The organism is Ancrocorticia populi (assembly GCF_003123745.1).
Taxonomy (GTDB): Bacteria; Actinomycetota; Actinomycetes; order Actinomycetales; family Actinomycetaceae; genus Ancrocorticia; species Ancrocorticia populi.
In genome coordinates this window covers 346029-461371 of sequence record NZ_QETB01000004.1, presented here as the reverse complement: position 1 = coordinate 461371, position 115343 = coordinate 346029, and the positions used below count along the sequence as shown (strand labels likewise).

The 115343-nt window shown below is 59.4% G+C and carries 101 protein-coding genes, 1 tRNA gene, 1 pseudogene and 1 riboswitch; of the genes and pseudogenes, 58 read left to right on the top strand and 45 right to left on the bottom strand.

The annotated features are described in order from the left end of the window. Nucleotides 1-80: 80 nt before the first annotated feature. From nrdH to DD236_RS09130, 6 genes are all read left to right on the top strand, one after another. Nucleotides 81-329, top strand: coding sequence for a glutaredoxin-like protein NrdH (gene nrdH, locus DD236_RS09155; RefSeq protein ID WP_109094048.1), 249 nt, complete (start codon nucleotides 81-83; stop codon nucleotides 327-329). A gap of 131 nt (nucleotides 330-460) precedes the next feature. Next, the gene (gene nrdI / locus DD236_RS09150; RefSeq protein ID WP_109094047.1) at nucleotides 461-865 is read left to right on the top strand and encodes a class Ib ribonucleoside-diphosphate reductase assembly flavoprotein NrdI; all 405 of its coding nucleotides are present in this window, start codon (nucleotides 461-463) and stop codon (nucleotides 863-865) included. Then, on the top strand, nucleotides 847-3000 hold the full coding sequence (nrdE, locus tag DD236_RS09145; protein ID WP_243410205.1) for a class 1b ribonucleoside-diphosphate reductase subunit alpha: 2154 nt from the start codon (nucleotides 847-849) through the stop codon (nucleotides 2998-3000). Before nrdI ends, nrdE begins: the two co-directional genes overlap by 19 nt. A gap of 284 nt (nucleotides 3001-3284) precedes the next feature. Then, nucleotides 3285-4220, top strand: coding sequence for an ATP-binding protein (locus tag DD236_RS09140; protein WP_207785767.1), 936 nt, complete (start codon nucleotides 3285-3287; stop codon nucleotides 4218-4220). Nucleotides 4221-4347: 127 nt separating this feature from the next. After that, nucleotides 4348-5802 (top strand): hypothetical protein, encoded by a 1455-nt coding sequence (locus DD236_RS09135; protein ID WP_133246085.1) that lies wholly within the window; start codon nucleotides 4348-4350, stop codon nucleotides 5800-5802. A gap of 2 nt (nucleotides 5803-5804) precedes the next feature. Then, a complete protein-coding gene (locus tag DD236_RS09130; protein WP_109094044.1) occupies nucleotides 5805-6188 on the top strand; it encodes an RNA-binding S4 domain-containing protein in 384 nt (127 codons plus the stop codon). Nucleotides 6189-6312: 124 nt separating this feature from the next. Here the strand turns inward: DD236_RS09130 and DD236_RS09125 are convergent. From DD236_RS09125 to DD236_RS09110, 4 genes and pseudogenes are all read right to left on the bottom strand, one after another. Beyond that, nucleotides 6313-6771, bottom strand: a pseudogene (locus DD236_RS09125) (response regulator); the annotation flags it as partial. Continuing rightward, a complete protein-coding gene (locus DD236_RS09120) occupies nucleotides 6768-8240 on the bottom strand; it encodes an ATP-binding protein (RefSeq protein WP_109094042.1) in 1473 nt (490 codons plus the stop codon). The pseudogene DD236_RS09125 and the gene DD236_RS09120, both read right to left, overlap by 4 nt. Nucleotides 8241-8245: 5 nt before the next feature. Beyond that, on the bottom strand, nucleotides 8246-9745 hold the full coding sequence (locus DD236_RS09115; RefSeq protein ID WP_109094041.1) for an SLC13 family permease: 1500 nt from the start codon (nucleotides 9743-9745) through the stop codon (nucleotides 8246-8248). Between the two features lie 61 nt (nucleotides 9746-9806). Continuing rightward, on the bottom strand, nucleotides 9807-10922 hold the full coding sequence (locus tag DD236_RS09110; RefSeq protein ID WP_109094040.1) for a heparan-alpha-glucosaminide N-acetyltransferase domain-containing protein: 1116 nt from the start codon (nucleotides 10920-10922) through the stop codon (nucleotides 9807-9809). Between the two features lie 147 nt (nucleotides 10923-11069). Between DD236_RS09110 and DD236_RS09105 the strand changes: the two genes are divergently transcribed. The 9 genes from DD236_RS09105 (at nucleotide 11070) to DD236_RS09065 (ending at nucleotide 21462) form a co-directional block, all read left to right on the top strand. Then, nucleotides 11070-12731, top strand: a complete 1662-nt coding sequence (locus tag DD236_RS09105) for an HNH endonuclease signature motif containing protein (protein ID WP_165819878.1) — start codon at nucleotides 11070-11072, stop codon at nucleotides 12729-12731. Nucleotides 12732-12852: 121 nt separating this feature from the next. Next, a complete protein-coding gene (gene nrdF / locus DD236_RS09100; RefSeq protein ID WP_109094039.1) occupies nucleotides 12853-13830 on the top strand; it encodes a class 1b ribonucleoside-diphosphate reductase subunit beta in 978 nt (325 codons plus the stop codon). Between the two features lie 271 nt (nucleotides 13831-14101). Further along, nucleotides 14102-15142: a type IV toxin-antitoxin system AbiEi family antitoxin domain-containing protein gene (locus DD236_RS09095; protein ID WP_109094038.1), complete on the top strand. Its 1041-nt coding sequence runs from the start codon at nucleotides 14102-14104 to the stop codon at nucleotides 15140-15142. Beyond that, a complete protein-coding gene (locus DD236_RS09090) occupies nucleotides 15126-16040 on the top strand; it encodes a nucleotidyl transferase AbiEii/AbiGii toxin family protein (RefSeq protein ID WP_109094037.1) in 915 nt (304 codons plus the stop codon). Before DD236_RS09095 ends, DD236_RS09090 begins: the two co-directional genes overlap by 17 nt. A 235-nt stretch (nucleotides 16041-16275) precedes the next feature. Then, entirely contained in the window at nucleotides 16276-17697 is a 1422-nt protein-coding gene (locus DD236_RS09085) for a dihydrolipoyl dehydrogenase family protein (protein WP_109094036.1), read from the top strand. Between the two features lie 103 nt (nucleotides 17698-17800). Continuing rightward, a complete protein-coding gene (locus tag DD236_RS09080) occupies nucleotides 17801-19435 on the top strand; it encodes a DUF5129 domain-containing protein (RefSeq protein ID WP_109094035.1) in 1635 nt (544 codons plus the stop codon). Nucleotides 19436-19444: 9 nt separating this feature from the next. Then, nucleotides 19445-20194 (top strand): helix-turn-helix domain-containing protein, encoded by a 750-nt coding sequence (locus DD236_RS09075; RefSeq protein ID WP_109094034.1) that lies wholly within the window; start codon nucleotides 19445-19447, stop codon nucleotides 20192-20194. 102 nt (nucleotides 20195-20296) lie between these two features. Beyond that, on the top strand, nucleotides 20297-21091 hold the full coding sequence (locus DD236_RS09070; RefSeq protein WP_109094033.1) for a VOC family protein: 795 nt from the start codon (nucleotides 20297-20299) through the stop codon (nucleotides 21089-21091). 104 nt (nucleotides 21092-21195) lie between these two features. Next, nucleotides 21196-21462: a GlsB/YeaQ/YmgE family stress response membrane protein gene (locus DD236_RS09065; protein WP_109094032.1), complete on the top strand. Its 267-nt coding sequence runs from the start codon at nucleotides 21196-21198 to the stop codon at nucleotides 21460-21462. On the opposite strand, the gene DD236_RS09060 is transcribed toward DD236_RS09065, so the two are convergent. Further along, on the bottom strand, nucleotides 21410-21946 hold the full coding sequence (locus tag DD236_RS09060) for a CinA family protein (protein ID WP_109094031.1): 537 nt from the start codon (nucleotides 21944-21946) through the stop codon (nucleotides 21410-21412). The genes DD236_RS09065 and DD236_RS09060 overlap by 53 nt on opposite strands. Before the next feature lie 238 nt (nucleotides 21947-22184). Here DD236_RS09060 and DD236_RS09055 point away from each other — a divergent pair, with 238 nt between their 5' ends. The 4 genes from DD236_RS09055 to DD236_RS09040 all read left to right on the top strand — a co-directional run bounded on the left by DD236_RS09055 (nucleotide 22185) and on the right by DD236_RS09040 (nucleotide 27112). Continuing rightward, nucleotides 22185-24689 carry an excinuclease ABC subunit UvrA gene (locus DD236_RS09055; protein ID WP_109094119.1) on the top strand — a complete coding sequence of 835 codons (2505 nt, stop codon included), beginning with the start codon at nucleotides 22185-22187 and terminating at the stop codon, nucleotides 24687-24689. 140 nt (nucleotides 24690-24829) lie between these two features. After that, nucleotides 24830-25435, top strand: a complete 606-nt coding sequence (locus DD236_RS09050; protein ID WP_207785766.1) for a GNAT family N-acetyltransferase — start codon at nucleotides 24830-24832, stop codon at nucleotides 25433-25435. Next, complete coding sequence (locus tag DD236_RS09045) at nucleotides 25432-26502, top strand: winged helix DNA-binding domain-containing protein (protein ID WP_109094029.1); 1071 nt, start codon at nucleotides 25432-25434, stop codon at nucleotides 26500-26502. Before DD236_RS09050 ends, DD236_RS09045 begins: the two co-directional genes overlap by 4 nt. 16 nt (nucleotides 26503-26518) lie before the next feature. Then, the gene (locus DD236_RS09040; protein ID WP_109094028.1) at nucleotides 26519-27112 is read left to right on the top strand and encodes a low molecular weight protein-tyrosine-phosphatase; all 594 of its coding nucleotides are present in this window, start codon (nucleotides 26519-26521) and stop codon (nucleotides 27110-27112) included. A gap of 68 nt (nucleotides 27113-27180) precedes the next feature. Here the strand turns inward: DD236_RS09040 and DD236_RS09035 are convergent, their stop codons facing one another. From DD236_RS09035 to DD236_RS09020, 4 genes are all read right to left on the bottom strand, one after another. Then, a complete protein-coding gene (locus DD236_RS09035; RefSeq protein WP_109094027.1) occupies nucleotides 27181-28536 on the bottom strand; it encodes an ABC transporter substrate-binding protein in 1356 nt (451 codons plus the stop codon). 112 nt (nucleotides 28537-28648) lie between these two features. Next, the gene (locus DD236_RS09030) at nucleotides 28649-29536 is read right to left on the bottom strand and encodes a carbohydrate ABC transporter permease (protein WP_109094026.1); all 888 of its coding nucleotides are present in this window, start codon (nucleotides 29534-29536) and stop codon (nucleotides 28649-28651) included. 5 nt (nucleotides 29537-29541) lie between these two features. Further along, entirely contained in the window at nucleotides 29542-30459 is a 918-nt protein-coding gene (locus DD236_RS09025; RefSeq protein ID WP_243410197.1) for a carbohydrate ABC transporter permease, read from the bottom strand. A gap of 18 nt (nucleotides 30460-30477) precedes the next feature. Next, a complete protein-coding gene (locus DD236_RS09020; protein ID WP_109094025.1) occupies nucleotides 30478-30936 on the bottom strand; it encodes a SprT-like domain-containing protein in 459 nt (152 codons plus the stop codon). A gap of 70 nt (nucleotides 30937-31006) precedes the next feature. Here DD236_RS09020 and DD236_RS09015 point away from each other — a divergent pair, with 70 nt between their 5' ends. From DD236_RS09015 to DD236_RS09005, 3 genes are all read left to right on the top strand, one after another. Continuing rightward, on the top strand, nucleotides 31007-32224 hold the full coding sequence (locus DD236_RS09015; protein ID WP_109094024.1) for an NAD(P)-binding domain-containing protein: 1218 nt from the start codon (nucleotides 31007-31009) through the stop codon (nucleotides 32222-32224). A gap of 2 nt (nucleotides 32225-32226) precedes the next feature. Further along, nucleotides 32227-32919 (top strand): hypothetical protein, encoded by a 693-nt coding sequence (locus DD236_RS09010; protein WP_109094023.1) that lies wholly within the window; start codon nucleotides 32227-32229, stop codon nucleotides 32917-32919. Between the two features lie 105 nt (nucleotides 32920-33024). After that, nucleotides 33025-33909: a superantigen-like protein SSL4 gene (locus DD236_RS09005; protein ID WP_109094022.1), complete on the top strand. Its 885-nt coding sequence runs from the start codon at nucleotides 33025-33027 to the stop codon at nucleotides 33907-33909. Here the strand turns inward: DD236_RS09005 and hrpA are convergent. Beyond that, nucleotides 33896-37915: an ATP-dependent RNA helicase HrpA gene (gene hrpA, locus DD236_RS09000; protein WP_109094021.1), complete on the bottom strand. Its 4020-nt coding sequence runs from the start codon at nucleotides 37913-37915 to the stop codon at nucleotides 33896-33898. The two genes, DD236_RS09005 and hrpA, sit on opposite strands and share 14 nt — an antisense overlap. A gap of 80 nt (nucleotides 37916-37995) precedes the next feature. On the opposite strand from hrpA, the gene DD236_RS08995 reads away from it, so the two are divergent. After that, on the top strand, nucleotides 37996-39015 hold the full coding sequence (locus DD236_RS08995) for an endonuclease/exonuclease/phosphatase family protein (RefSeq protein WP_109094020.1): 1020 nt from the start codon (nucleotides 37996-37998) through the stop codon (nucleotides 39013-39015). On the opposite strand, the gene DD236_RS08990 is transcribed toward DD236_RS08995, so the two are convergent. Beyond that, nucleotides 39012-39608, bottom strand: a complete 597-nt coding sequence (locus DD236_RS08990; protein ID WP_109094019.1) for a hypothetical protein — start codon at nucleotides 39606-39608, stop codon at nucleotides 39012-39014. The genes DD236_RS08995 and DD236_RS08990 overlap by 4 nt on opposite strands. An 82-nt stretch (nucleotides 39609-39690) precedes the next feature. Between DD236_RS08990 and DD236_RS08985 the strand changes: the two genes are divergently transcribed. Beyond that, nucleotides 39691-39957, top strand: coding sequence for a hypothetical protein (locus DD236_RS08985; RefSeq protein ID WP_109094018.1), 267 nt, complete (start codon nucleotides 39691-39693; stop codon nucleotides 39955-39957). A gap of 2 nt (nucleotides 39958-39959) precedes the next feature. Then, entirely contained in the window at nucleotides 39960-40778 is an 819-nt protein-coding gene (locus DD236_RS08980) for a trimeric intracellular cation channel family protein (RefSeq protein WP_243410195.1), read from the top strand. Here the strand turns inward: DD236_RS08980 and DD236_RS08975 are convergent. The 16 genes from DD236_RS08975 to DD236_RS08900 all read right to left on the bottom strand — a co-directional run bounded on the left by DD236_RS08975 (nucleotide 40775) and on the right by DD236_RS08900 (nucleotide 61246). Further along, nucleotides 40775-41920 (bottom strand): App1 family protein, encoded by a 1146-nt coding sequence (locus DD236_RS08975; RefSeq protein ID WP_165819877.1) that lies wholly within the window; start codon nucleotides 41918-41920, stop codon nucleotides 40775-40777. The genes DD236_RS08980 and DD236_RS08975 overlap by 4 nt on opposite strands. 24 nt (nucleotides 41921-41944) lie before the next feature. After that, a complete protein-coding gene (gene gndA, locus DD236_RS08970; protein WP_109094017.1) occupies nucleotides 41945-43402 on the bottom strand; it encodes an NADP-dependent phosphogluconate dehydrogenase in 1458 nt (485 codons plus the stop codon). A 25-nt stretch (nucleotides 43403-43427) separates the two neighbouring features. Beyond that, complete coding sequence (pgm, locus tag DD236_RS08965) at nucleotides 43428-45104, bottom strand: phosphoglucomutase (alpha-D-glucose-1,6-bisphosphate-dependent) (protein ID WP_109094016.1); 1677 nt, start codon at nucleotides 45102-45104, stop codon at nucleotides 43428-43430. A gap of 194 nt (nucleotides 45105-45298) precedes the next feature. Further along, on the bottom strand, nucleotides 45299-46246 hold the full coding sequence (locus DD236_RS08960) for a glycine betaine ABC transporter substrate-binding protein (protein WP_109094015.1): 948 nt from the start codon (nucleotides 46244-46246) through the stop codon (nucleotides 45299-45301). 38 nt (nucleotides 46247-46284) lie between these two features. Continuing rightward, nucleotides 46285-47145: an ABC transporter permease gene (locus tag DD236_RS08955; protein WP_109094014.1), complete on the bottom strand. Its 861-nt coding sequence runs from the start codon at nucleotides 47143-47145 to the stop codon at nucleotides 46285-46287. Beyond that, on the bottom strand, nucleotides 47142-48449 hold the full coding sequence (locus tag DD236_RS08950; protein ID WP_243410193.1) for a quaternary amine ABC transporter ATP-binding protein: 1308 nt from the start codon (nucleotides 48447-48449) through the stop codon (nucleotides 47142-47144). Before DD236_RS08950 ends, DD236_RS08955 begins: the two co-directional genes overlap by 4 nt. Before the next feature lie 472 nt (nucleotides 48450-48921). Continuing rightward, entirely contained in the window at nucleotides 48922-50298 is a 1377-nt protein-coding gene (locus DD236_RS08945) for a DUF2079 domain-containing protein (protein ID WP_165819876.1), read from the bottom strand. Next, nucleotides 50295-52982 carry a lysylphosphatidylglycerol synthase transmembrane domain-containing protein gene (locus DD236_RS08940; RefSeq protein WP_109094012.1) on the bottom strand — a complete coding sequence of 896 codons (2688 nt, stop codon included), beginning with the start codon at nucleotides 52980-52982 and terminating at the stop codon, nucleotides 50295-50297. The genes DD236_RS08945 and DD236_RS08940 overlap by 4 nt, the downstream gene beginning before the upstream one ends. 25 nt (nucleotides 52983-53007) lie before the next feature. Next, on the bottom strand, nucleotides 53008-54423 hold the full coding sequence (locus DD236_RS08935) for a hypothetical protein (protein WP_109094011.1): 1416 nt from the start codon (nucleotides 54421-54423) through the stop codon (nucleotides 53008-53010). Nucleotides 54424-54465: 42 nt separating this feature from the next. Continuing rightward, a complete protein-coding gene (locus tag DD236_RS08930; protein ID WP_109094010.1) occupies nucleotides 54466-55257 on the bottom strand; it encodes a DedA family protein in 792 nt (263 codons plus the stop codon). Between the two features lie 170 nt (nucleotides 55258-55427). Next, nucleotides 55428-56855 (bottom strand): adenylosuccinate lyase, encoded by a 1428-nt coding sequence (purB, locus tag DD236_RS08925; protein ID WP_109094009.1) that lies wholly within the window; start codon nucleotides 56853-56855, stop codon nucleotides 55428-55430. 86 nt (nucleotides 56856-56941) lie between these two features. Next, the gene (locus DD236_RS08920; protein ID WP_243410191.1) at nucleotides 56942-57799 is read right to left on the bottom strand and encodes a fructosamine kinase family protein; all 858 of its coding nucleotides are present in this window, start codon (nucleotides 57797-57799) and stop codon (nucleotides 56942-56944) included. Between the two features lie 7 nt (nucleotides 57800-57806). Continuing rightward, nucleotides 57807-58187: a phage holin family protein gene (locus tag DD236_RS08915; RefSeq protein ID WP_109094008.1), complete on the bottom strand. Its 381-nt coding sequence runs from the start codon at nucleotides 58185-58187 to the stop codon at nucleotides 57807-57809. Nucleotides 58188-58230: 43 nt separating this feature from the next. Further along, nucleotides 58231-59115 (bottom strand): aldose-1-epimerase, encoded by an 885-nt coding sequence (locus DD236_RS08910; RefSeq protein ID WP_109094007.1) that lies wholly within the window; start codon nucleotides 59113-59115, stop codon nucleotides 58231-58233. A 148-nt stretch (nucleotides 59116-59263) separates the two neighbouring features. Continuing rightward, nucleotides 59264-59524, bottom strand: coding sequence for a hypothetical protein (locus DD236_RS08905; protein ID WP_109094006.1), 261 nt, complete (start codon nucleotides 59522-59524; stop codon nucleotides 59264-59266). A gap of 9 nt (nucleotides 59525-59533) precedes the next feature. Beyond that, on the bottom strand, nucleotides 59534-61246 hold the full coding sequence (locus tag DD236_RS08900) for a sodium:solute symporter family protein (RefSeq protein WP_207785765.1): 1713 nt from the start codon (nucleotides 61244-61246) through the stop codon (nucleotides 59534-59536). 238 nt (nucleotides 61247-61484) lie between these two features. On the opposite strand from DD236_RS08900, the gene DD236_RS08895 reads away from it, so the two are divergent. The 4 genes from DD236_RS08895 to DD236_RS08880 all read left to right on the top strand — a co-directional run bounded on the left by DD236_RS08895 (nucleotide 61485) and on the right by DD236_RS08880 (nucleotide 66609). After that, nucleotides 61485-62843, top strand: coding sequence for a galactokinase (locus DD236_RS08895; RefSeq protein ID WP_109094005.1), 1359 nt, complete (start codon nucleotides 61485-61487; stop codon nucleotides 62841-62843). A 22-nt stretch (nucleotides 62844-62865) separates the two neighbouring features. Next, a complete protein-coding gene (gene galE / locus DD236_RS08890; protein ID WP_109094004.1) occupies nucleotides 62866-63858 on the top strand; it encodes a UDP-glucose 4-epimerase GalE in 993 nt (330 codons plus the stop codon). A 3-nt stretch (nucleotides 63859-63861) separates the two neighbouring features. Further along, nucleotides 63862-65382 (top strand): UDP-glucose--hexose-1-phosphate uridylyltransferase, encoded by a 1521-nt coding sequence (locus DD236_RS08885; RefSeq protein ID WP_109094003.1) that lies wholly within the window; start codon nucleotides 63862-63864, stop codon nucleotides 65380-65382. 144 nt (nucleotides 65383-65526) lie between these two features. After that, nucleotides 65527-66609 carry a histidinol-phosphate transaminase gene (locus tag DD236_RS08880; RefSeq protein ID WP_109094002.1) on the top strand — a complete coding sequence of 361 codons (1083 nt, stop codon included), beginning with the start codon at nucleotides 65527-65529 and terminating at the stop codon, nucleotides 66607-66609. A 12-nt stretch (nucleotides 66610-66621) separates the two neighbouring features. Here DD236_RS08880 and DD236_RS08875 read toward each other — a convergent pair whose 3' ends face one another. The 3 genes from DD236_RS08875 to DD236_RS08865 all read right to left on the bottom strand — a co-directional run bounded on the left by DD236_RS08875 (nucleotide 66622) and on the right by DD236_RS08865 (nucleotide 69112). Further along, nucleotides 66622-67440 carry a YwiC-like family protein gene (locus tag DD236_RS08875; RefSeq protein ID WP_109094001.1) on the bottom strand — a complete coding sequence of 273 codons (819 nt, stop codon included), beginning with the start codon at nucleotides 67438-67440 and terminating at the stop codon, nucleotides 66622-66624. 104 nt (nucleotides 67441-67544) lie between these two features. Next, a complete protein-coding gene (locus DD236_RS08870) occupies nucleotides 67545-68438 on the bottom strand; it encodes a prolipoprotein diacylglyceryl transferase (protein ID WP_109094000.1) in 894 nt (297 codons plus the stop codon). 200 nt (nucleotides 68439-68638) lie between these two features. Continuing rightward, nucleotides 68639-69112, bottom strand: coding sequence for a (deoxy)nucleoside triphosphate pyrophosphohydrolase (locus DD236_RS08865; RefSeq protein ID WP_243410183.1), 474 nt, complete (start codon nucleotides 69110-69112; stop codon nucleotides 68639-68641). Between the two features lie 77 nt (nucleotides 69113-69189). On the opposite strand from DD236_RS08865, the gene DD236_RS08860 reads away from it, so the two are divergent. Beyond that, a complete protein-coding gene (locus tag DD236_RS08860; protein WP_423716463.1) occupies nucleotides 69190-69903 on the top strand; it encodes a metal-dependent transcriptional regulator in 714 nt (237 codons plus the stop codon). Here the strand turns inward: DD236_RS08860 and DD236_RS08855 are convergent. Genes DD236_RS08855 through DD236_RS08845 form a run of 3 tightly spaced genes read right to left on the bottom strand, consistent with a single transcriptional unit; the run spans nucleotide 69900 to nucleotide 72477 of the window. After that, on the bottom strand, nucleotides 69900-70796 hold the full coding sequence (locus tag DD236_RS08855) for a metal ABC transporter permease (RefSeq protein WP_109093998.1): 897 nt from the start codon (nucleotides 70794-70796) through the stop codon (nucleotides 69900-69902). The two genes, DD236_RS08860 and DD236_RS08855, sit on opposite strands and share 4 nt — an antisense overlap. Next, nucleotides 70793-71536, bottom strand: coding sequence for a metal ABC transporter ATP-binding protein (locus tag DD236_RS08850; RefSeq protein WP_109093997.1), 744 nt, complete (start codon nucleotides 71534-71536; stop codon nucleotides 70793-70795). Before DD236_RS08850 ends, DD236_RS08855 begins: the two co-directional genes overlap by 4 nt. Beyond that, nucleotides 71533-72477 (bottom strand): metal ABC transporter substrate-binding protein, encoded by a 945-nt coding sequence (locus DD236_RS08845; protein ID WP_341476533.1) that lies wholly within the window; start codon nucleotides 72475-72477, stop codon nucleotides 71533-71535. The genes DD236_RS08850 and DD236_RS08845 overlap by 4 nt, the downstream gene beginning before the upstream one ends. 275 nt (nucleotides 72478-72752) lie before the next feature. Here DD236_RS08845 and DD236_RS08840 point away from each other — a divergent pair, with 275 nt between their 5' ends. Beyond that, nucleotides 72753-74138, top strand: a complete 1386-nt coding sequence (locus DD236_RS08840) for an Nramp family divalent metal transporter (RefSeq protein ID WP_243410181.1) — start codon at nucleotides 72753-72755, stop codon at nucleotides 74136-74138. 54 nt (nucleotides 74139-74192) lie between these two features. Here DD236_RS08840 and DD236_RS08835 read toward each other — a convergent pair whose 3' ends face one another. The 4 genes from DD236_RS08835 to DD236_RS08820 form a co-directional block, all read right to left on the bottom strand. Beyond that, nucleotides 74193-74921 carry a PepSY domain-containing protein gene (locus tag DD236_RS08835; protein ID WP_109093996.1) on the bottom strand — a complete coding sequence of 243 codons (729 nt, stop codon included), beginning with the start codon at nucleotides 74919-74921 and terminating at the stop codon, nucleotides 74193-74195. A gap of 62 nt (nucleotides 74922-74983) precedes the next feature. Continuing rightward, nucleotides 74984-76261, bottom strand: coding sequence for a sensor histidine kinase (locus DD236_RS08830; RefSeq protein ID WP_109093995.1), 1278 nt, complete (start codon nucleotides 76259-76261; stop codon nucleotides 74984-74986). Between the two features lies 1 nt (nucleotide 76262). After that, on the bottom strand, nucleotides 76263-76940 hold the full coding sequence (locus DD236_RS08825; RefSeq protein ID WP_109093994.1) for a response regulator transcription factor: 678 nt from the start codon (nucleotides 76938-76940) through the stop codon (nucleotides 76263-76265). Nucleotides 76941-77015: 75 nt separating this feature from the next. Next, complete coding sequence (locus tag DD236_RS08820; RefSeq protein ID WP_109093993.1) at nucleotides 77016-77363, bottom strand: cupin domain-containing protein; 348 nt, start codon at nucleotides 77361-77363, stop codon at nucleotides 77016-77018. A 104-nt stretch (nucleotides 77364-77467) separates the two neighbouring features. Between DD236_RS08820 and DD236_RS08815 the strand changes: the two genes are divergently transcribed. Continuing rightward, nucleotides 77468-78517 carry a Gfo/Idh/MocA family protein gene (locus DD236_RS08815; protein ID WP_207785763.1) on the top strand — a complete coding sequence of 350 codons (1050 nt, stop codon included), beginning with the start codon at nucleotides 77468-77470 and terminating at the stop codon, nucleotides 78515-78517. Here DD236_RS08815 and DD236_RS08810 read toward each other — a convergent pair. Next, nucleotides 78484-78557 (bottom strand) — tRNA-Gly (locus DD236_RS08810). The genes DD236_RS08815 and DD236_RS08810 overlap by 34 nt on opposite strands. Before the next feature lie 157 nt (nucleotides 78558-78714). On the opposite strand from DD236_RS08810, the gene dcd reads away from it, so the two are divergent. From dcd to DD236_RS08750, 12 genes are all read left to right on the top strand, one after another. Next, a complete protein-coding gene (gene dcd, locus DD236_RS08805; RefSeq protein WP_109093992.1) occupies nucleotides 78715-79311 on the top strand; it encodes a dCTP deaminase in 597 nt (198 codons plus the stop codon). A 262-nt stretch (nucleotides 79312-79573) separates the two neighbouring features. Next, entirely contained in the window at nucleotides 79574-82717 is a 3144-nt protein-coding gene (locus DD236_RS08800) for a Na+/H+ antiporter subunit A (protein ID WP_109093991.1), read from the top strand. Next, complete coding sequence (locus DD236_RS08795) at nucleotides 82714-83163, top strand: Na(+)/H(+) antiporter subunit C (protein WP_109093990.1); 450 nt, start codon at nucleotides 82714-82716, stop codon at nucleotides 83161-83163. The genes DD236_RS08800 and DD236_RS08795 overlap by 4 nt, the downstream gene beginning before the upstream one ends. After that, a complete protein-coding gene (locus DD236_RS08790; RefSeq protein ID WP_109093989.1) occupies nucleotides 83141-84787 on the top strand; it encodes a Na+/H+ antiporter subunit D in 1647 nt (548 codons plus the stop codon). Before DD236_RS08795 ends, DD236_RS08790 begins: the two co-directional genes overlap by 23 nt. Next, complete coding sequence (locus DD236_RS08785; RefSeq protein WP_109093988.1) at nucleotides 84780-85418, top strand: Na+/H+ antiporter subunit E; 639 nt, start codon at nucleotides 84780-84782, stop codon at nucleotides 85416-85418. Before DD236_RS08790 ends, DD236_RS08785 begins: the two co-directional genes overlap by 8 nt. Next, a complete protein-coding gene (locus tag DD236_RS08780) occupies nucleotides 85418-85816 on the top strand; it encodes an MrpF/PhaF family protein (RefSeq protein ID WP_109093987.1) in 399 nt (132 codons plus the stop codon). Before DD236_RS08785 ends, DD236_RS08780 begins: the two co-directional genes overlap by 1 nt. After that, nucleotides 85809-86183, top strand: a complete 375-nt coding sequence (gene mnhG, locus DD236_RS08775; RefSeq protein WP_109093986.1) for a monovalent cation/H(+) antiporter subunit G — start codon at nucleotides 85809-85811, stop codon at nucleotides 86181-86183. Before DD236_RS08780 ends, mnhG begins: the two co-directional genes overlap by 8 nt. Nucleotides 86184-86193: 10 nt before the next feature. Continuing rightward, a complete protein-coding gene (locus tag DD236_RS08770) occupies nucleotides 86194-86484 on the top strand; it encodes a DUF4235 domain-containing protein (RefSeq protein ID WP_109093985.1) in 291 nt (96 codons plus the stop codon). An 11-nt stretch (nucleotides 86485-86495) separates the two neighbouring features. Beyond that, nucleotides 86496-86598, top strand: a riboswitch (TPP riboswitch). Between the two features lie 31 nt (nucleotides 86599-86629). Then, nucleotides 86630-87676, top strand: coding sequence for a thiamine ABC transporter substrate-binding protein (locus tag DD236_RS08765; protein ID WP_109094108.1), 1047 nt, complete (start codon nucleotides 86630-86632; stop codon nucleotides 87674-87676). A 5-nt stretch (nucleotides 87677-87681) separates the two neighbouring features. After that, nucleotides 87682-89424: an ABC transporter permease gene (locus DD236_RS08760; protein WP_243410175.1), complete on the top strand. Its 1743-nt coding sequence runs from the start codon at nucleotides 87682-87684 to the stop codon at nucleotides 89422-89424. Continuing rightward, complete coding sequence (locus DD236_RS08755; protein ID WP_109093984.1) at nucleotides 89421-90071, top strand: ABC transporter ATP-binding protein; 651 nt, start codon at nucleotides 89421-89423, stop codon at nucleotides 90069-90071. The genes DD236_RS08760 and DD236_RS08755 overlap by 4 nt, the downstream gene beginning before the upstream one ends. Before the next feature lie 139 nt (nucleotides 90072-90210). Further along, nucleotides 90211-91104 carry a GNAT family N-acetyltransferase gene (locus DD236_RS08750; RefSeq protein WP_109093983.1) on the top strand — a complete coding sequence of 298 codons (894 nt, stop codon included), beginning with the start codon at nucleotides 90211-90213 and terminating at the stop codon, nucleotides 91102-91104. 15 nt (nucleotides 91105-91119) lie between these two features. Here the strand turns inward: DD236_RS08750 and DD236_RS08745 are convergent, their stop codons facing one another. Further along, entirely contained in the window at nucleotides 91120-91995 is an 876-nt protein-coding gene (locus DD236_RS08745) for a patatin-like phospholipase family protein (RefSeq protein WP_109093982.1), read from the bottom strand. Between the two features lie 89 nt (nucleotides 91996-92084). On the opposite strand from DD236_RS08745, the gene DD236_RS08740 reads away from it, so the two are divergent. Continuing rightward, nucleotides 92085-93464 carry an MFS transporter gene (locus DD236_RS08740; protein ID WP_243410173.1) on the top strand — a complete coding sequence of 460 codons (1380 nt, stop codon included), beginning with the start codon at nucleotides 92085-92087 and terminating at the stop codon, nucleotides 93462-93464. Nucleotides 93465-93599: 135 nt separating this feature from the next. On the opposite strand, the gene DD236_RS08735 is transcribed toward DD236_RS08740, so the two are convergent. Together DD236_RS08735 and DD236_RS08730 are read right to left on the bottom strand one after the other, a co-directional pair. After that, nucleotides 93600-94388: a siderophore-interacting protein gene (locus tag DD236_RS08735; protein ID WP_109093981.1), complete on the bottom strand. Its 789-nt coding sequence runs from the start codon at nucleotides 94386-94388 to the stop codon at nucleotides 93600-93602. Between the two features lie 32 nt (nucleotides 94389-94420). Then, nucleotides 94421-95413, bottom strand: coding sequence for an iron-siderophore ABC transporter substrate-binding protein (locus tag DD236_RS08730; protein WP_109093980.1), 993 nt, complete (start codon nucleotides 95411-95413; stop codon nucleotides 94421-94423). A 67-nt stretch (nucleotides 95414-95480) separates the two neighbouring features. Here DD236_RS08730 and DD236_RS08725 point away from each other — a divergent pair, with 67 nt between their 5' ends. The 3 genes from DD236_RS08725 (at nucleotide 95481) to DD236_RS08715 (ending at nucleotide 98554) form a co-directional block, all read left to right on the top strand. Further along, a complete protein-coding gene (locus DD236_RS08725; protein ID WP_243410171.1) occupies nucleotides 95481-96578 on the top strand; it encodes a FecCD family ABC transporter permease in 1098 nt (365 codons plus the stop codon). Next, nucleotides 96575-97627, top strand: coding sequence for a FecCD family ABC transporter permease (locus DD236_RS08720; RefSeq protein ID WP_243410169.1), 1053 nt, complete (start codon nucleotides 96575-96577; stop codon nucleotides 97625-97627). The genes DD236_RS08725 and DD236_RS08720 overlap by 4 nt, the downstream gene beginning before the upstream one ends. A 93-nt stretch (nucleotides 97628-97720) precedes the next feature. Next, nucleotides 97721-98554, top strand: a complete 834-nt coding sequence (locus tag DD236_RS08715) for an ABC transporter ATP-binding protein (RefSeq protein ID WP_109093979.1) — start codon at nucleotides 97721-97723, stop codon at nucleotides 98552-98554. 94 nt (nucleotides 98555-98648) lie between these two features. Here the strand turns inward: DD236_RS08715 and DD236_RS08710 are convergent, their stop codons facing one another. After that, complete coding sequence (locus DD236_RS08710; protein WP_207785762.1) at nucleotides 98649-99938, bottom strand: DUF4921 family protein; 1290 nt, start codon at nucleotides 99936-99938, stop codon at nucleotides 98649-98651. Nucleotides 99939-100003: 65 nt separating this feature from the next. Further along, entirely contained in the window at nucleotides 100004-100945 is a 942-nt protein-coding gene (locus tag DD236_RS08705) for an ROK family glucokinase (RefSeq protein WP_109093978.1), read from the bottom strand. 134 nt (nucleotides 100946-101079) lie between these two features. Between DD236_RS08705 and DD236_RS08700 the strand changes: the two genes are divergently transcribed. The 3 genes from DD236_RS08700 to DD236_RS08690 all read left to right on the top strand — a co-directional run bounded on the left by DD236_RS08700 (nucleotide 101080) and on the right by DD236_RS08690 (nucleotide 105330). Beyond that, entirely contained in the window at nucleotides 101080-102456 is a 1377-nt protein-coding gene (locus tag DD236_RS08700; protein WP_109093977.1) for an MFS transporter, read from the top strand. 268 nt (nucleotides 102457-102724) lie between these two features. Beyond that, on the top strand, nucleotides 102725-105094 hold the full coding sequence (locus DD236_RS08695) for a carbon starvation CstA family protein (protein WP_109093976.1): 2370 nt from the start codon (nucleotides 102725-102727) through the stop codon (nucleotides 105092-105094). A 47-nt stretch (nucleotides 105095-105141) separates the two neighbouring features. Then, complete coding sequence (locus tag DD236_RS08690; RefSeq protein ID WP_109093975.1) at nucleotides 105142-105330, top strand: YbdD/YjiX family protein; 189 nt, start codon at nucleotides 105142-105144, stop codon at nucleotides 105328-105330. A gap of 47 nt (nucleotides 105331-105377) precedes the next feature. Here the strand turns inward: DD236_RS08690 and pcm are convergent, their stop codons facing one another. Then, nucleotides 105378-105944, bottom strand: coding sequence for a protein-L-isoaspartate O-methyltransferase (pcm, locus tag DD236_RS08685; protein WP_109093974.1), 567 nt, complete (start codon nucleotides 105942-105944; stop codon nucleotides 105378-105380). A gap of 228 nt (nucleotides 105945-106172) precedes the next feature. Here pcm and ald point away from each other — a divergent pair, with 228 nt between their 5' ends. Beyond that, on the top strand, nucleotides 106173-107267 hold the full coding sequence (gene ald / locus DD236_RS08680; protein ID WP_109093973.1) for an alanine dehydrogenase: 1095 nt from the start codon (nucleotides 106173-106175) through the stop codon (nucleotides 107265-107267). 174 nt (nucleotides 107268-107441) lie between these two features. Next, nucleotides 107442-108644, top strand: coding sequence for an arginine deiminase (locus DD236_RS08675; RefSeq protein ID WP_109094102.1), 1203 nt, complete (start codon nucleotides 107442-107444; stop codon nucleotides 108642-108644). A 177-nt stretch (nucleotides 108645-108821) separates the two neighbouring features. Here the strand turns inward: DD236_RS08675 and DD236_RS08670 are convergent, their stop codons facing one another. Then, a complete protein-coding gene (locus DD236_RS08670) occupies nucleotides 108822-109190 on the bottom strand; it encodes a DUF2218 domain-containing protein (RefSeq protein WP_109093972.1) in 369 nt (122 codons plus the stop codon). Nucleotides 109191-109524: 334 nt separating this feature from the next. On the opposite strand from DD236_RS08670, the gene dnaK reads away from it, so the two are divergent. From dnaK to DD236_RS08645, 5 genes are all read left to right on the top strand, one after another. Further along, a complete protein-coding gene (gene dnaK / locus DD236_RS08665; RefSeq protein WP_109093971.1) occupies nucleotides 109525-111408 on the top strand; it encodes a molecular chaperone DnaK in 1884 nt (627 codons plus the stop codon). Further along, complete coding sequence (locus DD236_RS08660) at nucleotides 111405-112067, top strand: nucleotide exchange factor GrpE (protein ID WP_109093970.1); 663 nt, start codon at nucleotides 111405-111407, stop codon at nucleotides 112065-112067. The genes dnaK and DD236_RS08660 overlap by 4 nt, the downstream gene beginning before the upstream one ends. A 57-nt stretch (nucleotides 112068-112124) precedes the next feature. Beyond that, a complete protein-coding gene (locus DD236_RS08655) occupies nucleotides 112125-113126 on the top strand; it encodes a DnaJ C-terminal domain-containing protein (RefSeq protein ID WP_109093969.1) in 1002 nt (333 codons plus the stop codon). 2 nt (nucleotides 113127-113128) lie between these two features. Then, nucleotides 113129-113695 carry a heat shock protein transcriptional repressor HspR gene (locus tag DD236_RS08650; protein ID WP_109093968.1) on the top strand — a complete coding sequence of 189 codons (567 nt, stop codon included), beginning with the start codon at nucleotides 113129-113131 and terminating at the stop codon, nucleotides 113693-113695. A gap of 338 nt (nucleotides 113696-114033) precedes the next feature. Beyond that, entirely contained in the window at nucleotides 114034-115287 is a 1254-nt protein-coding gene (locus tag DD236_RS08645) for a threonine synthase (RefSeq protein ID WP_207785760.1), read from the top strand. The last annotated feature ends 56 nt before the right edge of the window (nucleotides 115288-115343 follow it).

Sequence of the window (115343 nt, the reverse complement as noted above, 5' to 3'; positions counted from 1 at the left end):
ACGGAATGTTTCTGAGATCTGCGTGTTGTCTCTAGTGGGGATGTAACCCGCCAGAAGAAACACTAGAAGGGAGAGCTCTTATGAGTATCACTGTTTACACCAAGCCCTCCTGCGTCCAGTGCAACGCAACCAAGCGCGCCCTCGCTAAGGCGGGCTTGGGATATGAGGAAGTTGACCTCACTGAAGATGCGGATGCGCTCGAGGCAGTGAAGGCGCTCGGGTATCAGCAGGCTCCTGTTGTGTTCGCGGATGGCGACCACTGGTCCGGCTTCCGGCCGGACAAGATCAAGGCGCTGAGCGTTTCACAGAGCGCTGCAGTTACTGCCTGAGAGTTCGGGCCCGGGGCATAGCCGCACAGGCTATGCCCCGAAGTGCCTCAGCCGGCCGCGTGCCCAACCAACAAGCGCGAAGGAGCCCGGCTACGCCATGCGGCAAGACATCAGTTTGGAGTGAGGTTGAGATGCCACACATCGTCTACTTCTCATCAGCCACTAACAACACGAAGCGTTTCGTGGAGAAGGTAGGGCTGCCTGCTGAGCGTATTCCACTGCGTCCGAAGGAAGATCCGCTGCACGTAGATGATGAGTATGTGCTGGTGGTTCCCACCTACGGAGGCGGCAACCAGAAGGGCGCCGTCCCCAAGCAAGTCATTAAGTTCCTGAACGATGAACACAATCGGTCCCTGATCCGTGGTGTCATTTCAGGAGGAAATACAAACTTTGGTGAGGCATACTGCTTGGCGGGGGATATCATCTCCGCCAAGTGCCATGTGCCGCACATGTATAGGTTCGAGTTGCTCGGAACGCCGCAAGATGCGGACCGGGTACGTGAAGGGTTGGAGAAGTTTTGGCAGCAACCACGTTGACGGATACAGGCGAGGAACGATACGCGGATCCCAATTTGGATTACCATTCGCTCAATGCTCAGCTCAATTTGTATGACGCCGATGGCAAGATCCAGTTCGATGCGGATCGGCAAGCCGCACGCCAGTACTTCTTGCAGCACGTCAACAAAAACACGGTGTACTTCCACGATCTCGAAGAGAAGCTGGAGTACCTCGTGGAGGAGGGGTATTACGAGGCGCCCGTACTGGACCAATACACCCCGGGCTTCGTGAAGCAGCTCTTCAAGCAGGCTTACGCCCACAAGTTCCGCTTCCCCACTTTCCTCGGTGCTTTCAAGTACTACACCTCCTACACGCTCAAGACCTTTGATGGCACCCGTTATCTGGAGCGTTACGAGGATCGCGTGTGCATGGTTGCGCTGTATTTGGCTCGCGGGGACGAGGCTCTGGCCCAGGCATTGGTAGATGAAATCATCTCCGGACGTTTCCAGCCGGCCACCCCCACGTTCCTCAACGCGGGCAAGGCGGCCCGTGGCGAGCTCGTCTCTTGCTTCCTGCTGCGCATCGAGGACAACATGGAATCGATTGCGCGCGGCATCAACTCCGCCCTACAGCTTTCCAAGCGCGGCGGCGGCGTGGCCCTGAACCTCTCGAACCTACGCGAGCAGGGCGCCCCGATCAAGAAGATCGAGAACCAGTCTTCCGGCGTGAACCCGGTAATGAAGCTGCTGGAGGATTCGTTCTCCTATGCGAACCAGCTCGGGGCGCGCCAAGGCGCTGGCGCCGTATACCTGCATGCCCATCACCCGGACATCTACCGTTTCCTCGATACCAAACGCGAGAACGCCGATGAGAAGATCCGCATCAAGACCCTCTCGCTGGGCGTGGTGATCCCGGACATCACCTTCGAACTGGCGAAGAGGAATGAGGACATGTACCTGTTCTCGCCCTACGACGTGGAGCGCGTGTACGGCGTGCCTTTCACTGAGATCAGCGTGAGCGAGAAGTACTACGAAATGGTGGCGGACAAGCGGATCCGCAAGACGAAGATCAACGCCCGCACCTTCTTCCAAACTCTCGCGGAGATCCAGTTCGAATCGGGATACCCCTACATTGTGTATGAAGACACGGTGAACCGGGCCAACCCGATCAAGGGCAAGATCACGATGTCCAACCTGTGCTCGGAGATCCTTCAGGTTTCTGAAGCCTCGGAGCTGGGCCCGGACCTGGGCTACGAACACGTGGGCAAGGACATCTCCTGCAACCTAGGTTCAATGAACATCGCGAAGGCGATGGATTCGGACGATCTGGGTAAGGCGGTGGAGACCGCGGTTCGTGCGCTGACCGCCGTGTCCGATCTGACGGATATTCGCTCCGTGCCCTCGATCGAGCGCGGCAACTCGATGTCCCACGCCATCGGACTGGGCCAGATGAACCTACACGGCTACCTCGGCCGCGAGCATATCCACTACGGATCACCCGAGGCTCTGGACTTCACCAACATGTACTTCTACACGGTGGTCTACCACGCGATCCGCGCCTCCATGACCATCGCGAAGGAGCGCGGTGAGCAGTTCGAGGGCTTCAAGGATTCGAAGTACGCCAGCGGGGAGTTCTTTGATAAGTACATCGATCAGATGTGGGAGCCGGAGACGGAGCGCGTGCGTGGGCTGTTCGCCGAAACGCACATCCCCACCCAAGATGATTGGCGCCAGCTACGCCAAGATGTGGCCACATATGGCATGTACAACCAGAACCTGCAGGCCGTCCCGCCCACGGGTTCGATCAGCTACATCAACAACTCCACCTCCTCGATCCACCCGATCGTTTCCAAGATCGAAATCCGCAAGGAAGGCAAGATCGGCCGCGTGTACTACCCGGCGCCCTACATGGACAATGACAACCTCGAATACTACGAGGATGCCTACGAGATTGGGCCCGAGAAGATCATTGACACCTACGCGGTTGCCACCCAGCACGTGGATCAGGGCCTGTCCCTGACCCTGTTCTATCCGGACACCGTCACCACGCGCGACGTGAACCGCAACTACATCTACGCCTGGCGCAAAGGCATCAAGACGCTCTATTACATGCGAATCCGACAGCAGGCGCTGGAGGGTACGGAAGTTGAGGGCTGCGTTTCCTGCATGCTCTAGAGGCTGGTTTTTTGACGACGACGGAGCCCCGCACGCCCTTCCGGCGCGCGGGGCTCTGGCTCATGTTCGGGCTACCCTAAAGGGGTGTTAGGGTAAAATGTTAGAGTAGATCGGCGGAATTCCGCGGGAAACTCCCGCTACTGTAAACTACTATAAAAATGTTAGAGTAACTTGTCATGCGTACTAGCTGCCACGATCAAGGTGATGAATCGCGACGGCTCAGCTATACGCAACGACGAGAGTTCGAGTTCGACCGAGGTGGTGTTCCCTTTGACGGAACCCTCGTGCAGCCACCTGTAGAAGACCTAGACTCTCGACAAACTGAAAAGTATCGGAACCTTATTGGGGCAGCGAGCGTTCAGAAGATGCTCGAGGCACGGGACCTAGTGTCGCGAGCGGACAAACTAACAGTCGCGGCGTGGATGCTCTTCGCCGAGCGGCCTCAGTCCCTTTTCCCAAGTGCGCATGTCCGGGTACTTCAGTATTCGGGAAGCGAACGTGGTGTTGGAGCACGGATGAACCTGCTGGAGGGCAGAGACATTAGGTGCGAAGGCTCCATCCCTGAGCAGATCGAGAAGGCTTCCCACACGATCGCTCAATGGATGCCGCGTGTTGAAGCGTTGGCTCCGGATGGAAAGTTTCGATCTCGGCCGATTATTCCTCATGATGCGTGGTTGGAGGGGCTTGTCAATGCTGTTCTCCACAGGTCCTATTCAATGGCAGGAGACCACATCCGGGTGGAGATTTTTGCTAACCGCGTCGAGATCGAAAGTCCAGGACGGTTCCCGGGCTTAGTTGATCCCAACAACCCGTTGAAAATCTCCCGATATGCGCGAAATCCGAGAATAGTCCGAGTTTGTTCTGATCTTGGGATCTCACGCGAACTCGGCGAAGGGATTCGGAGAATCTTCGAGGAGATGCGCGCTAAAGGTCTGACAGATCCTGTGTATCAACAATCAAGTGGCTCAGTTCGGTTGGTCCTTTCATCTGCTAATGCGCTTCCTCAGGAGGTACTGAACAAATTACCGAAGCAGGCAGTCGGTGTGCTCGACGCAATGCGGCTCGAGAATCGACCGTTGGGAACGGGGGAGATTGTGAGCCTGACGGGACTTACGCGCCCAACGGTTCTTCGGCACCTGCGTAGGCTTCAGGACACCGGCATCATAATATGGGAAGGGCAAAGCCAGAGCGATCCGCGAGCTTCGTGGCGTCTTCTTTAGCAAGCTGTTACAGCTACTCTAAAGGGGCGTTAGGGTAAAATGTTAGAGTAGATCGGCGGAATTCCGCGGGAAACTCCCGCTACTGTAAACTACTATAAAAATGTTAGGGCTAAGGAGAGGGCTTGTGGTGAACCGGATACCTCGCGTCGTTGCCGCATTCTCCGTCTTGGTCCTCGCCGGCTGTGGACCCACCACCGCGGATCCAGATCCGGACCCGAGCGCTACTGCAACGGCCGCTGCTTCGGCCACACCGATTGAGGTTCCCGAAGGGACGCCGGAGATTGCCGGATTCACTCCAGTTTTCGCTGTCCAATACTCGGAGGAAGAGGGGCCAGGAGCCGATATTGGCGGGCAGGCTGCGGGTGACATTGGGATGGCTGGGCGAACGCCAAGCGCGGAGCCAACTCCGAGTGTTGAGACGACTCCCAGCACGGAACCTACAGTGGACGCTGAGGCCGGGCGCGTTGACGGTGTGGTTCGCTCGGACGATTATCTCCTTGTCTACTCCAACGACGAAGGTGATATGGCGCATCAGGTGACCGCCTACGATCTCACCAATGGCGAGCGCGAGTGGAGCCGGGTGGACCCGAACTGGCTGGACTGCCATATGGGCGATCCGGCGATCTGCATCGGCACGGAGTACTCCAACGGGGCATGGCAGAACGTATCGGCATCCGTGTTCGATAGTTCCACCGGTGACCTTCGATCAATAGAGGTGGGCGATGAAGGCACCTTCGCCTTCGTGGGAGCCTCCGAAGGCATCTCCTACTTCCTCACGTGGGACGGCACCCATGCGGTACACATGACGGGATTCGATCCCAGCGGGGCTCCCGTCATTGATAAGAACCTGCGCACTGACGTACCCGAGCCGCGAAACGTTGAAGCCATTCATGTATGGATAGGGAAGGGCAGGGTGCTCATCTCCATACCTGGAGCAGAGCCGGGCATTTATGTGGCTAGTGCCAACGCCTATGCAAACTACTCGTTATCCGAACCGTGCATATCGGCATCCGATGGAATCGCCTGTGCTGATGCGGCCAACCCCGACGTGCTACGGGCGATTGACAGCGTGGGACGGGAGAGGTGGCAGGTGGGGCTTGGCGGCGCCAGTTTGCTTGATTCTGCTGAGTTCTCCGGAAGTTTAGATGACCTTCAGGGACAGATGGGGGCGGTGGAGGATGATTCGTCGTCGTCGGAAAAATACCTGGTAGTAACCGGAAGTGACGTGACTACGGCGCAAAAGGACGGCTCCAAGCTGAATCTGGGCGAACGGGGGACCGTGGACACCGGGAGCGCGGACGTAACCGGGATCGATCTTTCTCATGACGCGACGTTGCTGAGCGTGGCCGAACCTGTGGAGGGAATCGGCGAGGCTTCGCCGCCCCAGATTGTCTCCTCGATACTCGTGGGCACGGACGGCGAGGTGGCCTCGAAGCTGCCACATTCACGCGCGAAGACGCTTGCCGATCAGGGCCTCTTGGGAGGCGAGGTTGTGCAGGCGCACACGCTGGCGTGGAGCGACGATGAGCTGATCTACACTGATCAAACCACCGGAATCGTAGCGGTATACAGGGCGGGATAACGATGGACTCTGTCAGGATTGACGTGTGGCTGTGGAGCGTGCGCCAGTGCAAAACTCGCTCGCTGGCTACGGCCGAATGCAAAGCGGGTCATGTGCGAATCAACGGAGAGCCGATCAAACCGGCCAGCCCGGTGAAGGTGGGCGATGAGGTGCGCTATCGGTTTGAGGGCTTCGACCGAATCCTTCGCGTGACCAAGCTTCTGAAGAAGCGAGTAGGCGCTCCGGTTGCCGCCACCTGCTACGAGGATCTCACTCCCGTGCGGCCCCGCGTTGCCATGCCTCCCGTATTGCGGCGCGAACCCGGCACCGGCCGGCCCACCAAGAAGGAACGCCGCGAGTTAGATCGGCTACTCGGCTACGATCCGAACTTCGGGCATCGGGAGTAACGGCTGGCGGCCCAGAGGCCTAGCTTCGGGTAAAACCGGGCAGAGAGCCGGAATCTCCGGAGGCGGCCTTACGCTGGCCCGTGAGCATGCTGCGCGAATCTCCGTGCCCGATATCGCTCATCATCTCCATCGCCCGATCATGCTCCAGCAAATTGACGTAGCTGATGGGGTTGAGGCCGCAGGCCTCCACGTAATCGGTGAGCTGGGTGCGCGTGACTGAGAGCAGTTCATCTGCCGCCCACGGCTTCGCGATGTAATGATCTAGCTGGGCGTTGTTGATAGCCCGCACGGTATCGTCCAAGTCCGCCTGCCCCGTAACAAGCACCTTGCGGGTTTCAAGCGTTTCAGGGTGGCTTGCCATCTCCACCAAGAAATCCACCCCGGTTGTGCCCGGTAGGCGGTGATCGCACAAGGCCAACGCGAGGCGGTCCCCATCCGTTTGGATCTCGCGGATCACCTCCCAGGCATCTGCCACATCTTCGGCCGGTTCCACTCGCGCCACGGGCATCAGGACGGAGAGATCGCGCATGAGAGCATCACGGACCTCGGGTTCATCCTCCAAAACTAAAATCGCTAACTTCAATGATCCTCCTCAGGTTGGGTTGCCGGCAGGTCAACGGTGACGGTGGTTCCGGTAGTTCCTTTAGTCTGCGACGTTACACGCATCGTACCGTGGTGCTTACCCACGATTGAAAGCGAGATTCCCATCCCGATTCCCATGCCAAATCGTACTTGACCCGATTTGGTTGTGAAGCGCGGCTCAAAGATGTGCTCGAGGATATGAGGAGGAATACCTGGGCCGTTATCAATGATCTCAATGCGGACCCAGCCCTCATGGGGCGTGGAGGTCCGGATGGTGATAGCGGAGGCGGGGGCTTCGGCAGAGTTCGAGAGGACATTGGTCCATAGCTGGGCGAGCTGACCCGGCTGGCACTCGATGGCAGGAACCTCATCGTATTCGCGAGTAACTTCCGTATCGCGAAGTTTATGCGATAGGAGGCGGATCGCATCGTCAATGTTGGTATGGAGATCTACCCCGGTGATCGGATCGCCGTCCGGCCTAGCGTAGGAGCGCAGGGAAGCCACGAGGCTGGTGATCTTGGTTGATGCCGAACTGAGGTTTCGCAGATGCGTTCCGATGGACGCCGCGTGGCCCACCTGATCCAGCCCCATGCCAGAGCGGCGCTTGAGCTGGCGAGCTAGCTCCGGATCGTGGATGCCTGCCAGGATGAGCTGCTGGGCCAGAGTGGGATCACCAAGGGCTTCAGCCATCTCTTTCTTCAGAGCGCGTTCCTCACGGGCGGAGAGGGACGTTGATTCCAATGCGGCGCGGATGGTGCCAGTGGCCTGATCCGCCCACTTCTGATCGGGGACCGAAGAGAGCAAGGCTAGGACATCGGAGAATAGGTAATCCGCAGTTCGATCGATCGCGGCGAGGGGATTGTTGAGTTCATGTGCGATTCCCGCCGCGAGGGAACCTAGAGAGACCAAACGCTCTTGGGAGACTAGCTGGGTACGGGCTTCCTCAAGGTTGGTGAGGGCCGTCGCGAGCTGGGCCCGCTCCTTCTCGAGTTCGGCGGATAGCTGGACGTGCTCAACATGGAGTTCATCCGCGCGGCGCAGGCGCATATCCAGCGAGCGGATCATCAGTACGGCCGCCAGCAGCGAGGTAGTTGGCCGCTGTTCCACCACCGTCTTGAATTGCTCAATCGTGAGCTGAACGCACGTGATCTCCGAGGTTGTTCGCGCGGTGGTCTTAGCATTTCCACCCTCAGTCAGGGACATCAGGCCAATTACTCGCCCGGTGGATGCTTCGTGCAGAGTGACGTCACCCGCGGCCGCGACCGAATCGTGGATCAGCGCGACCTTACCCCGTAAGACGAAGGTGACCGTGGAGGCTGGTTTGCCCCGATGGGTAAGCGTTGTTCCTTCGGGAATTGTGAGGCGGGGTTGGGGTCCGAGTGCATCCTCAATGGAACCGAGGATCTCCTCGACAAGCTCCCTATCTGTGTAGGGCACATCGAAAATATGCAGGTGCGGATCTGTGGTCATGCCCGTTATACCAATCCCATCGCTGCCCAAATTGATGGCATCGCGAATGCTAGGAGCAGCGTGGAAACCAAGCCCACAATTACGCCCAGTATCGCCATATTCTTAACCGTACACGTTCCCGTGGAAAACGCGATCGCGTTGGGAGGAGTGGAGATAGGTAGGGACATTCCCAGCGAGCATGCAATGGCAACCGTAACGGCCAGAATTGCCGTATCAATCCCGGGTAGGGACATCGCGAGAGAGATGGACACGGGAACAAGGAGGTTAGCCGCGGCCGAATGGGACATGACGTTGGCGAACCCTAGACCGATAAAGCTCATCACGGCCGTGACTCCGATCGCGCCGAGCGTTTCCCATCCGATGGAACCCACGAGCCATGCGTCAAGGCCGGTGGCACCAATACCCGTTCCTAGCGCGATACCACCAGAAACCAGCCAGAGCACAGGCCAATCCAACTTCTTGATGTCATCGCCATTCATTACTCTCAGGCAGAGAAGCATGGCCACTGGGACGAAGCCAACCGTATTCGAGGAGATTCCGTGGAGCGGTTCCGTCATCCACAGGAGGATTGTTAGCGCGGCCGTGGCGTAGAAGATCTTCGCTTTGGGTGTGACGTTCCACGAAGCGTTCATCTCCAGCTTGATCGTGATGTGCTTTGGGATGAAGATCGCACAGATCAGGAACCACGAGGCGATCAGAATCAATACTGTAAAAGGCCCCGCCAAGATCATCCAGTCGATAAACGAGACGTGGATGCCGTCCGCTTCGAGGGCACCTACCGCGATCGCGTTGGGTGGCGTTCCCACCGGTGTGGCGATGCCGCCAACGTTGGCTGCCAGAGGGATGGAGAGTGCTACGCCGGAGCGCGCCCGCTTGTCCGATACCGCTGAAAGTATGGGAAGAACCACGGCGAACATGGTGGCCGTGGTTGCCGTGTTGGACATGAACGCAGAAAGCAAACCAGTGATGAGCATGAGACCCAGCACCGTGGAACGGGCTGACCCGGAGAATGGTCTGAGCATGACGGCCGCAATGTTCTTGTCTAGGCCGTACTTCTCTGCTCCGTCCGCGATCATGAATCCGCCGAGGAAGAGGATGATGACCGGGTTGGCAAGCGCGGCGAAATAGCTTGCGGCGGGAAGTGCTGCTTCGGCCAGAGCGGGATCCGCTGCCGTTGGATCGGCTATCGCCCCTTCGGCAATCAGCAGCACCTCAAGCAAGATAACCAGAACAGCAGTTGCTGTAAGTGGAACGGCCTCAGTGATCCAGAAGATGACTGCAAGCAGGAAGATCGAGAGCATGCGCTCCCCGGGCTCTGCCAGATTCGGAATATCGAAGAAGAAGGGAAGGATGAAGACGCCGATACCAAGCACAAGCCCAGTCTTTTGGACCGCCGTGAGGGTTGTGGTGGGGCTACCCGAAGAAGATGGGGCGGGATGGGGAGCGCGCTTCGGCAGCACTCGCCGGCGTTTGGAGCTAGTGGCACCATTGTCAGAGGAACTCATGCGGTTAGCATAAGGAAGATTGTGACCTCCAACATGGGCCCTTTGGCGTACATTCCGCGCTCTAGCTAGCCGCCTTCATCGAAACCTTCCACATAATCCATTCCAGCGGCCCGCGCCGAGCGTAGTGCTTCCACGCCGTGGCCACGATGATCGTCCCGCCGATCAGCCACAGCACCGGCGCCCACGATGCGCCACCTATCCATTCGGGGTGGAATGCCACGATGAGGACATGGAAGGTATATGCGGACAGTGACATCGATCCGGACGCCGCCACCGGATAGAGGACGTTTCGTGCAAGGGCACCGCCCAACAGGCACAGGCCGATAATTGCGATGCCCACTCCACCCGAAGCGATCGCCTCAAAAGGTGTGTTCGAATGTGGCTCCGCAACAAGCCATTGCTCGGGGTGCAGCGGGGTCCAGGAGGGTTGGAGGGATGGGCCGTCGTCGTTAATAAAAGGGTTGACAAAAGCACTCGTAAGGGCAGCGCTCAAACCGTAACCCACGAGGGCGAGGCCTGTGCCTGCGGCGAGTAGCCATTTCTGAACGCGGCGGGCCGTGGCATCGAGGCGGCCGATCCCCATGCCTGCGATCACGTATGCCATGTAAGTGAGACCTGGGTAATGGCCCGAGATGAATGTGTTGACCACGAAACCGTTGGCGTCACCCGATTCCCAGAGGCCGAGGTTTTCCATCACCCATGTGATGAGCGGGAGGAGGGTTGGGCCGATAATCGCCCACGCCGCCGCGATGGCGAGGAGTGTGCGCGGGCCGAGGCGCGTGAAGGGCAATGCCGCCACGAACCACGCCGCGTAGAAACCCAGAATGACGGCGATCTGTGTGCCTAGCACCGAGAGGAAACCCGCGATTACCAGCAGAACCGCCGCGCGGGCGAAAATTCGAAGGCGGGCCGTTCGCATCCGTTCGCCACCGTAGGGGACGTTTCTGCCCGTGAGAATCGCGACCGAGACGCCCGCTAAGAGCGCGAAGAGTATCGAGGAGCGGCCGTCCGGAATCGCGAGGATGATGCCGCGAAGGCCTTGGACGTCATCGTGGGAGGGCGCCACATGCGCATAGAACATGCCGAAAATCGCGAGAGCACGGGCTATGTCGAGGCCGCCGATTCGGCCTTCGTAGCGGTTTGGCGCTGGGGTGGACGTTTTGGGGCCGGTTTCCATACGGGTAAAGGTAGACCGTCTTGTGGGGGAATGCGAGTGTTGACGCTTGGGTGTGGGTGTGGGTGTGGGTGTGGGTGGGGGAAGTTGGGGGAAGAAAAGGTGTGGGAGGTGTGGAATAGGGTGAAGGAAAGAGAGGAGGTGAGGGTGATGGAAACCTTATTTGGATCTGTAGCGGATCAGGGGCCGCCGGGGGTGCCTGATGGTGGCCCGTTTGCTCGGGAGAAAGAGCTGATGCGTGAGCTGGCTCGTGCGTGTTCCGGTTTGGACCTGGCTGGCGCGGATCGAGAAGAGGCCGTGGGCCTACTCGCGGCGTTGAAGCGTGTAGAGCTTGCGGTGAGCGGGGCCAAGCTGGCAACGATCGGGTACGTGGAGCAGCTGGAAGAGGCTGCGGCTCGGGAATTGCGAGAGGCGAAGGCTGCTGGACGGGAACCGGATGTGCCGGGCGGGGCCGGCAAGAAGACCACTGGTGAGGAGCGGAGCGTCCACGACACCCTAACCAAGGAAGGTAAGCAGGGACGGGCGAAAACTACACGGGAGATGAAGCAGGCGAGGTCGCTTGCCGTGTTCCCGCTGTTTGCGAAGATGATTCGTGAGGGGCGTCTGTCTTGGGATTATCTGGACGTGCTGGAAAGGGAGATTCCCAAGGCACAAATTGGTCAGGTTCAGGATGCTGAGGAATGGTTCGTGAATCAGGCGATGGGTGAACCCGTGGACGAGTTTCGCAAGACCATCAAAGTATGGCAGGTGACGCACCACCCGGAGCGCGCTGTTGAAAGCGCGCGGCGCCAAGCGAGGCAGGAGAAATTCTGCGTGTTTCCCGATGGTGATGGATTCCGGCTGGCCGGGTGGCTCGGGGCGATGAACGGGACGATACTTGTTGATGCGCTCCGTGGAGCGGTGGGCGTGCCGCACCGTGACGATGACCGGCCTCGCGAACTGCGGAATGCTCACGGGCTCATGGATTTAGTGGAGACTGGAGCCAATGGTGGTGCTGGGAACCGTGCTGCTGGCGGTGGCCCTCGACAGCAGATCATGGTGACTGTTCCTCTGGAAACACTTGTCCAGACCGAGCGGGCTGTTCGGGCCGGGTGTGGTGAGTTGGAGCGAGCAGAGGGTGATCGGGAAGCCGGGGATATCGGTGTTGCCGGGCCTACAGCGTACGCTGGAACTGCGGAGGAGGCGTCGTCGTCGGCGCAAAATACGTGCCCAACAACCGGTGGCGGGCTGGGGCGGCGTGGTGAGTGCCTAGATTCCCGGGAAGAACTGTCCGAGGAACTGGGCCGGGCGCTCGCGGTGATACGGGCCGGATTCGATCCGGCGATGATGGAAGGGCATTCTCCCGGGGTGTTGCCCGATGGGAGGCCGGTGGCGCCCTCGCGGTTAGCCGGAATGCTGTGCGATAGCGATGTTGCGCGTGTTGTTCTTAGCAGCCACAGTGAGCCGATCGATCTGTCTCGAAAGCAGCGGCTATTTAGCCCACGGCAGGTCCGAGCGGTCAGGGTTCGGGATCGAAGATGCCGGTATCCGGGCTGCGAAAGAGGGCCGGAGCTTTGCCAGGTTCACCATGCCCAAGAGCACGAGCGAGGTGGCCCAACCACTATGGATAATGCCGTGCTGCTCTGCTTCCACCATCACGATTACATTCACGATGAGCAGATTACGATCACTCATCATGTTGGAGGCTTCGTGTTTTCTGCCAAGAGTGGAGCTGTGATTGGTGTTTCTAGGAATGAGACATATGCGCGGGTCCAGGAAAGCGGCGAAAGTAAGTGTGGTGGAGGTGATGGCATTCTCGCAGAGGTTGCGTAACTATTGGGGGTGGACACGTTTCACAGCGGGCAAGTCTTAGGGTCGGTACTCTAACGCAGGTGCTTGTGCTGAAGGCTGCTGCAGGTGAGACAATGGATAAACGCGCGACCAGAGGAGAATGATGACGCCACCAAAGCTCAAGCTTGTTGATCGGGTTCAGGCCATCAATTGGAATCGTTTGGATGATGAGAAGGATCTTGAGGTCTGGGATCGGCTCACCGGAAACTTCTGGTTGCCAGAGAAGATCCCGCTGTCTAACGATATTCAGTCGTGGAACACACTGAAGCCGCACGAGCAGGAGATGACCACGCGCGTCTTCACGGGGCTTACCTTGCTCGATACTGTTCAAGGGACCGTTGGTGCTGTCTCGCTCATTCCCGATGCCGTGACGCCACACGAGGAGGCGGTGTACACAAACATCGCATTCATGGAGTCTGTGCACGCCAAGTCGTATTCCTCGATCTTCTCAACCCTGATTTCTACTGAGGAAATTGACGAAACCTTCCGCTGGTCTGAGGAGAACGAGTTCCTGCAGACTAAGGCGAAGATCATTCTGGATTACTACCGTGGGGATGATCCAGAGAAGCGCAAAGTTGCTTCCACGATGCTGGAGTCTTTCCTGTTTTACTCGGGCTTCTATGCGCCGATGTACTGGTCCGCGCACGCGAAGCTCACCAACACCGCCGATCTCATCCGCCTCATCATCCGTGACGAGGCCGTTCACGGGTACTACATCGGATACAAGTACCAGATGGCTGTTGCCAAGGCTTCCCCGGAGCGGCGGGCCGAGCTTCAGGACTACACCTACTCTTTGCTCATGGATCTCTATGACAACGAGGAAGGCTACACGGAGTCCCTGTATGACCAGATGGGGCTGACGGAGGACGTCAAGATGTTCCTTCGTTACAACGCGAATAAGGCCCTTATGAACCTCGGCTACGAAGCGCTGTTTGGCCCGGATCAGACGGCCGTGAATCCCGCGATTCTTGCCGCGCTATCTCCAAACGCGGATGAGAACCATGACTTCTTCTCGGGGTCAGGCAGCTCGTATGTGATCGGAACGGCCGAAGCTACTACAGACGATGACTGGGACTTCTAGGACCACTATTGGGAGTTTAGTGGCAACATAGCCTGTTACTAACCGGAGGCCCCAATTTCCGCGACTTACCGTGGAAGTTGGGGCTTCTGCGTGCCTCCGGTTGTCACCGAAGGAGTGCGAGTATGAATGCGCAATCCGGAAACAGGTGGCACGCGAGGATGAAGATGCAGGCTCGGGACCGGGCGAGCTTGACGGGAGGACGTGGCGCGCCTCGTCTTCTATGTGAGAATGAAGGCTTGGAAAGTATCTACCAGATCGATACAATCAAAGTATGAAAGCGGGTGATGCACTTCGAGAGCTAACGGATATCACTGCCAACCAGTGGGGCATGGTGACGACCGCCCAAGCAAATGCGCTTGGCATAACTCGTCTCACGCTTTCTCGTCTTGCCGAGGCTGGACAGCTCGAACGTCTGGCGCACGGCGTGTACAAGGACGCCGGTGCACCTGACAATGAATTCGATGGCCTCCGCGCAGCTTGGCTGGGTACGGAACCGAAACGACTTGCGGAGGATCGTATCAGTGATGCGGCGGGGGGAGTCGTGGTGGCGAGCACCTCGGCGGCATCCCTTAACGGAGTTGGCGACTCTTGGACCGGTCGTCATGAGTTCGTCGCTCCAACTCGTCGCCAAAGTCAGCAGGAGGGGATCCGCTTTCGGCAGCGCAAACTCACGGACCGTGATGTCACAATCATTCACGGCCTCCCGGCGATGCGGATCGAGCGGACGCTGGCTGATCTACTCGAAGACCTCGGAGACCAGAGTCTGGTAGCTGATGCTCTAGGTGCCACAATGAAGAAGTACTCCATCGATGTCGATCGCCTGAGCGAACTGCTGAGTCCTCTCGCCAAGAGAAGCGGATTCGAGAAGAATGACGGCGCCGCACTCCTCGACCGGCTGGCGGAAATTGCTGGGCTTGACCTCGGATCCGTCGCCCGTCGTATCACCGCCAATCCCGTCCTCGGCGCATGGGTAGCCGCTGAGTATCTGAAGAATATCCTGTCTACAGAGCCGAGCGAAGGCTTTCGCAAGATCATGGCGGAGATAAAGCTGCCCACACCGGCTATAACGGACGAAGTCGCAGAGGCCGTCCAACGCGCACTACGACCGCATTTCGATGCCATCTCCAAGATGCGGCCTTCAGCCGAATCACTCGGCCTCACCCAGTCCTTCACTGACGTGCTAAACCCGCAGGTGCTCGCGAATCTGTCACAGCAATGGACGAAGAACATGACTTACCCTTCAGCCCCAGAAGCTCAACCTGAGGGTACATCGCGAACCAGCTCCGAGGAGGATCATGACGCAAGCGAATGAGCGTTACGGGACGGCGCGAGGTGTTGAGGCTGCAATCAAAGATGCAGCAAAGAAGGCAGCAGCAGTGGACCCCACGCTCGATACGAACAAGCGAATCCAACTGGAGTACTTCAACCGCTTCCTCAGCCGGATCTTCTCCGAAGGTGCGGAGTCAGAATGGGTACTGAAGGGTGGAACGAGCATACTTGCGCGGATCCCTTCAACTCGTTCCACGAAAGACATCGACCTTTACCGAGAGGGGTTCACCATTGAGCAAGCGCTGGCAGACCTGAAGCGCCTGGCCGCGATCGATCTTTACGACCACTTCCGCTTCGAATACCTGGGATACGAGACTTCGATTGGTGCTGACAAGCAGCCATACACCGACGGCTACCGCGTCACCTTCAACATCTTCATCGGTGTCACAGGCAAGGGTTCGCTACACATTGACCTCGCAGTGGGTGCGGGCATGACTGACCAAGTGTCCACTGCAACTTCGGCAACCGCACTCGAACTCCCACGGCTCACTAGCAACCCGTATCGCCTATACCCGGTAGTTGACCAGATTGCCGACAAGGTCTGTGCAACTATGGCCGATTACGAAGGCCGGCCTTCAAGTCGTGAAAAGGACCTTGTGGACCTCGTTGTGTTCGCTGTCACTCAAGACATCGATGGGGATGCGCTCACTCTTGCACTGGAGACGGAACGCCGGCGGCGCCAGATGGAGCCATTTTCTGCGTTTGCCATTCCGCCCACCTGGGGGCCAGGATATGTGAAGCTGAGCAAGTCCGTCCCATGCTGCTCGGACTATCGAACAGTAGGAGCGGCGGCGGAACTTGCTTCCCAACTCATCGATCTGGCGCTTACAGGGCGAGCCGGTGGGAGGAAGTGGACGCACAAAGAGTGCCGGTGGGTGTAATCGACCTTCCTGCGTTGAGTTTCAGGTTTTAGAATGGAACCGTGCCGGAGGCGTCCCGTTCGGGTCACCGGGAAAGAGTTCTCCAACGTTTGACCCTACGGCCCATTCGATGGGGCACGAAGGGGCGCGAAAATTCAACATTCGGCGAAAATCCGTGGGAAAATAAGGGTCTGACGAGTCTTGGAACCTCTAAGAGCAGTATCAGGACTTCTAAAGAGTCCCAGAAGGAGCACTCATGAGCACCGCAGCTTCAAAGACAACTGATTATGACCTGATCGTCATCGGTGGAGGTGCGGTTGGCGAGAACGTCGCTGACTATGCCACGCAGCAGGGCCTTCAGGTGGCCATTGTTGAATCGGAGCTGGTGGGAGGTGAGTGCTCCTACTGGGCGTGCATGCCATCAAAGGCACTTCTACGCAGCGGTAACGCCCTCCGTGCCGCACGCCGGCTTCCCGGCACGCGCGAGGCCGTGACGGGTGAGCTCGATGTGCGCGCAGTCCTAGAGCGGCGTACCACCTTTACTAGCGGGTGGAAGGATGACGGGCAGGCCAAATGGGTGGAATCCGCGGGCATCGAACTTATTCGCGGGCACGCCACTGTCACCGGTGCCGGCCAAGTAAAGGTTGACGGCCGCATGTACACGGCTAGAGCCGTTGCCCTAGCCACGGGTTCAGTCCCACACATCCCCGAGATAGACGGACTGGCCGAAGCTCAGCCTTGGGGTACCCGCGAGGCCACCTCTGCCAAGACAGTTCCGCAGCGGCTCATCGTCCTAGGCGGCGGCGTTGCCGGAACAGAGATGGCGTTCGCGTTCTCCTCCCTCGGCGCCCACGTGACCGTCCTATCCCGCAGCGCTCTGCTTTCCCATGAGGAGCCTTTCGTTGGCGAATGCCTTGCGGATGCATTGACCGCCGAGGGGGTTGATGTGCGCATTGGCGCCACCCCGAGCCACATTGATCGCGATGCCGAGGGCCTCGTGACCGCTACTCTAGAGGACGGCTCTACCATTCAGGCGGATGAGATCCTTGTTGCTACGGGACGGACTCCAGCAACGGATGGGCTTGGACTTGATTCGCTTGGACTTGGCGGTAACGAAGGCCTTGCCGTTGACGACACGATGCTTGTTAAAGGCACAGACTGGCTCTACGCCGTTGGCGATGTCAATGGGAGAGCGCTTCTTACCCACCAAGGCAAGTATCAGGCGCGCGCCGCGGGTGAAGCGATCGCCGCCCGATTGAACGGCACCCAGGTACAGGATCAGCCATGGGGCCGCCACGTGGCAACGGCTGATCACACCGCGGTTCCCCACGTCGTGTTTTCCGATCCAGAAGTCGCATCAGTGGGCAAGACAGAGGCGAAAGCACGCGAGGCAGGGCTACACATCAAGACCGTTGAGTATGACTTAGGGAGCATCGCGGGTTCGAGCCTGCAGGCTGATGATTACGCCGGGCGCGCCAAACTTGTGGTTGACGAGGACCGTGGCGTTATTGTTGGCGCCACATTCATCGGGCAAGATGTGGCTGAGCTTCTACATTCGGCAACTATTGCGATTGTTGGCGAGGTCCCAATCGATCGGCTGTGGCACGCCGTCCCGTCCTACCCAACGATCAGCGAGGTCTGGCTGCGGCTGCTCGAAACGTATACAAGCCAAGGCTGACCCAGACGCGGCAAGCCGCTATGCTAACGGAATGTACCTGACACGGTGGTAGCGCGGGTGCGTCTAAGCCGCGCCCGGTAGCGCCGCCAGGAAGGCGTTCTGCATGCCGCATACGAAGGTTCCCGGGCGGTTTGGTGCGATTGCTAGGCCGATCGGCTATGTCCTGTTGACGGCAGTCCTCATTGGAAGTCTCTTCATCATGGCGTGGGCTCTCACGTCCGATGAAACGGGAGATCCACCTCGAAGCGTGGAAATCACCTCTTCCACTTCGCTGGTTGATTCCGCAACGCTCCAATCGCAACTTGAGGGAATGGAGCTGAGGGATCCTGACATAGATGTCTGGGTTATCGCGCAAGAGGGCTCGCCCGTCTCGGACGTTCGCGGCGAGGTAATGGACGCCGCCCAGCTGTATCATCCGGACTGGTTGGAGGGCTCCCGGTTCGTTGATCACAAACTGGTTATTTTCCTCAATATCACCGATCCGGCTGGGCATGGAGATTCCGGTTTGTATGTGGGAACGGGTTTTTCGAGTAACGACGACGATCTCGACTCCAATCGCGAAGCAGGCAATGACGCGTTTCAGGATGCCGAATGGGAAGAAGGTATCGGGGACATCGTTGAGGCGCAGGCGGCATATGTTGGTACTTTGCCGTTCCTAGTCCTCTGCATCCCGGGAGTCCTGTTCAGTGCCGGAGGAATCCTGTGGATCTCAATCCGGGCGCACCGTATGCGTTTGAAGAGTGACGCCGCCGTGAATACGGGGATGGCCGCGACACAGGAGTTTGGAACAACGGCCGCACAGGTAACTAGGTCGGCTCAGCAAGCAGCAGTGCGGCAGGCGCCACCGCTGGCTGGTGACGCAGCCGGAGCGGCGCAAGTTCGCGGCCCTGAACCTACACCCCAGCTGGTGGCTCAGCGCATACAGGATGCGATACAGGGACTGGAGGGCTTGGTGCGAGATTCTCAGGCGGAGTTGCTTCGTCCGGAGCTCACTGCGTCGCGGAAGCGTTCGGGCGCGACAGCCCGGGAACTCAAGCAGGCATCCGATCGGATCGAAGGTGCCGTGACGCGCGCACGCGGATTCGGTGATGTGGCGATGATTGCTGGCGGCCTGCCCGGCTGGAAAGAGGCCGTGAGCAGGCAAGCAAGGCTGGTGGCTGAAGATGCGCGCGCGGGCACTGAGCTTTCTGATCTTGCTCTGACGAGGAGCTGGGATACAGGCCAGTTGGATGCGTGTATTGGCTGGGCGTTAGAGGTTGCCAACCGGGTGCCGGCCGATGTCCAGGCGGGGATGGATTCATGGGAAGCCCTCTTCTATCTGGACCGCGCCTCTGCGTCTCTAGCGGGCGAATCGGCAAAGGTGGTTCACTCGGGCATATCCGTAGGCAAAAACTCAGAGATGCTCGAGGTTCTTGTGGAGAGTGCTTCAACTACGGCCGCCAGCACAGACCCTGGGCCAACCGTGGGGAGATATCTGACGAACGGAAGCAATAGTGCTCACACCTTTGCTCCCACTATTGGGTTCATGGACACGCTCGTTCCCTTCACAGGAGCGGCAGTAAAGCCGCGTACAGGTGGCTACGGAATCGTAGCTGGCGCCGCTGCGGTCTTGTTGGGGATGGAAGTTATGCGTGAATACAGGTTGGGACGAAACAACACGTGGTATGCGCATTCGAGTAGTAGCACCTCGGGCGGATCCTCCGGGGGATCATCTGGAGGATCCTCGGGGAGTTTCTGAGGACTGATCATGACACGAGGAGAGAGGAAAGATCCCCCGGAACTTGTTGCGAGCGCGATCAGTTTGATGCGGGGGCACCTCTCTGATGGGTTGTCGGTTGCCGACCTGGCCGATCATGTGGGCTACAGCCGGTATCACTTCTCCCGATTGTTCGCCGAAGCCACAGGCTTGGCCCCGATGGAGTATCTTGCTGCGTTGCGTTTCGCTGAGGCAAAGCGCCTCTTAATGGTCACAGATGAGCCGGTTATCGATGTGTGCGCCGAAGTTGGCTTTTCCTCTCTTTCCACCTTCAGCCGCCGTTTCCGAGACGCCGTAGGAACGGCACCCGCGGCGCTCAGGAGGTTAGCCGTGGATATCGCCGAACACCCCGTGAGCCCATTCGAGGTGACCGACCCAAGCCAACCGAGAGTTCTCGTGCACCTAGATCTCACGGCTGAAACGTTGCGGATGCCCCGCCACACGTGGATTGGCTGGTATCCGCGTCCGGTCCCTATTGGGTTGCCCGCCGCGGGAATGCTGCTGGCCGGGGGCGGCCCCGTCCGGCTTCCTACGTGCCTACATAACCCGTGGCTTCTAGCGGTATCTATGCTCGCGGATGCTGACGCCCTTGATCAGTTAGCGCCGTCTCAGCCGCTCGTAGCCGTGCACCGCCGTCCGGTAACACCAGCCGCACCGCCGCACCAGATTGTCCTACGGTTCGCGCCAGCCGATCCACATAATGTCCCACTGCTGTCCGCGCTCGCCAGTTTGCGAAACTAAGCGAGTTTCCGTCGTCGTTATCAAAAAGCGCACAATCGGACAATTCCCAACTTCGCACGCCCGCTACATTTTAGGGACAACTTGCGGACAAAGGAGAAGATCATGCCGCGACCAACCGGAACCCCAACGTGGATCGACGTTGGGTCAAACAATGCCGAATCCAGCCGCGCCTTCTACCGTGAACTTTTTGGCTGGGTATTCGAGGATCAGGGTGAGCAGTTCGGCTATTATGAGCTGGTCTCTCAGGGCGGCAACGTCATCGCTGGATTCATGGACGTGGCGGGGATGTCCATGCCGGACGGTACGCCCATACCTGATCGGTGGGACGTATTCTTGGCCGTCGAGGACATGGCTACCCGCCTGGATCTCGCGGTGGCCCACGGCGCCACGGTCCTCTCCAGTTCCGTCACGATGCCGGGCCTTGGCGCGTTCGCGATTATCGAGGACCCAACCGGCGCCATCGTTGGACTGTGGGAATCGCACGGCTTTGAGGGCTACACGTTCTCTGGATCGCCAGGCACGCCTGTGTGGTTCGAGCTCATGACTAGCAACTTTGACGTTTCGGTGGCGTTCTATCGGGATGTCTTTGAGTTCGAGATCGTTGCCATGCCAGCCGAAACTGAGAGCGCCGGAGTCCGGTACGTCACCAACGGGGAAGGGATGAAGGCCTGTGCGGGGATCTGCGAGGCCAGCGCCTTCCTACCCGCAGGAACGCCCTCGCATTGGCGCCTCTATTTTGAGATTGAGGCGACCGAGCCGACGCTTGCACGCGTGCGAGAACTCGGCGGCCAAGTACTCGATGGTCCCATGGATTCGCCATTTGGGCGTTGCACTACCGTGGCAGACCCGGCAGGAAGCGTGTTCCAACTCAACGCTGGGTCGGAAGCGGCGCGGTAGCTGCCCGGTATTGGCCCGGTAGTCTCGCGATCACGCCTCTTGCCCTTCCGTCTGGGCTCAATTACCATGAAGCGATAGCACGTCCAATCGAAAAGGGGAGATCTGTGGGTTTCATAGCGTTTCTGATTCTAGGTTTGATTGCCGGTGCGATTGCGAAGCTAATCCTGCCGGGTAAGCAGAGTGGAGGCTGGTTCGCCACCCTCATCTTGGGAGTAGTTGGGTCAATGCTCGGAGGCTGGCTCGGATCCGTGATCTTCGATGCTGGTTTGGACGAATTCTGGTCGCTTCAGTCATGGGTCTTGGCAATCGTGGGGTCCATCATCGTGCTGGTGATTTACGGAGCAACTCTGGGGCGCGGAAAAAACGGCTGACCCTACTCTGATGTGGAGCTGACGATCTGCGCGAGGAGTGCTTCGAGCGCCCGCGGACCGTCTGCTTCATAACCTCGATCGGCCCGCCATCGAAGTGGTGCAGGTCTGCTCCCGATGATTCGCCGTACGTGCTAGTAGCAATATATACAGTGCCGGCCGGCCAACCCTCTTGCGGATCCGGCCCGCCAACGCCCGTCACGGCCACCGTATAGTCCGCATGGAGGAGCTGCGCTGCGGAATATGCCATCCGTGTTGCCGTGTCCGCGGTGACCACTGGCCCATCGGGAGTGTCCAGCAAACCATGCTTCAGCCCGGATTGGTATGCGACGATGCCGCCTCGATACCAATCGGCGGCCTGCTCGGCCGAGGAGAGTGCCACTGCAATGCGCCCGCCGGTCAGGGATTCGCAGCTCGCCACGCTGGCTCCCGCGCAGCGCACTGCATCTGCGACGCTCGCGACAAGCTCATCTAATTCTTGCTTCACTGGCTCAACTCACATCCGTGATCGGGGTCTCACCTGCTCTATCTTAGCCGGAGCGATTGGGGAGTGTGCTGGCGATTCTACGGGGATTTTTGTTGACGGCGATGTCCTGGCCATGCGAAGCCGTGGCCGCCACCATGCCTCCTTCGATCGTCGTTCAACCCGCAGGACCATCCGTCCACGTGCCGTGCCGGCAGTGAGAGTGTGGCGTATGCCGATTTTTGAGTTTTACGATGGGCGTATGGCTTCATACACTTCGAACCACTCCATTCCCGATCACATTGAAGTCCGCGGTGCCCGGGTCAATAACCTGCAGAATATTGACGTGAGTGTTCCGCTCAATAGCCTTGTGGGCATCGCCGGGGTCTCGGGCAGTGGCAAGTCCTCGCTGGCCCTCGGCGTGTTGTATGCGGAGGGGGCCCGGCGCTACATCGAGGCGCTCTCCACCTATACGCGCCGGCGGATGGGGCAGGCACAGCGGGCTGATGTTGGTGCCGTGGAACACGTGCCAGCTGCGCTCGCGTTGCGCCAGCGCCCGGGTGTTCCCGGCGTGCGCTCGACATTTGGGACCTCGACCGAGCTTCTCAACGTCCTGCGCCTCATGTTCTCGCGCCTCTCCTCTCACGTGTGCCCCAATGGGCACTACGTCCCGCCAACTATCAACGTGGCTGCCGAACGCCAGTTTACCTGCCCCACTTGCGGGGCAGCGGTGGACCCGCCCGGCGCTGAAGCGCTAGCGTTCAATTCAGAGGGTGCCTGCCCGAAGTGCGAGGGCACGGGCGTGGTCCGCCAGGTCGATGACGCCACACTGGTGCCCGATCCCTCCCTGAGCATTGACGACGGGGCTGTGGTTCCGTGGAACATGTTCGGATTTAACGTCCAGCCCGACATTGTCCGAGAGTTTGGGGTGCGAACGGATGTGCCGTGGAACGAGCTCACCGAGGCCGAACATCAGATCGTCTTGAACGGACCGGAGGAAAAGAAGCACATTACGATCACCAGCCGCAAGGGCGTCCACGATCTTGATTTCACGTTCCGCAATGCTCGGCTGACGGTGACCGAGGAGCTCAAGCGCGCGGATAATGAGAAGCGACTCAAGCGGGTTTCGCGCTTCCTCAGCTCGGGAACCTGCCCGGAGTGTCACGGCACTCGGCTTTCCTCAGCGGCCCGCGCTCCGCAGATCAACGGGAAAAATCTCGCCGAGGTCACGTCCATGACGCTGGAACAGGCGGTGGCATGGGTTCCCACGATTTCGCCCGCTTTGCCCCAGGACATGCGCAAGATGGCGGACGGGCTAACAGACACCTTCGAGAGTATGGCTGCCCGCCTCCTCGAGCTGGGGTTGAGCTACCTCTCCTTAGACAGGGCTGGCTCCACACTCTCCGCCGGCGAGCGCCAACGCGTCCAGCTGGCCCGCGCCGTCCGCAACCGCACCACCGGCGTGCTCTACGTGCTTGACGAGCCCTCGATCGGGCTTCATCCGGCCAACGTCGAGGGGCTCATCGGCATCATGCGGGATCTCCTCGCAGACGGCAACTCTGTGGTCTTCGTGGATCACGACGTTCAAGTGCTGCGCGCCGCCGACCACCTCATCGAAATTGGTCCGGGTTCGGGAGTTTACGGAGGCACTATCATCGCTCAGGGCTCGCCCGCGCAGATCGAAGAATCCCCAGAATCGCGGGTGGCCGGGTTCCTAGCGGGCACCGAGCCGGTCGTGGTGCGGGAAAGAAACGTGGACCACGACGGCGAATTCATCCATCTCGTCACTCGGCCCCTTCACACGGTTCATGAACTCGACGTACGGATCCCGCGGGGCAAGATCACGGCGGTGACGGGGGTATCCGGATCGGGCAAAACCACACTGATCCTCGAGTCTCTGGTCCCGGCCATCCAGGCACTGGCGCAGGGCGCTCCGCTGCCCTCACACGCTGAGATACTGGATGTCGCAGAAGGTACGAAGGTGCACGTTGTCGATGCAACTCCTATCGGCGTCAACGTGCGCTCCACGGTGGCCACCTACTCCGGCGTCATGGATGAGCTGCGCCGCGCCTTCGCTAGCACGGAAGGCGCCAAGGAGGATGGGCTGAAGGCCTCAGACTTTTCGTACAACACGGGCTCGCTCTCCTGCCCGAGATGTGAGGGAACGGGCCAGATCTCGCTAGACGTCCAATTCCTGCCGGACGTGGAGATCCCATGCCCGGAGTGCGGCGGCTCACGGTTCGCTCCGGCGGCTGCCCGCTACCAGCGTGAGGGCGTGAACCTGCCCGACCTTCTGCGAATGACGGTGAGCGAGGCCATCGGAGCGACCGCAGCCCTTCCTAAGGTAGCTAGGCGGCTTCGGGCCTTCGACGATCTGGGATTGGGATACCTGACGCTGGGGGAAGCGACCCCGGAGTTGTCCGGCGGCGAGGCTCAGAGGCTCAAGCTGGTCAACCAGCTCCACCGTGAGCAGTCTGATTCAGTTTTCGTTCTTGACGAGCCGAGTGTTGGCCTCCATCCTCTGGATGTCAGGACGCTCATTGAGGTGCTCCAGCGCCTGACTGAACGCGGGGCCACCGTTGTGGTGATCGAGCACGATCTCGATGTGATCGCGAACGCCGACCATGTGATAGACATGGGTCCCGGCGGGGGAAAACAGGGTGGCCGTATCGTGGCCGTTGGCAGTCCGGAACAGATTGCACAGAATCCTCAGTCAGTGACAGGGCATTTTCTTGCCGAGTACAATCTTGCTGATACGTTTGCATGAGTACGATCCGTCTACCGTGAGCTAACGCAACCCGCAGCCACTGGTATCGGCAATGTCCTCATGATCCTTCTGATGCTGGCATCCGGCGCGTATCGTGACTTCGTATCGCCAACCCTGTGCGCTCTCATAGTATTGGCACTATGGATACCATGCCTGAGATACCTGAGGCTCTCTTCCTCAACAAGCCCACGATCACCGGTGAGCAGGTGATTCTGCGTCCTTACACGGAGGCTGATATCAAGTGTATGGGCCCGATTCTGGCTGATCCGGAGATGATCCGCCTGACCGGTTCGGCAAACACAACTGAGGAAGCGCGTTCGGCACCCGCCACCCTCGATGCAAAAACCGTGGAGTGGTACCGCACGCGGGCAGAGCAAACGGATCGGCTAGACCTTGCTGTTGTGGATGTGCAAACAGGCCGGTGCGTGGGCGAAACCGTGCTGAATGAATGGAGTCCGGCCGATCGGAGCTGCAACTTCCGGATCCTCATCGGACCCCAGGGCCGCAATCGCGGTCTAGGCTCGGAAGCCACGCGCCTGACGATCGACTACGCTTTCGCCAACTCCAACCTCAACCGCATCAGTCTCACGGTTTTCGCCTTTAACCCCCGCGCCCGCCGGGCCTACGAGAAGGCTGGATTCGTGTATGAGGGGACCTGCCGCGAGGCATTCCGCTTCGATGGCGAATATATCGATGATCGGATCATGGCCATTCTCCGCTCGGATTGGGAGGGAACCACCTCATGAGCACCGTAGCTCAGCGCCGGCGCATATCTCAGCTGCGCCTCGTAGCCCAGCGGCTGGTGGGCGATCCATGGAGCACACCCACCCAGGCAGTGAATGCCATGATGTGCATGCAGGGGCAGGATTTCCCCGGAGCACTCACCTCGATAGCACTGCGCACGAACTCTAGATCCCTTAGCGAGGTCCGCGACGCATTCAAGTGCGGCGCCATTGTTCGGTCTTGGCCCCAGCGCGGAACCCTCCATGTGCTTCCCGCCGAGGATCTGCTGTGGTACCTCAAGCTGACCGCCCATCCGCGCCTGCTCGGGCAGGAGAAGCGGAGGCTTGACCGGGGTATTGAGGCCCACCACATCGATTTCGTCCGCGATGCCACGGTTGAACTGCTCCACGAGGCTCGCGCTATTTCTCGCGACGCCCTGCTCGACGCGTGGAAGGAACGCCACCTCCTGACCGATTCGACTTGGGCCTACTACCTCCTTCATCACCTGTGCGTTGAAGGAACACTCGTTCAGGGGCCGATTGGGGAGGACGGCAAGCAGCTCTTCGTGCTCACCGACGATTGGATTGCACAACCCCGCCAGCTTGATCGCGCGGCGGCAGTGGCTGAGATCGTGCCCCGCTACCTCAGCTCCCACGGCCCCGCCTCCCGCAAGGATCTCAACTGGTGGAGCCAGCTCCCGCTTCGCGAAATTGACGCCGGGATTGAGGAGTGTGCCGGGGAGCTGACTGCGATTATCGTCGACGACGAAACGTACTGGGTCCACAACTCCGTCCTAGAACGTTACGAAGGTTTGGGGGTGGGTTCGGTGGGCCGCTCGCTGCTCGCGTTGCCCGGTTTTGATGAACTCATTCTGGGCTACGCCAGCAGGTGGATGACTATCCCTCAGGCCTACGCGGACGCTCTAGTTCCCGGCAATAATGGTGTCTTCCGCAAATCGATCATCTCGGGAGGGACGGCTATCGGCTTTTGGCGCCCGGGCCGCGCTAAGCCTACCGTCGAGCTTTTTCAGGAACCAACACAGGCATTTCAGCGCCGGCTCGACAAGGCATTCGCGGCTTTGCCCAAGTAACTCGTACCATGGGCGCATGACCGAAACCGTGCTTCAAGCCCAACTCAACGATTTACCCCAAATTCTTGTGGTATGCACAGGAAATATCTGCAGGTCGCCGATGGGCGAGGTAGTGCTCAAACAGCGCCTCGATGAGGCCGGAATTAGCAACTACGCCATTGCTAGTTGCGGTGTTTCCAGCGAAGAATCTGGTAACCCGATCTATCCGCCGGCAGCCCGCATTCTTATGGAAAATGGCTACCGGGTGCCAACCCGCCAGGCGCATCGTGCCACCCCCGAAGAACTCACAACCTCCGGACTGATTCTCGCGATGACCGTTGGTCACGCCCGCACCTTGCGCCCGATGCTTGAGCGCCTAGATGTCCCCCTAGAGCGCGTCCACCTGTGGCGCGAGTTTGATGGGACGGCCACGATCGCCCCCGAAGGGTGCTACGGCCCGGGCGGAGTGCTTGGCCCAGAAAAGCCCAAGCATAGGGGCGGCTACTCGGACTTTTACTCGTCTGAGGGAACATACGATGTGCCAGATCCTTGGTATACCGGTGACTTCATCGCCACGCTGGAGGCTGTTGAGGCGGGCGCCGATGGGATTGTAAGAGAAATTGCGCGATGAATTCGTCGTCGTCAAAAAAGTAGGCGGCCAAGGAATATCCCTGACCGCCCACTTACGTAAGTAGCTACTTACTCCATCGCATCGTTACCAGCGTCTTGGGCCTCCTGAAGGCCAGCCGCAAGATCGTCGGTCCCGAGGAAGAGGTCCGCGAGAAGCGGGGTGTAGGCGTTGGTGCCGGCGTCAACGGCGGGGCCCACGGGCGGGCGGGCCGTATCGCCCTTGGCTGCTTCGATGAACGGGCTCACGTCAACGCCCTGCTCATCCCAGTAATCCACGTACGCCTGCTGGGCGTCAACGGCGCCGGGGAAGGAAACGCCCTGCTCGGCTAGAGGTGCCTGACCTTCAGCGGAGCCGAGCCAATCGAGAACCTCAACCGTGGCATCTTCGTTATCAGTGTCCGCATTTCCAACCGCAGCCACGCCATGAACGGTGCCCACACGGCCCTCAGGGCCGGCGATCATCGGGACGATGCCCCAATCGATCTCGGTGGCACCCTCAGCGATCGCGGGAAGGCTGTATGGGCCGGACTGGAAGAGTGCGAGCTCGCCCCGAACAAACATGTCGCGGGCCAGATCACCGTTGGTATTGGTATCAGCCGCGGAGGGCGCAACGTTGTATTCGTTGATCAGATCGATCACGTACTGGAACGCCTCAACGCCCTCTTCGGACGCAAACGCGAACTCATCCGTGCTCTCGTCTTGATACTGGGCACCATTCTCAGCGAGCCACGGTAGGTAGATTGCCTGCATGTCCGCCTGAGCATTCAGGCCGTAGGTAGTAACGTCGGAGCCATCAAAACCCGCTGAATCAGCGGTGTTGCCGTCAGCGTCAACGGTGAGCTTCTGAAGGGCGGGGAGGAGAGTATCGTCATCTCCGGCGCCGGGTGCCCACGTGAGGTCTTCAACGTCAACGCCCGCGTCCGCAACCGTGTCCTTGTTGTAGAACAGGGCAATGGAATCCCAGAGCTGCGGCACGCCCCACACGCTGCCATCGCGCGTGTACAGGTCAACAACGGACTGCTCCCACTCATCGTGATCGTTGCCGAGGGCCTGGGAAACGTCGATCAGATTGCCGTTATCGGCATACTGGGCAACGTTGGAGGAGTTCACCAAGAAGATATCGGCCATATCCCCGGAGTTGATGTCCAGTGGGATGCGGCTCCAGTACTCGGACCACGGCACCACATCAACGTTGACTTCAATATCCTCGTTCTGCTTCTCGAATTCAGCGAAAGAATCCTCGTATGCGGGAGCTGCCGCTTCATCCCAGAGGCGGAACGTGACGGTGGTCTTGTCCCCGGATCCGCTATCTCCAGTGGAATCGTCGTCACTGTCATTGCTCGCGGGAGAGCAGGCGGCAAGTACCATCGCGAGGCTTGCAGCAACACCTGCTGCGAGCCCAAAGGAGTGGCGCGTTGGCTTCATTGTATCTCCTTGAATCTTCAAATAAATCGTAGATGTAAGGCTTCGAAAGCGTCTACTTAGCCCACATTAGCCGTAATGAAGCCGTTTACTCCAGCCTCCGGGCTAAAGCTCACTACTTTAGTCCCGAAATCCCGAGGGAATTGACGATCTGCTTGTGGAAGGCCAGGAACAGCAAGACAAGCGGCAACAGTGAGATTGTCGTGGCCGCCATAACCAGAGTCCAATTCCCGGCGTGCTGAGTCTGTAGGGCGGAGGTGGCCACCGTGAGAACATTCCATTCCTTGCCTGGCGCGATGATGGAGGGCCAGAGGAAGTTGTTCCACTGAGTTACGACGGTGATGAGGAACAAGGTGGCGAGGATCGGGCGGTTCATCGGGAGAACGATGGAGCTCAGTGTCCGCCAATGCCCCGCACCGTCCAGCTTGGCGGCGTCCAATACCTCTTGTGGTACCGCTTGGAAGTTCTGGCGCAAGAGGAAGATTGCGTAGGGCGATCCAAGGAGGAAGGGCACGACTATGCCGGCAAAAGAGTTGCGCATTCCCACCTGTGACACCATCGAATAGAGGGGAATCATGATGACGATGGGTGGAATCATGAGGGTGGCGATGTACGCCCAGAAGATAATCTCGCGCCCCGGGAACTGCAACCTAGCAAACGCGTAAGCAGCCAGCACCGAAAAGACCATCTGGCCAACCGTCAAAGCCGCAACCACCTGCACGGTCACCGCCAGCGGCACGATGAAATTGTTCGAGCCGGAGAACAGGGCAGTGAAGTTCTCGAAGGTGAGTGGATCGGGCAGGGTGAGCGGGGGCTGACTAGAAAACTGATGCGGAGTTTTCAGGCTGGTCATCACCGAAAACAGGAAAGGTACCAGCATGAGGATGGAGCCGGCGGCCAGAAAGCCGTAAGTGAGGATCACCGAAATCCACCAGCGTGGGGTGCGGTGCTTGTTCTGGCGAATGGTGCGCGTGTCCTTCGCGGAGGGAGTTGTTACAGTCATCGGCCTCAGTCCAACTCGTACACGGTGCGCTTGGAGAAGTACCGCTGCTGAATAAACGTGATTACCAAGATGATGGCGAGAAGGATAACGGCCATGGCGGAGGCCTTCCCAAGCTGGTTCCCGCCGCGGAAGGCCGTCTGGTAGATGTTCGCTGCAATTAGATTGGTGGTACCGCCAGGATATCCTGGTTTGCCGTCGGTTAGTCCGTACACCAGATCGAACGCTTGGAAAGAGGAAATGAAGGTGGTAATCAGAACGAAGAAGGTGGTGGGCCGGAGCATCGGCATATACATCTTGGTGAGAAGCCGGAATGATCCCGCCCCATCTAGCTTGGCGGCTTCGATAAGGGATACCGGGATCGCCTGAAGGCCCGCCAAATAAAACAGGGAAATATAGCCAATGTTTTGCCACACGTACACGAAAGCCACGGTGGGCAGGGCAATGCTGGTGTTGCTCATCCACTCGATACGCGTGCCAAGGATTGCGTTGATGATTCCGTTCGAGGGATCCAGCATCCAGCGCCACACGATCCCCAGTGTTAGCGGCGCGCAAACCCACGGCAGCACATACAGGAGCTGGAAGAATCCGGAGCCGGGAAGCCCCCGGTTCAGCCCAATCGCGATGAGGAGCCCGAGGAAGATCGAGGTGGGAAGGGCGATCGCCGTGAAGACCAGCGTGACAAGTAGAGATTTACCGAATGCGTTACCTGAGAACAGCCATTCGTAGTTCGCCAAGCCCACAAAGCTTGGATCGCTGATCAGGTTCCAGTTGGTCAACGAGATAACGAAAACTAACAGGAACGGAACGATGAGAAAGAGACCTACTCCTACGAGGGAGGGACTCAACATGAGGTATGCGGTGAGGCTTTCCCGCCTGCGCCGGGCGCGGAGGTTGGGCCGCCCGCTGGTCTTGGCCACATTCACGTCTTTAATGTACCCATTTCAGAGCCATGCGGGAACCTGCGTATCATGCCACGTGATGAGGTAATCAAGATTAAACTCCGGACAGCACTTGGCACATGACTGCAGGTTTCGGGACCTGCGATGGCGATGAACCGTATGGCCCGCTGGGCAAATGCCGATGTATCGAGCAGGAACTTGTGGGCCTCCTTTGAACTGGGCACGCGGCGATGCGCCGATACTCTGGGCTACCTCTTTCCACGTTCCATCGTGGTTATGCCCGGGCCCAACGAGGGCGTGGGCGATTTCATGGAGGACCGTTCCGCGTACTTGCTCGGGTGTGCACAGTTGGGTGAGCGGGCTAGACAGGCTGATAGTCGAGGTAGGGAAAACAGTTTGCCCCGCACGCCGGCGCGCACTGTCAAACGTCACCGTCCACTCCTCAAGGCCATGGGAGTCAAGCAGTTCGCGGGCCAGCTGATACGCATCATCAAGTTCCATACCCAAATTCTATTGCCCACCTCCACCACCTTTTTCTCCCCCTGCCGCCCGGGCCAGTATCCTTAACGTTATGGGGAAGCATGCGTCATCTAGCTCGGTGGGTGAGCGCTTGCCCGCCGGCGCATGGGTTCCTGCCGAACGCGATGGCCTACCCGTATGGAAGCTCCCGCACACTCCATTTCCCTCGCAGCCCCACCGCGTGGATGTGGTGGTGATCGGAGCGGGCCAGGCGGGACTCGCGATGGCTTACGAACTCCGGAAGCGCGGCTTTGTGGGCTACGTGGGGAGCGAGGAGGTTCGTGGGCGCAGCTATCTGGTCCTAGACGCGGAGAATCGCCCTGGAGGCGCGTGGCAGCATCGTTGGCCCAGCTTGTCCATGGGTAGCGTCAACCACATCGCCGATTTGCCGCACTTCCCGGCCGGCGAAATTGACCCGAGTGTACGCGCCTCCGATTGGGTGGGAACCTACTTCGGGGATTTTGAGGATGCGTTTGACCTTCCAATCTTGCGTCCCGTGATGGTTACCGGAGTTTTTGAGAACGACGACGAAACTTCCCTCAACATTCAAACCACCGCGGGCACGTTTAGCGCAGATGTGATCGTCAATGCGACGGGCACATGGACCAGGCCCTTCATTCCTCACTACCCGGGCTCAGAGAGCTTTCGCGGAATGCAGTTCCACTCGCAGAACTTTCCCGCCCCGCGTGTGTTGGAGGGCAAACGGGTTGTGGTGGTTGGCGGAGGCATCAGCGCGCTCAACCACATCGATGATCTGGACCAAGTGGCCAAGAAGATTCGCTGGGTTACCCGGACGCCCCCGCGGTGGAAATCGCAGATCACGGAAGAATCGGGGGCATTGACGCCGGAGGCCGGCCGCGGCGTAGAAGAACGCGTGCGCGCTCGGGTGGAGGCGGGTTTGAGGCCACTTCCGGTGGTTGCGGAGACTGGCCTTCCCACGAATGATTTCACTAGGTCGCTTCATGAGCGTGGTCTCACCAAGCGGTGGCCGATGTTCTCCCGGATTGAAGCCGATGGCGTGCGGTGGGATGACACTGCCTTTTGGCAAGCGGACGCCATTGTGTGGGCCACGGGGTTTCGCCCGGAGCTGCGCCATCTAGCGCCGCTTGGGCTTCGGACATCCGGGGGCGGTATCCTCATGGATGGAACACGAGTGGCTGCGGACCAACGGCTCCACCTTCTTGGCTATGGACCAAGTGCATCCACGGTGGGGGCGCGGTGGGCCAGTCGAAAAGCAGCCGCTGAAATTGTGGCTTACCTTGGGAGTTGACGGTGCCTTCGATCAATTTGGTTCAGCAGATTTCTCTTGCGGGGACGGTTCCTGCCGATCGCCAGCTCGATCATCTACGTAGAATCGGGACTGGGCTATTCGTGGGTTCGGTGGTGGGTACCATCCTTGCCGTTCTTTTGGGTGACCTTGACTTAGCTGGAGGCAAGTTCTGGGTAGTACTGATCCTCATGGTGATCGTGGCGCTTGTATGCCTACTGCCGTGGGCTATGAACTATCCCGAAACACGCAGCATTCCGGTGGTGGCGCGCACTCTTGGTACCGATGAGAGCCCTGAGCAGCGTTACGTCCAGCGGGGAGGGGCCCAGCAGGGCCTCCTCGTTCCTGTAGTGGTCCGCCCCTTGGATGGTGGGGCCAATTTCAGATCGATCATTCTGTTGCGCGATGTTGACCCGGCCGAACCGAAGGATCCGGCGGTCGGAACACTCCTTGCCCTTCAACAAAATGAAGAGGGAATGGGCGAACTCTCGAACGTTGATGAGGTAAGTCCCGTCCAGCAGAAGGCCATCGATCAGCTCTATAAGCACCCCAAGCAGCTTTCCAACGATGCCCCGATTTTGCCGATGAGGCGTGGAACCATGGAGCGGCACCCGTGGTGGGCCGCGCTCCAATGGTGGGGGTCCGTGCTGGGTGGCGGGCTCGCCTCCGTGGCGCTGGTGCTCTTACTTGCTGGATAGTTAGCTGTACCTAGGCGCGAAAATCCGTATGATAAGGGCAACAATATGCCGTATCGGGACCTACGTCGCAGAACGTAGATAACGTAGACGAAGTGAAGGGGCTTTATGAGTGAGAACAACGGCTCGGCTTGGCCTAATCAAGGAGGATCCGGCGCCAACGGTCCTTTCTCCTCTCAGACGGGCGATTCCTCTGCGTGGAACGGGTATGGCCAGCAACAGCAGCAGTATCCGAATCCCAATGGAGCTCCCTACAATCAGGGACAATACGGTCAAGGCCAATATGGCCAGCCCCAGTACGGTTCTGGCGGTCCATACGGGCCCGGAGGCTCGGGACCAATGGGTGGCCCACAAAAGAGATTCCCTTGGGTTCCCGTGATTATTGGGCTAGTTGCCGTTATTGCCATCGTCATTGGCGTTCTTTTTGCCACGGGCGTGGTGGGAGGAAGCGATGATGCTGAACCTACACCCACACCGTCAGTCACGATTGCTCCGCAGCCAACCACGGCGGCGCCCACCACGGAAGCGCCGTCCCCAACTCCTGATGCCACCACACCTGGCACAACCTCGAACACGAATGGCCAGAACGCTGATGGCTCCGTGAACGTTGGCCAGTGGAAGGTTGAGTTCATTGAGTTCCAGAAGGACGGCGCCGATCAGGTAGCCAAGACGGGCGATGCTGACCAGATCGAACTGGAAGATGGGCGCCAGTGGGCGGCTGCGAAGGTCAAGCTCACCAATATGGGTGATACTGCGGCCTCACCCTCTTCCGAAGTTGGAATCACTCTGAACACCGATAACGATCAAGAGATTTGGGAAGAATTCTCTTTCTACGGCGATGAGTCCGTGCGAGGCCTTGAAGACATCCAGCCCGGGGATAGCGAGGAGAGTTGGTTCTACATGGACATTCCCTCGGACATGGAGTCCGCGGATGTTCGCTTCTTCGATTACACGGTCCCAGAGAACGTGGATACTGACATCACAGTGAAGTAAGCAGTTTCGCGATCCGCTTCGCGCTCACCTTTCCTTGGGTGCCCAGTTGCTGGGCGAAGAGGGACACGCGGAACTCTTCGAGCATCCACCGGGCATCATCAAGTGTCCGGTGGGCGGTGGGATCATAGGCCTGAGCAGAAACGTCCGCACGCTTTGATTCGATCTGGGCGGCCACACTCTGAATCTGCCAGGCGAGCGAATCGTCGGCCGCCGGGTTAGTTGCTGCCTTCTGAAGGCGGATGGCGCCCGCGTTGATGTAGCGGATTAGATGGGGAAGCTGGGCTTCGGGCGTGGCAAAGAGGAAACCTGGCGGCATAAGCTCATCCATCTGTTTGCGCAGGTCGGACACGGTGGCAATCAGTGTGATCGATGTATTTGCCTTGAGCTGCTGCTCTAGGGTGCCCCACGCAATGCAGATCCGAGCGGTCAATACCGCCAACTCATACACCGCATCTTCGAAGCGATCGCGCGTCCAGGCGCAGAGGTTTTCCCAGAGTGCCTGATCGCGCAGTTCTCCGACCTTCACATGGTTTTCCTCGGCCCAGCGATCAGCAAGGTTGCGGGCGGTTGTGAGCTGGAGATCGTCAACTAGCGCCGAGGTGGAGGGATACGGCGAACCGGCCAAACCCAGTGCTTGCTGCGAGTTCCAGCGCGAGGTAATCCGTGCCTCAGGTAGGGCAATGGTCTGCTTGAGAAGTTGGATCACTCCGAGGCGGTGATCGCGCACCTGTTCAGCCGGTTCGGATAGGACGTCAAGATACACGCTCCCGTTGCGGCGGACCAGAGCGGGGTAACCGCGCACGACCATCCCGTGAATCCCGGGGCTCTCCACCGAAGTTGGAAGGTTGGTTGGCCAGCTGGTGACAGGCTGTGAATCGTCAGATTGTGCCGGGCTTGTGAGCCCCTGCCGTGCCTCATCGAGCGCCTGCGCCACTGCACCCTTGACCACGCCCTCCACCGCGGACTTTGCGCGCGGCGCTAGATCATGCCGGATCGCGGCGAGGTCCGTGCCTTCACTCAGAACTGCTCCACGCTCACTGCGGATGCGGAAGTGCATCTGCAGGTAGGGCGGAAGCTCGGTATTCTCCCAATCCTCCTCGGTGATCCAAAAATCTCGCAGTTGGAACACCGCGTCCGTGAATGCCTGATGGAACGTCTTTTCTGCGTCCAGAAGAGGAAGGATGGCCTGAGCTACGTCTGGGGCGGGAACGAGCTTGCGGCGTACTTGCTTGGGCAGAGCACGGATCGTTCCCGTTACGAGGTCCTCCCTCATGCCGGGAACGAGCCAGTCAAAGCCGATATCTTCAGTTTGTGGCAGGAGTGTCACCGGGATCGTCACGGTGACGCCGTCGCCATAGTTTCCCGGATTGAATGTGTATTCCAAGGCGAAGGTGAAATCGCCCTGCACCCATTCGCTCGGGTAGTCAGATGAGGAAGCGCCAGCCTCACCAAGGAGCAATTCGGGCGTAAGATCAAGAATCGTCTTATCTTGCTGCTTCTTCCACCATGAATCGAAATGGCGGGCAGAGACTACCGTCTTCGGGATACGCTCGGAATAGAAATCGAAGATCGCCTGATCGTCAGCAACCATACCGCGCTGGCGGAGCTTTTCTTCCGTGTGCTGAGCGTCCTCCAACGCCTCCTTGTTCCGGCGAAGGAACTTATGATGAGACCGCCAATCGCCTTCAACAAGAGCGGAACGAATAAACATCTCGTGGGCTAGCTCTTTGGCGGATTCCGTGCCCACCGAGGAGAGAAGGATATTGCGGTCCGCAACAAGCGTCATGCCATACAGCGTGACCTTTTCCTTGCACATGGCGGCGCCCTTACGGGAACTCCAGTACGGTTCGGAGTAGCTCTTACGGGTCAAATGCTTGGCAAGAGGTTCGATCCAATGGGGTTCTACCGCGGCTACGGTACGAGCAAACAGGCGAGACGTCTCCACCAGCTCGGCAGCCATGACCCAATCGGGGGTACGCCGGTGAAGGCCCGAACCGGGCCAGATGACGAAGTGAGTGCCCCGCGCTCCGGCGTAATCACGGGTGCGTTCACTCCAGTTGCCCAGATTGGATAGAAGGCCAACCAGCATGGAGCGGTGGATCGCCCCGGCCTCGGGCGTATCTGAACCCCGCCCGAGTTCGCGGCAAGCCGTGGCAACCGCGGCCGAATCGGCCTGTCCCGCACCTTCCTCAAGAATCTGAGAATGCGATGGCAGCTCGAGGCGATGAATATCCAAGCCGAGCGGACGGGCCATCTGCTGGAGTTGGCTCACCACATCGCCCCATTCGCGGTAGCGGAGGTAATTGAGAAATTCGGCCCGGCACATCCTGCGGAACTGTGATCCGGAGAGTTCGCGCTGCTGAGTGTGGAGATAGCGCCAGAGAGTCAGGTAGGCCAGAAAATCGGAGGAGCTCGCGGTGAAGCGGGCGTGGAGTTGATCGGCTTGGGCGCGTTTTTCGGTGGGCCGTTCGCGCACGTCCTGCACTGAGAGCGCCGCAACCAACACCAGAACCTCTGAGGCGCAGCCGTTCTTCTGGCCCTCGATGAGCATGCGGCCCAGCCGGGGATCCAGCGGTAGGCGCGCCAGCTGACGGCCATTTCTTGTAAGGCGAAGCCCATGGCGGGTATCGAGCGCCCCGATCTCCTCGAGCAGCTGCATTCCCGCTCGCACCGCGCGCCCCTCGGGCGGATCAATGAACGGGAACTTGGCGATATCGCCAAGCCCGAGTGAGATCATCTGGAGGATGACCGAGGCCAGAGACGTGCGTTGTATTTCTGGCTGAGTGAACTCATCACGATGCTCGAAGTCGGTTTCGGAATATAGCCGGACGCAGATTCCATCAGCAACGCGGCCGCTTCGGCCAGCACGCTGGTTCGCGCTTGCCTGCGAGACGGCTTCGATTGGTAGGCGCTGAACTTTCGTCTTGTTGGAGTAGCGCGAGATTCTCGCCGTTCCCGGATCCACCACGTACCGGATACCCGGGACGGTCAGCGAGGTTTCCGCGATGTTGGTGGCCAAGATGATGCGGCGATGAGAATGGGATTCGAAGATGCGATGCTGTTCAGCCCCTGAGAGCCGGGAGAAGAGCGGAAGAACCTCAACCGCCTGCGGCACGCTAGATCGGCCCCCTGGCTCCAGGTATCGGCGGCCCAGTTCATCGGCCAGAGCCTGTTGGGTATCTCGGATCTCTCCCTCACCGGAAAGGAACACGAGAATATCGCCTGGTCCTTCGCCCATGAGCTCCTGACACGCACCCACGATGCCTGTCACCTGATCGATCGCACCGGACCGGCCGGGCGTGCGGGGCTTAGCGGAGGCGGATGTTTCCTCTTCATCACCGTCTAACGGCTCGTACCGGATCTCCACTGGATACGTGCGTCCGGAAACCTCGACGATCGGAGCGCTTACCCCGGGGCGTCCGCCCGCGCTGTGTTCGCCGAAGTGAGCGGCAAAGCGTTCGGTATCGATGGTGGCGGAAGTGACGATTACCTTGAGCTCTGGACGGCGTGGCAGGAGCTGGGCCAGATACCCCAAGATGAAATCGATGTTCAGGGAGCGCTCATGCGCCTCGTCGATGATGAGAGTGTCGTAGCGCAAGAGTTCTGGATCGGACTGGATTTCGGCCAGCAGAATGCCGTCTGTCATCAGCTTGACCATCGTCTCGGGGCCCACCTCTTCAGTGAAGCGAACCTGATAGCCTACGGCTCCGCCAAGGGGGACCCCCAGCTCGAAGCAAATGCGCTCGGCAACCGAGCGGGCGGCGATCCGCCGGGGTTGAGTGTGGCCGATCATACCTTCCACGCCGCGCCCCAGTTCCATACAGATCTTGGGGAGCTGGGTAGTCTTGCCCGAACCGGTTTCACCGGCAACAATGACAACCTGATGGTCGCGAATAGCCGCCGCGATCTCTTCGCGGCGGGCGGATACGGGCAACTGCTCCGGATAAGTGATGGGCGGCGGTGATACGCGCCGCGCCGGTTTGCGCTTTTTCTGCTGATCGGACATACGGCGTTATTCTCCCATACAGCACACAGGAGATTCGAGTATGCTGCAACACGCAGCACCCAAACAGGAAGGTTCACGTCATGCGGTTTGTGTGGGGCGCACTGTCCCTTGTTCTTACGGCGTTTGCGGTGATCACCGTTAAGCCCGAACTTGTAGCAGCGGACTATGCCCTTCAGACGCCATTCGCCCAGATGATCGCCATGCGTGGTTGGATCGTGGTGGGCTTCGCTGGCATTGGAGTGCTCTTTCTAGTCTTTGGGCTGCTGCGGTTTCTCATCGCGGGCCGCGGCCGGATAGCCCTAACCTTCTCTATTGCCATGCTGCTGGTAGCTGGCCTACACGCCGGAACCATGTACTCACGGGGCCTGACGGATGATGAGGCTATCAGCCCCGGCAACGCGGATGGCTCGATCGTTCTCCTGCAGTACAACACGATGGGCGGGGCCGTAGAGTCAAGCGATATTGCGCAAGCAATCGTGGATAACGATGTGAGCGTTGTGACCCTCCCGGAAACCTCCACCGAATCCGGTCAAGAAATTGTTGAGGAACTGGCCTCCCAAGGCCTTGATTTCCAACAGTTCGATACTGGAACCTCGGGTTACGAAGCGGATTACCGCTCAACCGTGATGCTGGTTTCCTCGGATCTGGGCCAATACACCCAGGAGGAGATCTTCAGCGAAAGCAGTTCTCCCCAAGCTCTCAAGGCAAGCCCGGTCAACGGAGAAGGCCCCGCTCTGATCGCCATCCACGCGCTCTCCCCGGGGCGTGACCACATGGAGGCCTGGCAAAATGAGATCTCGCAAGCATATTCTTTGTGCTCTAGCGAACCCAACGCCATTATCGCTGGCGATTTCAACTCCACCAAGGACCATGAGGCAGCCCTAGGTCTGTCCCAAACCTGCACCGATGCCGTATCACAAGCGGGGTCCGGTGGGGTCGGGACCTGGCCCGCGAAGTTCAACCCGCTTCTCTCCTCGCCCATCGATCGGGTTTTGACCACCGCACAGTTCAAGGGAGCGGATGCGGCGTTCATTGATCTGGGCGGATCCGATCACCGCGGCGTCTTGGTGCGGCTGGATCCGGAGGGATCGGCTGCTTAAGGCTTTGCCGCGAGCTCCCCGAGATCGCCTAACGTTGCCTTCCAATAGGCCCGGGTTTCGGGAATCTCCTCCTGACTGTGCAGGCGTGAGTGAGTTACCGTCACGCGAGTTCGTGGCAACCCATCGCGCCCGGCGGCGCCCTGCCACAATGAAATGAGGATCCGCGAACCATCCGAGGCAGTCATCCGCAGCGTCTTTCCCGGGGTACGCCCACGAACATCGAACTCGCAGTCGAGCCAGGAGCGGCGCGCTTCGTCGTCGTCAATCATCGGCCAAATCTCCGAGGGCGTAGTTTTCACGGACTTACTCACGGAAATCTCAAACGTGCCGTCCCCAGCCTTCCCAAAAACGCGCTTGCCCCGAGCGTACTCGTAATCAATCGTGACGCCTTGGGCCCACCAGCTATCCACATCGTGCTTGCCGCCCAGCCAGCGAGCGATCCGCTGATGATCCCACTCTTGCGCGCCAGCCCGGTCTAGGGCCTTGAACCACTGCTTGCGGCTGCGGCCAGTGGCCTCTTTGAGGCGATCATCGCTGATCAGGTTCCGTAGGCCGAATTCACGTGGTGGATTTGTAGATGACGTCGCGGACATGGCGTTACCCCCTCCAGATAGTCTACGGGAGGTGGGCACAGTCCGATACGCTAGGAGTGCATGAACTAGAGGAGGAGAGAACATGAGTTGGAAGTCCCTCATTGTTGGTGGAGCAATCGGCTACGTATTGGGTGCCCGCGCCGGGCGCGGACGCTACGAACAGATCACGCACGTCTCATCGAAAACCTGGAACTCCAAGCCGGTGCAAACCGCGAAGGATAAGGCCAAGAGCGCGGCGGGGGAGGCGGCCCACGGGCTCAAGGATCGTGCCGAATCTGTGGTTCGCGGCCATGATGAAGATGACACCGCTTCGGATGGGACTGTGAAGGTTACCGCCGTAGAATTCTAGGCGTGGATTTCGCGAGCATCTTTCCCACTGTCTTTGAGGTATTTGACCTCGCAGGAGTTGTTGTAGCCGGTACCTTGGGAGGGATGGTTGCCCGCGAAATGCGGCTAGACATCGTAGGGTTCATGGCGCTCGCGGTAATGTCCGCGCTGGGCGGTGGAATGATCCGCGATACCTTGCTGCAAATGGGCCCGCCTATTGCGCTGACGAACCCGTTCTACTTGCCCGGTGCCTTTGCCGGGGCACTGATCGCATTCTTCCTCCGGCTCTCTGGCCGCTGGTGGAATCGGCTCCTCATCGTTGCCGATGCATTCGTGTTAGGCGCATGGACCGCAACCGGAGTAGTCAAGGCCCTTTCGGGAGGTTTCGGCATTCTGCCCGCGGTCCTCATGGGCGTGATCACAGCAGTAGGCGGTGGAATGATCCGCGACGTGGCCGTGGGGCGCATCCCGTCCATCTTTGGCGGGAATACCCTCTACGCTACGGCTTCCATTATCGCCTCCGTGCCCGCCGTGGTCCTTTGGCACCTTGGGTACCCCACCTTCGCAACTGCGGCTGCCACCGTGGTTGGCGGAGCCATTGCAATTGCGGCGCGGCGCTACCGGTGGAGGCTGCCGGTGAACGATGGATATTCGCTCGGCACATCATTCCATCGGCTCCACGATCGCACACGTTCGCGTTCATATCCGAAGTTCTTGCGCGTGCGGCCATCACCTCCCGGGGCCGGGCGTGGAATGGGGCGGAGCCATCGCGGGCTTTGGAGCAGGCGCGGGAGTGCTGGAAGTGCAGGGAGCGCCGGGACTGCTGGGAGCACTGAAGACTAAGGGAGCCGCAGCTCCTTCATGCGGTCAAGAAGCCCGAAGCCATCCTTCGCGCTGATGATGGGGATAGACAAACCGGGATCCGGGGCGTCTCGTAATTCCGCGCCGATGAGCGCACCCTGAGAAAGCACCTTCTCTACAAGGCCGAGCTCGCGGAAGGCAATGCCAGCAACCCGGCGGGGATGTTCACGAGCCAATTCCCCGTAGATATAGGGATCGTGCTGGCCGTCATCTCCCACCAAAACCCAACGGATCTTCGGAAACATGATGATGAGGTTCCGAAGCTGTGTCTTCTTGTGCTCTTGCCCGGACCGGAATAGACCTGTGGGGGTAGGCCCCCAATCGGTCATGAGCATCGGACCGGTGGGCAGGCGGTTATCTTTGATGAACTCTTGCATAGCAGGCAGTGTGTTCCAGGCACCTGTGGACAGGTAGAACACTGGCGCATTTGGGTGGCCGGCGAGCAACCGATCATAAAACTCTGCCATCCCCGGGACAGGTTGGCGGGTATTGGTACGAAGCACGAAGGAGTTCCACGCGGCCAACACAGTTCGGGGCAGCCACGTGACCACTACGGTATCGTCAACGTCCGAGATGAGGCCCAGAGTGGCCTCTGGCTCAATGATGAGAATCGGCGCAGTGACGGGCTCACCTGCTCGCGGAGTGATCGTGGCCTGATGCCAGCCTGGGGCAAGCCCGTGATCCAGGACCAGTACATCAATGTAGCCGCTTCGATCCGTTTTGGCGTGGATGGTTTGGCCCGCGATCTCGATCGTGACGGGAAGGTAACCTACCTGCGTGGTGAAGAACTGCCGCCAGCCGCGCCCAGCTTCGCGGGCACGTTCGGAGGCGATCTCCACCATATCGTCCACCGCATCGATGGTGGGGCTGCGCGTATCGAGAAAGTGGGAGACGGGGCGCTCGCTCAAAAGCCCGTGCGTGCTCCTGGGCAGAAATGGGAACGTGAACGGATCGTCCTCATCCGGAGAGGACATCACCGCCCGGCCGATCACGCGCAGTTCCGTGACCGAACCGTAGCCGGTGAATGGAAAGATACGTGGGAGCCAGCCCTGAGCGCGCCTGCGCACTATCCCGCGCCGGTTAATCCCGTTCTCGAACGAGCGCGCGTAGTCCGCCAGAGCCACGGCTCCCCCTTATCTTGGACTTTGCTAGTCCTGCTGCTCCTCGCTGCGATCGGCACTCCACAGGGTGTGGAAGGTGCCTTCCCTATCAGTGCGATGGTAGGTGTGAGCACCGAAGAAGTCTCGCTGACCCTGAATGAGGTTCGCGGGGAGCTTTTCGGCGCGCACTCCATCGTAGTAGGCGAGGGAGGAGGCAAACGCGGGGATCGGGATCCCGCTGAGCGCGGCGTAGGACACGATGAGCCGCCAATCGTTGACTGCCTGGGAAATCTCCGCTTTGAAATACTCATCGGAGAGGAGGAGCGGTAGCTCGGGATGGCGCTCGTAGGCTTCTGTGATCCGGTTAAGGAACACGGCGCGGATGATGCAGCCGCCACGCCAAATACGAGCCATTGCGCCCAAATCGATATCCCAGTCATACTCATTCGACGCGGCACGAATTAGCTCGAAGCCCTGAGAGTAGGCCACCATCTTCGATGCATACAGCGCCTGACGAATGGATTCGATGAAGGCGTCAGGGTCATCAACCTGAACCTGCGAGGCGCGGGCCTCGAGCGATGCCTGACCTGCCTCGCGCTGGGGAACGCTGCCTGAGAGCGAGCGGGCAAACGTCGCCTCGGCGATACCCGTCACGGGAATGCCGAACTCCGCGGCGGTCTGAACCGTCCATGCGCCGGTGCCCTTCTGGGCGGCCTGATCTAGCACGATATCCACGAACGGCTGATCGGACTTGGGGTCCATGTGCTGGAGAACATCGGCGGTGATCTCGATTAGGTAGGAATCCAACTCGGTGGTATTCCACTTCTCGAATACCTTGCCGATCTCCGGCGCGGTGAGGCCAAGACCTTTTCGCATGAGATCGTAGGCTTCGGCAATGAGCTGCATGTCCGCATACTCGATGCCGTTGTGCACCATCTTGACGAAGTGACCTGCCCCATCGGGCCCCACGTGCGTGCAGCACGGGACGTCATCAACGTGAGCCGAGATCTTTTCGAACATAGGCCCAAGACGATCGTAGGATTCAGCTGTTCCGCCGGGCATAATGGACGGGCCCTTGAGGGCGCCTTCCTCGCCGCCGGACACGCCGCTACCTACGTAGTGCAGGCCGCGCTCGCGGACGGCCTCCTCGCGGCGCCGCGTATCCGCGTAGTTCGAGTTGCCGCAATCAACGATGATATCGCCCTCATCCATGCGCGAAGCGAGTTCATCGATCACCGCATCGGTTGGCGCGCCGGCCTTGACCATGATGATGGCAACGCGCGGCTTGGCGAGTGTCTGAACAAAATCATCCATAGATTCGCAGGGGTAAAACTCCCCTTCGTCTCCATGTTCATCAAAAACGTGCTCCGTCTTGGCGGTACTGCGGTTGTGGATGGCAACTTTGTACCCGTTACGGGCGAGGTTCCGAGCTAGGTTCGAGCCCATGACGGCCATGCCGGTTACACCAATATCCGCGATTCCGGAGGGTGGTGTTGATAATGACATATATGTATTCCTTCGAGATTGCGCGCTAGCTGTTCAAAGCTGAGGCAACAACGGCCTTCGCTTCTTCCTGAACTTGCGCGAGGTGATCGGCTCCCTTAAAGGATTCCCCGTAAATCTTATACACATCCTCGGTGCCCGAGGGCCGTGCGGCGAACCACGCGTTTTCCGTAACAACCTTCAGTCCGCCGATCTTGGCGTTATTTCCGGGCGCGTTGACCAGCTTGTCCGTGATCGTTTCACCGGCGAGTTCCGTGGCTGTGACGTCCTCAGGACTCAAAGCACCCAGTTTCGCCTTCTCTTCCTTAGAGGCGGCCGCATCGATGCGCGCATAGGCTGAGGCTCCGTAGCGCTCCACCTGCCCCTCATGAAGCTGGGAGGGGGACTTGCCGGTTACGGCAATGATCTCGGCTGCCAGCAGATCCATGATGAGGCCATCCTTATCGGTGGTCCACACGGTTCCGTCCTTGCGGAGGAACGAACCCCCGGCCGATTCCTCGCCGCCAAATCCGATTTCGCCGGTGAGTAGCCCGGGAACAAACCACTTGAAGCCCACGGGAACCTCCACGACCTCGCGGCCGATGCCGCCAACCACCCGATTGATGAGCGAGGAGGACACGAGAGTTTTGCCCACCCCGGCGTCCTGGCCCCATCCGGGCCGATGCGTAAACAGATACTCGATAGCCACAGCCAGATAATGGTTGGGATTCATCAGCCCGCCGTCCGGAGTCACGATGCCGTGACGGTCCGAATCGGCATCGTTCCCGGTGGCAATGTCATACGGTGTGGCACCCGAGGCATCGGGGACCATCCGCTCGCGCAGCGATGCCATGGCGTAAGGAGACGAGCAGTCCATGCGGATCTTGCCGTCCCAGTCCAGGGTCATGAATGGCCAACGCGGATCCACGTCCGGGTTCACAACGGTCAAATCAATCCCGTAGCGCGAAGCGATCTCCGCCCAGTATTCAACGGAGGCACCGCCTAGAGGATCGGCGCCGATTCGTACCCCGGCCTTCCTGATCGCCTCGAAATCGATCATCGTCTCGAGTTCACTCACGTACAGCTCGCGGAAATCGAAACCCTTGACCTGTGACTTCGCTTCCTCGTAGGGAACGCGCTTAATGTTCTTCCAGCCGCTTGCCAGCAGATCGTTTGCACGCGCCGCGATCACCGAGGTGGCGTCCGTATCGGCAGGGCCGCCTGTGGGCGGGTTGTACTTGAACCCGCCATCACGCGGCGGGTTATGAGACGGGGTAATCACGATGCCGTCCGCAAGCCCCGGCCCGTCCTGGCGCAGGCCCTCGGCCGATCCCACACCGTTTGCCACCAGAATCGCGAGTGACACGGCCGGGGTTGGAGTGTAGGAACCACGCGAATCTACGCGAACATCGGCGCCATTTGCCACGAGCACCTCAACCGCCGTCTTCTCGGCTGGCCCGGAGAGCCCGTGGGTATCGCGGCCGATGAAGATGGGTCCGTCGTAGCCTTTGTCTTCCCGGTATTCCACAATCGCCTGCGTTGTGGCGGCGATGTGCGCCTCATTGAAAGCGCCGTCTAGCGAAGATCCGCGGTGTCCCGAAGTTCCGAACACGACCGCCTGAAGCGGATCGCCCGGATCGGGTTCGATGGAGTAGTAGGCGGAGAGGAGCTCATCAACATCGATGAGATCCTTCGGTTCTGCGGGAAGTCCTGCTCGTTCATTCATGGTTTAGATTGTCCCACGTCACACTCTTTCGCGCAGCTTCTGGTCCAGATCGATATAGAGTGCTGCGGGCGAAGCCCCACCTACGTACGAAAGCATACCCACGTACGCAACGTTCCGTCGTCGGCAAAAAACGAGGGGCAACCCGGGAGTCCGAAAACTCCTCAGGTTGCCCCTGACGTTGGTCGCGGTTGTACTTAGTCCGTGGCCTCGTCGGTCGCTTCATCTTCGGACGAATCTTCGGAAGAATCCGCGGAACCGCCGGTCATCTCAGCGATGTAATCGGGGTTATCGGCTGCCCACTGCTCGACGATTTCGCCGTAATTGGCGGGATCATCGTTTTCGTTCAGCATGAGGTTCTCAAGCTCGTGCAGCTTGTCGGTGTCCATGGTCCAGTTGGCCATCCACTCGGCTACCTCGGGGTTGTCCTCGCGGAACGTGGAGGAGCCGTAGGCGTTGAGGCTCTCGGCCTCACCCATGGTGCCCTCGGGATCTTCAAGATCCTTGAGATCATAGGCATCGTAGGCCCAGTGCGGGTGCCACAAGGTCACGGCAATGTTCTCGCCGTTGCCCATGGCGGTCTTCAGCTCGGACAGCATAGCTGGAGTGGAGGACGTAATGTAGTCCATGCTCTCCAAGCCGTAGGTTGGAATGGTTTCGTTCTCCATGGCCTCGGTGATACCGGCGCCGGGCTCGATGCCGATGATCTGGTTATTGAACAGATCTGCATTGTCCGCCAGCTCCTCGATCGAATCGATCGGGGCGTCTGCGTTAACGGTAACCTGCAGCGTGGCATCCTCGTTCCAGGTGCCCAGCTCATCAATATCATCGCCGTACTGCTCGATGTAGCTCTTGTGAGTGACCGGCAGCCAGACATCTAGGACGGCATCGTAATCACCCGCGGCCAGCGCGGTGAAGACGGGGCCGGGATCGGCCTGCTCGAGGTTAACTGTGTAACCTTCCTCCTCCAGCACGTACTTCCACAGGTTGGAGACAGCGATGGCCTCGTCCCAGTTGAACAGTCCGATGGTGATCTCCTTGGAGTCACCGCCGTCGGAGCCATTGTCACTACTGCTACATCCGGCTAGCACGAGGGCGGCTGCTGCGCCGATCGCAAGGGTGCCAGCGCCAATTCGTTTCTTCATGGTGTTTCCCCTTCTTTGTTTTGTCTTCAAGTTCGTGTTTAGGCTGCTGCCTTTTCGGCCTTGGCCTTGGAGCGTTCGCGGTTACCGAATCCGCTCGTGACGCGGTCTAGGATCATGGCGATCACAACAACGGCAGTTCCGGCTTCGAAGCCGAGCCCAACGTCAACGCGGTTCAGGCTGGTGACCACATCGGATCCAAGTCCGCCTGCACCCACCATACCGGCGATAACAACCATGGACAGCGAGAGCATGATGACCTGATTGACTCCGGCCATGATGCTGGGCATAGCCAGCGGTAGCTGAATCTGCCGGAGCACGCGTCCCGGGGTGGAGCCGAAGGCGTAACCCGCCTCCACAACTTCCTTATCCACGTTACGAATACCAAGTTCGGTGAGGCGCACACCGGGTGCCATCGAGAAGATGATCGTTGCCACCATCCCTGGTACAACGCCAATACGGAACAGCATGAGCGCCGGGATCAGGTACACCATCGCGGGCATGGTCTGGAGGAAATCGAGGATCGGCCGGATCACGGCGGATGCTCGGTTGCTCTTCGCCGCCCAGATGCCCGTGGGGATGGCGATCAGAAGGGCGATGAGGCTGGCGAGGAGCACGAGGGACAGGGTGGACATCGCGTTTTCCCACTGGTCCAACGCCACGATGAGCACAAGCCCGATGGCCGAGCCAATCGCGAGCTTCCAGCCCTTCGAGAAGTAGGCAAGAACTGCCACCACAATGACGATCACCCAGAATGGCGGTGAAGTAAGCACCTGCTCCAGGCCGTCGTACATCGCTGCCATGACCATGCGGAGGAAATCGAAGAATGCCCCGGCCACGTCAATGAGCCAGTCAATGAAATCGCTGATCCAGTTACCAAGAGGTATACGGAAATCACTCATGAACGGGCCTCCTTATCGGACGAGCCATTGAGAGTGGCATCAAGTACTTCAACGGGAACCATTTGTTGCGGTGAAATTGTGAGATCCTCTTCTGCATCGCTGTTGGCTAGTGCGGCAAGCAGGGTGATGCGTGGGATAACGCCGAGGAGGCGATCGTTTTCGCCCACCACGGCAATGGGAAGACGTGAATGGATGGTGATCTCGAACAGATCCGCGATGTACTGGTCAAGAGATGCCGTGGCCGGCAAGGGCTTCAGGATAGAGGAGATATCGGTGTTCCCGGCGCGTACGGCCCGGAGAACGTCCTGATCTTCGACGTAACCAACAACCTTACGGCCATGAGTCACCACGAAAACAGTGGGAGTTTGGAGGTCTCGCATCACGCGTAGGGCGCCACGTGGGCCGCTAGAGGCGCGTACCACAGCGCGGGGATCTTCCATCACGTCCTTGGCGGTCAAAACCTTGGCGCGATCAACGTCCTGCACGAACTTCGCCACGTAATCGTTGGCGGGATCCGTGAGGATATCGTTGGGCGTGCCAACCTGGACGATCTCGCCGTCGCGCATCACGGCGATGCGATCTCCCACGAACATCGCTTCGTTCAGATCGTGGGTAATAAAGATGATGGTCTTCTCAAGCTCTTCCTGAAGCTCCACGAGGAGTTCCTGCATCTCGCGGCGGATGAGCGGATCGAGTGCGGAGAACGCCTCGTCCATCAGGAGGATCTCGTTATCCGCGGTGAAGGCGCGGGCAAGCCCCACGCGCTGCTGCATACCGCCGGACAGCTCGCCTGGAAGGTTGTCTTCCCAGCCGGAAAGGCCAACGCGATCGATCCACTTCTGGGCGCGCTCCTTGCGTTCGGCTTCCTTAACGCCGCCGATCTCCAAACCGTAGGCCACGTTGTCGATAACGCTGCGGTGAGGGAGCAGTGCGAAGTGCTGGAACACCATGGACATGCGGTCACGGCGGAGTTCGCGAAGGGAATCTCCCTCGAGCCCGTTAACTTCCGTCCCGTAAATCTTGACTGAACCCCGCGTGATGGGATTCAGTCCGTTAAGCATACGGATCAGCGTGGATTTGCCTGAGCCCGAAAGGCCCATCACAACGAAGATCTCTCCGTGTTTAACTTCAAAGTTTGCGTCAATAACCGCGGCCGTACCGAGGTTTTGAAGGTCTGAGCGGGATTTCCCTGCGTCAAGGCCCTTGAGGACTTCACCGGGGCGCCGGCTGAAGACCTTATAGAGGTTGGACACTTCGACAGCGTTTTCTGCGCTCGCCGAAGTGGCGGAATGATCAATGCTCACATGTACTCCTTGCGTGTACAAGGCTGGACCTGCCTAAAAGCCCGGGTTCAGTGTGTAGGGCAAATACCCTCCTGCGAGCAACCATCGGGGCCGCTCAAGCATCACACTCAACCATACGCTCGCTGGACTCCAGCTACCTTTCCGCTCCCTCAAGTCGAAAAGCAACACCAGCGATCGCGGGCTAAACGTCTTGGCGTCAAACGCCATTCACTGAACCTAGCAACGATCTAGCCATCCCGCAAGGAATTTTGTGCTTTCTGTGCGCCTGCGCTCATTTTGTAATAATGCATTTTCGCCCGGAATAATTCGCTGAGAAGGATCACAAATTCCGCTGAATCAAGCGAATATTAGAGGGTTTCGAGTTCGTTCCCTTGTCAAACTTGGGCCGGGTATATAGGTAATTGTGACATTGTTCGATCTCAGCGTATTGACCAAGCTGTGACCATCCCGTTATCTGGCGATTATGTTTTGCTCACTGGGTCAATAGATCGATTCGCTCCAGTACAGTAAAGCCCGATTGGTCATACACAATCTTCCACGTTCCACCAAACTTCTTGCTAGCCCATTCCTCCGGGTGCTGCGAATGGGCACTGTGCCCGGGGCTGATGACTGCCGTATCAACCGTGGCATCGCCCACAGTTCCCTCCCAGTACAGCGTATTGCCGGGCACAAGGTAGGCAAGCATCCGGAAATCAGAAACTACGCGGGCATTATCCCGAACGGCATTGACGGCACCCTCGCCCGCACGCTGGTCCAGAACGTAGTAGTTTCCGCGAACGTACGAACCAACGGGGCCCGTCCACGCCATAGCGAGGCTGGTGAGGAGGCTGAGCGAGATTCCGAGGGCGCCGAGGGTACGTGGTGGGATCTTTAGGGACGACGACGAACTCAACCCGTCAATCAAACTCACCGCGGCAATCGGCATGAGGATGGCCGAATAATGCCACTCCCAACCCCAATAGTAGGGAACGTTTCCGGCGAAACGCCACAGGAGGGTGGGGATCATGAGGAGCATCAGAGGGCTACGGATACCTATGATTCCGGCGCTTGCCAACAACAGGGCTAGAGTGACGTACTTTTCCGCCGGGGCAAAGAAGCTGGTCTCGGATAGCCGCCCGGTGTAATCCCACACCCCACCGGGATTGAGGAGGGGCAGGATGATCCAGATGGACGCCACAAACCAGAAGAACCCCCAGCAGATCATGAGCCAGCCGTTGCGGGCTTGGCGCGAGGTCAGAGACTTCTTGAGGGACGCAAAAGATCGCCGCGGTGCTGCCTGCCCCCACGTGCTGAGAAGCATAACGAAGCCGAATGCGGCTACCGTCAGGCCCAGATCCTCTTTGACGAACGCCAGCAGACCAATCTCTATGTAGGCACGCTTCCTCCCCTCAATCCAGTGCACCAGCCCGAACGCAAGGAGAGGTACCGCGAACGCTATCTCGTGGAACTGGGCGGCGATCGCCTCCAGTAAACCCCAGCTCAGGGCGTAGGACACCCCGAGGGCAGCACCCCACCCGGCGCCGAACTTCTGAGATGCGAGGCGTGTGATCGGGACCGATGACCACGCGAAGAGGAGATTCTGAAGGATGAGGAGAGTCAGGCCCGAGGGAAACAAACGAAAGACTGGGCCTAGCAGGATGAGGATCGGATGGAAGTGATCCCCGAGCAGGTTGTAACCAGGGCCCTTGATGTCCACGATGGGCGCGTTGAAGTGGGCGTACTGGTTAGCGAGCTGGGTGAAGATCCCTAGATCCCATGATGGTGAGATGAATCCATTCCACTGGGTAACAGAGAATGAGCAGTACAGAGCCGCGGCTAGGGCTGCGATTATCCACGGGATTCGCTTCACACGATGTTCTTTTTCTGGCAGTGCCGTAGGGCGAACCAGCCGATCGGAATCCTGATCCAGAACGTCACGAGGCGGAACAGAATGGCAGTGGACAGAGCAACGGAGGCGGGGATCCCGGCAAGGGTGAGCCCGCCGGTTAGCGCGGCCTCAACGGGGCCGATGCCGCCGGGGGAGGGTACAACCGCTCCAACGGAATTGGAGACCAGATAGGTGATGGCAAGGGTTACAACGGGCAGGGAATACCCGAACGCTGCCAGCGCCCCACCGAAGGCGGCAACGAAAGCCGCCGATTGGATGAGAGAACCAATGAAGCCGTAGATCATGCGGGCCGGATGAGTTCCCAACCACACGAGGCGTGGCCAAATTTGATCAATCGTTGGCTTGATCTTGGAGATGACCCAGCGCCGCAGTGGCTTGACGAAGAAGATGATAGCCGCGGCGAGGATGATGGCAAGCACCACCAGCATGACCGTTCCTGTTGGCACCTGGAAGGATGAGAGGTTCCCCGTAGCTAATCCGAGCAGTAACAGCAGGGCAACCGTGGTGACGAACTGTGCTACCTGCACCAAGCTCACCGTCGCCACAGCAACCGGTACTGAAACCTTGCGCTTTTGGAGATAGCGGAGATTGAATGCCGCGGGCCCGATGCCAGCCGGGGCAACCAGAGCCACAATAGATGCCGCTATTTGAACAACGATCGTCTGTCCGAGTGGGAGATTCTCCGCCGTGTAGGCCTTCAGGGTGATGGCCGCACCAACGTAGGTAAACAGGCCCACAATAAAAGCGAAGATCATCCAGCCGGGGACGGCCTGCGATACGGTTTCGCGGAGTTCATCGAAGTTGATGGAGCCCACCAAGAGGTAGATCGCAACAACGGCGATTGAAACCGTCAGTACTGTCCGCGGTGCGAAGCGTTGCAACTTCATCGGCTCAACGTCGCCCACCTCAGGCACCGTCTCCACCAGCGCATCACGCAGGGACTGTAGTTCCTTACGGCTGGAGAGCTCCGAACCGGTGCTGCTGGGAAGAATAGCCTTTTGAAGGATGGGCGCGATGGTGACTAGCTGGTCAAGCGGCAGGCACCGGCGCGCTGAGGCGAGCGCTCTGTACGATCCCACGTGAACGGCCATCATGGCCAGCGCCTGAGCCATATCCACACGGCGGCCCACTTCATTCGCGGCGATCGATCCGCTCTGCCAATGAACGAGGTGGATATCGTCTCCGTGCAGGGCCACAGTATTTGCGTGGATATCACCGTGGCATAAGCCGCGGCTATGTGCATCTTGGAGGAGTCCCCAGAGAGAATCGAGGGCATCATCGGGCACTTCGTCCGGAGGAACGTCCCTGAGGGCGCGCGCCCCAGACTGCTCGAAGGCGGCGGCAAACGACTGCTCGGTAGAAGCTACACGCAGGTGACGATTGGGGCATACGTTGGCCTCAGTGGCGGCCAACTCCATAAGGGCCATTTGATCGGCCGATGCCTTCAGCGTCCGCTCCGAGCGCCTAGTGGAGGTGGTAAGAATGATCCGGTTCCACAGTGAGGACAGCACGCCAACGATGTGCTGATCGGCGTCCAATAAGGAGAGCTGGTAAGCCCTAGCATCCTCGCCAATAACTAGGTAGTTACGTGAGGCCTGTGAGTTCAGAAGCGGATGGTGTTCCGCCAGCAACCCATCGCGGATCTGCAATGCATCGGCCTGATCATCGAGAGTAAGCGTGTTGGGCTGGGGATTGTCCGAGAGCGTTGCCAGTTCCTCCGCGGTGGGGATCTCACCCGTTACCGTTGGTTCGGGTTGGAGGGTGAGCGGTTCGTCGTCGTTATTATCTAAATCCTGCCCAGCTTTCTGGACGATCGAACGCAACTGGGACAAACCGTATCGATCCACGTAACCCAGTGGGGCTTGGCCGCGGGCGTTCCACACCTTGAGATCGTATTCGTCCGGGATTTCATCGATGCGAACAATCTGGGCAGCGTCAATACCGGCGCGCCGTATCAAGTTCACTAGGACGATCCCGGTGCTGCGATCGGGAGTATCCCCTGAAATATAGCGGGCCATCTGGCCGCAGAACGTTCCCAAAAGGACTGTGATGAGCGCACCTGGGAGGGTTTGATTACCCTGAAGAACGGAGATCACGAGCGCGACGTAAAGAAGGGGCCAACCCCAAGTGGTGGTTTTGGAGTTTTTGCGAGAGCCCGCAACCGTCAGCAGTGCGGAGATCACGGATACGTAGGGTAGAAGACTGATGTAGGACTGTTCATCCAGAGAATCTAGGAGCTGGCCCGTGATGGGGGAGAGCGGGAAGTAGCTTTGGAACAGCCAGAGCACCGCGTAGGAGATAGCGACTGCGGATACGGCCGCCAAAATCGCAGTGATCAGACTGCGCCAGCGCCGATGCCAGATGAGATCGGCGGCCACGATCAATGGGATAGCGAAGCTGAGCAAGCCCTCCAAGACGTTCACCGGCATGAACAGGATGGCTTCGATGATGTCCGAGGTGGCGGTGCGAACGTCTCGGGTCACTGCCAACGTAGTGGCGGCACCATACACCGCAAGGAACATAACAAAGGCGATGGCAAGAAGTGAGATGACGGCGGACACAAGATCGCGTGGATGGCGGACCCACCGAATCTCTTCGTCAACAAGCAGCACGTCGTGGCGCGAAAAACGTGGTCCACTCGCCATCGCGTGATCCTCCCTCGAATGTTGCCTAGTTCTGTGAATCCTGCCGATCCTCTAGCCGCCTATTTAACCACTCCGGGATGTGTGCGTCAGTACGCGGGAACGCTTTGAGATCTTCCCGCCATACGTTCGCCGGAACCTGTTTGGCCCAACGCGGCTCCATATCCCTATTCGCGGCCAGATTCGCCTGCCCGTCCGGCTTGAATTCCAGCGTAAACACGTAGGGCGCTCCCACCTCTTCCTCATAAGAGATCTTCTTGATCTGGCTCATATAGTGGAGCACCGATGTGGGTAGCAGTTTGAGGGTGACTGCCTGCCCGGTATCCTCGCCGTTTTCTCCGTTTTCTCCGGGAACCGTTGCCATCGCGGCGAAATGAGCCATCTGGCCCACGATCTGGATGTGGAGGCGGAGGGACTCCCAACCGCTGGGAGCAACGTTCGTGAGCATCGCGAGGATGTCCGCAACGAGGGCTTGAGGATCAGTGTTGTTGCGCTCGCGGGCCGCCTTCAGAGTGGCGGCCGGGCGCTGCGATACATCCCACGTCTTGGGACGGGCCTCGCGGCTGGCCTTTTCATCAATCTCATCAAAGGGAATCAAGATAGCGTTGCTGCCCTGCGCGATCCTCTTAAACCCGAGAGCGGCGGCAAACGGGGTATCAAGGATCATGCTCATGGCGTGCGCCAGAATCTTGCCAGATTCATCGCGGACCGCCCGGATGATTCGGACGGGGGCGTGCTTGTAGCGGCCCACGTCCTGATGCTCGTAGATGTTGAGGTCCGTGTGATATGCAATCCTCTTGCCCCATAGGCCGGTGGGGAGTTCTTGGAATCCCTCTTCCGCCGTGGGGGCCGATGGCGCCACCATGGTGAGGGCAACGGGTTCTCCGCTCTGCTCGTCAAGCTCCACCTCAGCAGGGAGTGCACCCCACTCACGCGTGACGATCGGGCCGATGAACTGGGAGGGAATGCAGGCCGTGAACTTGCCCGTTTTCACCGTTTCCCAGCCCCACGCGATTCCGTGGTATACGCCAAGGAGCTCTGGTTCACTTGTCCCGGGGAAGAAACGCCAGAGATGGGCGCCGGCCGTCAGGCGTGTGGGTTCGATCCACAGGAGGTCGGTAGTGACGCCGCCGCCGGCGGTGGTGCCAAACCCGGTGAAGGGGGGATTCTCAACGATCCCGCCCATGAACGCATCCGGGCTAAGCGGGCCAACGGCCTTGCGCACTTGGACGAACGGGCCGGCCGGGAGTTGAAGAATGTCTATTGGGCGATCCGCGGAGAAGGCGCGCGGATCGCAACACTGAACCGCGATCAGATCGGCAACGTCTGTGATTCCCGCGGCGGCAGCGGCATCGATGGCGAACCCGGTCACCAGATCAAGACCCGTGTTCAGGTAGGAATCGGCTTGGTTAACCGAGATGGCAAGTTGATAGGTAGTGCTCACACAATTCCCTTCAGGTATCTAGCAACTACCTTAATACGAGATTTACTCGGGGCGCTCTCCGGGCGCTGAACCCGCATCGGCAAGATTGGGGCCATAGTAGGTATCTTCCGAGTGATTGGTGTTACGGGGTTCCGCGCCAATTTCTATCCGGTGGTTGACCGGATCGCGATGCGCATTCTTTCTGAGCCGCAACACAATCCATGCCGCGAGCACGAAGATTAGGATCGCAACAACGATCTTCGTTAGCACACCAACGTATTCCTCCACCACTGCCCAGTTCGCACCCAATGCGTATCCGGCGCTGATAAGAACGGTGTTCCAAATAGCCGATCCGGTGGCGGTGAGGACGGTGAACTTTGCGAGGTTCATGCGTGTCACACCAGCGGGCAGGGAAATCAGCGAGCGGAAGATGGGGATCATTCTCCCCAAGAATACGGTCCATGAGCCGTACTTATCGAAGAATGCCTCGGTACGAACCGTGTCCTGAGGATTTACGAGCGGCAGGCTGTTCAGGATCTTTCGTGTGCGCTCGCGGCCAAGTATGGCTCCCAACCCGTAGAGGAGCCAAGCGCCTACAAGTGATCCGGCGGTGCACCACAAGATCGCCCCCATGAGAGTGAACCCCGCCCCGGCACCCGCAGAGAATCCGGTCAGCGGCAGGATCACCTCTGAAGGCAGGGGAGGGAATAGGTTCTCTAGCGCGATGAGGGCGCCCGCGCCAAATCCTCCAAGCGCGTCAATCACGGAGATTGCCCATCCCGCGATACCGCCTACGTCTCCAGTTGTTGAAGCCGTAGAGGCTGTGGAAGCCGCTGATACCGCGGCGGGGGACATGCTGGTTATAAGTGTTGTGAACAGAGCGGTCTCCTCGTGCCTTGTGAACACGAAGAGTCTGACAGCGGCATATGAGAGGAGACTGTGAAGCGAATGTGATCTTCTCGAGCCTTGAGATCAGACCTCGGGATTGCGTCAAATCCCGGGAAAACTCAGCCTTCCAGAAAAACTCAGCCTTGTAGATACGAGACCAGCTGCCCAGCCAACCCAACGTATCCGCCGGGAGTCAACTTGAGCAGCCGCGCCTCCACATCGGCCGGAATCCCGAGCTCTTTGATGAAAGCTCGCATGTCTTTTTCGGTAACCTGCCGCCCCCGCGTGAGCTCCTTGAGGCGCTCGTACGGATTGCCCATCCCGGTTGCCCCGTTGATTTCGGCGGCGCGCATGGCCTGTTGGATGGGTTCGCCCAGAACTTCCCACGCGTTATCGAGGTCGCGTGCCAGAACGGCCGGATTGGGATCAACGCCGCCGATGCCACGCCGGAGATTGTCGATCGCCAAAAGTGAATGCCCGAGTCCCACCCCGATGTTGCGCTGGGTGGTGGAATCAGTGAGATCGCGCTGAAGCCGCGACGTCACAAGTGTGGACGCCAAGGATTCAAGCAGCGCCGAAGATACCTCCAAGTTCGCCTCGGCGTTCTCGAAGCGGATGGGGTTCACCTTGTGGGGCATGGTGGAGGATCCGGTGCTCCCTTGAGCGGCGAGATTCTGATGGAAGTAATCGAGCGAGATATACGTCCAAAAGTCGGTGGCGATGTTGTGTGCGATCCGGTTGAAATGCGCCACATCGGCGTACAGGTCCGCCTGCCAATCGTGCGGCTCGATTTGAGTGGTGAGCGGATTCCACGTGAGGCCAAGCCCTTCCACGAATGAGCGCGAAACCGCCGCCCAATCGGCCTCTGGCACGGCCACCGCATGCGCCCCGAACGTTCCCGTGGCGCCGTTGATCTTTCCCAAGTACTCGGTCCCGCGAATCCGGCGAAGCTGCCGCTGCAGGCGCGAGGCGAAAACGGCCATTTCTTTGCCCAGTGTAGTGGGCGATGCCGTCTGCCCGTGGGTTCGCGAAAGCATGGGCAAGTCTGCGTTCTCCCGCGCGATCCCCGCTAGCTGGTCCGCGAGCGCGGTCGCGGCCGGTAGCCACACATTCTCGATCGCACCCTTGATCACCACGGCATAGGAGAGGTTATTGATGTCCTCGCTAGTACAGAAGATATGCACGATCTCGTGCATATGGATGAGCCCAGTATCGGCGCCGAGTTCACGGGCGGCGGCATCCAAGCGCCGCTTGAGGAAGTACTCCACGGCCTTGACGTCGTGCCGCGTTTCCGCCTCGATCTCCGCCATCTCGGCGATTTCGGCGGCCCCGAAGCTCTCAGGAATGTCGCGGAGATAGGCAACCTCGGCGGTGGTGAGTTCCGGGGCGCCGGGCAGCACATGGTTCGTGGTGAGATGGATCAGCCATTCCACCTCCACGTAGATGCGCGCCCGGTTCAGCGCGGCCTCCGAAAGATAGTCAACCAGCGGCGCGGTGACCCCGCGGTAACGGCCGTCTAGGGGTCCAAGTGCGATCGCGGGTTCTACATCTGCGAGTGCTTTCATGCCGCCATTGTTTCACGCCCCACGTGGTTCGCGGCGTCCCGTACGCACTGTGGGCGGATTTTTTACGACGACGACGTATTCTGTCCCTATCCATACATTCTCGCCACATCCACGGTCTCGCGGCCGTAGCCGCCGCCGAAGAGTGCAGCGTGAATGATGAGAATGTGAAGTGTATGCAGTCCAACCCGGTCCTGCCAGCCGTCAGCAAGCGGTGACGCTTCGTTATAGGCGGCATAGATCCGATCGGTGAACGGGGCGTTAAACACGGTGAGCTGGGCGAGGTCTGATTCGGCGTGCCCACCTTGGCAGGCCGGATCGATCAGGACGCCAATGGAATCGTGCGGATTCACGTGATCCGTGGTGCCTTCTGCTGCTTCGGCTGCCGATTCGGGCGTGGCCCACAGGATGTTTCCGGACCACAAATCGCCGTGTAGCAGCGCGGCGTCCGTCTCTACCAGCGCCGGTTGATGGGCGTCAAAGTCTCCGTCTTTCAGGCGTTCGCATACGCGCTCAATAGTGCGTGCGCCGTCAGCGTTGATGGCGCCGTTCTCACGGGCCGTTTGGAGGTAGGGGAGGATTCGATCGTCGGCGTAGAACTGTCCCCACGGGCGCGGGGGAGATCCGGGTGCTACCAGCGGTAGAGGGGCTTTGCCCATCGCCCCAGTGTTCGCGTCCAAGCCGGCCGGAGCCTGACCGAATACTCGGGACCCGCTCTCGCTAAAGGCGTGCGTGTGTGCCAGACGCCGCCCGAAGTCCTCAGCGGCGCTAGCGCTGGGCCGAGCCGTTTCGAGTTGAGCAGTTTGCAGCGAGTCTGTTCCCGTTTTGAGTAGCTTCACTACCGGGGCGCCCCCAGCCCTCGCAGCACTACCCAATTCCGCCAGCCCCGCCGCTTCGGCGGAGATCTCTCGTGTATTGCCGTGTTTGGTGAACGTTTCGGAACTCAAGGTGCCCTCAGTTTCGTTGATATTTCAGTGGCAAGAACAGATCAGCCACCACGTTGATGATGCCCACAACGATCCCGCCGATCAACGCCCACATGAAGCCATCAACGTGTATCCCCACGTTGAAGAATCCGGTGATCCACGAGGTAAGTCCAAGCATCAAGGCGTTCACCACGATGAAGAACAGGCCGAGAGTGAGTACGTAGAAAGGAATCGAGAAGATCATGACGATAGGCCGCACCAGCACGTTGACAACGGCCAGAATCACGCCCGCGAGCAGGTAATACAGCCACACATAGTCGCTTGAACCAATGAGTGTGATACCGCGGAGGAGCTCCACGCACGCCCAGAGGCCTAATGCGTTGACAAGGGAGCGAACAAGTAGCTTCATGCTCCCAGCCTAACGAGAAACCTGAGAGGAGCCTATGCCCACGTTAAGCGATTCCTTTGATGGCGTAGCTAAAGCGGTGGCTCGCCCCCGGCGCCAAAACTGTCAGTCCGTCCCCGGAGTTAAATGCGTTGGGCCCGCAACTCATGGGTTCTACCGCAACCCCGGTCCGCCCGAGCTCATCGCCCGAATACACCTGAAGCCATCGAGCATCCGAGCTGAGAATCGCGCCATGCCCGGTAGAAGGGTTACGAACCGTTACCTGCCATGTGCCCTCGGGCAGATCGGTGTACGCATCATCTAGCTGTGCCTCTCCGATCAGCCCGGAGATGTGAACGTTACCCTCAGCCTCCTGAGCGCCTATTGGAATGAGATTTTCGTTCATCACAGTAGCCGTTCTGGCAGGGATCTCCAGCTCATAGTTATCAACCAGCTCGCCGTCCAGAGCAAAATAGGGATGGGCCGCCACTCCGTAGGGAGCCGCATCGTGCCCGATGTTCGTGGTCTGCACAGTCACCGTGAGGCCGCGCCGCGAATCGAGTCCGTAGTGCACAGTGGAGCGGAGAGTCCATGGATATCCGGGACGTGGTGGCAGGAGGGCCTTAAAAGTCACCTCGGTATCGCTTATTTCGGCAACCTGCCAATCCACCCAGGCCATGAATCCGTGGAGTGCAGCGTTATGCTCCAGATCATTGATGGGTAGTTGATAATCCACGTCATCGCGGGTGAACTGCCCGGCCTCGATGCGATTCGGCCACGGGACCAGAATCTTTCCCATGAACTCCGGAGCGAACTCATCGTTGCCGTAGGTAGTCACTAGTCCGGAGCCCTTGTATGTCAGCTCCGCCAGCCCCGCACCCACGGCGACAGCCCGCGCCTCGTAGTCTCCGGCTCGTAGAATCACGTTTCTTCCTGATGCGAGATTAGACATGGCTATCCCTTTCCTTGCTTAGTTCTAGCCTACTTTGCGTTCGTTATCTTGGTGAGGGTTTGTTGAAGGCTAGGCAAGGGCGCCCCCGCCATCAGCAACCCGCGCAATGCACGGGAGAGAGGGCGGGGGCGCCGTCGTCGTTAAAAACTTACTCTCCGGTTGGGCTGGCTCCACCTTCGGGCTTGAGCCACCACCAGATTCCCATGATGAGAGAGATCGCAAGTAGCCCTAGTCCGGACCACAGGTTACCGTTGATCCCCCCGGTCTTCGCCATTTCCTCGGGGCCGGCCACAAAGGCCGCACAGATGAGGAGGAATATGCTAATAGATCCGATCGCGGCTGCGATGATGAAGCGAATATCGGTGTACTCCGATTTGATTCGCGGTGCGTTTTCAGATTGAGGTGCCATGAATTCCTCCTAGTGGAAGATAACGTTGAGGGTAATGACTGCGATACCAGCGATGATCGCCAGAGGGACCGGCCTACGCAAGAGCGGGAGCTCGTGCAGATGAGGATCCGTGCGGTACTCCTTGGGAGTTTCTGAATAGACGAATCCACGGAGCTCGGCGGATGTCTTGGCAGGGGTCCGAAGTGAAACGAGAACTGTCACTACGACGTCCACAACGAACGCAACGCCAGCGGCAACGAACGCTCCACCCTGACCCGGTAGGTTCATGACTCCGGTCCATTGCAACAGATTGATCGTGAGGGCGCCGAGTGTTCCGGCCGCGAGGCCAGTCCAACCACCAGCGGCCGTGGCTTTCTTCCAGAACATACCAATGATGAACGTGGCGAACAGCGGCGCATTGAACATGGAGAACAACTGCTGGAGGTAATCCATCAGGTTCTCGTACTGCGAGGCGATCAGAGCAGTGAAGATAGCGATCACCGAGGCGGCGAAGGTGGAGTTCCTGCCTATTTGGAGGTACTTCTTATCTGACTCATTTGGCTTCAAGTAGCGTTCGTACAGATCCACGGTGAACACCGTGTTGAACGCGGAAATGTTCGCGGCCATGCCTGCCATGAATGAGGCAAGGAGTCCGGTGATGGCCACTCCCAGCAGGCCGTTGGGCAGTACATCTCGCATAAGCAGGAGGATCGCATCGTTGTATTCGAAGGCGGCGCCGGTTGATTTCGCATTCACAACCTCGGTCACCAGAACTCCGGAAATCATGCCAGGGATAATCACGATGAAGGGAACCAGCATCTTGACGAAGGTTCCAATGATCGGAGTCTTCTGCGCCGCGGAAATCGAATCAGACGCCATCGCCCTCTGAACTTCCACGAAGTTCGTTGTCCAGTATCCAAACGAGAGCACGAAGCCGAGTCCGAACACAATTCCGATTACTGAAAGCACTGGCGAATTGAATCCTGAAAGCTCCGTGCCCGGCCAAGAATTAAGTTGTGCACCGGGATCCGTCCCAGCGTCCATCGCCATGGACGTGATCTGATCCTTCAGCGAGGACCAGCCTCCAACACGATGCAGGCCGATCAGAGTAAGGGGGAGCAGAGCTGCGATAATCACGAAGAACTGAAGGACCTCGTTGTAGATCGCGGCCGAAAGTCCTCCCAGCGCAATATAGGTAAACACGATCACGGCTGCCACAACCAAAGCCACCCACAGTGGCCAGCCAAGCAACCAGTTAATGATCTTTCCAAGAAGGAAGAGGTTGATGCCAGCAATAAGAAGCTGGGCCAATGCGAAGCTGAGCGAGTTAATGAGGTGGGCGGTCTGGCCGTACCGTTTGTACATGAACTCGGGCACTGAGCGTACCTTCGAGCCGTAATAGAACGGCATCATCACGATACCGAGGAACAGCATGGCCGGAACGGCTCCCACCCAGAAATAGTGGAATGTTGGCATGCCGTACTGGGCGCCGTTTGCGGACATACCCATGATCTCGATCGCGCCGAGGTTGGCGGATACGAAGGCAATGCCCGTAACCCAGGCGGGAATTGATCGGCCGCCGGTCAAGAAATCGTCTGAGTTCTTCGCCTTGTGTTTCATGATGAAACCAACGCCAATGACGAACGAAAAATAGATGACGATCGGTATGTAATCGAGCCACATGGCGTTGAGCAGGGTGTCATCGCCTGCCGCCGGGGCCATCGGTATGGTGGATATTAACATTCGCGCTCCTACGTTGAGCCGTGTTGTAAAACAGGCTCAGGCTATTGCGCGGAACAAGCTCGGTTTCTGGGGCCTAAGCCCTAGGCTCTTCGTGACGTGTGTCTGGTACAAAATCGAGAACACTCAGCTAGCAGGAAAAGACCCCTTTCTTTAATGATGGAAGTAAAGTGATTACAATTTCCAGATGATTACGTCACCATTTGGAGGTGTCCCCCATTTAGCCGTCTAGACGGGTGCCATGCCCTCACGCTTTGTGTTAGATTTGAACAAAGCAGCCGATTGCAACGAGGCAGGTACCCACGTGGAGCTGACGCAACTGAAGGACCAGTTAACGGATAACACATACGATGAGCGTCTCGGAGAGATCTACGGTTCAGATCCCGGTGAAATAGCCGCTGCACGAACACGCCTTGGCAGCCTGTTGGATTGGTATGGAAAGGCGTTCGGTGAGGATGCGAATAGCACGGACGTATCTCTTTACACGGCTCCCGGCCGCACTGAAATGGGTGGAAACCACACAGATCATCAGCAGGGGGCGGTTCTAGCCGGATCTGTCACGCTGGACATGGTGGCCTGCGCGGCCCCGAATGGTACGCATACGGCATGCGTCATCTCCGAAGGCTACCCGGAAATCGTGGTGAACCTAGACGAACTGGACCCCAAGCCCGAGGAGGAAGGGACCTCGCAAGCCCTCGTGCGCGGTATGGCCGCCGCGATGGCTCAGCGCGGATATTCTCCGGTGGGCTTCAACGCCGTTGTCTATTCGGCCGTCCCAGGCGGCTCGGGCCTATCCTCCTCCGCCGCATACGAGGTCCTTATAGGCGTTATTCTCAATCACATTGCCTGCGCGGACGATCTCACCGCCGCCGAAATTGCCCAAATCGGCCAGTTCGCCGAAAACACGTTCTTCGGTAAGCCCTCGGGTCTCATGGACCAGATGGGATCGGCACTTGGGGGCGTTGCCCATCTGGACTTCAAGGATCCAGCCAAGCCAGTGATCCACCCGATCCCGTTCGATATGGAAAAGACCGGGTACGCCCTGTGCATCATCGATTCGGGTGCGGATCACGCGGACCTTACCGATGATTACACCGCGATTCGCACGGAGATGAAATCTATCGCCGCCTTCTTCGGCAAGGACGTCCTCCGGGAAGTTGACCCCGCAGAATTCTGGACCCGTATTCCAGAGCTCCGAGCCACAACAAGCGATCGCGCCGTCCTTCGCGCCATGCACTTCTTCGAGGATCACGCGCGAGTGGCGCAACAAGCCGCGGCAATCGAAGAGGGCCGTTTCGGAGATTTTCTTCAACTGGTGAAGGAATCCGGCATTTCGTCTCAGACACAGCTCCAGAACCTGTATTCGGTGGGGCAGCCGTTGGAGCAGGCCGTCGTTGTCACCCAATCAGTGGCGAAACACGTACTGGACGGGCGGGGAGCAGTCCGGGTCCACGGCGGTGGCTTCGCCGGGACGGTTCAGGCGTACGTGCCCGCGGACTTTGCGGGAGAATTCAAGAAAGAAGTAGATCAAGCGATCGGACCAGACGCGTGCCATATCTTGCGCATCCGGCCCATCGGCGGCGCCGTTATCGCTGGCTGAAGGAAACGCTGAAAGGAACGTAATGGCCATTCTTGTACTAGGTGGGGCCGGCTACATCGGCTCGCATACTGTTTACTCGCTCTTAGAAGTGGGACGCGACGTTGTGGTGGTGGACAACCTGCAGACTGGATTCGCGCAGGCGGTTCACCCGAACGCCCGGTTCTACCAGGTGGATATCCGCGATACCGGGGCGCTTTCTCAGGTGTTTGATCAGGAGGAGATCGAGGGCGTGATCCACTTCGCCGCCTCCTCGCAGGTGGGCGAATCGATGGTGGACCCTCTGAAGTATTACGACAATAACGTGGGTGGGACCATCTCACTGCTCAAGGCAATGGTGAACCACGGCGTGAACAACCTCGTCTTCTCCTCCACGGCCGCCACGTACGGCGAACCGGACAGTGTCCCTATTATGGAATCCGATCGCACCGAGCCCACGAATTGCTACGGCGAAACCAAGCTCACCATGGAGAAGATGATGGCGTGGGTGGGCCGCGCACACGGGCTGCGGTCTGTAGCCTTGCGCTACTTCAACGCGGCCGGTGCCCACGAATCAGGGCTGATCGGCGAGGCTCACGGGCCCGAAACCCACCTCATCCCGCTCATCCTCCAAGTACCCAATGGCCAGCGCGAATCCATCACGGTGTTCGGGGACGATTACCCCACCCCGGACGGTACCTGCATCCGCGACTACATTCATGTGACGGACCTGGCGGAGGCGCATATGCTCGCGCTTGATTACCTTATCGATGGCGGCGAAAGCAACGTCTTTAACCTCGGTTCTGGCACCGGATTCTCCGTGAACGAGATGGTGGAGGTGGCCCGCGCGGTCACTGGCGATCCCATTCCCGTGGAGATCGCACCGCGGAGGGCGGGGGACCCGGCCCAGCTGATCGCCTCGGCCTCCAAGGCTAAGGACACACTTGGGTGGAAGCCCCGCTTCGACGATGTCCATTCCATCGTCGCCTCGGCTTGGAAGTGGCACGAGGGCCATCCCCACGGCTACGAGGAGGCATAGGCCATGGCGGATGCAAACAAACTTGTTGACCAGCTGGTGGATTACGCGATGGCGTGCGATCTTATTGCGCCCGAGGATCGCGTGTGGGCGCTCAATTCCGTCCTTGACGTCCTGAAGTTGGATTCTCACGTTGGTGGGCGGAGCGTTGAGTGTTTTGAGAATAACGACGACGTTCGCGCCCCCGGACACCTCTCCTCCATCCTTGACGCCCTGATGGACGATGCTCATGAGCGTGGGGTGTTGGAACATGATTCGATCGTGTACCGGGATCTGTTTGATACGGCGCTGATGGGACGGCTTACTCCGGCCCCTCGGGAGGTCCGGGCCAAGTTCGTTGAGCTGGCTGCCTCTGATCCACTGGCGGCTACCGATTGGTATTATCAGCTGGCTCAGGACACGAACTACATGCGCCGCGAGCGCATGGTCAAGGACATGCGGTGGCAGGCGGAAACCGATTACGGCACGTTGGACGTCACTGTCAACCTGTCCAAGCCGGAGAAGGACCCCAAGGCCATCGCGGCAGCCCGGAACCTGCCGGCCAGCGGCTACCCGCAGTGCCTGCTGTGCGTGGAGAACGAGGGCTATGCCGGGCGCGTTAATCACCCGGCGCGCCAGAACCATCGCGTTGTTCCCGTGACAATCAACGATTCCCCGTGGTACCTGCAGTATTCGCCTTATGTGTATTACAACGAGCACTGCATCGTGTTTAACCAAGAGCACACACCAATGAAGATCGATCGGGCGTGCTTTGCCAAACTATTGGACTTCGTGGGGCAGTTCCCGCATTACTTCGTCGGGTCCAACGCCGATCTACCGATCGTGGGCGGGTCCATTCTGGCGCACGATCACTTCCAGGGCGGGCACTTCGAGTTCGCCATGGAGCGCGCTCAAGTTGAGCGGGCCGTGGAGTTCGCTGGCTTTGCGGACGTGAGCGCCGGGATCGTCAAGTGGCCGATGGCCGTGATCCGGTTGTCCAGCGAAGATCCGGAGCGGCTCGTGGAGCTGGCTGATCGTATCTTGGGTGCATGGCGCGGGTACACGGATGAGGACGCCTTCATCTTTGCCGAAACCGACGGCGAACCCCACAATACGATTACGCCCATCGCACGCCGCCGCGGGGACGCCTTCGAGCTGGACCTAGTGCTGCGCAACAACATCACCACCGAAGAACATCCGATGGGCGTATACCATCCACACGCCGAACTCCATCACATCAAGAAGGAGAACATCGGGCTTATTGAGGTGATGGGACTGGCCGTGCTGCCCGCGCGCCTCAAGGAGGAGCTGGCCGCAGTGGGTGCCCACCTTGGCGCTGGCGAAGACCTGCGGGCCGATCCACTCACCGAGGCCCACGCGGACTGGGCAGAGGGCTTCGCCGATCGGGTAACACCCGAGAACGCGGATGCCATCGTGGCTGAGGAGACCGGCAAGGTGTTCGCCCAAGTGCTCGAGCATGCGGGTGTGTATGGCCGTGATGAGGAGGGGCAGGCCGCGTTCCTCAGGTTCATCGAGTCGGTTCATTAGTGCCCCAGTACGCCAGTACCCTGGGTCTGCGTCAAGTCCCGAGTTTAAACCCCGGGTCTGCGTCAATTCTCGGTGTTGATTGCCCGTTGCTGTCAAAACCTGCCCCAAGTTCCCTCAAAGGGCTAAAAGCGGCAAACTAGAGACATGGAAAACTCGCAGATGTGGTTCCGTCCCGAAGTGCTCGCTCTCCCCTCGTACGTTCCCGGGAAGAAGCCGAGTGACCCTAGCATTATCAAGCTGGCATCGAACGAGACTCCGTTCCCAACGCTCCCGCAGGTGGAGGCGGCGATCGCGGGTGCAGCTGGCAACCTGAACCGGTACCCGGACATGTTCGCTACCGATCTGGTGGCTGATCTGGCCGCTTTCCACGAGTGGCCGGACGCCGGGATCGTGGTGGGCAATGGCTCCACCGCGCTCATAGAGAAGTTCCTGCAGGCGGTCGTGGACCCTGAAGGCGAGGTTGTGCTCCCGTGGCGGTCCTTCGAGGCGTACCCGATTGCGATCCAAGCCGCCGGTGGCATCGGAGTGCAGGTGCCGCTCACACGCGAGGGTGCTCATGACCTGCGGGGCATGCTCAAGGCGATCACTCCGCGAACGCGCGCGATCTTGGTCTGCTCACCGAACAACCCGACCGGGGTGGCGATCACACATACGGAGTTGGCGGCGTTCCTCAGCGAAGTGCCGGTGGAGATTCCGGTGTTGCTGGACGAGGCCTACATTAACTTCGTAGATATGCCGGACCGGGTGGATTCGCTCGCACTGCTGCGCCAGCACCGGAACCTCATTGTGCTGCGTACGTTCTCCAAGGCATATGGGATGGCTGGGATGAGATGCGGGTACGCGCTCGCCCATGCGGACATGGCGGCGGGGTTGCGCGCTATCGCGACTCCCTTCGGCGTAAACGCTCTGGCTCAGGTGGCGGCTCAGGCGGCGCTGGGCTCACAGCAGCTGGTCAACCAACAGGTGGATTCCCTGTTGGGGGAGCGCGATCGGGTTGCCTCCGCTCTGGCCGCTCAGGGCTGGAACGTGCCCGTGAGTCAATCGAACTTCTTGTGGTTCGAGTTCGGGGATCTGAGCAAGCGCTTCGAAGAGCTGTGCGCCGAAGCGGGTATCACTGTGCGCCGGTTCGGAAACGAGGGAGTGCGCGTGACGATTGCCGAGCGCGAAGGCTCCGTCCGCCTCATGCGGGCGCTTGACATGTTCCGCGAGCAGTTGCGCGAGGATTAGGCGGGGTATCTCCTAGAGTAGGAGAGTGATCGTTACCAGAATCGACGTTGCAACCTCTAGGAAGCCGATCTGCGTGACGGTTAAGCCGCCGCCCGTACGCCGCGCCAGTGGCACCAGCACCGCGCGAATCACGAGGAATGCCCAAACGGCCACGTGCCACCAACTCACATAGCTGGTGAGGCCCGCCAGCGCGGAGATGCCAACGCACCACGCTCCGTGCCAGATGATCGAAGCCGCGAGGAAGCCGTTAGATCGGCGCTCGCGGATATTGGTTTTCACGTAGAAGACAGTGCCGGCGAAGTAGCCGAAGAGGAGAGCTGTCTGGATCCAGATCGCAGGGGTGGCGCTCCAGCCGGCTGCCCCGTCTGTGGCCACGTCCCACGAGACCGGCAGAAGCAGGCAGGCCGCAATAACCGTGTCTAGTCCCGAACCGAGGTTGCGTTCCCTGCGCCGGTAGGCGGCCCACCCGGCGGCAAGGACCAAGGGGATAAAGGCCGGTACCCATTGCCACAGGTACGGCGCGGCAGCGGCCGTGACAATGCCTAGCACCCCGGCCGCCACGCCGTACAGGAAGACAGGGGGCCGATACCGCGCCTTGAACCCGGATTTCAGCCATAGGGTCCCGGCAAAGAATAGGAAATATCCGATCCACCAGAACGCGAGGAGCGCGGCATGCGCGGGCCGGAACCCGCCCTCAATGATTCCCACGATGGGAGGGATTGTGATCATCGCCCATGCGCCGTGATAATTCGGCACCCAGCCGGGCTGTCGCTTACGACGCTTCTTTCGAGGCCGCGTATTCGCGGCTACTTCGTGGGAAGAAGTGGGCATAGACCCACCCTATACCCCCGGGCCAGTCTGGTGGGCGTCGCTAAGTCCTAATTGCTGCGCGCGTTCGAACGGCTACCGGGGTGCAGTGTCAGCCGCGTAGCACTCTAGAAAGTCCGATCGGACGCCCGCTTGAGCTGGAAACCGTTGCCTGTCAGCTCGTTCCAGCAGGTGGTTCCCTCATATTGTTCGATGGTGCACGCGAAACCGTTGTGGCTCACCGGGGTGCCGTAATCGATGATGTTGTTGGCATTGAGTTCTTCCTTGCAGCTCGCGTCAACATCGCCGCTTTCGTTCACCCGATACGTGGCAGTTTTTCCTTCACACCCGTCGGGAGAGGGATAGTCGTAAACGTAGATGGAGCAGGCAACGTCTTCATCCCCAAAAACGCACCGGACGTTTTCTGCGGGAGAGGTGAACTCGGTGACATCCGAGGCGTCATCGGGCGCGGGCTTGGCTAGTGTGACCCAATCATTGGATGAAACAAGTGTGGCCAGCGATTCTGGAACGTCAGCGTCACCGAACGCATTACGGATGTCAACCGTGTACTCGGCCCCGCATTCCTTGCTCAGTGCAGTGAGAGCATCCTCTATGAGTGCCTCGTCATCGGCAGAATCGGACGCATTGGCAAGCGTCACGATCGATTGTGCGGCTCCGGACGCGGAATCGCATGCCGGCGAGCTTGCCAGATCGCTGACCGTCTGGCGAGCATCCTCCGCCGGATCGGCGCTAGCCTCTTCTGTTGGGTCCGAATCCGTGGTGGCGGCCTGAGAGGTGGCGGTTGGCTCCGGCTGTTCGATGTTCGCGGCACCAGCGGTTGTCCGGAAGACCTTGAGGTAGAAGATCACCGAGAGGCTGATGATAAGCACTACGCCCGCGAAGATGAGGAAGTACAGCGCAGAGCGGGATGGTGTGGCGTTGTCTTGAGAGGCGCCGGCGCCGTTACTCTGTTGTTGCGGCCATTCACCATTAAAAGGCTGCTCACCATTGGGCGTGGACATCAAGCCTTCTTCCGTTTTCTACTAGTTGGACCTCGCTACGCTAGCGGAAGTGCGTGCAACCAACATATTGGGTGGAACACATCTTGCGCAAACGCAACCGAATTGTTACTTGCGGTAGTTTTACCCGATCGGGGGTTTTTGCCGACGACGGAATTCGCAGCCGTTACGAAACCAACGTTTTTCGGGGCTCGCGGAGATTCTTAGGAAAACCGGGCGAGTAATTTGGGAATTATCTGAAGGTCTCCGGTAAGCCACGGGAGTGCGGCGATGGAATCGCGTGGCACCCAACGTAGCTCGCGGTGGCTCGACCGGGCGGAGGGTGCCGGTGATTCCGGGGAGATTTCGGCCAGCCATACGCGCATACGGCCAACGGGGATTGACCAATCCCCGGATGTGCCGGCTGAAGTTGTGATTGACGCTAGCCCTGTAGCTGGGGCGAGGATGCGAGGTCCCAGAATCAGTGCTGCGCCCAACTCTTCGCGGATTTCGCGGTGGAGCGCCTCCTCGGGCACTTCTCCGGGTTCCACCTTGCCGCCAGGGAACTCCCATTGGCCCGCGAGCGCATCGGGATACGAGCGCTGGGCGGCGAGGAGCTGTGTTGGGTTAGTGAGTGAATCGACGATCGCTGCCCCAACAACAAATACGGCCATGGTTTCTCCGTTCTCTATGCGCATGTGTGACTCTAGCGGACGAGCCTCCGTGTGTCCGATTCGGTTAGGCTGGGGCGGTTAGCACGGTGTCTAGGTGAGGAATGTTTGTGGCGGTTTCGGATCTTTCGGTCAGCGCTCAGAACTACCTGCGGAGCGTGTGGAGCTTGTCAGAGTGGACGGATGCGCCTGTGACAACCTCGCTGATCGCTGAGAAGACGGGGCTGAAGCCTTCGACCGTTTCGGACGGTATCCGCAAGCTGACCGAACGGGGGCTCTTGGGGCACGCTCCGTATGGGGCCGTGACCTTGACGGAGGACGGGCGTGCGTACGCGGTGTCTATGGTGCGGCGCCACCGCCTGATCGAGACATTCCTAGTGGAGGTGCTCGGTTATCGATGGGATCAGGTGGATGATGAGGCGGAAGTACTGGAGCATGCAGTTTCTGACTTCATGATCGAACAGATCGATCATGTGCTTGGCCATCCTTCACGCGACCCGCACGGCGACCCTATTCCTCTAGCCGATGGCACCTTGTTTGATGTGGAGGCGGCACCGTTGAACCGTGAGGATGCGGGTAGCACTGTGACCGTGGAACGTATCTCCGATGCGGATCCCGAGCTACTCCAGTTCTTCACTAATGAGGGAATCCGGGTGGGATGCGAGGTAACCGTAGCAGCCGGGCCGCCATACGCCGAATCCGTTGAGGTGACTGTAGTCGGGCCTGCTGAGGCCGGCGAAGGCACTGGCGCCGCCCACTCCACCATGGTGGGAGCTACGGCGATGGCTGCGCTCTTCGTATCGCGGGCGGATTCTTAGGGCGTAGTTGCAGTCGCTTCTACTGTGGGGGCGCCGCTGCGGTTTCGCCGGGCAAGGGCTCTCCGATTTGCCACGATGCCGTGGCTGGGGCTGAACAGGTAGGCGAGGGTGAAGACAAGCCCTTGTGAGAGCACAATCATGGCGCCCGATGCCGTGTCTAGGTAGTAGCTCATGTAGAGGCCAATGAGCGCACATACCACGGCTATCGATGGCACGATGATGAGCATGTGGCTGAATTTGTTAGTTAGTAGATACGCGGTTGCACCTGGGATGATCAACATGGCCACGATGAGGATCACGCCAACAGTTTGAAGGGCGATTACCGCAGTGAGTGCGAGGAGCCCGAGGAGTGTGGCTCCCAATATGCGGGGGCTCAACCCGATCGCGTGTGCGTGGATTGGGTCAAATGCGTAGAGCGTGAAGTCCCTGCGCTTGATCAGAATGACGCCAAGAACAATTGCTCCCAGAATTGCTATCTGTAGGAGGTCCGCTCTGGAGACGCCCAGAAGGTTGCCAAAAATGATGTGCTGGAGGTCCGTCTGTGAAGGCGTGATCGATATGAGGACTAATCCCAAGGAGAACAGTGTGGTGAACACGATGCCCATGGCGGCGTCCTCTTTGACCCGGCTCGTATCTCGCACAACGCCGATGAGTCCAACCGCCAGAAATCCGAAGATAACGGCACCGAGTGCGAATGGTGCGCCAACGATGTAGGCAATTACCACGCCGGGGAGAACCGCGTGCGATACGGCATCACCCATGAGTGACCAACCAATAAGCACGAGCCAGCACGAGAGTAGAGCGCACACCACCGATGAGATCAGCGCGGTGAGGAGCGCGCGCGTCATGAAATCGTAGGTAAAGGGATCGAATAGGAAGCTAGTGATACTCAATTTGCTGACTCCCGATTCATGACGTCAATTCCGAAAGCAAGCGCGAGGCGTTCGGGCACCAACACTTCCTCGGGCGGCCCGTGAAATAGGACGTGGCGCATGAGGAGAATGGCTTCGTCCGCTAGTTGAGGCAGGGCGTGCAGATCGTGAGTGGAGACAAAGATCGTGCGCCCTTCACCAGCCAATTCACGCAGGAGCCGGGTAATGGTTGCCTCCGTGCGCTTATCCACTCCGGCAAACGGTTCATCGAGCAACATGATGTCTGCTTGCTGGGCAATGCCGCGGGCAACGAATGCCCGTTTGCGTTGGCCTCCGGAGAGTTGGCCGATCTGACGATCCGCGTACTCAGTGAGTTCAACACGGTCTAGCGCGTGCTCTACTGCCTCGTGGTCTCGGGCGTGCGGCCGTCTGGTAATGCCCATATGCCCGTAGCGTCCCATCATCACGACGTCGCGTACGGAAATAGGAAACGTCCAGTCCACGTCCTCGCTCTGGGGAACGTAGCCGATCGAACCTGCCTTGCGCGCTGCCGTTGGAGAGCCCCCGTTGATGGTGACAGTCCCAGACTCGGGGTGGATCATTCCCATGATCGTCTTGAAAAGGGTGGACTTTCCCGAGCCGTTCATTCCGACTAGGCCGCATACGCGGCCCCGCCCGAGCTTAAATGAGGCGGACTCAAGGGCGCACACGTCTCCGTAGCGCACCGTAATATCTTCAACTGCGATTGCCGTATTTATCATGATTCTTTGCCCGTGAGTGCTTCAACAATCGTGTCTGCATCGTACTGGAGAAGATCCAAATACGTGGGGACGGGACCGTCTGCCTCTGAAAGCGAGTCAACGTACAGAGTGCCGCCGAATTCGGCATCGGTGGCAGATACCACCTGCTGCATAGGCTTACCGGAAACGGTTGATTCGCAGAAGACAGCCGGGATGTCATTGTCATTGACAAACTCTATTGCTGAGGAGATCTGCCCTGGGGTGGCCTGCTGTTCGGCGTTCACCGCCCAGATGTACTTCTCAGTAAGTCCAGCGTCGCGGGCTAGATACGAGAATGCTCCCTCGCAGGTGACGAGTGCTTGCTGGCTCTCTGGAAGGGTTGAGAGCTCAGCTATGAGTTCGTCTTGTATCTCTTGGAGCTGGCTCTTGTACGCCTCGCCATTCTTCTCGAAATTGGCGGCGTGCTCTGGATCTAGGTCAGAGAATGCATCGACCATATTGTCCACGTAGATCTGAACGTTGAGAGGGCTCATCCACGCGTGGGGATTTGGTAGGCCCGCGTAGGCATCTTCGGTGATATCGATGACTTCTACATTCTCCGACACCACTCGGTGAGGGACGTCCACATCGTTAACAAACTGCTCAAACCACAGTTCGAGGCCTAAACCGTTGTCAAGGATAAGATCTGCGTCCTCAGCTTTGCGGATATCCGATGGCGTTGGCTCATACCCATGAATCTCCGCACCTGGTTTCGTAATCGATTCGATTTGAAGGTGATCTCCAGCAACGTTCTGAGCTATGTCAGACAGAACCGTGAAAGTGGTGAGGACAACGAAATCCTCACCAGCTTGGCCATCGTCTGCGTGGCTCGCGTCCTGCGACGCGCCGCATGCGGACAAGACGGTAGCGGATGCTGCTACCAAGGCCGCGGTGAGGGCCCTTCGAATTGACCTGTGAGTCATCATCATCTCCTTGTTTGGCGAAACCGTGCACGTACTGATGGAAATTACGTGCATACAAGTTTAAAAGTTCGTTAGCCAGAACTTTAGGGGAGCACTACCTTATTTTCAACTTCTGTTCAGGTGCCTGATGGGCTAAGTCTCGCTGATTAGTCTTGAAAGTTCGGTTAGACGAACTTATAGTTGGATGCGAAAGAACTAGGGTACCTAGCTCGTAGATGGCGCCGCCGGCCTTCGACGACGTATACGCATAGACGTAAGCGAAGATCGGACATGTCGTGTCAGTTGTGAATGAAGAGCAGGTCGCTGCAGGAGAACGCCGTAAGTTGGTGAGGTCCGCGACGGGGCCGTCGCTTGAGGAAATTAATGGGACGGTTGCCGTTGCGCCGAAAGACGCGGGTTTCCTGAAGAGCCTCCTCTCCTTTTCTGGGCCTGGCGCACTCGTGGCCGTGGGTTACATGGATCCCGGCAATTGGGTTACGTCGATTGGCGGTGGGCAGCAGTTCGGCTACCTACTCCTGAGCGTTATCCTTATCTCCAGCCTTGTAGCCATGTTGCTCCAGTACATGTCCGCAAAACTTGGCATCGTGACCGGGATGGATCTTGCTCAGGCCACGCGCGCCCACACCGGGCGACGGCTCGGGATAGCGCTGTGGATCGCTACCGAGCTCGCGATTATGGCCACGGATGTTGCCGAAGTTATCGGGGCAGCGATTGCCCTTCACTTGCTGTTTGGCCTTTCACTCATCGTGGGCGTGTGCCTCACTGTATTTGACGTGTTGGTGTTGCTCCTCCTCATGCGAATCGGATTCCGCAAGGTTGAGGCGATCGTTGCCACGCTGATCGTGACGATCGTGGCGGTGTTTGTGTACGAGGTGGCATTGGCTTCACCAGATATGGGCGCGGTTGCGGCCGGGTTCGTGCCGTCGGTTCAGATCCTGCACCACGAGGAGCTCATTCTGGCCCTCGGGATTGTGGGGGCCACCGTGATGCCGCATAACCTTTACCTGCATTCAGCTATCGTGCAGTCGCGGGCCTACGATCGCACCACCGAAGATGGCCGTGCCCACGCAGTCAGGTTTGCCACGTGGGATTCAAACATTCAGCTTGGCGCTGCCTTCTTCGTCAACTGTCTGCTGCTGTTGCTCGGTGGGGCGCTCTTTTACGGGAAGTCCGCAGATCTCTCAACCTTCGGCGCTCTCTATGATGCACTGGGTGATCCTCAGCTCGCCGGAGCTGTGGCCAGCCCGGTGCTCTCTACACTGTTCGCGGTGGCGCTGCTTGCTTCTGGTCAGAACTCGACCATCACCGGCACGCTTACCGGGCAGGTGGTTATGGAGGGCTTCATTCACATGAAGATTCCGCTGTGGATGCGTCGGGTGGTGACTCGTCTGCTCGCAGTTATCCCTGTGGTTATTTGTACCATCGTTTTCAACGGATCCGAGGTGGCCCTCGAACAGGTGTTGGTGTACTCCCAAGTATTTCTGTGCGTCGCGCTTCCGATTTCGATGGCGCCGTTGGTGTACTTTACGTCCTCGAAAAAGATAATGGGGGAGCGCTTCGCCAATAAGCCGTGGGTTGCGGCGGCCGGGTGGCTATCCACGATCGTGCTCACAGTGCTGAACATGGAACTCATCTGGAGCCTTGTGCAGGACTTCCTATAAATACAGAAGGGCGGGTGGCATATGCCACCCGCCCACAGCGTGGTTCACTCGCGTTTAGTCGAGGAAATCCTCAACCCCTTCAACCTCGCGATCGATCACCGAATAGTTAATGTCCAGTTCCAACTCGACAACCTGTGTACCGTCACTGCTGAGCACCTCCACGCCGTAGGCATCGCGGTCCTCACCGTCTTCGTCTTCGGCACTTATGCTCACGATCGTTCCGTTAGTGTCAGCGAGCGCAGCGTCGAAGATTCGGGCGATATCCTCTTGGGTGAGGCTGGCGGCATCATCCTCTTGATCGGTCTCAACGATCTGCGTGGTGCCATCCTCATAGACCCGGACGGTCACTTCGGAGTTCGCCGATTCCATGATCTCCACATCCCACGAACCGTCCTGATTCAATTCGATTCCGGTAGGGGTTCCCGAGACGGCTCCGGTGGCCGTATCGATATAGGCGGCAGCCTCGTCAGCGGTGCTCATGCCAGCGAGAGCTGCACCGTTGGTAGTGCTCTCGGTGCCTCCTGCCGTATCATCATCGCCGCCTGTGGTCTCGCTTCCGGCCTTCTCGGTGTTATCCGTTGTAGTTGAGTCCTGCGGTTCTGTTTGGGCCGTCACGGAGCTCTCGGTCACGTGGCTCACGGAATCAGCGGAATCGCTACTATCCTCTGAGCCGATCGCTGCCCCGATGCTACCTGAAATGAGGGCAACTGCCAGAGCGCCTCCCGTCCAGACGGGCCATTTCTTTGCGGACTTCTTTTGCTGGGTTCCATTGTTGTTTTCCATGTCTTCATCTTGGCAAGTGGGCCCTGAATGGATGCTGAAGCAACCTGAATGGTTCTTCAGGATTACGCTGTTGGCAGCACTACCGTGAACCGCGCTCCGCTCCACCTAGATTCGCCCACGAAAACCGCTCCACCATGCGCGCTGACGATACTATGGACGATTGCCAGCCCCAATCCTGAACCGCCTGCATCGCGGGCCCGGGATTCATCCAACCGAACAAACCGCTCGAATATCCGCTGCCGATCGCTTGCCGGAATGCCGTTCCCATCATCCTCAACGTCAAGCACCGTCTGTGGGCCGTTCATCGATACGGTGATCGCAATGTTGCCACGTGCATGCCGCGTCGCATTGTCTACGAGGTTCCGCACAACATGAGAGAGGAGCCGGCTATCACCGAGCACCCGTCCCGCTCGAATACCCGACGTATCCACACTCACTCGATCGCGAACCCTCGCGGCCTCAGACAAGGCAATGTCATCCAGATCCACCGCTTTCCACTCAGCGTGGGCTCCTTCGTCCAACCGCGCCAGAATAAGGAGTGAATCCACCATGTCCTGCATCCGCTTGCCTTCTCCAAGCACAACTGCGGCCAGCTCTTCCTGCTCAATAGCTTCAGGATGGGCCGCGGCTAGCTCGGCATGCTGACGAATGGTGGCAAGCGGGGATCTCAGCTCGTGGGAGGCGTCTGAGACAAACTGCCGTTGCGTCTTCGTGCCTTGTTCGATTCGGTCCAGCATGCGGTTCATCGTGGCCGCGAGCGCCGCGATCTCGTCTCCCGTATCGGGAACAGCAACCCGGCGGTCCAAAGCCGTTGCTCCCATCTGGTCTACCTCGGCGCGAATCCTATGCACGGGCGCTAAAGCCCGCCCAGTTACTTTCCAGGTAACGAGTCCGACGATAAGGACAATGAGCGGCAATGCGATGAGAAGGAGGCGTTGGACTACGGCGATGGCATCGTCGTCGACCTCAAAACCTACCCACACCCTCAAGTCCGTATCGTCAACGTCCTCGGACACCACGTAGTAGTGATCACCGTCAATGGTGAACTCGTCCGCGGTGGAAAGGTTGACCCCGCTTGCCTCCTCAGTGCTGGCAACTACGGAGCTGGTGCTGTCAATAATTTGAATAACCGCGTCATCGTCTTCTTCGGACAGGGCGTTCGTGCCCGTGTCTTCAATCGAATCGGACAGGGCATCGGCGGTGGCTTCGGCAGCGCTCGCGGAAGACGAGACTAGAGCACTGCGCAAGCTCCCAAGAAATATGAGGGCACCAACAAGAAGTGCGACCGCAACCACGAATACCGCGCCCGCAGTTGCGCGGGACCGTACGGACTTTAACACCCTATCCGCCGTTCATAGCGAGCCGATAGCCCGCGCCTCGTAGCGTTTGGATCGCTTCCCTGCCGAACGGGCGATCCACCTTACGGCGCAAATGACCGATATATACCTCCACGATATTGGGATCTCCATCGAACGCTGGATCCCAGACCCCTTCTAAGAGCGCCCGTTTTGTCAGCACCTGGCCTGCGTGGCGCATCAGGTATTCGAGCACGGAAAACTCCCGAGCCGTCATCTCTATCAAGGTATCTCCCCTCCATACCTGATGTGTTGCGGGATCCAACCGCAGGTCGCCAGCCTCCAACTGCACGGGGCGTTCCATAGCTCCTCGGCGGATCAAGGCACGCAGCCGGGCAACGAGTACCGCGAAGGAAAAAGGCTTTGTTACATAATCATCCGCACCAGTATCGAGCCCTTCCACCTGATCCCATTCGCCATCCTTGGCTGTGAGCATGAGGATAGGGGTCCAGTTTTCTTCCTCGCGCAACGTGCTGCAGACCTTCCAGCCGTTTAGCCCCGGCATCATGAGGTCCAAAATAATGGCGTCGTAGGATTCTTCGCGGGCGTGCCAAAGGGCATCAATTCCGTTGTGTGCCACCTCAACCGAGAAGCCTTCAGCTATGAGGCCGCGGCGAATTCCATCCGCCAAGAGCTCCTCATCATCAACTACCAGAATGCGCATAGGCCAAGTATGCCCTGCCCAAACTGAACGTACTCTGAATCTGCTGGGCCTGGGAGCAGTGGTGCCTCGCCCTGACTACCCGTGCGAGGGTTCCCCCGTGGAGGTGACGGTGGTCAGGAGGAACGCGCAGTCCTCCAGTGCCAGCACACTGTGCCGTTCGTGCGTGAGGGTCCACAGCTCGTTCTCATGGAAGGTGCCTTGCTCGTCCTTGGCATCCTCGATCTCCACTCGCAAGCTGCCGCGAAGAACCTGCAGTGTAGCGGCGGGAGGGGAGTTGTGCTCTTGGAGGCGAGTCCCCGAACGTAGCGCCACAACGGTTTGCCGCAGCACTCCATCATGGGCGAGTAGCTCTGCGCTCCGGCCGTTATCCGCGGCCAATGCCTGCGTCAGATTTGATTCGACTGCGTCTGTCAGGTTTGCCATTGTGGCCTCCGAACGGTAGTTGTGACTTGCTTAACCGTCTCCCGAATCCGAGCCGGAGTCAATACTGCCGCCCGCTATCATGGCTGCTGACGAAAGGATTGCCGATGCTGCAGGAAATCATTGAGTCGGCTACCGTTCCGGATCCCATGGTGTGCCCGCCGCTTCGGTGGGGAATTCTAGGGCCGGGCGGGATCGCTCGCACGTTCGCAACAGCAGTTCGGGCCACCGGCACCAGCGTGGCGGCGGTTGGCTCGAGGAGTCAGGAAAAGGCGCAGCAGTTCGCCCAAGAGTTTGGGATTCCGCAGGCGTGCGGATCCTACGAGGAGCTTGTTGGACGCGCGGACGTTGACGCAATCTACATTGCCACACCCCATTCCGAGCATCATGCCAACGCGCTGCTTGCAATCGGTGCGGGTAAGCCCGTGTTGATAGAAAAGGCTTTTGCTCGAAGTGTCTCCGAGGCGCGTGAAATTGTAGACGCGGCCGCCGAAGCGGGAGTGTTTGCGATGGAGGCGATGTGGTCCCGATTCCTTCCGCACATGGTGGCCGCCCGCAAGCTTGTGGCCGAAGGGGCGATTGGAACAGTCAACTATGTTTCCGCAGACCATTGCCAGACTGTCTCCCATGTCCCGCGCCTAGCACAGCTGGATCTGGCCGGTGGCGCCCTACTCGATCTTGGCGTCTATCCAATTTCGTTCATTCACTCGCTCCTTGGCGTACCAGAAGCAATCAGCGCAACGGGGAGCCTAAGTCCCGAGGGCTGCGACGCCAGCTCGGCCACCGCCCTCACCTATCCCGGCGCGCTCGCGGTGGCGTCCACCTCGATGATGACACGAAGCCCAACCAGAGCCTGGATCGGCGGAACTGAGGGTTACATCGATTTTGGCCCGCAGTTCTATAGGGATTCCGGGTTTGAGGTGGTCCGCCACGATGGCGAGCGTGCCCGCTTTGCCCCTACCTTGAGGGCGGGTGGATTCGAGTACGAGATTGCGGAGGTTTCCCGCTGCATTTCCTCAGGCCAGTGCGAATCCGTGACGTTCCCACTTCGGGACACGGTTGAGGTAATGCAGATGATGGATGAGGTGCGCCGGCAACTGGCGGTGTGTTACCCGGGAGAAAATGGAGCGGGCGACGGGAGTCGAACCCGCCTCTGAAGCTTGGGAAGCTTCCGTTCTACCGATGAACTACGCCCGCAAGGCGCTCCCTTAGCTTAGCGTCAGGGAGCCGCTTCCACCAAAACGTCCGAAAACCGCTGGGCTAAACCCCGTGTGCTAAACCCGCCGCGTAAACGCCTCTGTGCCATTTCCCGGCGGATAACGCACTCAGACCCCATCCGTGCCACAATCGTTACGTGCTTCTCTCAGATATAGACATTGCCCGCTACGTCGCGGACGGCCGGATTCGGGTGGATCCGTGGGATTCCGAGATGATCCAGCCTTCTTCGGTGGATATCCACCTCGATCGCTTCTTCCGCCTCTTCGATAATCACAAGTACCCGGTGATTGACCCGGCCGCGGACCAGCCCGACCTTACGCGCCTCGTGGAAGTTTCTGCAGATGGCGAGTTTGTTCTTCACCCCGGTGAGTTCGTTCTTGGCTCTACGTATGAGCAGATTACTCTTGCCGACGACGTTGCTGCCCGTCTCGAGGGAAAGTCCAGTTTGGGGCGGCTCGGCTTGTTGACTCATTCGACGGCGGGGTTCATCGATCCTGGCTTCTCGGGGCACGTGACCCTAGAGCTGTCCAACACGGCAACGATGCCGATCAAGCTGTATCCGGGAATGAAGGTTGGCCAGTTCTGCTTCTTCCAATTGTCCTCGGCTGCCGAGCGTCCCTACGGCAGTGGGGCGTCCGGATCGCGTTATCAGGGCCAGCGGGGACCTACGGCTTCGCGTTCGTTTAAGAACTTCCATCGCATCGATGTGGGGAAGGATCCGCTACAGCAGTAATGGGATTGTGTGATGGGGACGTTTCGTCGTCGTCCGAAACCAAAAACTAAAAACCTGAGGCAAATCCGAACTATTCCCAAAAATTCACAGTCGAAGATTTCTCACATCGAGCGTTGACGCAAACCCTACTTCCGGCGATATTGCGCGCTTTAATGGCGATATAGCCTCGGTGAAAATTCAATAATTATGATACGATGTCCGCGCACTGTTTCTTAGTGCATCTGTCTTGACCGCCCTCCACACCCCGTTGAGGAGTCACGTAATGCCAGCACTCTTGCTCCTGTTCGTTCTGGGGGCGTTGTGCGCCCCGCTTGTGATGAATCGGGGCAGGCTGGGCTTCATTTTCCTTTCGGCCATTCCGGGGCTAGCAACGCTGTGGTTCCTCTGGCAGCTGCCCGCGGCGTTCCGTGGCGAGGTCTACACGCAGACGGTGCACTGGCTCCCTCAACTCGGTTTTAGTTTCGATGTGCGGATCGATGCGCTCGCCACAGTGATGGCGCTGCTGGTGACGGGCGTGGGTACGCTGGTGCTGCTCTATTCCGCCCGATATTTCTCGGAAACTGCCTCGCATCTGGGACGTTTTGCTGGCGTATTTGTGGCGTTCTCCGGGGCGATGCTGGGCCTTGTGACCACAGATAACACGCTTGCGCTCTACATGTTTTGGGAGCTGACCACGGTCTTCTCCTTCCTTCTCATCGGGCACTATTCGTCCCGTGCAAGCTCGCGGCGTGCCGCCATGCAGGCCATTATCGTCACCACCTTCGGTGGGCTTGCGATGCTGATCGGAATCATCATGCTGGGCATGATGCCCGGTGGCTCGTTCTCGCTTTCTCAAATAGTTTCTACCGCTCAGGCTGGCCATTTGGGCTACGGGCACCCGGAGCTACTCGCGGCTGCAGTTGTGCTGGTATTGATCGGCGCCTTCTCGAAGTCTGCGCTGATCCCGTTCCATTTTTGGCTTCCCGCCGCCATGGCGGCGCCCACACCCGTTTCCGCCTACCTCCACGCCGCTGCGATGGTGAAGGCGGGCGTGTATCTTGTGGCCCGGCTGGCTCCCGGCCTCGCAGACGTTGCTCCGTGGCAGCCGATGGTCCTTATTGCCGGAATAGGGACTCTCCTCATCGGCGGATACCGGGCGCTCAAACAGTACGATCTCAAGCTAGTGCTGGCATTCGGGACGGTGTCGCAGCTGGGCCTCATTACCATCATGGTTGGATACGGGAACGCCGAGATGGCGTTGGCTGGCCTCATGATGCTGTGTGCGCATGCGTTATTTAAGTCCGCGTTGTTCCTCACTGTTGGAACCGTGGACGTTGCCATGGGAACCCGCGATCTCCGTGAGTTGAGCGGGCTCGGACACAAGATGCCGGTTGTGACCGTTTTCGCGGGCATTGCGACGCTTTCTATGGTTGGCTTTCCACCGATGGCGGGATTCGTGGCCAAGGAGGCCGCGCTGGGTGCGTTGGTTGGCGGGGATACCACTGCCACGATCACTTGGATCTGCATCGCACTTGGATCGGCTCTTACCGTGGCGTACGGTCTGCGGTTCTGGTGGGGCGCATTTGCCACAAAGGATGGGATCGAAGCTAAACCTGTTGGCCGTAAGTCTTGGCTGATGAGAGCGCCGATCGTCATTCTCTCCACGCTCGGCCTGATTCTTGGACTTGCCTCCTCGTGGTGGTCCACCCTGTTGGAGCACCATGCGGACACGCTCCCCGGAGAGCCTGGGCATCTGGCTCTCTGGCACGGTTTCGGCTGGCCGCTCCTCGTAACCCTAGGCGTGTTTGCGGCCGGAATTGCGCTCTTCTGGGTACAGAAGCCCATCATTGCCTTCGCCGAACGTCACCACGCGAAGATCGCCGCGGACAAGGTGTATCAATCGATTTTGAGAGGCCTCGACGAGCTGTCTGGGCGCGTTACGGGTGCCACCCAGCGCGGTTCTTTGCCGGCTTACCTTTCCACGATTTTCGTGTTCACGCTTGTCACGGTGGTACTGGCGGCGTTGGCAGGGGGTGCGCAGCTGCCGGCCGGTATCCGGCTATGGGACTCCCCAGCTCAGGGAGTGGTTGCGCTCGTGGTAGTTGTGGCCGCGCTGTTGGCCGCACGTGCACGCCGGCGCATGAAGGCGGTACTCCTTATGGGAGTAACTGGCTACGGGATTGCGCTGATCTACGAGCTATACGGGGCGCCCGATCTGGCCCTCACTCAAGTTCTTTCGGAGACCATCACCCTCGTGGTGTTCGTCCTAGTGCTTCGCCGCCTACCACCATATTTCTCCAACCGCCCGCTTCGTAGATCTAGGCGTTGGCGTATTCTCATTGCGGGGATGACGGGGCTTGCAGTCTCCCTGGTGGCGGTGATTGCCGCGGGTTCGCGCATCCACGAGCCCATCTCCAAGCTGTTTGCCGAAGAAGGCTATAGCTTCGGGTATGGGCGCAACATCGTGAACGTAACGCTGGTTGATATCCGTGCGTGGGATACGTTGAGCGAAACCTCCGTGCTAGTGGTGTGCGCGATGGGTATTGCTTCACTCCTCTTTGTGCGTGATCGTACGGGGCGCACGGATCGCCTACGCAACATCCTTGGCCCGGCCCAGTCCCGTGTGCGTGAACAGTTTCAACAGATCGTGGATTCGCACCAATACCCCGCTGCGTCCCTGCAGAGTGAGCTTCCCGCTCAAGAGGGACGTGAGCGGAGATGGCTTTCCACTGTGGTGCGCCGGGGAGTTGCCTCTCACCCGGTAATTCTGGTGGTGGGCACGCGCATCGTGTTCTACTCGATCGTCATGGTTTCGCTCTTCCTGCTCTTCTCGGGGCATAACCAGCCCGGTGGCGGATTTGCGGGCGGCTTGCTTGCAGGCATCGCCTTCGCGCTCCGCTACCTCGCTGGTGGCAGGTTCGAATTGGGGGCTGCCCTACCGGTGCTCCCCTCCTATCTTATGGGGAGCGGGCTCCTCTTCATCGTTGTGGCGGTCATTGCCCCTGTTTTGGTTGGCGGAAGCCCACTCCAGACTGCGATGATCGATTTCACGCTCCCAGCCTTCGGATCGGTCCACTTCGCCACGGCCCTCATCTTCGACATTGGCGTGTATCTGGCGGTTGTTGGGCTCTCGCTGGAGATCCTGCGCTCGCTTGGCGGCGAAATCGATCGCCACGGCGAGCTTGAGGGCCTCCAGGGCCCAGATGATCTCATTATCGTCCCGCATGAGGATGATCGCGCAGCACTCAAGCACGAGATGGAAGCCGAGGAAATGATACGCGAGGACGAAGAGTCCGCCGATAACACGCGCTCCAATAACACGGGCAAGCGTCTTTCGCCCGCAGCGGTTGAGCGTGCCCATCGCGATTTGGCTTCCTCCCCTCATGAATCCCCGCTTAACGAGTGGGAGAGGGGAGGCGCGAAATGAGCTCTCTCGCACTCGTGATTCTCTGTGGCGTGCTCGTTGCCGTGGGTGTGTACCTGATTTTGGAGCGCAGCCTTTCCCGCATCGTGTTGGGAATTGCCGCAATGTCCAACGGCATCAACATCCTGTTCCTGATTGCCGGAGGCCGTTCGGGTGAGCCACCGATCGTCGGTACATCGGAACCGGAAGCCATGGCGGATCCGCTGGTTCAGGCCATGATGCTGACCTCGATCGTTATTACCCTCAGCCTGACTGGCTTCCTTCTTGCGATGGCCTACCGCGCTTGGCAGCTCCGCGATAACGATGAGGTACGTGACGATCGTGAGGACCGCGCAGTCGCCAAGCGACAAGCGGCCGAGGCCATGGAAGAGCACGAGGACAAGGGCGATCTAGTGGAGACTGTGGCCGAGTTCCACGATGAGACTGATGGAGGAAACAGTGAATCTTAATGCCCTCCTAGCCGTGCCCGTAGTGCTGCCTATGCTGGGCGCCGGCATCCTGCTCTTGCTTTCTGCCAAGAGGTTCCGCTTCCTGCAGTTCATCGCCACGATCGGTGTACTAGGCGTTGTCCTAGCTGCGGCGATTGTCATGCTCATTAACTCGCTAAGTGGTCCCATCGTGCTGGACATGGGAGGCTGGGCGGCCCCGGTGGGGATCGTATTGGTGGCAGACCGCCTTTCCACCTTGATGCTGGTCACTTCTGTAACCGTGACCCTCTTGGTTCTCCTGTACTCAGTGTTCCAAGGAGTGGCCGATGGCGATAAAGGAGCGCCTTCGGCCATCTACTACCCTGCCTTCCTGCTGCTTTCCGGCGGAGTCTCCAACGCCTTCCTTTCCGGGGATCTCTTCAATATCTACGTGGGCTTTGAGCTGTTACTAGCCGCCTCCTTCGTGTTAATTACCATGGGTGGCACGCAGGAACGGATCCGTACCGGTACCGTGTACGTGATCGTCTCGCTGGTTTCCTCGATGATCTTCCTCATCGCGATCGGCCTCACCTACGCCGCGGCTGGCACGGTGAATTTGGCTCAACTGGCCCTGCGCCTGCCGGAGCTGGACCCAGGCATACAGATGATTCTGCAGGTGATGCTGCTCATCGGCTTTGCAATCAAGGCAGCCATCTTCCCTCTTTCGGCTTGGCTTCCAGACTCCTACCCCACGGCATCGGCTCCCGTGACGGCCGTGTTTGCCGGCCTCCTCACCAAGGTGGGCATCTACGCGATCATCCGCACCCAGACCCTGCTCTTCCCGGATGGCCGATTGAACGATGTGATCGCGGGATTCGCCATCGCGGCCATGATCGTAGGAATCTTGGGTGCTGTGGCACAGAAAGACATCAAGCGCCTACTCTCCTTCACGCTCGTATCCCACATGGGATATATGGTGTGGGGTGTTGCCCTAGGCTCTACGGGAGGGTTCTCCTCCACGGTGTTTTACGCCGTCCACCACATCACTGTGCAGACCACCCTGTTCCTAGTTGTGGGGCTGATCGAGCGCCGGGGCGGTACCACCTCCATGAATAAGCTAGGATCGCTCGCGGCCGCAACCCCGGTGATCGCGGCCCTGTACCTGATCCCAGCGCTCAACCTTGCGGGTGTTCCTCCAATGTCCGGATTCCTCGGCAAGCTGGGCCTCATGGAGGCCTCAGCGCAGCGCGGCACCGGGCTGGATTGGTTGTTGATCGGCACCGGAATTGTTACGTCGATCCTCACTTTGTACGCCGTGATGCGCGTGTGGAACATGGTGTTCTGGCAGGAGCCCCCAGAACCACTGCCTGAAAACGACTGTCCGAAGGGCATGATCGGTGTGGCTGGCGCGCTCGTGGCCATCACGCTTGGGCTTTCGGTGATCGCTAATCCGCTCCGCCACTTCACGGATGATGCGGCTTCCGAGCTTCTGGCCCGTGCCCCCTACATTGCTGCGGTGCTTCCGAACGAGGGAGAACGCGGTGGGGGGATTTCTCCCGAGGTCACGGAGGAATCCACGGAGGAACCAACGCCGGATCCTTCGGTGGCGCCAACGATTGAGCCCACGGAACAGGCCACCACCCCGGAAGGAGGCACCGATGAGTAGGTCAAGTGACGCCATCCGCGTGGCTACCCAGCGCCCGGGCCGTTTCCCGCACGCCTCGCTGGGGACGCTTCTGTGGTGCACGGTCGTGTGGGTGATGCTGTGGGGTGAGGTCACTCCGGGCAATATCATCTCAGGATTCGTGCTAGCCCTAGCTATCACGAGTCTCGCCCCGTTCCCCGCGATGCGCTTCGATGGCCGCTTCCGGCCCCGTGCCCTCGTGATACTGGCTACCCATTTCCTCTACGACCTTGTGGTGTCCTCAACTCAGCAGGCGTTCTTCATCATTCGCCGCAAGAAGCCTCGCGCCGCTATCATCCGCGTCCAGCTGCGCTCGGAATCAGATATGTACCTGACCATGACGGCCGGAATGTCAGCTGTGGTTCCCGGAACGGTCCCGGTGGAGGCGGATGCGGCAACTGGCACTCTCTACATTCACGTGTTTGATATCGGCTTGGCTGGTGGTGTTTCGGCCGCCCACGCCGCGATCCTAGACCTAGAGGAGCGCATCCTGCGTACCTTTGCCTCGCGTGATGAGCTGATCCGCGCGGGCCTGGTTCCGGGCCCCACGAAGAAATCTGGGCTGCTGCCGATGCCCTTTGCCCCCGTGTACGAGCCGGAGGAGGAAGACTGATGGTCTGGGTAGTTGGAATATGTGGCGTGCTGCTCTCAGCCGCCGCGGTGGCGGTGTTATTCCGAATCGAGCGCGGGCCCTCAACGCTGGACCGCATGGTGGGAGTAGACGTCATGACGTCGGTGATGCTGGGTGCCCTAGCGCTCCTAGTTGCCTACACCAGACGTGCAGATTTGTTGGCCGTGTTTGTTGTTGTCTCCGTGGTCGGCTTCCTCGGTTCCGTAGCAGTAGCCCGCGCGGCCCGCCCCGAGGACCCGGGCAAGCGGCGCATCCTTACGATCGAAGAAGAACAGGCTATATCGGAGGCCGAAGCTGCCGAAGAGGATTCGCAATCGGACGAAGATTCAGCAGAACCGGTACACCCCGATGGCTCGGACGAGGAGGACAACGATGGATAACGTACTGGATGTTTTAGGCGCGATTTTCCTTGTGCTGGGCTGCTCGCTCACCTTTATCGCAGCCATGGGACTGGCGCGCTACCCGGATCTCGTTTCGCGCCAGCACATCGCCACGAAGCCGCAGGTGCTCTCGCTAATTCTCAACTTGACGGGCGCGGCCCTCATCGTGCGTGATTCGACGATGACGTGGACGATGGTGCTAGTAATGGCCTTCCAGCTGATTACTGCCCCGATCTCCGCACACATGCTTTCGCGTGCGGGCTACCGCACCGGACGGGTAGATTCGAGTGCACTGGTGGTGGACGATTTGCACGAGGATCTACACGTGGGCGCCTCACAAGGCGATAATAGAGACAACACTCATTAAAGGAGAAGGTATGGATATCGGCTGGAAGGTCATCAGCGCTGGCGCCGGGGTTTTCTCGGGGTTCCTCGCGAACAAGCTGGCAGACGGCATCTGGAAGGTGGCTGTGGGCCGCGATCATCCCCAGGAGGACGATTACACCGAGCCGCTGCGTGATGCCATCGTCTTTTCCGTTGTGTCCGCCGCCGTTGCGGCCGTGGTGAACCAGCTGGTTATGCGCCAGGCCTCCAAGTGGTATGGGCTGGACAAGGTAGCCGAGGGGGCACAGTCTGTGGCGGACGAGGTAGCGGACGCCACCAACTGATTGCTAGTCTTTGAGACCGACAGGGGAGCGCCGCCTCGGCGCTGAGAGTGCGAAAGCAGACCCTCGAACCTGATCCGGGTTATACCGGCGCTAGGGAGTCGAGTTCTCTCCCCACTTTGGTGGGCCCTCCTTGATTGGAGGAAAGATGAAGCAGCAGAAAATCGCGGCTACGGCGGTGGCCGCGTTGGTATTGGGCGGGCTTGTGGCCTGCTCTGGATCTGGGGACAGTGATGGAGCCAGCGGTGGACAGCAAGATTCCGTCACGGTTTTGGTTCACGATTCGTTTAATGTTCCGCAGGATTTGATTGACCAGTTCGAGGAAGAAACCGGTTATTCTTTAACGACGACGGCACCCGGCGATTCCGGCGTAGTCATCAACCAACTTATCTTGGCGAAGGACAATCCAACCGCTGATGCCGTGTATGGCGTGGAGAGTTTCTCTGTGCAGAAGGCAGTAGACGCCGGTGTATTCGCGCCCTACACCTCCGATGCACTCCCGGCTAGTGGGGCGGACTACACGCTGGATGGCGCTGTGACCCCAGTGGACACTGGTGATGTGTGCGTAAACGTGGACCACGCGTGGTTCGAGGACAATGGGGTGGCCGAGCCCGAGAGCTTCGAGGATCTGGCCGAACCCGAATACTCTAAGCTGCTCGTGGTTGAGGATCCGGCGGCTTCTTCTCCGGGCCTCGCGTTCCTCGTGGGCACCGTTGAGGCACTCGGGGAGGATTCCTACCTCGATTACTGGCAGAGACTGCTAGACGGCGGCACGAAGGTTGCCTCCGGCTGGTCCGATGCCTACTACTCTGACTTCTCAGGAGCCGAGGGCAACGGCGATTATCCGCTGGTCGTGTCCTATGCCTCCTCTCCAGCTGAAAGCGAAGGGGCCACTGGCTCGCTGGACAACACGTGCGTGCGCCAGGTCGAATACGCCGGCGTTGTTGAAGGGGCGGCAAACCCCGAGGGTGCTCAGGCGTTCGTGGACTTCATGCTCTCGGACGAGGTTCAGTCCTCCATCCCGGAGAACATGTATGTATACCCGATCAACGATGAGATCGAGCTTCCGGCCGAGTGGGCGGAATACGCTGCGGCTCCCGAAGATCCGATCGTGGCCGATCCTGCCGCTGCTGCCGAGGGCCGCGACACGTGGATCAAGGATTGGACCGCCGTCTTTGAGGAGAGCGGGAAGTAGCTCGCTTGTCTAGGCGCAGCGTAGGTCAGGTTTTGGGCTGGGGGAGCGCCGTGGCGCTCCCCGTGGCCTTCCTGTGCGTGTTCTTTGTGTGGCCCGTAGTGGCCATGCTGGTTCGCGGATTTGTAGGGGATGCCGGGCTGGACTTCGGCGGTTTTGCCGAAGTGCTCGGCCAGGGGCGCACGTGGCGGATCATCTGGCAGACGCTGTGGATGGCGCTGGCTGGCACCGCCGGAAGCGTGATCCTTGGTGTGCCGGGCGCCTATGCGCTGTACCGGTGCAAGTTCCCCGGGAGCCGGGTGCTGCGCGCCGTGGCCTCCGTCCCGTTCGTGTTGCCCAGCGTTGTGGTGGGCGTAGCTTTCCGGGCGTTGCTCGGGAACGGTGGTGCTTACGAGGCGCTCGGACTGGATGGGACCGTAATCGCCGTGGTTCTTGCCATGGTGTTCTTCAACTTTTCCGTGGTGGTGCGCACCGTAGGCACGATGTGGGCGGGGTTGGATCCGCGCAGCGAGGAGGCTGCTCGCACGCTTGGAGCCTCGCCGCTGAGGGCCCTCGTTACCGTGACGCTGCCTGCGCTGCGGCCGGCCATCGGGGCGGCGGCCTCGCTCGTGTTCCTCTTTTGTTCTACCGCTTACGGGATTGTCCAAACTCTTGGGCGGCCCGGCTACGGCACGCTCGAAACCGAGATCTGGGTACAAACCACTACGTTCCTCGATCTACGCACAGCTGCCGTCCTGTCCTGCATGCAATTCGTGATCGTGGCGTTGGCACTCGTGGTCAGCAACAAGATGAGCAACGATGTGGCGCTGTCCATGAAGGAATCGTGGCCGAAGAAGGTAGGGCGCGGGGATCTTCCGGCGGTTCTGCTGACCGTGGGCGTTGTTGTATTCCTGTTGGCGGCTCCCATGGCCTCGCTCGCCACCCGGGCCTTCCAGCACGGGGGTGGTTGGAGCCTCGAAAATTTCAGGCTTCTGGCTACCGCCGGGCAGGGATTCACCGGAGGAGTAAGCCCGATTGAGGCACTCGGCACCTCGGCACAGATCGGGCTTCAGGCCACCGTGATCGCGCTGGTGATCGGGGTTCCCGTATCCGTCGTGTTGTCCCGGCGCACGAGCGGGGCGATACGCGTAGGGCAGCGGTTGCTGGACGGGCTGGTCATGCTTCCGCTCGGGGTATCGGCCGTGACCGTGGGCTTCGGATTCTTTATCTCGCTGCGCAACCTTTTGCCGGGCGAGGTCATGGTGCCGTTTGTTCAGGCCGTTATTGCCCTGCCACTTGTGGTGCGGTCGCTAGTTCCGGTGCTTCGGGCTATTAATCCGCGCCTGCGTGGGGCCGCGGCCACGCTCGGAGCGTCGCCGATGCGCGTGCTACTCACCGTGGACGGCCCGTTCATGGTACGAGGGCTGGGGCTTGCCACCGGTTTCGCGTTTGCGATCTCGCTCGGGGAGTTTGGTGCCACTAGCTTCCTTGCCACCGCGGACCGCACCACGCTGCCGGTGCTCATCGCCAAACTGCTTGGGCGCCCCGGGGCGGACAACTACGGGATGGCCATGGCCGCCTCACTCATTTTGGCAATCGTTACCGCCGGAGTCATGGCACTATGTGAATCGCTCCAGCCGCGGGCCCAGCGCGGCACGGGCAGCGGGGCCGGCGTTACGTTGGGGCGCAGCTCTGTCACCGCGAAAAGTCCGGACGCTGCTGCCCCTGTCGCATCGGCACCTAGAACTCTAAGCAAGGAGAGGAAGCCATGAGCCCTTACGCACTTGAGCTAAAGAACGTGACCGTAACGTATCAAGACGGGTATGTGGCCCTACGCGGCGTAGATCTTCACGTCTCGCCCGGGGAGATCGTGGCGCTCCTTGGCCCATCCGGCTCGGGCAAGTCCTCTCTCTTGAGGGGTGTGGCTGGCCTGGAGGCTGTGACCGCGGGACAGGTCTTCATCGGGGACCAGGATATGGCGGGTGTTCCCACCCATAAGCGCGGCTGCGGCATGGTCTTCCAGGACGGCCAGCTCTTCCCTCACCGAACGGTTTCCGGGAACGTCGCATACGGCTTGGAACACACCGGCAGGTCACGTACCCAGATCCGCGAGGAAGTGGCCTACTGGCTGGACCTCGTAGGCCTTCCGGATTACGGCGATCGAGCCATCACCACGCTCTCGGGTGGCCAAGCCCAGCGAGTAGCGTTGGCACGTTCGCTCGCCCGCCGCACTGGCCTACTGCTCTTAGACGAGCCCCTTTCGGCGTTGGACCGCGAGCTGCGCGAACAGCTGGCGGTGGAGCTACGCGAGATCATTACCGCGGCAGATTCGAGCGCGGTGTACGTGACTCATGATCATGACGAGGCAGAAACGGTGGCGGACCGCGTGGTCTACATGCGGGACGGCCGCATTACATAATTGTCCGCTACGCGGCGATGAGTGGATGCAGAGCTAGGGGAAATCGTCTAGCTGCTGGGAAAATTGCCAGCCTCGGGCCGACCGGATGAAAATCTGGCGAAACTCGCCCCGTCAGACCTTAGTCCCGTATCCTTGAGGGATGGGAATACGGGAGATCACTCCAATCGAGGTGGCACAGCTGGCACCTCGAATAGTCGATCATATGGCGCGTATTCGGCTTGATTCCGGTTCCCTGCGGCCATCGTCGGAAGAGTCATTTAAGGACAGCCAGCTCAGCAGGTTCCGAGTGGGCACGCCGTGCAACTCGAAGATCTTCGTGACCGACGAACTTGATCAGTGGCTCTGGATCGATGACACCCTCGTGGAAGTTAACGTTCAGCCTCCCGTTGAGCCGTGGATCGATGCCTTGGCTGCGGTGACGGGCGGCAAAGAGATTCTGGTCCGCCGGTTCTCGAACGGGGATAGCCACGAGTTTTTCGATGCCCTGAACCTACGGGAAATCAACCATTACCTCACCGCGCAAGTTCGGCTCCTTGGCGGCCTGCAAGAGGAAGGGCAGGAGCCACTCGTTCGCACCGATGTATTCCTGCGCTCTATGAGCGCGGGGGAGTTGGGCGAATTCGCTGATGCGATATGTGAATCGTGGGGGAGGCATAGGGCCGTCGTCGATCTAAAAAGGTCTCCCGAGGAACTACGTAAGGACGCCGAACAAACCATGCGGCGCACGCTCTACGACGGTGTCTCAACCCCCGGCCACGAGGTATTCGCGATCTGCACGGACACGCAGGTGGTAGGCGGAATTTGGGCGGAAATTGACGGGAGCAACGCGAAACTCTGGCGGCTCTACATCTACCGGCCCTACCGCGGGCATTCGTATTCGCGTGGGGCTCTCATTGCGCTCGGGGAACGGCTGCGTAGCGAGGGTGCCAAGCGAGTGAGAACCGAGTTGCTGCCCACGCAAGACCATATCCGGGACGTATTCCAATCCGCGGGTTTCACACTCACTGAAAAGGTGGCGGGGGCATCCGTTTAGTGCAGGGCGTGCGGGCTAGAGCTCTAGGAACCGCATGAGGTCTGGCCACATGCGTGCGATCTGGGCCTCGCCGGCGTTGTAGTTGGCCTGAAGCTTCGCCACGTTCTTTTCGTGGTTGGACACCATCATTTTATCCGGGAAGTACAGCCACGCCCGGCCCTCGCGCTCCAGCTCGAACAGGCGGTCACGCGTGCGATTGTAGTGGTGCCAGCGGTTGATGAGGCCTTCGGCCACCGTGGGGTACTCGCGGAAGTATCGCCGGAAGAACTCTGGGCGCCTTGGCGCCGATTTCCGGTACGAGCGGGGACGAGTCATGACGACGACGAAGTTCTCGTAGCCATCACCCATCGCTGCATCCAGGTGAATGCCGCCTGAGGGGCCGAGGGCGCCGTCCATGTAGAGTTCGCCGTCCACCTCGATCGGGAGCATGAGGCCGGGCATCGTGGAGGAGGCGCGGACCTTCTGCATGAGGTCAGTTTGGCTTCGCATCGAAGCCTTATCCCAGTACTGCTCCTTGCCATCACTTACTCGATAGGCGCCAATGCGAAGGTTCGCCGGATGGTTTTGGAACGCCTCGTAGTTGTAAGACAGGGCTTGGCCCGGGGACGTTGCCGTTTCGTAGATGTATTCGGCATTGAAGTAGCCCTCGCCCTTGACGAACGTGTTGAGGCCGCCGATCTGGGGGCTACCTAAGAAATCTACCCAGCATTCTTTGGAACGCTGGACATCGCCGCCCATGTAATTAATGGAATTTGAGGAACCTGCCGAGATTCCGGACACGTGGGGGAACACGATGTTGTCTTTAATCAGGGATACGACCACGGGTGAGGTGCCGCTCGCGCGCATTCCGCCGCCCTCAAAAACAAGTGCAGTTTCGTCTAGCTTTGGCATGCCTCCATTGTATCTGGGCGGGCGTGGAGCGTGAGAGTATTCTCAGGAGCGGCCGGGAATCTGGAAGCTCCCGAGAGTAAGATAAGTGCGTGCCGTCAAATACCCGAGATCAGTTCCGTGCGCCCATTGACACCCCCGAAACCGAGGTTGCGCCGATTGCGCTGAGTGGTTCCGCGGGAGCTGTTGGTGTTAGTGGAGGCGCGGACGGCACCGCAAAGTCTGATGTGGGCGGTCTAATCGAGCCACCCGAATCACTCAACCGCAACCGCGCCTTCAACTTCTTGTGGGTCGGGGAAACGGCGAGTCAATTCGGCTTCCAGGTTGCCGGGCTCGCGACGTCCACCACGGCTATCGTAGTGCTGCATGCCACAGAGGGGCAGGTTGGGTTACTCAACGGCCTCCAAACACTTGCATTCCTCCTGATCGGACTACCTGCCGGTGCATGGGTGGATCGGTGGCGGAAGCGGCGGACGATGATCGTAGCCGATCTGGTGCGCATGGTGGCCCTTGCCTCCATCCCGATTGCGTGGGCGATGGATGCGCTGACGATCTACCACATGATGATCGTGGTGACAGTTTTCGGGTTTGGGACAGTCTTTTTCGATGTTGCCTATCAATCGCTAGTGCCGTCTATCGTGCATAATCGCCAGATTGGTCAGGCGAATGGGCGCCTAGAGGCATCCTTCCAGGTTGCGCGTGTAGGTGGTCCAGGGCTTGCCGGCTGGCTTATCGGAGTATTTAGCGCCCCTGTGACGTTTGGGCTGACCGTGGGGACCCTTGGCTTTTCGGCGGCGGCCATCGCTTCGATACCCGGGACGGAGCCGAAACCCGCAGCGCCCAAGGATACGGTGCTATGGCACCAAGTCCGTGACGGCATTAGCTACGTGAAGAACGAACCGCTTCTGGGCCCGCTATTCCTGTGCATCGCTTGCAACGCCCTGTTCGGTCAGGGCGTCTTCACGCTGCTGCCGGTACTGGCACTACGTGATATGGGGCTGGACGCTCAGACGCTCGGGACTCTTCTATCCTTCGGGGCTGTTGGCGGACTGATCGGTGCCGGGATCAATCGTCGGGTGGTGCGGCGCCTCGGGGATGGCCACACAATTGCGGCCTTCAGTATCATCGCGAGCCTTGTTAATTTCGGCCTGCCGTTTGCGGCGATGGCGGGGGCACATGGATGGATCGTGCTGGTGTGCGTGGGGTTTGTTCAGTCCTTGTTCCAAACCGTTTACAACATCGTTCAACTCAGCCTGCGCCAGCGGATTTGCCCCAAGCCGCTGCTCGGGCGCCTGAACGCCACCTTCCGGTTTGCCGTATGGGGCGTGATGCCGATCGGTTCGGTTTCTGCCGGGCTGTTGGCGGGCGCTATCGGGGTAGTTCCCGCGATGTTCGTGTTCTTGACGGGCACGCTTCTGGCGTCAATCGCCATGACGTTCACTCCGGTGGCCAAGCGGAACCGGATCGGTTAACCTCCGGACGGGTTTTACGGGCGTGACGGGAGGCCACGAGACGTGGAGCGTACGTGAGGAAACGTCGTCGTTGTTGAAAACAATCCTCCTCTGAGAGTTGACGCTGTTCCGGGAGAAGTGGAGAAGGCGCTGCGATTACTTGCGCCAGTAGCCACAAAAGTCGATACGGTTCTTTCGCAAGCCATCCTTCAGGCAGATCTGCCGGGCGGCAAGGACGAAATCGCTCTCCCCAACGATGTATGCATCGGACTCAGGATCGAGCGTGATGCTGCGCAGCGCCTCAAGAGCTGCCTGCCCCGACCGTCCGTTCCGGAATACCCAGATGGGGTCGATAGGGAGTCCGCGGACGTCGCCGGGCTGAGGAACTTCCAAAATACACTGCGTGTTGTTGGGATCGAGGCTGTGCAGGATCCCCTCGGCGCCGGGTAGCCCCGTCTCGTCAGACACGAGGAGGAGAGGGGATCGGCCGTGTGTACTAAAGATGCAGCCCTGATCGAGGAAGCCGAGTTCGTCGCCGGGCTTGGTGCGAAGTGCCCAGCGGGCGGCCTCGCCCTCTACCTGCCCCGATTGTCCGCGGTGAAGCACGAAGTCAACGTCGAACTGCCAAGTGGAGCCAGATTTGCGCGCCTCACGGATCGTGTAGTTACGGACGATTGGAGGGTGTTCTAGTGCGGTGAGCCGCTGGTACCAGCCGTCAAGGCCGCCATAGGGCAACTCAAGAGGACTGGAACCAGCAGCGAAAAACAACCGGAACCAGTGATCGAATCCGAAGTAGGTGAACTCCTGATCGAATTCGGGATCTGTGCTTTGGATAGTGACTCGCTGAAAGGAGGGAGAGATCCTCCGTGATTCATAGACGCGAAACTTGCGCACACTGGCCTGCTGAGGCTTCCTGGGCGTGATCTGTTCGGCGTGTTGAGTCATAGGCTTCTTCTGATATCCGGCTTGTTTCTGTACTACTGAACTGCATCCTCGATCAGCGGTGTGAATTCATCCAACGCATACTCGAGCGATGCTGGGGTGCCCAGCGAGAAGGCGGTGGAAAGGTCACCGTCAATCACGATCGAACGTCCATCTTCGACGGCGGGAATCATCTGCCATCCCGCATCCTCAGTAATCTCGGTCTTATCGATGTAGATGGGGAAGCCAACGAGGAGGTCAGCGTCCAGCAGCTCAAGCTCCTCGCCGGAAACGGAGACACTCCACCCATTGTCATTCACTGGGAGATCCAACAGTGTGGGATTCTGCTCGAATCCGAGATTCTCGAAGAAATCTACGCGGCCGTCATTGACGTATGCGCCCCAGCCCTCGCTGGTACGTGTGGCAACAGTGATCGTCTTGCCCTCCCACTCGGGGTGGGCTTCCTTCGCATCGGTGAATGTCTGGGCCAGGTCGTCGAGTAGAGCTTGGCCCTCTTCCGGCTGCCCAAGAGCGGAGGAGATCATCTCAACCTGCTGGTCACGGGTTGCGAGCCATGAATCGCCACCTTCGGGAACGCCCACTGTAGTGGCGATGCTGGAAAGGCGATCGTAACGCTCCTGATCACCGGAGCTGCGTACATCAAGGATCAGATCGGGCTCGAGTTCCGCGATTGCCTCATAAGAAGGATCGAGGGTACCGATGATTTCGGGTGCCTCATCATAGAGTCCCTCAGCCCACGGGCCCACACCTTCGCCACCAAACTCTAGCCAGTCCGATGCCCCGACGGGCTGAGCGCCAAACGCGAGCGCGAGTTCGGCATCTCCCCACCCCAGGGCAACAATGCGCTGTGGCTGTTCCGTAATCTCTACCGAACCGAACTTTGTGTCGATGCTCACGGGATAAGCGTCACCGGAGGCTGCGGTGGGCGTGCTCGTTTCGTTTGAATTGCCGCTGTCCGAGGAGGAACAACCGGCAAGGGACAACGCCGTAGTGGCCAGTATTGCGGCGGAGATAGCGCGTAAACGCATGAAAAGATCCATTCGTCATAGGACTTAACTCTGAGAGCAAGGACGGAGTTAGGGTACCCTGTCTTGCGTGACATTATCGAATGAGGGCATCGGATTCAAGGGCCCGAACGGAGCGCAGACGGCAACGCCAAATGCTGTTGAACCCGTTGGCTTACCACGCAAGCATGTGCCGGCTCACCGCCGGGTCCTCATGCTGCCCATCGTTGTTATCGGGTTGGCCGCGCTCGTCGTTCTCAGTGTGGCCATCGGCGCCAAATCTATCCCGATCAGCGATGTTCTGGAGGCGCTGGGCCCGGGTTCAGACCCGAACAATGCCCACGTTATTTGGGGCCTTCGCGTACCCCGCACAGTCGTTGGGCTATGCGTGGGTGTTGCGCTAGGGGTGTCCGGAGCGCTCATTCAGGCCCTGACCCGCAATCCACTGGCTGACCCAGGGATTCTTGGGGTGAACGCGGGAGCCTCCTTCTTTGTTGCGCTGGGCGTAGCGGTATTTGGGGTCACGACGATCAACGGGCAGGTGTGGCTGGCCTTTGCGGGAGCTCTGGTGGTGACCGTGGCCGTGTACCTTGTGGGATCAGCGGGTAGAGGCGGTACGGATCCGGCCAAGCTCACCTTGGCGGGGGTGGCCCTGAGTGCCGTCTTGAGCGGACTCGTGAGCGCCATGACTCTGCTGGACCCCAAGGCGTTCAACGAAATGCGCTACTGGAACGTGGGCAGCATTGTTAATCGCGGCTGGGACGTGCTTGTTCCTGTACTTCCCTTCCTCGGGGCGGGGCTAGTACTCGCCGTTATCGCGGCCTCTTCGCTCAACGCCATCGCACTCGGGGATGATCTGGCGCGATCACTTGGTACGAACGTTGCCCTCGTTCGGGTTCTCGTGGTTCTGGCCGTCACGCTGCTCGCTGGTGGGGCCACGGCCGTCGCGGGGCCGATCGGGTTCATCGGGCTCATGATTCCTCACATTGCTCGCTGGATCACGGGGCCAGATCAGCGTTGGATCCTGTTGTACACCATTCTCCTTGCGCCTTCCCTCATGCTGGCCTCGGACATCGTTGGTCGCATCGTCCAATGGCCAGCCGAATTCCCTGTAGGTATCGTGACGTCCTTCATTGGAGCGCCCGTCCTCATTGTGCTGGTGCGTAGGAAGAAGGCGAGCGCACTGTGAGCACTTCAATTGATTTCGGCTACCGCTCAGTCTTGGTGCGCCGCGGCTCCTTCTCGGCTCGCTGGTCCATGCGCAGTGCGGTCGTATGCACGGTCCTGATCGGCGTCACACTCATCGCCTCTGCGTGTTCGCTAGCTCTGGGCGATTACACGCTGAGCCTGCCTGAGGTTTGGGCAGCGCTCATCAATTCGCCGGATGCGGGTTTTGCTCATACTGTCGTGGTGGAATGGAGACTGCCTCGGGTACTTGCGGCAGCCATCTTTGGGGCTGGGCTTGGAGCTGCGGGTGCGATGTTCCAATCGCTCACCCGAAACCCGCTAGCTTCCCCGGACATCATCGGATTCTCCACGGGTGCCTACACCGGCGCCCTCGTGGTGATCATCCTGATGGGTGGGACGTATCTGGAACGCGCTGGCGGCGCCCTCATCGGCGGAATTCTCACTGCGGGGCTCGTGTACCTGCTCGCATGGCGCCAGGGTGTGCAAGGTTTCCGCCTCATCATCATTGGGATCGCCGTTTCCGCCATGCTCGGCTCTTTCAACACGTGGCTCATGCAGTCCGCCAAGCTTGAAGTCGCGTTGAGCGCTGCGGTGTGGGGTGCGGGGTCACTTAACGGGATTGGTTGGGAACAAGCCCTGTGGGGCGGGTTGCTCATCGTCGCGTTGTTGGTGGGAGGATCCGCACTGGGGCCTGGGTTACGCCAATTAGAGTTGGGCGACGACGCCGCAGCGGCCACCGGAACCCGCGCAGAGCCGGTGCGCCTAGCCATCATGGTGATAGGTGTTGCGCTCACAGCGGTGGTCACGGCGGCCGCCGGGCCCATTGCGTTCGTAGCCCTCGCTGCGCCACAGATCGCGCGGCGGCTGACCCGCAGTCCTGGCGTGACTGTTGCTCCCGCTGCCTGCATGGGGGCCATGCTTCTAGTTGTGGCAGATCTTTGCGCCCAGCACCTCCTGCCTACGATGCTGCCCGTTGGGGTTGTGACGGTTGTGATTGGGGGCGGGTACCTTGTGTGGCTTATTGTTCGCGAGGCGCGGCGCAGGATCTAGCGTCGTGTCGGAAAAGTCCGAGAAGTCCGAGAAACTCACCCGTACGATGAACGCTGATCGGCTGTCTATCAGCCGAAGGAAAGGGGATTAGCCATGACGCTGCCTACGGCAACTTCCCAGACGCCCGGCCCAGTTGCTGGCCACGAGGACCGGCTGCGGGTGGAGAACGCCACGATCGGCTATGACAAGCGGATTGTCTCGGAGGAACTGTCCGTCTCCATCCCAGACAAGTCCTTCACAGTGATCGTGGGACCGAACGCCTGCGGTAAGTCCACTCTTCTCCGTGGTCTCAGCAGGCTGTTGCAACCTAGTGCTGGCGAAGTTGTTCTGGACGGTCAAGATATTCACTCCTACCGCGCCAAGGACGTAGCCAAGAAGGTGGGTCTTCTTCCCCAGAGCTCGATCGCCCCGGATGGGATTACGGTGGCGGATCTGGTTGCTCGCGGACGCCATCCTTACCAGAGGCTTATTCGGCAGTGGACGGAAGATGACGAGCAGGCCGTTGCCGAGGCGATGGAGGCCACCGGCGTGACGTCGCTATCCGGCAGGCTCGTGGATGAGCTTTCCGGTGGGCAGCGCCAACGCGTGTGGGTGGCCATGGCTCTGGCCCAGCAGACCGAGATCCTCCTGCTTGACGAGCCCACCACCTTCCTCGACATCACCTATCAGATCGAGCTACTCGAGCTGCTGACGGATCTGAATCAGGCTGGCCGTACCCTCATCGCAGTGCTGCACGATCTCAATCACGCGGCTCGCTACGCCACTCACCTCATCGCCATGCGCGATGGGCGGATCATGGCAGAGGGTGCGCCACGAGAAATCGTGACCGCCGAGCTTGTGGAGGAAGTATTCGGACTGAAATGCCTAGTTGTGCCCGATCCTGTTGTGGGGACGCCTCAGGTGATCCCGCTGGGCCGCAGCCGCTAGCCCACTTGGCCGTGCGTTCAACCCGAAATAGCGTGGCCTGAGGGTATATAACACTCAGGCCCCGCCATACGGAGTTATAACGGCGAAGGGGCGCCTAGTGAAGCGCGCGGTTATACCGCAGTGAGTTGACCTTGCAGGAGCATTCGGTGGCGATGTTGATATCACGGGCCAGCTTTCCCTCGGCGCGCAGCTCCAACAAGCGCGGCACAACGCGATCGCGTAGGCTCCATGGATCGATGGTGTTTACGTAGATCTTAGTGCCACCTTCGAATCCGGCAAGTGTGGATACACGCCACTTGATGTGGATGCGCCACGGCATGCGAACGTCCAGATCGAGCGGCTGGCAGTACCATTCTTCGTTGGTCGGGATATGCGGGCCGGTCGCGGCGTGCATGGCGTGAACCAGATCGGAGACGTCACGCAGTTCTTCGTTGGAGTGTTCCCACGGCTGGCAGTTGGCCGAACGCGACCATACTTCGAGCGTGGGGTAGCGATGCCCAAACCCGGCAATGGCCACGGCGTTCTTGTTCTCGGCAATCACTAGGTTCTGGAAGCCGGCATAATCAACGGCTACCTCGTTATACAGGTTCGGGTTCTCGCGGACTTTCTGGGTCTCCATCCGCGCGTTGACGGAGCGCTCATCGATAGCCACGAGCTGCTTATGGAGGTGATCGAAGGAGGCGCCAGCAGGCTTGAGCCAGTTCTGAAAGACTTGCACATATTTGGCGTAGCGATTGGCATCGTAGATATCACGCATGGCGTCCACTGTCATTCGCATGTACCACAGGTGCTCCAACGGGCTCAGAGTCCCCGAGGATGCCAGCTGGGACGAATCCTTTGCGCCCTCTGAAAAGTGCCGTCGCGCCACTACCAGATCGTGGCACCCACCGAAGAACGGCTTGGCCGCCTCTAGCTGCTCCCATTCGGATAGTTTTTCTCCCATGTGCTTGCGCTCAACCACCGAGAGAACGTGGGCCCTCCCGGCCGGGTCAGACAGGTACCGTTCCATCCGCTCCTGCGCGGAAACGGGCATCTGGTACCCATAGTTCTTCGCCCAGTAATCGTAGGAGACGATCTCAAATAGATTCGGAATTCGCCGAAACTCCCAGGGCTCGGCCAGATCGTCCACCCGCGTCCCGCGGCGAATTTTCCCGGTATCGCCATCGCGGACAATGCGCGCCTTCTCGGGCGGGGTCTCCAGCACGCGCTCAGAACAGAACGAGCAGGTGCTCTCAGGATTCTCAATCGGCTGGGCATCGGGGACGGCTACCGCGAGAGGACGATTCGCACGCCCGGGCACCGTCCACACCTCAGTTCCCGAGAAAGGATTGAGCTGCTTGATCGTGCCGTCTGCCATCGTGGTCAGCTGGGGAGCAATTTGCATAGCTTAAGCCTAGTCCTCAATTGGAGGGTGGGTTGGAGGCGTGGTTCGTCGTGGTAAAAAGCCAACTACCGGCGCGCAAGGTCAGCCGCGCCGATAATCCCGGCCTCGTTGCCCAGCGTAGCCACACCAACAGGGATGGCTGGGCGGAAGCTGCTCGCGGTCAGCGAATCGGCGAGTGAGCGGCGCGTCGGGTCAAGCAGAAGATCTCCGGCCTCGCATACTCCGCCAGCCAGCACGAACATCTCCGGGTCCAGCACTGCGGCAAGATCGGCCATACCCTTCCCCATATAGTGCCCGATCTGCTCGAAACACTTGATGGAGAGAGGATCGCCCTCCTGTGCTGCCTGCGTCACCATAATCCCGGAGATTCCTTCTGGAGTGCCGCCGGCCAGCTCCAGCAGCCGCGCCGCCACCGTGGGGGATTCGGTGGCGAACTCCCGGGCCGTGCGCACGAGCGCGTTACCCGAGGCATAGGCCTCCCAGCATCCCTTGAGCCCACAGCCGCACAGCTTGCCCTCCGGGACCAGCCCGATGTGCCCGATCTCTGTGGCAAACCCGTGCGATCCGCGCAACAGCTCATCGTTGATAATGACGCCGCCGCCGATCCCGGTTCCTACCGTCACGATAATGGCGGACTTCGTTCCGGCCGCTGCGCCGAACTTAAATTCAGCCCACGCAGCTGCGTTCGCATCATTTTCAACGACGACGGTCCGTCCCGTCCTCTCCGACACCCTGACCGCGAGGGGTTCGTTGCGCCACGCAAGATTCGGAGCAAACACCACGGACTTGCGGGCGGCATCCACGAACCCCGCCGCGCCAATTCCGATCGACACCACCTCGTAGGACTTCTCGAGCTCTGCGACACATTCGGTGATCACTCTCACCACAGAATCTGGATCCCCGGCAGGGGTAGGTTTGCGGACGTAGGCAAGCATCTCGCCTTCGTCTGACACCGCTCCCGCTGCGATCTTCGTGCCGCCAACATCTACGCCGATTGTTACGCTCATGGGTACTAGTCTATGGGAGAATAGACGTCTTTGTTTACCGATGAAAGAGTCGGCAAGCAGTCGAAGCAAATAGTCGAAGAGTGGTATCAGACCGGTCAAAGATCGGTGGAAGACCAATAGAAGGAAGGGCCTCAGTGAAGCTAAGCCGCCAGTATTCGGGTGTCATGATTCTCGTGATTGTTCTGGTTGCGCTGAATCTGAGGCCGGGGCTCACGGCGGTTGGGCCCGTGACTCAGTACATTCAAGCCGATACCGGGCTTAGCACGCCCGGTATGGGGTACCTTGCGTCGGTTCCCGTTCTGTGTATGGGTTTGGGCGCGCTGGTGACGCCGTGGGTGATTCGGAGGCTTGGCCTTGACGTAACGGTTGTTGTGGGACTCAGCGCGCTCGCGGTTGTTATCCTCGTGCGGTCATTTGTGCCCGGGGTGGGCCTGTGGATCGGGACCGTTGGGATCGGGCTTGCTATCGGTATCCTCAACACCACGTTGCCTCCCATCATTAAGCGCGACTTTCCCACACGAGCTGCCACTGTGACGGGGATTTACTCGGCCACCCTTACGCTCAGCTCCGCCATCGCCGCGGGGATCGTCGTGCCCATTACCGGGGCCACTTCGTGGAAGATTGGGCTCGGGTGTTGGGCGCTCATGGCGGGTATCGGGTTGTGTGCTTGGTTGTATTCCATGCGGATGCGCAGCGTGTTCGACGGGGGCCCGGCTGAAGCTGGAAGTACTGGTGGAGCCGGAAGTATTGGCGATGCTGGTGGGGGCGGCGACGCCCGCAGCGGCGAGGCTCGTGACAGCGGTGAGCCTGTGGGAATGAGCGATGAAACCACGGTGGCCGAGGATCTTGGTTTGGAGTTGCCCAACCTCGAAACCGGCGTGGATGCGCAGCTGCCGGGAGGGGAGAGCATGGACTCTGACTACTCGGGTGCGCTCGCAGCGGCGCGGCGCAATATTCTGACGATCCCGTTAGCATGGGCGGTCACGGCTTTCATGGGAACCCAGAGCCTACTGTTCTACATGTTTGTGCAGTGGCTTCCCGAGATCGAGCAATCGCACGGGGTCAGCGCGGAGGCTGCCGGATTGCACATGTCCTTTTTCCAGATTGCTGGTCTGGTTGCCACTCTGACTCTCACTGCGGTTCAGGGTGAGCGCCGGGATCAGCGCCTCAGCGCGGTCGTTTCCTGTTCGTTATGGATCGTCGGTCTTGCCGGGTTCCTCATTGCACCCGGAATCGCCGTGGTGTGGACGATCATCATGGGTGGTGGTTCTGGGGCTACCTTTGCGCTCAGCCTCACCTTCATTAATACGCGCACGCGTACCTCTCAGGAGTCATCGCGGCTTTCTGGCATGAGCCAGTCCGTGGGATACATGATCGCGTCAGTGGGGCCAACTATCGGAGGCTCGCTCGGCGACGCACTCGGGTGGAACGCGGTGATCGCTGTGGCTATCGCGCTGGCGGCGATTGTGATGGGGATCGGGATGATTGCCGGTAGCGATCGTAAGATTTAAGACTGTGGGTCCTGCCTTGCCCTCCCGAGCCTCTGTGAGCCAATCCTCAGATCACGTGCCTTGGAAGAGTGTTAATTGGGTAAAAGCATGGTAAATGGCGTGATCTAGCTAATTAGGGTTGTGCGTAGTGGGCTCTCGAGGCATAGACTCGAACCGTACCTAGGGTTTTCTCAGGTACTTGTGCCTAGGGATTTTCAACGGGGAGTTCCTAGACTTCTGCCCGGGCCAACCTGACCCGAGTAAACCACCTACGAAAATGAGAGTTTCAATGGAGCAGCAAAACTCTACTGAGATTCCTTCCTACACACCTGAGGAAGAGAAACTCGTCATCCGCAATAAGGCGGGTGTACCGGTTGGAGTAAAGCCGGAGAACAAGTGGACGTGGAAAAAGGTTCTCCTCTGGGTGCTCATCACTGCACTCGGTGTAACTGGATGGACCATTCTAGCGATCGTTCGCGGTGAAGAAGTCAACACCATTTGGTTCGTCATTACGGCGGTCTGCACGTACGCGATCGCGTATCGTTTCTATGCGCTCTACATTCAGCGCAAGATCATGCGGCCGGACGATTCAAATGCAACCCCGGCAGAGCGTGTCAACAACGCTAAGGATTACGATCCAACCCACCGCGTGGTCCTCTACGGGCATCACTTCGCGGCCATCGCAGGAGCCGGCCCTCTCGTGGGCCCCGTGCTCGCAGCTCAGATGGGTTACCTGCCCGGCACACTGTGGATCATCTTCGGTGTGTGCGTTGCGGGAGCCGTCCAGGACATGCTGGTTCTATTCTTCTCGATGCGTCGGGGCGGGCGTTCGCTCGGCCAGATGGCTGTGGACGAAATCGGCAAGGTTGGCGGCACGGTTGCCACCATCATCGTTTTGGTTATGCTCATGATCGTGCTCGCGGTTCTCGCGATGATCTGCGTGAATGCGCTAGCCGAATCCCCATGGGGCGTTTTCTCCGTGGGTTGTACAATCCCGATCGCGATCTGCATGGGCTTGTGGCTCCGATTCGTCCAACCCGGCAAGATCACGCAAGTGTCCATCGTAGGCTTCGCAGCCCTCATGGCTGTGATTATCGGTGGCCGCTGGGTTGCCGAATCTGACTTCGGCCAGCAGTACCTCCACCTGTCCCCAACGGCGCTCGTGTGGTGCATGGTGATTTACGGGTTCTTCGCAGCCGTTCTTCCAGTGTGGGTACTGCTCACGCCGCGTGATTACCTCTCCACCTTCATGAAGGTGGGAACCATTCTGGTTCTGGCCGTGGGTATCATCGTTGTTCGCCCCATCGTGGAGATGCCGGCGGTCACTGAGTTCGCATCGAACACGGACGGGCCGGTTTTTGCTGGAACACTCTTCCCGTTCCTCTTCATTACCATCGCGTGTGGTGCCCTATCTGGTATGCACGCTACGGTCTCTTCAGGAACCACCCCGAAGATGATTCAGAAGGAAAGCCAAGCTCGAATGATCGGCTATGGCGGCATGCTCATGGAGTCCTTCGTAGCCGTCATGGCGCTTGCTGCAGCGGCCTCTCTTAACCAGGGCATCTACTTCGGCATGAATACGTCGGAGGCAACTATCGATAACCTCGCCGGCACGGCGATCACCGAAACAACTGACAACCGTGATGATATTACGGCAGAGGCCGTCAAGAACCTTGGCGTGACTGACGCCCACGGTGACTCGATCCGGGCCGCGTGGGATTCGTGGGACGAGGATGGCAACGACAAGGTCTACTATGACGGTGAAGCCTTTGAATCCCTAGCCAACGATGTGGGCGAACCCCACGTCACCTCCCGTACCGGCGGTGCGCCAACCCTCGCGGTGGGCATCGCACACATCCTCCACCAAATCGGTGGAGGCCGGACGATGATGGGCTTCTGGTACCACTTTGCCATCATGTTTGAAGCGCTCTTCATCCTTTCGGCAGTGGACGCGGTGACCCGAGTGGCACGCTTCCAAGTATCCGATGCCTTTGGTGCCTTCAACAAGAAGTTCCGCGATCCGTCTTGGCGCGTGGGTGCATGGATCTCCACCGCGCTCGTTGTGGCCGCCTGGGGCTCGCTGCTCCTCATGGGCGTGACGGATCCGAGAGGCGGTATCCAGACCCTGTATCCGCTCTTCGGTATCGCGAACCAGTTGATAGCCGCTGTGGCATTGCTGTTGTGCTGCGTTGTGGTTGTCCGCAAGGGATACACGAAGTGGCTGTGGATCCCGGCAATTCCGTTCGTCTTCGATACGGCGGTCACGTTTACGGCGTCGTGGCAGAAGATCTTCTCCACGGATCCGGCCATCGGCTACTGGCAGCAGTGGCGCGACGCCCGCGCCCTGCGCGACACGCTCACGGATCCCGAGGCGATCTCGATCCAAGGTGACATTATCCGCAACACCTTCATCCAAGGAACCATGTCCATCATCTTCCTTGTATGCGTGGCGTTTGTGATTGTGTGCGCCTGCATTCGGATGGTCCGCACGTGGCAAACCAAGGACACCACTACGTCCGAGGATCCGCATCGGGCCTCGAACTTCTTCGCACCTGCTAGCCTGTTTGCTACCAAGTTGGAGAAGAAGCTCAACAAGGAATACGAAGTTGTGGGCGATCCGGCTCTCATTCCTGGCAAGAGTACGGAACACGCCGAATAGCGGCGTGGAAATGCAATTTGGCGGCAGCGACACGATGGAGGTCCGCGATGGACATACGGACGAAGCTAAGTGAATGGCGCGCTCTATGGCGCGATTTCACCGGCGAATCGGCCTATGACCATTACGTGACGCGGCATCGGCGCGAGCACCCGGATCACGAGCCGATGTCCGAACGCGAATTCTGGCGCGACCGCGCCAAGTTCGACGAGGAGAACGTCTCAACCGGCTGCTGCTAGCCGAACAAGTTGTGGGCCCCGAGGAGTGAAAGCTTCCCGGGGCCCACTCAATCCTCAACGAGCGGGACAAAACGGTACTGCCCATGATCAGTGACTTCGATCTGGCCGCCCCGGCGCCGCACCCGCTTCATCGTGGTGGCTACCGGGATCACCATGATGCCGTCATCGGCAAGCTGATCAACCAGTGATTGGGGTATTCGTGGCGCGGTGGCCGAAACGAGTATTCGGTCAAACGGTGCTTCATCCGGCGCTCCAAGTATGCCCGCGGTTGCCTCGTCGATGCGGGCGTTGTCCTCTACGTAAAAGCTGAGTGCCTCCCGTGCCGGTCCGATCAGATTGGCGTTGCGCTCCAACCCAATCACCGTCCCCGCTCCTCCGGTGAGGTACGCCAATAACGCTGTTGTCCAGCCGGAGCCCGCACCCACATCGAGTATACGGTGGCCCGGATGTACCTCTAGGAGCCTGAGCATTTCGGCAACAGTATACGGCTGCGAGTTGGTTTGGCTTTCGCCGATGGGCAGTGGGCCGTCATAGTGAGCCAGATGTTTGATGGATTCTGGGAGGAAATCTGCGCGGGAGACTTCGCGCATTGCTGTTGTCACGGCGTCACTCATTGCTCAACCCTTTCGCGCGGTGTTGGGCGTCTTGCCGTCAAGTTTACTGGGGTGGTGCCTGCCTGACTACATGGTAGGAACGGACCATTGTCAGAACCGAGGAGGATCTTTGTGCGGTAGGTTTAATCACATTGAATGAGGCTGCACGGTTCCCGACCTAGTTCGCGATGCGGTTCTTGATCGGGTTCGGCCCCAGCCCTTTTCGGATCATATTGATAGGAGAATAGGATGCTCATTGGCGTTCCCACAGAGGTGAAGAACAACGAGTATCGCGTGGCAGCAACCCCTGCCGGCGTTGGCGAACTGGTTGCGCTAGGACACGAGGTTCTCGTAGAGAAAGGCGCTGGCCTTGGCTCCGCCTTTGAGGACGCTGAGTACGCTACCGAAGGTGCTCAGATCGTTGAGAGTGCCGAAGAGGTTTGGGCGCGCTCCGAGATGATTCTCAAGGTCAAGGAACCCATCGCGAGCGAGTATTCCTTGATCCGCGAGGATCACATCATCTTCACCTATCTACACCTAGCTGCAGATCGCCCACTCACTGAGGCGCTCGTTGCCTCCGGTGCCACGGCAATCGCATACGAAACTGTCCAGTTGGCGAATCACAGCCTCCCGCTGCTATCCCCGATGTCCGTGATTGCCGGACGCCTTTCTGCGCAGGTTGGCGCGAATCAGTTGATGAAGACGAATGGCGGACGCGGTCTGCTTCTGGGCGGGATCCCTGGTGTTCCTCGCGGTCGCACCGTGGTTGTTGGTGGAGGAACCGCCGGAGAGAATGCCGCAGCCAACGCGCTGGGGCTAGGCGCTGAGGTTACGATTCTGGATGTGAACTTGCCGCGGTTGGCGGAGTTGGAAGCGCGGTTCGATGGTCACATCACCACTCTCCGCTCCTCGCCTCACACCGTGGCAGAGGCCGTGCAGGATGCGGATCTGGTGATCGGATCGGTGCTCATTCCTGGTGCGGCAGCGCCCAAGTTGGTGACCGACGATATGGTTGCTGGGATGAAACCTGGGTCAGTCCTTGTTGATATTGCCATCGATCAGGGTGGTTGCTTCGAAGGATCGCGGCCAACCACGCATGATGATCCCACGTATGCAGTCCATAACTCGACTTACTACTGCGTGGCGAATATGCCTGGTGCCGTGCCCCGAACGAGCACCATTGCTCTGACCAACGCGACCATTTCCTACGCTATCGCGATTGCAGAGAAGGGGTGGGAGCAAGCTGTTGCCGATGACAAGGCACTGGCCAAAGGGCTCAACATACAAGGTGGCAAGGTTGTTAACAGGGCGGTTGCGGCCGCGCACGGCTTGCAGGTTGGCTAGTCTCGCACGGGATTATCGATCTGAATAAGTTCGTGGGAGAAGGCCTGAGGTGCCCCATGAAGAAGCCAACGCTCTCTGTCACGAAATTATGCAGGCCTTTACACGGTTTGCGCCACGCCACTACCTAGTGAGGTGGCGCAAACCCGCAGTGGGGCTAGCCGCTACGATGTGACCATGGGTATCGCATCCGAGACAGGGCACCTACGCCAAGTGATCGTTCACCGGCCGGGCAATGAGCTAGCGCGGGTAACCCCTTCCACGATGGATTCGCTTCTCTACGATGACGTCCCGTGGGTTGAGAAGGCTCAATCGGAGCATGATGGATTCGCCGATGTTCTCCGGGGCGAAGGAGCCGAAGTCCTCTACCTTGAGGAGCTGCTTGCACGGGCGCTCACAAACCCGGACGCCCGCGAATACGCGATTGAGACCACCTTTGATCCGCGCTCCTACGGCGTCGCGGTAGCTGGTGCACTCGCGGATTATGCCTCGACTTTGACTACCGAAGCGCTGGCGGAGCTGCTGATCTGCGGGCTCACAAAGGATGAGCTGGCCGCGGCCGGTCACGCTCCGGGCTCGCTTTATCTGGAGACCCTCGGCCCGGGGGACATGACGTTCTCTTGCCTCCCAAACCACCTCTTCACGAGGGATTCCTCAGCGTGGATATACGATGGCGTTTCCGTCCATTCGCTGAATCGCCGCGCCCGGCGCCGGGAGACGGTGAACATGACGATCATTTACACTTGGCATCCGATGTTTGCCGGAACACGCAAGTGGAACAATGGGACGGCGGATGGTCCGGCGGCGATTGAGGGCGGGGACATTGCGGTGCTCAATGATGAAACTGTCTTGATCGGCGTATCGGAGCGTACAACGCCGCAGGGAGTGGAGCGCCTTGCCGCGCAGCTCTTCGCCACAAGCTCGGCCAAGCGTGCCGTGGCGCTCAACGTTCCAAAAACCCGCGCATTTATGCACCTTGATACCATCCTCACCATGGTGGATCCAGAGTCTTTTCTGGTATACCCGGGCTTGTTGGAGTCAATGGTCCTCACGCCGGCGTCAGCCGGGCGCATCGACGTCTCAACCCACGCCCCAGAAGACATGTGGGATGTGATCGCGCAGGCTATGGGCGTCGGTTCCGTGCGCGTCCTGACCCCGGACGCCTCATCTACGCAGACCGAGCGTGAACAGTGGCACGATGGCTTTAACGTTCTAGCCACGAGCCCTGGTCGGGTGATCGCATATCAACACAACACGCTGTGCAATGAATATCTACGTTCCAACGGCATCGAGGTTCTGGAGATCTCGGGGAGTCAGCTGGGCCGAGGCCGCGGCGGCCCGCGCTGTATGAGCTGCCCAACGGACCGTGACGCCTTCTAGTCCCGAATATCCAGAGATATGACGCAGTCTTGGGGAGGAGGCGCAATCTCTGGGGAACGGCATGGACCTGAGCGAACCGAGGACACGCCGCTAGCCCCGGGATAGCATAAAGATGCGCCGCACGGGAGGTGTGTCAGCAAGGGTCCGTGCGGCGCAACTTAGTTTGTTGGTATTCAGTTATGCTTTCTGCCGAGCTTTTCTAGCCTCAGCGAATGCCTTCATATCCTCTTCGGAGTACGGGCCCTGAACGGTTCCCGCTTCGCTAGATTTGCGATTCCAAGCAACGGACATCCCGTCCTTCGAACCGAATCGTGCCAGATGGACTCCAACAATCTCTTCGAGACGTTCGGTCTCGGAATCGTCAGAAGTCAGCTCCAGCTTGAGGGCATCGGCGCCAGCGGAGAGTTCAACTCTTCCCCGGCCATTGAAGTCAAGATATCCGGATTGTCCGGTCCACTCACCCGAAATTTTGCGGCTCATGTGGCCGACGAGTTGCTTGCCGTACCGCTCTGCGCGATCCGTGGCTACAACAGCTACCGACTCCATTAACGCTCCTTTCGGGTTAGGTGTTCCTAACTTCACGAATATCGTGACACAAACGTTGCGTAAATGGAACCCCCTCCGCCATATGTCTTGCCTCACATTCGCCCACGCTGTGACGAATAAGCCATGGGCGATCAGGGCATGGAACGAGAAGGTCGTCGTCGCCAAAAATCCCCGAAATATCGCCAAATCGTAACTGTTGGGAATAGAACTGGTCTATCCAAAGTTGAGTATGGTGGACTCAAGAATGGAAGAGCCTAGTGGACATAGGTTCTTCCGCCAGACAAACTAATAACGTAGCGCCGCGCGAGCGGCTTGGTAAGACAAGGAGAATCAAATGGCACGTGCAGTAGGTATTGATCTTGGTACAACGAACTCTTGCGTAGCAGTTCTGGAGGGCGGCGAGCCCACAGTTATCGCGAACGCCGAGGGTTCGCGGACTACCCCATCGGTGGTGGGTTTCCTCAAGACCGGCGAGGTTGTTGTAGGAGAAGTTGCCAAGCACCAGGCCGTCACGAACGTTGATCGGACGATTTCGTCCGTCAAGCGCCACATGGGCACCGATTGGTCCGTGACCATCGATGACACTAAGTACACCCCGCAGCAGATTTCCGCCTTCATCCTGCAGAAGCTCAAGAAGGATGCGGAAAGCTACCTCGGCGAATCCGTCACGGACGCAGTTATCACCGTCCCGGCCTACTTCAACGACGCTCAGCGTCAGGCCACGAAGGACGCTGGCTCCATCGCGGGCCTGAACGTCCAGCGCATCGTCAACGAGCCCACCGCCGCGGCTCTGGCCTACGGCCTCGAAAAGGGCAAGGAAGACGAAGAGATCCTCGTTTTCGATCTTGGTGGCGGTACGTTCGACGTTTCGCTGCTGGAAGTTGGGAAGGACGACGACGGATTCTCCACCATTCAGGTGCGCGCCACATCCGGTGATAACAAGCTGGGTGGCGATGACTGGGATCAGCGCGTTGTTGACTGGCTGGTTCAGCAGGTGAAGGCATCCTCCGGCGTGGATCTTTCCAAGGATAAGATCGCGCTGCAGCGTTTGCGTGAGGCCGCTGAGAAGGCGAAGAAGGAGCTTTCTTCGGCCACTACAACGAACGTGTCACTGCCCTACATCTCGATGTCCGCCGATGGCACCCCGCTGCACGTGGATGAGACTCTCACTCGCGCGAAGTTCGAGGACATGACCAAGGATCTGTTGGAGCGGACCAAGGCTCCGTTCCACAACGTGATTCGCGATGCTAGCGTCAAGATCGGCGAGATCGATCATGTGGTTCTGGTGGGCGGTTCCACTCGTATGCCTTCCGTAACCCAGGTTGTTAAGGATCTGACCAATGGCCGCGACCCCAACAAGGGCGTGAACCCCGATGAGGTTGTTGCAGTTGGAGCAGCCCTGCAGGCCGGCGTTATCACCGGTGACCGCAAGGACGTGCTGCTCATTGACGTGACGCCGCTTTCCCTGGGTATCGAGACCAAGGGTGGCATCATGACCAAGCTCATCGAGCGCAACACTGCTATCCCGACCAAGCGGTCCGAAACCTTCTCTACCGCTGAGGACAACCAGCCCTCCGTGGCGATCCAGGTATTCCAGGGCGAGCGCGAGTTCACCCGCGACAATAAGCCGCTTGGAACGTTCGAGCTGACCGGAATTGCTCCGGCTCCGCGTGGGCTGCCGCAGGTTGAGGTCACCTTCGATATCGATGCCAACGGAATCGTGCACGTGTCCGCTACCGATAAGGGAACGGGCAAGGAGCAGTCCATGACCATTACCGGTGGATCTGCTCTGCCGAAGGAAGACATCGATCGCATGGTCAAGGAAGCCGAAGCGCACGCTGCAGAAGACGCCGCGCGCCGCGAGGAAGCCGAGACCCGCAATCAGGCCGAGCAGACCGTGTACTCCATCGATCAGCTCCTCAAGGACAACGCCGATAAGCTGCCGGATAACGTTGCAACCGACGTTCGTGAAGCAGCCGACAAGGTCCGTGAGGCGCTGAAGGGCGAGGACGTGGACGCCATCAAGACGGCTCTGGACGAACTCAACGAGAAGTCGCAGGCCATTGGCCAAGCACTGTACTCCGCCGCTCAGGCCGAGGGTGCGGATGCTGGCGCTGGTGCTGAGGGCTTCACCGAGGCCGGTGCCGCTGGGCAGGCCGGCTCCGATGATGACGTTGTAGACGCCGAAATCGTAGACGATGAGGATGATACTAAGTGAGTGAAGAGAACCAACAGGTTCCCGGAGATCGCGAGGATTGGACTGCTGACGAGGCGGCTGCGGACGGCACTGAGTCTGTAGGTGCCGGTGCTGAAGGCGCTGGCACCGCGGCTCAGGCGGGCCCGGATGTTTCGGGTGAGGCGGGGGATTCTGACGAATCGACTGAATCCGATGAGTCCACCGATTCCGCCGAGGAACTGACCGATCCGCTCAGCGAGGCGATGAATACCATCTCGTCGCTGGAGGATCAGCTCGCTCGGGCTCGCGCCGATGTGTACAACGTCCAGCAGGAGTACAACGCCTACGTGCGCCGCTCCAAGCAAGAGGGCGTGACACGCAAGGAAGAAGGCGTCGCATCAGTGATCGACAACCTTCTGCCGGTGCTCGACGATGTTGAGCTGGCGCGTCAGCACGGAGATCTCGAGGGACCTACCGGACAGATTGCCGAGAAGATCGAACAGATCCTCCTCACCAATTATCAGGTGGAGCGCTTCGGCGCCGAGGGGGACGAATTCGATCCGAATATTCACGAGGCGCTCATGCATCAGACTTCGGACGAAGCAACGTCCGAGACTGTGTTCGCGCTGATTCAACCGGGATATCGTCAGGGCGAGAAGCTTTTGCGCGCTGCACGCGTTGGAGTGGTATCCCCTGAGTAAGAACTGTTGGTGCGCCACCTTATTGGGTGGCACACCATTCGAAGGAGGTGAGGCGTGATGGCAGGCGCCAGTCAAGACTGGATGGAAAAGGATTTCTACAAAGCCTTAGGCGTGTCTAAGGACGCCTCAGCGGATGAGATCAAGCGGGCCTACCGCAAGTTAGCCAAGCAGTATCATCCGGATCGCAACCCCGGCGATGAGTCAGCCGAAGATCGCTTCAAGGAAGTGGGGGAGGCCTACCAGGTTCTCTCCAATGAAGAGGATCGCAAGCAGTACGATGCAATTCGGGCACTCTCTGGTGGCGGACCGCGCTTTGCTGCTGGATCTGGCGGTCCAGGCGGTGCTGGCGGCGCTGGATTCGAGGACATATTCTCAATGTTTGGCGGCGGTAACGGCGGGAACGTCCGCTTCTCCAGTTCCGGTGGCGGGGCCGGTGGCGGCTTCGACGATATCCTGTCGCAGATGTTTGGCGGCGGCGGTGGCTTCGGTTCATCGCGGCGGCCACAGCGCGGGCAGGATCTAGCCACAGAAGTCTCCATCCCACTGCGAGACGCCGTCTCTGGTTCAACTGTCAAGATGACCGCAGCTGATGGGCGTACAGTCACGGCACGTATCCCAGCTGGGGTGTCCGAGGGGCAGAAGATCCGCGTGAGCGGAAAGGGTGGTGCCGGAGCGAACGGCGGGCCAGCGGGCGATATCATCGTGACGATTCACGTGGAAAAGCACCCGGTATACGAGGTGCGGGGAAACGATGTTTACGTTGATGTTCCCGTGTCCTTTGGCGAAGCCGCCCTTGGCGGAACCGTTGAAGTGCCAACGCTTGATGGAAAGAACGTTTCGGTCAAGGTTCCAGCCGGTTCCTCAACCGACAAGCTGCTGCGAGTTAAGCACCGCGGCCTCCCCAAGGGGAAGGTGGCCCGGGGCGATATGTATGTACGCTTGAAGGTGATGGTTCCGAAGAAGATGTCCGATGAGGCGAGGAAGGCCGCAGAGTTATTCACTGCCGCTACCCGCGATGCTGATCCTCGCGCTGACTTCATGAAACTAGCGAGGAGTTAAACATGGCGATCGCTGGGCGTGATGCTGCAATCCTGACGGTGTCTGTTGCCGCGGAGCTAGCGGGCATGCACCCTCAGACGGTTCGTCAGTATGACCGCATAGGGTTGGTGCCCGCCAAGCGAACGCGCGGCGGTGGGCGCCGCTACTCCTTGGCGGATGTAGATAAACTGGTGACCATCCAAGAGCTCTCCCAGAACGAGGGCATCAATCTGGTTGGGATCTCGCGTATCTTCGCTCTTCAACGCGAGAACGATCAGCTACGCCAGCAAAACAGCCGCCTGCGCAAGCGGGCGAAGAATCTGCAGGAGCGCGTGGATCAGCGCAAGATGCTCGATCAGCGCGTGTTCGCCGCAGATGTTGACGGGGATGTGACCTTGTTTGCTCGAGCTGCCGAACTACGGGAGCGGCTCGCCGGCGCCGGTGGGCGCTCTGCTGGCTGGGCTGGTACTGCATCTGGCGATTCAGGCGCTAGAGACAACGCGCACTCGGGTGAGGATACTGCAACAGATCGGGGCAGGGATATCATCTTCCCTCGGACTGCGGAGATCGTCATCTGGCGTCCTAGATAGACCTAGAATCCGATTTATGCTCGACGTGCACCCCGGGTTGGCCGTCCCCGCGGCAAATATAACTCTGCATAGCAAGGTCTGAGCGTATAGAACACTCAGACCTTGCTATTTCGATCTGAAAGTTGCGCTCGCGGTCTACGTTTGAAGCTGTCCTCCCTTGATCAGGTCCCGAATGTCGGAGCGTTGACGTCCTGACCGCCTTAGGGCCCGAAGTGAGTAAACGCCGGTATGGTTCATGTCCCGATTATGAAGGCTCAAACAGGGGCGCTGCCGGCTACCCCCAAATTCTGTGGATAACCATGCGGAAAACTATTCGCTAGAAGGAGCATAATCTAGGTATGACAGAGTCAATGCCGCTGCAACCAGACCAGCCGTTCCACCGAACCGGGGCAAAAGGGGTACCGGCGAATGACACGGTGCCTCAAGTTAGCGGCGAGCAAGCTCAACCCGGCCACGCCGCTGGCCAGCAAACTCAACCTGGCCAGACTGGCTCGCTAGAGTTCCGATGCAACACGTGCGGCCACAAGGAGCCAACAACCACGCGCCACCCGGCCTGCCCGCAGTGTGGGGGGCTCTGGGATCTGGATTTTACGCCGCCTAAGTTTGACGCAAATCGTATCGACATGGCCGAATGGTCGCAGTTCCGCTACCGCGACTTCATGGCGCTCGAGGGTGAGACTTGGCGTGGTATCACGATGGGCGAGGGTATGACTCCGATCGTCCGTTTTGATGATGACATTCTGTTGAAAATGGACTACTACATGCCGACGCTGTCCTTTAAGGACCGCGGCGCGGCGGCCCTTATCGCCCACTGCAAGGCGATTGGCGTAGATGCCGTGGTTCAAGATAGTAGTGGCAATGCAGGGAATTCGGTGGCGGCGTATTGCGGCCGTGCCGGGATAGACTGCGAGATCTTTGTTCCCAAGGGAACGTCCCCCAAGAAGATCGCGATGATCGAGGCCCACGGAGCTCGCGTGAACGTGGTTCCCGGATCGCGCGATCACTGTGCGCAGGTGTGCCGCGACAAGGTAGCCAGTGAAGGTGTCTACTATGCCAATCACGTGTACAACCCGTTCTTTTACGAGGGCACGAAAACCTACATTTACGAGACGTTCGAGCAGCTGGGCCGTATTCCTGACAACGTCTTGATCCCCGTGGGCAACGGCACGCTCTACCTCGGCGCGATCGCCGCGTTAGAGCACCTTCTGGCTTCCGGAGCAATCACCGAAATGCCCCAGATCATCGCGGTTCAGAGCGAGAACTGCGACCCGCTCTTTCGGGCCGCCGCCCACCACAGCCCCAGTCCAGAACAACTCACTCCACGCCCCACAATTGCCGAGGGCATCGCGATCGGGGAGCCGATGCGCGGCCGACAGATCCTCGCACTGGCACGCAAGCACAACATCCGTTTCATCCATGCCCCAGAAGGCGAAATCCTAGCGGCCCGCGCTGAGCTGGCCGCCCAAGGCGTGTACTGCGAACACACTACGGCCGCGAACCTCGCCGCCTATCGTCAGTATGTCCGCGAGTACGGGCCCACTACAGATTGTCTGATCACGATGTGCGGTGCGGGCCTGAAGTCGGATCACTGAGTCTTGCCATTGTAGGCCTGGCGCCTCTACGCAAGAAGACCCTGCCGTGCGTATTT

Excerpts from the sequence above, each read along its gene's own strand:
- ald (WP_109093973.1), top strand. The coding sequence starts at position 106,173 with ATGCTCATTGGCGTTCCCACAGAGGTGAAGAACAACGAGTATCGCGTG.
- DD236_RS08650 (WP_109093968.1), top strand. The coding sequence starts at position 113,129 with ATGGCGATCGCTGGGCGTGATGCTGCAATCCTGACGGTGTCTGTTGCC.
- DD236_RS08850 (WP_109093997.1), bottom strand. The coding sequence starts at position 71,536 with ATGATAAATACGGCAATCGCAGTTGAAGATATTACGGTGCGCTACGGA.
- DD236_RS08875 (WP_109094001.1), bottom strand. The coding sequence starts at position 67,440 with ATGCCCACTTCTTCCCACGAAGTAGCCGCGAATACGCGGCCTCGAAAG.
- DD236_RS08990 (WP_109094019.1), bottom strand. The coding sequence starts at position 39,608 with ATGTCCGCGACGTCATCTACAAATCCACCACGTGAATTCGGCCTACGG.
- DD236_RS08705 (WP_109093978.1), bottom strand. The coding sequence starts at position 100,945 with ATGAGCGTAACAATCGGCGTAGATGTTGGCGGCACGAAGATCGCAGCG.
- DD236_RS08795 (WP_109093990.1), top strand. The coding sequence starts at position 82,714 with ATGAGCTCTCTCGCACTCGTGATTCTCTGTGGCGTGCTCGTTGCCGTG.
- DD236_RS08885 (WP_109094003.1), top strand. The coding sequence starts at position 63,862 with ATGGCGGATGCAAACAAACTTGTTGACCAGCTGGTGGATTACGCGATG.
- DD236_RS08790 (WP_109093989.1), top strand. The coding sequence starts at position 83,141 with ATGGAGGAAACAGTGAATCTTAATGCCCTCCTAGCCGTGCCCGTAGTG.
- DD236_RS09005 (WP_109094022.1), top strand. The coding sequence starts at position 33,025 with ATGAGTGAGAACAACGGCTCGGCTTGGCCTAATCAAGGAGGATCCGGC.
- nrdF (WP_109094039.1), top strand. The coding sequence starts at position 12,853 with ATGACGCCACCAAAGCTCAAGCTTGTTGATCGGGTTCAGGCCATCAAT.
- DD236_RS09105 (WP_165819878.1), top strand. The coding sequence starts at position 11,070 with ATGGAAACCTTATTTGGATCTGTAGCGGATCAGGGGCCGCCGGGGGTG.
- DD236_RS08820 (WP_109093993.1), bottom strand. The coding sequence starts at position 77,363 with ATGGCAAACCTGACAGACGCAGTCGAATCAAATCTGACGCAGGCATTG.
- pcm (WP_109093974.1), bottom strand. The coding sequence starts at position 105,944 with ATGAGTGACGCCGTGACAACAGCAATGCGCGAAGTCTCCCGCGCAGAT.
- DD236_RS09035 (WP_109094027.1), bottom strand. The coding sequence starts at position 28,536 with ATGAAGCCAACGCGCCACTCCTTTGGGCTCGCAGCAGGTGTTGCTGCA.
- nrdI (WP_109094047.1), top strand. The coding sequence starts at position 461 with ATGCCACACATCGTCTACTTCTCATCAGCCACTAACAACACGAAGCGT.
- DD236_RS09070 (WP_109094033.1), top strand. The coding sequence starts at position 20,297 with ATGCCGCGACCAACCGGAACCCCAACGTGGATCGACGTTGGGTCAAAC.
- DD236_RS08985 (WP_109094018.1), top strand. The coding sequence starts at position 39,691 with ATGAGTTGGAAGTCCCTCATTGTTGGTGGAGCAATCGGCTACGTATTG.
- DD236_RS08645 (WP_207785760.1), top strand. The coding sequence starts at position 114,034 with ATGACAGAGTCAATGCCGCTGCAACCAGACCAGCCGTTCCACCGAACC.
- DD236_RS09130 (WP_109094044.1), top strand. The coding sequence starts at position 5,805 with ATGGACTCTGTCAGGATTGACGTGTGGCTGTGGAGCGTGCGCCAGTGC.
- DD236_RS08955 (WP_109094014.1), bottom strand. The coding sequence starts at position 47,145 with ATGAGTGATTTCCGTATACCTCTTGGTAACTGGATCAGCGATTTCATT.
- DD236_RS08800 (WP_109093991.1), top strand. The coding sequence starts at position 79,574 with ATGCCAGCACTCTTGCTCCTGTTCGTTCTGGGGGCGTTGTGCGCCCCG.
- DD236_RS09090 (WP_109094037.1), top strand. The coding sequence starts at position 15,126 with ATGACGCAAGCGAATGAGCGTTACGGGACGGCGCGAGGTGTTGAGGCT.
- DD236_RS09095 (WP_109094038.1), top strand. The coding sequence starts at position 14,102 with ATGAAAGCGGGTGATGCACTTCGAGAGCTAACGGATATCACTGCCAAC.
- DD236_RS08675 (WP_109094102.1), top strand. The coding sequence starts at position 107,442 with ATGGGTATCGCATCCGAGACAGGGCACCTACGCCAAGTGATCGTTCAC.
- mnhG (WP_109093986.1), top strand. The coding sequence starts at position 85,809 with ATGGATAACGTACTGGATGTTTTAGGCGCGATTTTCCTTGTGCTGGGC.
- DD236_RS08770 (WP_109093985.1), top strand. The coding sequence starts at position 86,194 with ATGGATATCGGCTGGAAGGTCATCAGCGCTGGCGCCGGGGTTTTCTCG.
- DD236_RS09030 (WP_109094026.1), bottom strand. The coding sequence starts at position 29,536 with ATGACTGTAACAACTCCCTCCGCGAAGGACACGCGCACCATTCGCCAG.
- DD236_RS08710 (WP_207785762.1), bottom strand. The coding sequence starts at position 99,938 with ATGCAAATTGCTCCCCAGCTGACCACGATGGCAGACGGCACGATCAAG.
- DD236_RS08750 (WP_109093983.1), top strand. The coding sequence starts at position 90,211 with ATGGGAATACGGGAGATCACTCCAATCGAGGTGGCACAGCTGGCACCT.
- galE (WP_109094004.1), top strand. The coding sequence starts at position 62,866 with ATGGCCATTCTTGTACTAGGTGGGGCCGGCTACATCGGCTCGCATACT.
- hrpA (WP_109094021.1), bottom strand. The coding sequence starts at position 37,915 with ATGTCCGATCAGCAGAAAAAGCGCAAACCGGCGCGGCGCGTATCACCG.
- DD236_RS08785 (WP_109093988.1), top strand. The coding sequence starts at position 84,780 with ATGAGTAGGTCAAGTGACGCCATCCGCGTGGCTACCCAGCGCCCGGGC.
- DD236_RS08960 (WP_109094015.1), bottom strand. The coding sequence starts at position 46,246 with ATGAAGAAACGAATTGGCGCTGGCACCCTTGCGATCGGCGCAGCAGCC.
- DD236_RS09045 (WP_109094029.1), top strand. The coding sequence starts at position 25,432 with ATGAGCACCGTAGCTCAGCGCCGGCGCATATCTCAGCTGCGCCTCGTA.
- DD236_RS09055 (WP_109094119.1), top strand. The coding sequence starts at position 22,185 with ATGGCTTCATACACTTCGAACCACTCCATTCCCGATCACATTGAAGTC.
- DD236_RS08690 (WP_109093975.1), top strand. The coding sequence starts at position 105,142 with ATGGACATACGGACGAAGCTAAGTGAATGGCGCGCTCTATGGCGCGAT.
- DD236_RS08835 (WP_109093996.1), bottom strand. The coding sequence starts at position 74,921 with ATGGAAAACAACAATGGAACCCAGCAAAAGAAGTCCGCAAAGAAATGG.
- DD236_RS08870 (WP_109094000.1), bottom strand. The coding sequence starts at position 68,438 with ATGTCCACGCCCAATGGTGAGCAGCCTTTTAATGGTGAATGGCCGCAA.
- DD236_RS08865 (WP_243410183.1), bottom strand. The coding sequence starts at position 69,112 with ATGCGCATAGAGAACGGAGAAACCATGGCCGTATTTGTTGTTGGGGCA.
- DD236_RS08780 (WP_109093987.1), top strand. The coding sequence starts at position 85,418 with ATGGTCTGGGTAGTTGGAATATGTGGCGTGCTGCTCTCAGCCGCCGCG.
- DD236_RS08915 (WP_109094008.1), bottom strand. The coding sequence starts at position 58,187 with ATGAAGCTACTTGTTCGCTCCCTTGTCAACGCATTAGGCCTCTGGGCG.
- purB (WP_109094009.1), bottom strand. The coding sequence starts at position 56,855 with ATGAAAGCACTCGCAGATGTAGAACCCGCGATCGCACTTGGACCCCTA.
- DD236_RS08825 (WP_109093994.1), bottom strand. The coding sequence starts at position 76,940 with ATGCGCATTCTGGTAGTTGATGATGAGGAGCTCTTGGCGGATGGAATT.
- DD236_RS09020 (WP_109094025.1), bottom strand. The coding sequence starts at position 30,936 with ATGGAACTTGATGATGCGTATCAGCTGGCCCGCGAACTGCTTGACTCC.
- DD236_RS08695 (WP_109093976.1), top strand. The coding sequence starts at position 102,725 with ATGGAGCAGCAAAACTCTACTGAGATTCCTTCCTACACACCTGAGGAA.
- DD236_RS08745 (WP_109093982.1), bottom strand. The coding sequence starts at position 91,995 with ATGCCAAAGCTAGACGAAACTGCACTTGTTTTTGAGGGCGGCGGAATG.
- DD236_RS08670 (WP_109093972.1), bottom strand. The coding sequence starts at position 109,190 with ATGGAGTCGGTAGCTGTTGTAGCCACGGATCGCGCAGAGCGGTACGGC.
- DD236_RS08900 (WP_207785765.1), bottom strand. The coding sequence starts at position 61,246 with ATGTTAATATCCACCATACCGATGGCCCCGGCGGCAGGCGATGACACC.
- DD236_RS09080 (WP_109094035.1), top strand. The coding sequence starts at position 17,801 with ATGCCGCATACGAAGGTTCCCGGGCGGTTTGGTGCGATTGCTAGGCCG.
- DD236_RS08755 (WP_109093984.1), top strand. The coding sequence starts at position 89,421 with ATGAGCCCTTACGCACTTGAGCTAAAGAACGTGACCGTAACGTATCAA.
- DD236_RS08910 (WP_109094007.1), bottom strand. The coding sequence starts at position 59,115 with ATGTCTAATCTCGCATCAGGAAGAAACGTGATTCTACGAGCCGGAGAC.
- DD236_RS08995 (WP_109094020.1), top strand. The coding sequence starts at position 37,996 with ATGCGGTTTGTGTGGGGCGCACTGTCCCTTGTTCTTACGGCGTTTGCG.
- DD236_RS09050 (WP_207785766.1), top strand. The coding sequence starts at position 24,830 with ATGGATACCATGCCTGAGATACCTGAGGCTCTCTTCCTCAACAAGCCC.
- DD236_RS08765 (WP_109094108.1), top strand. The coding sequence starts at position 86,630 with ATGAAGCAGCAGAAAATCGCGGCTACGGCGGTGGCCGCGTTGGTATTG.
- DD236_RS09120 (WP_109094042.1), bottom strand. The coding sequence starts at position 8,240 with ATGACCACAGATCCGCACCTGCATATTTTCGATGTGCCCTACACAGAT.
- pgm (WP_109094016.1), bottom strand. The coding sequence starts at position 45,104 with ATGAATGAACGAGCAGGACTTCCCGCAGAACCGAAGGATCTCATCGAT.
- DD236_RS08880 (WP_109094002.1), top strand. The coding sequence starts at position 65,527 with ATGGAAAACTCGCAGATGTGGTTCCGTCCCGAAGTGCTCGCTCTCCCC.
- DD236_RS08905 (WP_109094006.1), bottom strand. The coding sequence starts at position 59,524 with ATGGCACCTCAATCTGAAAACGCACCGCGAATCAAATCGGAGTACACC.
- DD236_RS08735 (WP_109093981.1), bottom strand. The coding sequence starts at position 94,388 with ATGACTCAACACGCCGAACAGATCACGCCCAGGAAGCCTCAGCAGGCC.
- DD236_RS09110 (WP_109094040.1), bottom strand. The coding sequence starts at position 10,922 with ATGGAAACCGGCCCCAAAACGTCCACCCCAGCGCCAAACCGCTACGAA.
- DD236_RS09015 (WP_109094024.1), top strand. The coding sequence starts at position 31,007 with ATGGGGAAGCATGCGTCATCTAGCTCGGTGGGTGAGCGCTTGCCCGCC.
- DD236_RS08715 (WP_109093979.1), top strand. The coding sequence starts at position 97,721 with ATGACGCTGCCTACGGCAACTTCCCAGACGCCCGGCCCAGTTGCTGGC.
- DD236_RS08930 (WP_109094010.1), bottom strand. The coding sequence starts at position 55,257 with ATGTCCCCCGCCGCGGTATCAGCGGCTTCCACAGCCTCTACGGCTTCA.
- DD236_RS09075 (WP_109094034.1), top strand. The coding sequence starts at position 19,445 with ATGACACGAGGAGAGAGGAAAGATCCCCCGGAACTTGTTGCGAGCGCG.
- dnaK (WP_109093971.1), top strand. The coding sequence starts at position 109,525 with ATGGCACGTGCAGTAGGTATTGATCTTGGTACAACGAACTCTTGCGTA.
- DD236_RS08860 (WP_423716463.1), top strand. The coding sequence starts at position 69,190 with ATGTTTGTGGCGGTTTCGGATCTTTCGGTCAGCGCTCAGAACTACCTG.
- gndA (WP_109094017.1), bottom strand. The coding sequence starts at position 43,402 with ATGTCATTATCAACACCACCCTCCGGAATCGCGGATATTGGTGTAACC.
- DD236_RS08940 (WP_109094012.1), bottom strand. The coding sequence starts at position 52,982 with ATGGCGAGTGGACCACGTTTTTCGCGCCACGACGTGCTGCTTGTTGAC.
- DD236_RS08815 (WP_207785763.1), top strand. The coding sequence starts at position 77,468 with ATGCTGCAGGAAATCATTGAGTCGGCTACCGTTCCGGATCCCATGGTG.
- DD236_RS09085 (WP_109094036.1), top strand. The coding sequence starts at position 16,276 with ATGAGCACCGCAGCTTCAAAGACAACTGATTATGACCTGATCGTCATC.
- DD236_RS08845 (WP_341476533.1), bottom strand. The coding sequence starts at position 72,477 with ATGACTCACAGGTCAATTCGAAGGGCCCTCACCGCGGCCTTGGTAGCA.
- DD236_RS08895 (WP_109094005.1), top strand. The coding sequence starts at position 61,485 with ATGCCCTCACGCTTTGTGTTAGATTTGAACAAAGCAGCCGATTGCAAC.
- DD236_RS08730 (WP_109093980.1), bottom strand. The coding sequence starts at position 95,413 with ATGCGTTTACGCGCTATCTCCGCCGCAATACTGGCCACTACGGCGTTG.
- DD236_RS09040 (WP_109094028.1), top strand. The coding sequence starts at position 26,519 with ATGACCGAAACCGTGCTTCAAGCCCAACTCAACGATTTACCCCAAATT.
- DD236_RS09115 (WP_109094041.1), bottom strand. The coding sequence starts at position 9,745 with ATGAGTTCCTCTGACAATGGTGCCACTAGCTCCAAACGCCGGCGAGTG.
- nrdH (WP_109094048.1), top strand. The coding sequence starts at position 81 with ATGAGTATCACTGTTTACACCAAGCCCTCCTGCGTCCAGTGCAACGCA.
- DD236_RS08655 (WP_109093969.1), top strand. The coding sequence starts at position 112,125 with ATGGCAGGCGCCAGTCAAGACTGGATGGAAAAGGATTTCTACAAAGCC.